This is a genomic window from Rhodococcus sp. NPDC058521 (assembly GCF_042719695.1).
GTDB lineage: Bacteria > Actinomycetota > Actinomycetes > Mycobacteriales > Mycobacteriaceae > Rhodococcus_F.
The window spans coordinates 257,926-373,268 of sequence record NZ_JBHXNL010000001.1; the positions used below are offsets into that span (position 1 = coordinate 257,926).

Annotated in this window: 91 protein-coding genes and 1 pseudogene (2 of these 92 only partly in view); 74 read left to right on the forward strand and 18 right to left on the reverse strand. The window is 65.0% G+C overall.

Features of this window, described 5'->3' with window-relative positions; translation table 11 throughout:
- Window positions 1–19 carry the 3' end of a GlsB/YeaQ/YmgE family stress response membrane protein gene (locus ACFWO3_RS01265; protein ID WP_378572887.1) on the forward strand. The gene continues 248 nt to the left of window position 1, outside the view, so only the last 19 of its 267 coding nucleotides appear in the window; the start codon falls outside the window, past its left edge; the stop codon is at window positions 17–19.
- 99 nt (window positions 20–118) lie between these two features.
- Here ACFWO3_RS01265 and ACFWO3_RS01270 read toward each other — a convergent pair whose 3' ends face one another.
- Window positions 119–745 carry a TetR/AcrR family transcriptional regulator gene (locus ACFWO3_RS01270; RefSeq protein ID WP_378572889.1) on the reverse strand — a complete coding sequence of 209 codons (627 nt, stop codon included), beginning with the start codon at window positions 743–745 and terminating at the stop codon, window positions 119–121.
- 115 nt (window positions 746–860) lie between these two features.
- Here ACFWO3_RS01270 and ACFWO3_RS01275 point away from each other — a divergent pair, with 115 nt between their 5' ends.
- From ACFWO3_RS01275 to ACFWO3_RS01305, 7 genes are all read left to right on the forward strand, one after another.
- Window positions 861–2,441 (forward strand): carboxyl transferase domain-containing protein, encoded by a 1,581-nt coding sequence (locus tag ACFWO3_RS01275; RefSeq protein ID WP_378572891.1) that lies wholly within the window; start codon window positions 861–863, stop codon window positions 2,439–2,441.
- Between the two features lie 5 nt (window positions 2,442–2,446).
- The gene (locus tag ACFWO3_RS01280; protein ID WP_378572893.1) at window positions 2,447–4,465 is read left to right on the forward strand and encodes an acetyl/propionyl/methylcrotonyl-CoA carboxylase subunit alpha; all 2,019 of its coding nucleotides are present in this window, start codon (window positions 2,447–2,449) and stop codon (window positions 4,463–4,465) included.
- Complete coding sequence (locus ACFWO3_RS01285; protein WP_378572895.1) at window positions 4,462–5,625, forward strand: acyl-CoA dehydrogenase family protein; 1,164 nt, start codon at window positions 4,462–4,464, stop codon at window positions 5,623–5,625. Before ACFWO3_RS01280 ends, ACFWO3_RS01285 begins: the two co-directional genes overlap by 4 nt.
- Window positions 5,622–6,098 (forward strand): MaoC family dehydratase, encoded by a 477-nt coding sequence (locus ACFWO3_RS01290; protein WP_378572897.1) that lies wholly within the window; start codon window positions 5,622–5,624, stop codon window positions 6,096–6,098. The genes ACFWO3_RS01285 and ACFWO3_RS01290 overlap by 4 nt, the downstream gene beginning before the upstream one ends.
- Window positions 6,095–6,919, forward strand: a complete 825-nt coding sequence (locus tag ACFWO3_RS01295; protein WP_378572899.1) for an HpcH/HpaI aldolase/citrate lyase family protein — start codon at window positions 6,095–6,097, stop codon at window positions 6,917–6,919. Before ACFWO3_RS01290 ends, ACFWO3_RS01295 begins: the two co-directional genes overlap by 4 nt.
- Window positions 6,916–8,883, forward strand: coding sequence for an acetoacetate--CoA ligase (locus tag ACFWO3_RS01300; RefSeq protein ID WP_378572901.1), 1,968 nt, complete (start codon window positions 6,916–6,918; stop codon window positions 8,881–8,883). The genes ACFWO3_RS01295 and ACFWO3_RS01300 overlap by 4 nt, the downstream gene beginning before the upstream one ends.
- Before the next feature lie 1,072 nt (window positions 8,884–9,955).
- Window positions 9,956–43,765: a non-ribosomal peptide synthase/polyketide synthase gene (locus ACFWO3_RS01305; protein ID WP_378572903.1), complete on the forward strand. Its 33,810-nt coding sequence runs from the start codon at window positions 9,956–9,958 to the stop codon at window positions 43,763–43,765.
- Between the two features lie 26 nt (window positions 43,766–43,791).
- Here ACFWO3_RS01305 and ACFWO3_RS01310 read toward each other — a convergent pair whose 3' ends face one another.
- From ACFWO3_RS01310 to ACFWO3_RS01325, 4 genes are read right to left on the reverse strand one after another with little or no spacing between them, the layout of a single operon-like run.
- Window positions 43,792–44,727, reverse strand: a complete 936-nt coding sequence (locus tag ACFWO3_RS01310; RefSeq protein ID WP_378572905.1) for a diiron oxygenase — start codon at window positions 44,725–44,727, stop codon at window positions 43,792–43,794.
- On the reverse strand, window positions 44,724–45,629 hold the full coding sequence (locus tag ACFWO3_RS01315) for a prephenate dehydrogenase/arogenate dehydrogenase family protein (RefSeq protein WP_378572907.1): 906 nt from the start codon (window positions 45,627–45,629) through the stop codon (window positions 44,724–44,726). Before ACFWO3_RS01315 ends, ACFWO3_RS01310 begins: the two co-directional genes overlap by 4 nt.
- Entirely contained in the window at window positions 45,626–47,698 is a 2,073-nt protein-coding gene (gene pabB, locus ACFWO3_RS01320; protein WP_378572909.1) for an aminodeoxychorismate synthase component I, read from the reverse strand. Before pabB ends, ACFWO3_RS01315 begins: the two co-directional genes overlap by 4 nt.
- An 8-nt stretch (window positions 47,699–47,706) precedes the next feature.
- Entirely contained in the window at window positions 47,707–48,054 is a 348-nt protein-coding gene (locus tag ACFWO3_RS01325) for a chorismate mutase (RefSeq protein WP_378572911.1), read from the reverse strand.
- A gap of 161 nt (window positions 48,055–48,215) precedes the next feature.
- Between ACFWO3_RS01325 and ACFWO3_RS01330 the strand changes: the two genes are divergently transcribed.
- A complete protein-coding gene (locus ACFWO3_RS01330; RefSeq protein WP_378572913.1) occupies window positions 48,216–49,187 on the forward strand; it encodes an esterase/lipase family protein in 972 nt (323 codons plus the stop codon).
- Between the two features lie 10 nt (window positions 49,188–49,197).
- On the opposite strand, the gene ACFWO3_RS01335 is transcribed toward ACFWO3_RS01330, so the two are convergent.
- Genes ACFWO3_RS01335 through ACFWO3_RS01345 form a run of 3 tightly spaced genes read right to left on the reverse strand, consistent with a single transcriptional unit; the run spans window position 49,198 to window position 51,871 of the window.
- Window positions 49,198–50,043, reverse strand: coding sequence for an ABC transporter permease (locus tag ACFWO3_RS01335; RefSeq protein WP_378572915.1), 846 nt, complete (start codon window positions 50,041–50,043; stop codon window positions 49,198–49,200).
- On the reverse strand, window positions 50,040–50,891 hold the full coding sequence (locus tag ACFWO3_RS01340; protein ID WP_378572918.1) for an ABC transporter permease: 852 nt from the start codon (window positions 50,889–50,891) through the stop codon (window positions 50,040–50,042). The genes ACFWO3_RS01335 and ACFWO3_RS01340 overlap by 4 nt, the downstream gene beginning before the upstream one ends.
- A complete protein-coding gene (locus tag ACFWO3_RS01345) occupies window positions 50,888–51,871 on the reverse strand; it encodes an ATP-binding cassette domain-containing protein (RefSeq protein WP_378572920.1) in 984 nt (327 codons plus the stop codon). The genes ACFWO3_RS01340 and ACFWO3_RS01345 overlap by 4 nt, the downstream gene beginning before the upstream one ends.
- 581 nt (window positions 51,872–52,452) lie before the next feature.
- On the opposite strand from ACFWO3_RS01345, the gene rpsJ reads away from it, so the two are divergent.
- The 25 genes from rpsJ to map all read left to right on the forward strand — a co-directional run bounded on the left by rpsJ (window position 52,453) and on the right by map (window position 66,843).
- Complete coding sequence (rpsJ, locus tag ACFWO3_RS01350) at window positions 52,453–52,758, forward strand: 30S ribosomal protein S10 (protein ID WP_003938093.1); 306 nt, start codon at window positions 52,453–52,455, stop codon at window positions 52,756–52,758.
- A 20-nt stretch (window positions 52,759–52,778) separates the two neighbouring features.
- Window positions 52,779–53,435 (forward strand): 50S ribosomal protein L3, encoded by a 657-nt coding sequence (rplC, locus tag ACFWO3_RS01355; protein ID WP_378572922.1) that lies wholly within the window; start codon window positions 52,779–52,781, stop codon window positions 53,433–53,435.
- Entirely contained in the window at window positions 53,432–54,118 is a 687-nt protein-coding gene (rplD, locus tag ACFWO3_RS01360) for a 50S ribosomal protein L4 (RefSeq protein ID WP_378572924.1), read from the forward strand. Before rplC ends, rplD begins: the two co-directional genes overlap by 4 nt.
- Window positions 54,115–54,420 carry a 50S ribosomal protein L23 gene (rplW, locus tag ACFWO3_RS01365; protein ID WP_005239632.1) on the forward strand — a complete coding sequence of 102 codons (306 nt, stop codon included), beginning with the start codon at window positions 54,115–54,117 and terminating at the stop codon, window positions 54,418–54,420. The genes rplD and rplW overlap by 4 nt, the downstream gene beginning before the upstream one ends.
- Window positions 54,421–54,459: 39 nt before the next feature.
- On the forward strand, window positions 54,460–55,293 hold the full coding sequence (gene rplB / locus ACFWO3_RS01370; RefSeq protein ID WP_378572926.1) for a 50S ribosomal protein L2: 834 nt from the start codon (window positions 54,460–54,462) through the stop codon (window positions 55,291–55,293).
- 13 nt (window positions 55,294–55,306) lie between these two features.
- Window positions 55,307–55,588, forward strand: coding sequence for a 30S ribosomal protein S19 (rpsS, locus tag ACFWO3_RS01375; RefSeq protein WP_378572928.1), 282 nt, complete (start codon window positions 55,307–55,309; stop codon window positions 55,586–55,588).
- Window positions 55,585–55,986 carry a 50S ribosomal protein L22 gene (rplV, locus tag ACFWO3_RS01380; protein WP_378572930.1) on the forward strand — a complete coding sequence of 134 codons (402 nt, stop codon included), beginning with the start codon at window positions 55,585–55,587 and terminating at the stop codon, window positions 55,984–55,986. Before rpsS ends, rplV begins: the two co-directional genes overlap by 4 nt.
- A complete protein-coding gene (gene rpsC / locus ACFWO3_RS01385) occupies window positions 55,986–56,792 on the forward strand; it encodes a 30S ribosomal protein S3 (protein WP_378572933.1) in 807 nt (268 codons plus the stop codon). The genes rplV and rpsC overlap by 1 nt, the downstream gene beginning before the upstream one ends.
- A 3-nt stretch (window positions 56,793–56,795) precedes the next feature.
- Window positions 56,796–57,212: a 50S ribosomal protein L16 gene (rplP, locus tag ACFWO3_RS01390; protein WP_378572935.1), complete on the forward strand. Its 417-nt coding sequence runs from the start codon at window positions 56,796–56,798 to the stop codon at window positions 57,210–57,212.
- Window positions 57,212–57,448 carry a 50S ribosomal protein L29 gene (gene rpmC / locus ACFWO3_RS01395; RefSeq protein ID WP_005239637.1) on the forward strand — a complete coding sequence of 79 codons (237 nt, stop codon included), beginning with the start codon at window positions 57,212–57,214 and terminating at the stop codon, window positions 57,446–57,448. The genes rplP and rpmC overlap by 1 nt, the downstream gene beginning before the upstream one ends.
- Window positions 57,445–57,726 (forward strand): 30S ribosomal protein S17, encoded by a 282-nt coding sequence (rpsQ, locus tag ACFWO3_RS01400; RefSeq protein ID WP_378572937.1) that lies wholly within the window; start codon window positions 57,445–57,447, stop codon window positions 57,724–57,726. Before rpmC ends, rpsQ begins: the two co-directional genes overlap by 4 nt.
- 276 nt (window positions 57,727–58,002) lie before the next feature.
- Window positions 58,003–58,371, forward strand: a complete 369-nt coding sequence (gene rplN / locus ACFWO3_RS01405; protein WP_378572939.1) for a 50S ribosomal protein L14 — start codon at window positions 58,003–58,005, stop codon at window positions 58,369–58,371.
- Window positions 58,371–58,688: a 50S ribosomal protein L24 gene (gene rplX / locus ACFWO3_RS01410; protein WP_378572941.1), complete on the forward strand. Its 318-nt coding sequence runs from the start codon at window positions 58,371–58,373 to the stop codon at window positions 58,686–58,688. Before rplN ends, rplX begins: the two co-directional genes overlap by 1 nt.
- A gap of 2 nt (window positions 58,689–58,690) precedes the next feature.
- Window positions 58,691–59,257: a 50S ribosomal protein L5 gene (rplE, locus tag ACFWO3_RS01415; RefSeq protein WP_378572943.1), complete on the forward strand. Its 567-nt coding sequence runs from the start codon at window positions 58,691–58,693 to the stop codon at window positions 59,255–59,257.
- Between the two features lie 4 nt (window positions 59,258–59,261).
- Entirely contained in the window at window positions 59,262–59,447 is a 186-nt protein-coding gene (locus tag ACFWO3_RS01420) for a type Z 30S ribosomal protein S14 (protein ID WP_378572945.1), read from the forward strand.
- Window positions 59,448–59,610: 163 nt separating this feature from the next.
- Window positions 59,611–61,110, forward strand: coding sequence for an APC family permease (locus ACFWO3_RS01425; RefSeq protein WP_378572947.1), 1,500 nt, complete (start codon window positions 59,611–59,613; stop codon window positions 61,108–61,110).
- A 205-nt stretch (window positions 61,111–61,315) separates the two neighbouring features.
- The gene (gene rpsH, locus ACFWO3_RS01430) at window positions 61,316–61,714 is read left to right on the forward strand and encodes a 30S ribosomal protein S8 (RefSeq protein WP_378572949.1); all 399 of its coding nucleotides are present in this window, start codon (window positions 61,316–61,318) and stop codon (window positions 61,712–61,714) included.
- 14 nt (window positions 61,715–61,728) lie between these two features.
- A complete protein-coding gene (gene rplF, locus ACFWO3_RS01435) occupies window positions 61,729–62,268 on the forward strand; it encodes a 50S ribosomal protein L6 (RefSeq protein ID WP_378572951.1) in 540 nt (179 codons plus the stop codon).
- Between the two features lies 1 nt (window position 62,269).
- Window positions 62,270–62,677, forward strand: coding sequence for a 50S ribosomal protein L18 (gene rplR / locus ACFWO3_RS01440; RefSeq protein ID WP_378572953.1), 408 nt, complete (start codon window positions 62,270–62,272; stop codon window positions 62,675–62,677).
- 31 nt (window positions 62,678–62,708) lie between these two features.
- Entirely contained in the window at window positions 62,709–63,365 is a 657-nt protein-coding gene (gene rpsE, locus ACFWO3_RS01445; RefSeq protein ID WP_378572955.1) for a 30S ribosomal protein S5, read from the forward strand.
- Window positions 63,365–63,544 (forward strand): 50S ribosomal protein L30, encoded by a 180-nt coding sequence (gene rpmD, locus ACFWO3_RS01450; RefSeq protein ID WP_378572957.1) that lies wholly within the window; start codon window positions 63,365–63,367, stop codon window positions 63,542–63,544. The genes rpsE and rpmD overlap by 1 nt, the downstream gene beginning before the upstream one ends.
- Window positions 63,545–63,546: 2 nt before the next feature.
- A complete protein-coding gene (rplO, locus tag ACFWO3_RS01455; RefSeq protein ID WP_378572959.1) occupies window positions 63,547–63,987 on the forward strand; it encodes a 50S ribosomal protein L15 in 441 nt (146 codons plus the stop codon).
- Window positions 63,988–64,190: 203 nt separating this feature from the next.
- On the forward strand, window positions 64,191–65,504 hold the full coding sequence (gene secY, locus ACFWO3_RS01460) for a preprotein translocase subunit SecY (protein WP_378572961.1): 1,314 nt from the start codon (window positions 64,191–64,193) through the stop codon (window positions 65,502–65,504).
- Window positions 65,501–66,046, forward strand: a complete 546-nt coding sequence (locus tag ACFWO3_RS01465; RefSeq protein ID WP_378572963.1) for an adenylate kinase — start codon at window positions 65,501–65,503, stop codon at window positions 66,044–66,046. Before secY ends, ACFWO3_RS01465 begins: the two co-directional genes overlap by 4 nt.
- A complete protein-coding gene (gene map, locus ACFWO3_RS01470; protein ID WP_378572965.1) occupies window positions 66,046–66,843 on the forward strand; it encodes a type I methionyl aminopeptidase in 798 nt (265 codons plus the stop codon). The genes ACFWO3_RS01465 and map overlap by 1 nt, the downstream gene beginning before the upstream one ends.
- A gap of 5 nt (window positions 66,844–66,848) precedes the next feature.
- On the opposite strand, the gene dtd is transcribed toward map, so the two are convergent.
- On the reverse strand, window positions 66,849–67,286 hold the full coding sequence (gene dtd, locus ACFWO3_RS01475) for a D-aminoacyl-tRNA deacylase (RefSeq protein ID WP_378572967.1): 438 nt from the start codon (window positions 67,284–67,286) through the stop codon (window positions 66,849–66,851).
- 179 nt (window positions 67,287–67,465) lie between these two features.
- On the opposite strand from dtd, the gene infA reads away from it, so the two are divergent.
- The 10 genes from infA to ACFWO3_RS01525 all read left to right on the forward strand — a co-directional run bounded on the left by infA (window position 67,466) and on the right by ACFWO3_RS01525 (window position 73,668).
- On the forward strand, window positions 67,466–67,687 hold the full coding sequence (gene infA / locus ACFWO3_RS01480) for a translation initiation factor IF-1 (RefSeq protein ID WP_005140011.1): 222 nt from the start codon (window positions 67,466–67,468) through the stop codon (window positions 67,685–67,687).
- Window positions 67,688–67,775: 88 nt separating this feature from the next.
- Window positions 67,776–67,889 (forward strand): 50S ribosomal protein L36, encoded by a 114-nt coding sequence (gene rpmJ, locus ACFWO3_RS01485; RefSeq protein ID WP_025347279.1) that lies wholly within the window; start codon window positions 67,776–67,778, stop codon window positions 67,887–67,889.
- 234 nt (window positions 67,890–68,123) lie between these two features.
- Window positions 68,124–68,498: a 30S ribosomal protein S13 gene (rpsM, locus tag ACFWO3_RS01490; protein ID WP_378572970.1), complete on the forward strand. Its 375-nt coding sequence runs from the start codon at window positions 68,124–68,126 to the stop codon at window positions 68,496–68,498.
- Window positions 68,498–68,911, forward strand: a complete 414-nt coding sequence (rpsK, locus tag ACFWO3_RS01495; RefSeq protein WP_169647060.1) for a 30S ribosomal protein S11 — start codon at window positions 68,498–68,500, stop codon at window positions 68,909–68,911. Before rpsM ends, rpsK begins: the two co-directional genes overlap by 1 nt.
- Before the next feature lie 22 nt (window positions 68,912–68,933).
- A complete protein-coding gene (gene rpsD / locus ACFWO3_RS01500; RefSeq protein WP_378572973.1) occupies window positions 68,934–69,539 on the forward strand; it encodes a 30S ribosomal protein S4 in 606 nt (201 codons plus the stop codon).
- Window positions 69,540–69,655: 116 nt separating this feature from the next.
- On the forward strand, window positions 69,656–70,717 hold the full coding sequence (locus tag ACFWO3_RS01505) for a DNA-directed RNA polymerase subunit alpha (RefSeq protein ID WP_005239684.1): 1,062 nt from the start codon (window positions 69,656–69,658) through the stop codon (window positions 70,715–70,717).
- 32 nt (window positions 70,718–70,749) lie between these two features.
- Window positions 70,750–71,319 carry a 50S ribosomal protein L17 gene (gene rplQ, locus ACFWO3_RS01510; RefSeq protein ID WP_378572975.1) on the forward strand — a complete coding sequence of 190 codons (570 nt, stop codon included), beginning with the start codon at window positions 70,750–70,752 and terminating at the stop codon, window positions 71,317–71,319.
- A gap of 87 nt (window positions 71,320–71,406) precedes the next feature.
- The gene (truA, locus tag ACFWO3_RS01515) at window positions 71,407–72,213 is read left to right on the forward strand and encodes a tRNA pseudouridine(38-40) synthase TruA (protein ID WP_378573949.1); all 807 of its coding nucleotides are present in this window, start codon (window positions 71,407–71,409) and stop codon (window positions 72,211–72,213) included.
- 13 nt (window positions 72,214–72,226) lie between these two features.
- Window positions 72,227–72,757: an NADPH-dependent FMN reductase gene (locus ACFWO3_RS01520; RefSeq protein WP_378573951.1), complete on the forward strand. Its 531-nt coding sequence runs from the start codon at window positions 72,227–72,229 to the stop codon at window positions 72,755–72,757.
- Between the two features lie 62 nt (window positions 72,758–72,819).
- Complete coding sequence (locus tag ACFWO3_RS01525) at window positions 72,820–73,668, forward strand: TIGR03620 family F420-dependent LLM class oxidoreductase (RefSeq protein WP_378572977.1); 849 nt, start codon at window positions 72,820–72,822, stop codon at window positions 73,666–73,668.
- On the opposite strand, the gene ACFWO3_RS01530 is transcribed toward ACFWO3_RS01525, so the two are convergent.
- Complete coding sequence (locus ACFWO3_RS01530; protein ID WP_378572980.1) at window positions 73,665–74,804, reverse strand: acyl-CoA dehydrogenase family protein; 1,140 nt, start codon at window positions 74,802–74,804, stop codon at window positions 73,665–73,667. The two genes, ACFWO3_RS01525 and ACFWO3_RS01530, sit on opposite strands and share 4 nt — an antisense overlap.
- Before the next feature lie 59 nt (window positions 74,805–74,863).
- On the opposite strand from ACFWO3_RS01530, the gene ACFWO3_RS01535 reads away from it, so the two are divergent.
- Together ACFWO3_RS01535 and ACFWO3_RS01540 are read left to right on the forward strand one after the other, a co-directional pair.
- Window positions 74,864–75,448 (forward strand): TetR/AcrR family transcriptional regulator, encoded by a 585-nt coding sequence (locus ACFWO3_RS01535; protein ID WP_378572982.1) that lies wholly within the window; start codon window positions 74,864–74,866, stop codon window positions 75,446–75,448.
- Between the two features lie 25 nt (window positions 75,449–75,473).
- The gene (locus ACFWO3_RS01540) at window positions 75,474–76,046 is read left to right on the forward strand and encodes an NADPH-dependent FMN reductase (RefSeq protein WP_378572984.1); all 573 of its coding nucleotides are present in this window, start codon (window positions 75,474–75,476) and stop codon (window positions 76,044–76,046) included.
- Between the two features lie 18 nt (window positions 76,047–76,064).
- Here ACFWO3_RS01540 and eccE read toward each other — a convergent pair whose 3' ends face one another.
- On the reverse strand, window positions 76,065–77,705 hold the full coding sequence (gene eccE, locus ACFWO3_RS01545; protein ID WP_378572986.1) for a type VII secretion protein EccE: 1,641 nt from the start codon (window positions 77,703–77,705) through the stop codon (window positions 76,065–76,067).
- 114 nt (window positions 77,706–77,819) lie between these two features.
- On the opposite strand from eccE, the gene eccB reads away from it, so the two are divergent.
- On the forward strand, window positions 77,820–79,286 hold the full coding sequence (gene eccB / locus ACFWO3_RS01550; protein WP_378572988.1) for a type VII secretion protein EccB: 1,467 nt from the start codon (window positions 77,820–77,822) through the stop codon (window positions 79,284–79,286).
- 100 nt (window positions 79,287–79,386) lie between these two features.
- On the opposite strand, the gene mycP is transcribed toward eccB, so the two are convergent.
- Window positions 79,387–80,799 (reverse strand): type VII secretion-associated serine protease mycosin, encoded by a 1,413-nt coding sequence (gene mycP, locus ACFWO3_RS01555; protein ID WP_378572990.1) that lies wholly within the window; start codon window positions 80,797–80,799, stop codon window positions 79,387–79,389.
- Window positions 80,796–82,265, reverse strand: a complete 1,470-nt coding sequence (gene eccD / locus ACFWO3_RS01560) for a type VII secretion integral membrane protein EccD (RefSeq protein ID WP_378572992.1) — start codon at window positions 82,263–82,265, stop codon at window positions 80,796–80,798. Before eccD ends, mycP begins: the two co-directional genes overlap by 4 nt.
- A gap of 268 nt (window positions 82,266–82,533) precedes the next feature.
- On the opposite strand from eccD, the gene eccCa reads away from it, so the two are divergent.
- The 10 genes from eccCa to ACFWO3_RS01610 all read left to right on the forward strand — a co-directional run bounded on the left by eccCa (window position 82,534) and on the right by ACFWO3_RS01610 (window position 94,054).
- On the forward strand, window positions 82,534–86,523 hold the full coding sequence (gene eccCa, locus ACFWO3_RS01565; RefSeq protein WP_378572994.1) for a type VII secretion protein EccCa: 3,990 nt from the start codon (window positions 82,534–82,536) through the stop codon (window positions 86,521–86,523).
- Window positions 86,524–86,526: 3 nt separating this feature from the next.
- A complete protein-coding gene (locus tag ACFWO3_RS01570) occupies window positions 86,527–87,951 on the forward strand; it encodes a type VII secretion-associated protein (RefSeq protein ID WP_378572996.1) in 1,425 nt (474 codons plus the stop codon).
- A 119-nt stretch (window positions 87,952–88,070) separates the two neighbouring features.
- Window positions 88,071–88,394, forward strand: a complete 324-nt coding sequence (locus ACFWO3_RS01575) for a WXG100 family type VII secretion target (RefSeq protein ID WP_378572998.1) — start codon at window positions 88,071–88,073, stop codon at window positions 88,392–88,394.
- 46 nt (window positions 88,395–88,440) lie between these two features.
- Window positions 88,441–88,746 carry a WXG100 family type VII secretion target gene (locus ACFWO3_RS01580; protein ID WP_378573000.1) on the forward strand — a complete coding sequence of 102 codons (306 nt, stop codon included), beginning with the start codon at window positions 88,441–88,443 and terminating at the stop codon, window positions 88,744–88,746.
- 255 nt (window positions 88,747–89,001) lie between these two features.
- Window positions 89,002–89,445: a 50S ribosomal protein L13 gene (rplM, locus tag ACFWO3_RS01585; protein WP_378573002.1), complete on the forward strand. Its 444-nt coding sequence runs from the start codon at window positions 89,002–89,004 to the stop codon at window positions 89,443–89,445.
- Entirely contained in the window at window positions 89,442–89,978 is a 537-nt protein-coding gene (gene rpsI, locus ACFWO3_RS01590) for a 30S ribosomal protein S9 (protein ID WP_378573004.1), read from the forward strand. Before rplM ends, rpsI begins: the two co-directional genes overlap by 4 nt.
- 135 nt (window positions 89,979–90,113) lie before the next feature.
- The gene (glmM, locus tag ACFWO3_RS01595; protein WP_378573006.1) at window positions 90,114–91,448 is read left to right on the forward strand and encodes a phosphoglucosamine mutase; all 1,335 of its coding nucleotides are present in this window, start codon (window positions 90,114–90,116) and stop codon (window positions 91,446–91,448) included.
- 107 nt (window positions 91,449–91,555) lie between these two features.
- Entirely contained in the window at window positions 91,556–91,852 is a 297-nt protein-coding gene (locus ACFWO3_RS01600) for a hypothetical protein (RefSeq protein ID WP_378573008.1), read from the forward strand.
- Window positions 91,849–93,816 carry a hypothetical protein gene (locus ACFWO3_RS01605; RefSeq protein WP_378573010.1) on the forward strand — a complete coding sequence of 656 codons (1,968 nt, stop codon included), beginning with the start codon at window positions 91,849–91,851 and terminating at the stop codon, window positions 93,814–93,816. The genes ACFWO3_RS01600 and ACFWO3_RS01605 overlap by 4 nt, the downstream gene beginning before the upstream one ends.
- 28 nt (window positions 93,817–93,844) lie before the next feature.
- Complete coding sequence (locus tag ACFWO3_RS01610; protein ID WP_378573012.1) at window positions 93,845–94,054, forward strand: hypothetical protein; 210 nt, start codon at window positions 93,845–93,847, stop codon at window positions 94,052–94,054.
- 4 nt (window positions 94,055–94,058) lie between these two features.
- Here the strand turns inward: ACFWO3_RS01610 and ACFWO3_RS01615 are convergent, their stop codons facing one another.
- Window positions 94,059–94,904, reverse strand: a complete 846-nt coding sequence (locus ACFWO3_RS01615) for a dienelactone hydrolase family protein (protein ID WP_378573014.1) — start codon at window positions 94,902–94,904, stop codon at window positions 94,059–94,061.
- Between the two features lie 122 nt (window positions 94,905–95,026).
- Between ACFWO3_RS01615 and glmS the strand changes: the two genes are divergently transcribed.
- Window positions 95,027–96,889, forward strand: a complete 1,863-nt coding sequence (gene glmS / locus ACFWO3_RS01620) for a glutamine--fructose-6-phosphate transaminase (isomerizing) (protein WP_378573016.1) — start codon at window positions 95,027–95,029, stop codon at window positions 96,887–96,889.
- 12 nt (window positions 96,890–96,901) lie between these two features.
- On the opposite strand, the gene ACFWO3_RS01625 is transcribed toward glmS, so the two are convergent.
- Complete coding sequence (locus ACFWO3_RS01625) at window positions 96,902–97,297, reverse strand: cupredoxin domain-containing protein (protein WP_378573018.1); 396 nt, start codon at window positions 97,295–97,297, stop codon at window positions 96,902–96,904.
- Window positions 97,298–97,357: 60 nt separating this feature from the next.
- Here ACFWO3_RS01625 and ACFWO3_RS01630 point away from each other — a divergent pair, with 60 nt between their 5' ends.
- Genes ACFWO3_RS01630 through tsaD form a run of 7 tightly spaced genes read left to right on the forward strand, consistent with a single transcriptional unit; the run spans window position 97,358 to window position 103,790 of the window.
- Window positions 97,358–98,851, forward strand: a complete 1,494-nt coding sequence (locus ACFWO3_RS01630) for an NAD(P)H-hydrate dehydratase (protein ID WP_378573953.1) — start codon at window positions 97,358–97,360, stop codon at window positions 98,849–98,851.
- A complete protein-coding gene (gene alr, locus ACFWO3_RS01635; protein WP_378573020.1) occupies window positions 98,848–100,044 on the forward strand; it encodes an alanine racemase in 1,197 nt (398 codons plus the stop codon). Before ACFWO3_RS01630 ends, alr begins: the two co-directional genes overlap by 4 nt.
- Window positions 100,041–101,114, forward strand: coding sequence for an alpha/beta fold hydrolase (locus ACFWO3_RS01640; protein ID WP_378573022.1), 1,074 nt, complete (start codon window positions 100,041–100,043; stop codon window positions 101,112–101,114). Before alr ends, ACFWO3_RS01640 begins: the two co-directional genes overlap by 4 nt.
- Window positions 101,104–101,592 carry a tRNA (adenosine(37)-N6)-threonylcarbamoyltransferase complex ATPase subunit type 1 TsaE gene (gene tsaE / locus ACFWO3_RS01645; protein WP_378573025.1) on the forward strand — a complete coding sequence of 163 codons (489 nt, stop codon included), beginning with the start codon at window positions 101,104–101,106 and terminating at the stop codon, window positions 101,590–101,592. The genes ACFWO3_RS01640 and tsaE overlap by 11 nt, the downstream gene beginning before the upstream one ends.
- 49 nt (window positions 101,593–101,641) lie before the next feature.
- Entirely contained in the window at window positions 101,642–102,286 is a 645-nt protein-coding gene (tsaB, locus tag ACFWO3_RS01650) for a tRNA (adenosine(37)-N6)-threonylcarbamoyltransferase complex dimerization subunit type 1 TsaB (RefSeq protein ID WP_378573027.1), read from the forward strand.
- Window positions 102,283–102,759 carry a ribosomal protein S18-alanine N-acetyltransferase gene (gene rimI, locus ACFWO3_RS01655; protein WP_378573030.1) on the forward strand — a complete coding sequence of 159 codons (477 nt, stop codon included), beginning with the start codon at window positions 102,283–102,285 and terminating at the stop codon, window positions 102,757–102,759. Before tsaB ends, rimI begins: the two co-directional genes overlap by 4 nt.
- Entirely contained in the window at window positions 102,756–103,790 is a 1,035-nt protein-coding gene (tsaD, locus tag ACFWO3_RS01660) for a tRNA (adenosine(37)-N6)-threonylcarbamoyltransferase complex transferase subunit TsaD (protein ID WP_378573032.1), read from the forward strand. Before rimI ends, tsaD begins: the two co-directional genes overlap by 4 nt.
- A gap of 10 nt (window positions 103,791–103,800) precedes the next feature.
- Here the strand turns inward: tsaD and ACFWO3_RS01665 are convergent, their stop codons facing one another.
- Window positions 103,801–105,351, reverse strand: coding sequence for an Hsp70 family protein (locus ACFWO3_RS01665; protein WP_378573034.1), 1,551 nt, complete (start codon window positions 105,349–105,351; stop codon window positions 103,801–103,803).
- A gap of 571 nt (window positions 105,352–105,922) precedes the next feature.
- On the opposite strand from ACFWO3_RS01665, the gene groES reads away from it, so the two are divergent.
- Window positions 105,923–106,222 (forward strand): co-chaperone GroES, encoded by a 300-nt coding sequence (groES, locus tag ACFWO3_RS01670; protein ID WP_003940763.1) that lies wholly within the window; start codon window positions 105,923–105,925, stop codon window positions 106,220–106,222.
- Between the two features lie 110 nt (window positions 106,223–106,332).
- Window positions 106,333–107,943 carry a chaperonin GroEL gene (gene groL, locus ACFWO3_RS01675; protein WP_378573036.1) on the forward strand — a complete coding sequence of 537 codons (1,611 nt, stop codon included), beginning with the start codon at window positions 106,333–106,335 and terminating at the stop codon, window positions 107,941–107,943.
- A 69-nt stretch (window positions 107,944–108,012) separates the two neighbouring features.
- Here the strand turns inward: groL and ACFWO3_RS01680 are convergent, their stop codons facing one another.
- Window positions 108,013–108,306, reverse strand: a complete 294-nt coding sequence (locus ACFWO3_RS01680) for a WhiB family transcriptional regulator (RefSeq protein WP_378573038.1) — start codon at window positions 108,304–108,306, stop codon at window positions 108,013–108,015.
- A 297-nt stretch (window positions 108,307–108,603) separates the two neighbouring features.
- Here ACFWO3_RS01680 and ACFWO3_RS01685 point away from each other — a divergent pair.
- The 5 genes and pseudogenes from ACFWO3_RS01685 to ACFWO3_RS01705 all read left to right on the forward strand — a co-directional run.
- Window positions 108,604–108,819: pseudogene (locus ACFWO3_RS01685) on the forward strand (MerR family transcriptional regulator); the annotation flags it as partial.
- Between the two features lie 90 nt (window positions 108,820–108,909).
- Complete coding sequence (locus ACFWO3_RS01690) at window positions 108,910–109,485, forward strand: transcriptional regulator (RefSeq protein ID WP_378574065.1); 576 nt, start codon at window positions 108,910–108,912, stop codon at window positions 109,483–109,485.
- 29 nt (window positions 109,486–109,514) lie between these two features.
- Entirely contained in the window at window positions 109,515–110,339 is an 825-nt protein-coding gene (locus ACFWO3_RS01695) for a hypothetical protein (RefSeq protein ID WP_378573040.1), read from the forward strand.
- Between the two features lie 146 nt (window positions 110,340–110,485).
- Window positions 110,486–111,064: a sigma-70 family RNA polymerase sigma factor gene (locus ACFWO3_RS01700; protein WP_378573042.1), complete on the forward strand. Its 579-nt coding sequence runs from the start codon at window positions 110,486–110,488 to the stop codon at window positions 111,062–111,064.
- Entirely contained in the window at window positions 111,057–112,070 is a 1,014-nt protein-coding gene (locus tag ACFWO3_RS01705; RefSeq protein WP_378573044.1) for an anti-sigma-D factor RsdA, read from the forward strand. The genes ACFWO3_RS01700 and ACFWO3_RS01705 overlap by 8 nt, the downstream gene beginning before the upstream one ends.
- Before the next feature lie 94 nt (window positions 112,071–112,164).
- Here ACFWO3_RS01705 and ACFWO3_RS01710 read toward each other — a convergent pair whose 3' ends face one another.
- Window positions 112,165–112,569, reverse strand: coding sequence for a DUF5319 domain-containing protein (locus ACFWO3_RS01710; RefSeq protein WP_378573046.1), 405 nt, complete (start codon window positions 112,567–112,569; stop codon window positions 112,165–112,167).
- A 241-nt stretch (window positions 112,570–112,810) separates the two neighbouring features.
- On the opposite strand from ACFWO3_RS01710, the gene guaB reads away from it, so the two are divergent.
- Both guaB and ACFWO3_RS01720 read left to right on the forward strand, forming a co-directional pair.
- Window positions 112,811–114,334, forward strand: coding sequence for an IMP dehydrogenase (guaB, locus tag ACFWO3_RS01715; RefSeq protein ID WP_378573049.1), 1,524 nt, complete (start codon window positions 112,811–112,813; stop codon window positions 114,332–114,334).
- 28 nt (window positions 114,335–114,362) lie between these two features.
- On the forward strand, window positions 114,363–115,343 hold the 5' portion of the coding sequence (locus ACFWO3_RS01720; RefSeq protein WP_378573051.1) for a GuaB3 family IMP dehydrogenase-related protein. 162 nt of this gene lie beyond the right edge of the window; only the first 981 of its 1,143 coding nucleotides appear in the window; it begins with the start codon at window positions 114,363–114,365; the stop codon falls past the right edge of the window.

Consider the following 115,343-nt stretch of genomic DNA (forward strand, 5'->3'; position numbering starts at 1 on the left):
CACCAGTAAGAAGGCTTGACCGGCGAGATGTGATTCTCGATCCACCATGGCAGAAGCCCCGCCCGATTCGGGCGGGGCTTCTGCTGTGTCTCGGCCGGTTCGGGTCGTCGGGGCCGGTTCAGGCGTTCGGGGGCGCAAGTGCGGCAAGGCACATGGCGCGCAGGATGCGTCGAGTGTTCGCGGGCGTCGACGGGTTCGCGCTGTGCGGCGTGGAGTTCATGAGTCCGAATATCGCGTGCGCTTTGGTGCGTGCGTCCGTTTCTTCGAGGTCGCGGTCGAGGTCGACGAGAACTCGCACCCACGTTTCGACATATTGTCTCTGCATGAGGCGCACTCGACGTTTCGCGTCTTCCGGGAGCGATTGCAGATCGCGATCCTGAATTCGAATGAGGTCCGGTTCGGTGAGCGTGAAGTCGAGATGAAAGTCGACGAGCCGTTCCAGCGCCGATCGTGAGGTGGTCGCGTCCGATACGACCGAGGTTCCGCCGTCGAGGAGTCTGCGGCTGATGCCGACGAGGAGTTCGACGAGTACGGCGTCCTTGTTGGGGAAGTGGCGGTAGACGGCGGGACCGCTGATGCCCACGGCCGATCCGAGATCTTCGAGACGGACGCCGGCGAAGCCCCGTTCGGCGATGAGCCGTGCTGCCGCCTGCAGCAGTTGTTTGCGCCGGTCGGCCTTGAGTTGGGTGCGCCGCGTCGGTGCGCCGACCGGGCTGTCGGGGCCGGTCGTGGATGCGTCTGTCATACCCGCCACTTCCCGTACGTCGTGTGATCTGGACAACTCAGTTAATCACGGTTATCTTGATTTCAGTTATTCGATATTAACCAATGACGAGGGTGGCGGCATGAAAGGCGGCGGTATGACTGTCCGTGAGGCGAATCGGGCCGAACACACGCGACTGGTGACAGAACTGCGCGACAAGCTTGCCGAGGCCGCGCTCGGTGGCAGCAAGAAGTCTCGCGAACGCCACGTGAGCCGTGGAAAGCTCCTGCCTCGCGATCGAGTAGATACGTTGCTCGATCCCGGCAGCCCATTCCTCGAGATTGCACCCCTGGCCGCCAACGGCATGTACGACGGCGAGTGCCCCGGAGCCGGCGTCATCGCGGGCATCGGCCGGGTGTCCGGGCGTGAATGCGTCATCGTCGCCAACGACGCAACGGTCAAGGGCGGCACCTACTACCCGATGACCGTGAAGAAGCACCTCCGTGCCCAGGAGATCGCGCTGCAGAATCGGCTTCCATGCCTGTACCTGGTCGATTCGGGTGGGGCGTTCCTGCCACGTCAGGACGAAGTCTTCCCCGACCGCGACCATTTCGGCCGGATCTTCTACAACCAGGCCACCATGAGTGCCAAGGGGATCCCGCAGATCGCGGCCGTGCTCGGATCGTGCACCGCCGGTGGCGCCTACGTCCCGGCGATGAGTGACGAAGCCGTGATCGTGCGAAACCAGGGCACAATCTTTCTCGGGGGCCCGCCGCTCGTGAAGGCTGCGACGGGCGAAGTCGTGACCGCCGAGGAACTGGGTGGTGGTGACCTGCACTCGAAGATCTCCGGGGTGACCGATCATCTCGCCGAGGACGACCAGGATGCCCTGCGCACGGTGCGCAACATCGTCGCCACGTTCGGGCCGCGCTCCGAGAGTCCGTGGACGACCTCGGCGAGCGCGGATGCCGGTGCACCCCAAGAAGAGTTGTACGACGTGGTGCCGACAGATCCCCGCACCCCGTACGACGTGCACGAGGTGATCGACCGTGTGATCGACGAGGGCAGCGGTGGCAACCCCGGTTTCCAGGAGTTCAAGGCCGAGTACGGCAAGACTCTCGTCACCGGTTTCGCTCGTATTCAGGGCCATCCGGTCGGCATCGTCGCCAACAACGGCGTGCTGTTCGCAGAATCCGCCATGAAGGGTGCGCATTTCATCGAACTGTGTGACAAGCGCAGCATTCCGCTCGTGTTCTTGCAGAACATTGCAGGCTTCATGGTCGGTCGCGACTACGAGGCAGGCGGCATTGCCAAGCACGGCGCCAAGATGGTCACCGCCGTCGCCTGCGCGCGGGTCCCCAAACTCACTGTCGTGATCGGCGGCTCGTACGGTGCCGGCAACTATTCGATGTGCGGCCGAGCGTATTCACCCCGGTTCCTGTGGATGTGGCCGAACGCGCGCATTTCGGTGATGGGCGGTGAGCAGGCCGCGTCGGTGCTCGCGACGGTCCGTGGGGACCAGGTCGGTGACGAATGGTCTGCCGAGGACGAGGAGGCATTCAAGGCGCCGATTCGGCAGCAGTACGAGGACCAGGGCAATCCGTATTACTCGACGGCACGACTTTGGGACGACGGAATCATCGACCCGGCCGACACCAGAACTGTTCTCGGACTGGCTCTCTCGGCGTGTGCGAACGCGCCGATCGAGCCGGTCTCCTACGGCGTATTCCGGATGTGAGAGACATGAGAGAAATCGATACCGTCCTGGTCTCGAACCGTGGTGAGATCGCGGTTCGCGTGATCCGCACCCTGCGCGAAATGGGGGTCCGCTCCGTCGCGGTGTTCAGTGAAGCCGACCGCGATGCGCGCCACGTTCTCGAGGCCGACACCGCGGTGCTGCTCGGACCTGCGCCAGCGCGGGAAAGCTACCTGGCCATCGACAAAGTGATCGCAGCAGCTGAGTCGACCGGGGCGAAGGGCATTCACCCCGGATACGGGTTCCTCTCGGAGAACGCGAAGTTCGCCGCAGCCTGTGCCGACGCCGGCATCGCGTTCCTCGGCCCGTCGGCACACGCCATCGAGGTGATGGGCGACAAGATCACCGCCAAGAACGCGGTGGAGAAGTTCGACGTGCCGGTCGTGCCCGGCATCGCCCGTCCCGGGCTGTCCGATGCCGACCTGATCGCAGCAGCCGAAGACATCGGGTACCCCGTCCTGGTCAAGCCTTCGGCCGGTGGTGGCGGTAAGGGCATGCGTCTCGTCGAGGACCCCGCAGGACTGCCGGAAGCGCTACGGAGCGCGCGGCGGGAGGCGGCGTCGGCGTTCGGGGACGACACCCTGTTTCTGGAACGGTTCGTGCTCCGGCCGAGACATATCGAGGTGCAGATTCTGGCCGACGAACACGGCAACGTCGTCCACCTCGGCGAGCGTGAGTGCAGTCTGCAGCGTCGACACCAGAAGGTGATCGAGGAAGCTCCGTCGCCACTGCTCGACGAGGCAACCCGCGCTCGGATCGGTGAAGCGGCCTGCAACACGGCCCGCAGCGTCGACTACTCGGGCGCCGGCACGGTCGAGTTCATCGTCTCGGCCGACAAGCCGGAAGAGTTCTTCTTCATGGAGATGAACACCAGGCTGCAGGTGGAACATCCGGTGACGGAACTGGTTACCGGCCTGGACCTCGTCGAGTGGCAGGTTCGGATCGCCACCGGCGAACCGCTCGGGTTCGCCCAGTCGGACATCTCACTGACGGGACACGCCATCGAGGCCCGGGTGTACGCAGAGGACCCGACCCGGGGATTCCTGCCCACGGGTGGCACGGTCGTCGATGTCATCGAGCCGAGTGGGCCGGGCGTCCGTGTCGATTCGGGCCTGCGGGCCGGGACCGTGGTCGGCAGCGATTACGACCCGATGCTCGCAAAGGTCGTCGCACATGCGCCGAACCGTACGGGCGCTCTGCGCACACTCGACCGTGCCCTTGCCGGCACCGGTGTTCTCGGTGTCGTCACCAACATCGACTTCGCACGGTTTCTTCTCGCCGATCCGGACGTCGTGGCCGGGCGTCTCGACACCGGTCTTCTCGATCGGCGCGTGGACGACTTCGACCCCGCCGACACCCCGGACGACGTGTTGATCGCGGCTGCCGCGTACATGTGGGTCTCGCGCTGGCCGAACAGGAGTGGCTCGGGGGTCGTCGATCCCTGGGATGTTCCCAACGGGTGGCGGATGGGTGCCCCTGCACGGACCAGTATTCGACTGGCATCCCCCACGTCCACCGCACACGTACACATCACGGGCACTCCGGCATCCGGCCAGGCCCTGATCGAGGACGGTGAGCCGCACGAACTCGTCGCGTCCCGCAGTGGCGCGGACCTGTCGGTCGTGATCGACGGACGGCGCCGGACGTACCGCGTGGCGGATTCGGACGGTCACCTGTGGTTGTCGAACTCCGTGGGTACCTGGATGCTTCGCGAACTTCGTGAGGTCGGCGTCCGGGCCGGCGACGCACACGCTGGAGACGCCGAGATCACCAGCCCCATGCCGGGTTCCGTCATCGCGGTGGGCGTCGAGGACGGACAGACGGTCCAGGCCGGTCAGGTCGTGGCGGTCGTCGAGGCGATGAAGATGGAGCACTCGCTCACGGCCCCGATCGACGGATTTGCCGAGGTTCTGGTCTCGGCCGGAGACCAGGTCGTCGTCGATCAACTGCTCGCACGAATCACACCCGAAACCCCGAATGCCGAGACGAAAGAAGACGCGTCATGACCGACTACCTCGCAACCGGACAACTTCCCGACGAGTACCAGCAGCTGGCGAAGACCGTCGCCGACTTCGCCGCGAACGTCGTCGCACCCGTGTCGGCGGAGCACGATGCCAACCACACGTTCCCGTACGAGGTCGTGAGCGGGATGGCCGAGATGGGCCTGTTCGGCTTGCCGTTCCCCGAGGAGTACGGCGGTATGGGCGGCGACTACTTCGCGCTGTGCCTGGCTCTCGAAGAACTGGGCAAGGTGGACCAGTCGGTGGCCATCACCCTGGAGGCGGGTGTTTCTCTCGGTGCCATGCCCATCTACCGGTTCGGCAACGAGGACCAGAAGCAGGAATGGTTGCCGAAACTGGCCTCGGGAAAGGCACTCGGCGCCTTCGGTCTTACCGAGCCCGGCGCGGGCAGTGATGCGGGCGGAACCAAGACGACCGCGAAGTTGTCGGACGGTGAGTGGGTGATCAACGGCAACAAGCAGTTCATCACCAATTCCGGTACCGACATCACCGCACTCGTGACCGCAACGGCCGTCACGGGTACCACGGCGGGTGGAAAGAAGGAGATCTCCACGATCATCGTTCCCACCGATACTCCTGGCTTCACGGCGGAACCCGCATACGACAAGGTCGGCTGGAATGCGTCCGACACCCATCCGCTGAGCTTCGTCGATGCCCGGGTGCCCGAAGAGAATCTGCTCGGTGAACGCGGCCGCGGATATGCGAACTTCCTGCGCATCCTCGACGAGGGGCGTATCGCCATCGCAGCTCTGAGTGTCGGTGCGGCGCAAGGGTGCGTCGACGAGTCGGTCAAGTATGCGAAGGAACGTGAGGCGTTCGGTCATCCGATCGGCCACAATCAGGCCGTGGCATTCAAGATCGCACGGATGGAAGCACGCGCGCACACTGCTCGTGCGGCGTATTACGACGCGTCAGCGGCGATGCTCGCAGGCAAGCCGTTCAAGAAGCAGGCAGCGGTCGCCAAACTCATCGCCTCCGAGGCAGCTATGGACAATGCCCGTGACGCGACACAGATCCACGGTGGTTACGGCTTCATGAACGAGTACGTCGTGGCCCGTCATTACCGGGACAGCAAGATCCTCGAGATCGGCGAGGGCACCACGGAGGTGCAGCTGATGCTGGTGGCGCGGGAGCTCGGGCTGTGACCGAATCGAAACGCATCACCCAACGTGGCCTGTGGTTCGAGGAGTACGAGCTGGGCGCCGTGTACGAGCATCGGCCGGGACGCACGCTGACCGAGGCGGACAACGTCCTGTTCACCACCCAGACGATGAACACCCAGGCGCTGCATCTCGATGCGGCCTACGGTGCGAACACCGAATTCGGTGAGCGCCTGATCAACTCGATGCTCACGTTGTCCACGCTGGTCGGACTGTCTGTCGCACAGCTCACACAGGGCACCATCGTCGCGAACCTCGGTTTCTCGGAGATCTCCTTCCCGAAGCCGATGCGGCACGGTGACACCCTGTACGCGGAAACCGCGATCGAGGACAAGCGCGAGTCGCGGTCGCGACCGGGGCAGGGAATCGTCACGCTCGAACACACCGGACGAAACCAGCACGGTGAGGTGGTTGCCGTGGCCGTACGCAAGACCCTGGTACTGAAGAGGCCCTCATGACGTGGAGTGCTCCCGGGCCGGTGTGGTTGTTCTGCCCGGCAGACCGACCCGAGCGGTATGCGAAGGCAGTTGCTGCGGCGGACGTGGTCGTTCTCGACCTCGAGGACGGAGTCGCAGCTGCCGACAAGGAAGCGGCGCGGACCGCCCTCATCGACACACCGATCGACCCCGAGCGCACGGTCGTCCGGATCAACCCGGTCGGGACGGAGGACCACGAACGTGATCTGCTCGCGCTCGACGGGACTCACTACACCCGACTGATGCTGCCCAAATGCGAATCTGCCGAGCAGGTGTTGTCACTGGCGCCGCACGAGATCGTGGCATTGATCGAATCGCCGTTGGGCGCGCTCGCGGCGGGCGAGATCGCGTTGGCGGCGAGCACGGTCGGTGTGATGTGGGGTGCCGAGGACTTGGTGGCCGGACTCGGTGGCAATTCGAGCCGGCACTCCGACGGGACCTACCGGGACGTGGCACGCCACGTTCGTTCGCAGACTCTGCTCGCAGCGAAGGGGTACAACCGGCTCGCGTTGGACTCCGTGTACCTCGATATCGCGGACCTCGACGGGTTGCGAACCGAGGCACTCGACGGCGCCGCTGTCGGATTCGACGTCAAGGTCGCCATTCACCCCAGCCAGGTGCCGGTGATTCGCGAGGCGTTCATGCCGACCGACGAGGAGATCGACTGGGCGCGAAGAGTGCTTGCAGCTGTCGACAAGGAGCGCGGAGTGTTCGCGTTCGAAGGGAAGATGGTGGACGCCCCCGTACTGCGTCACGCCGAACGCGTGCTGCAGCGCGCAGCCGAGAAGGAATCACGTAAATGAACCGTTCCCACAGCCCCGAACCTCAGTGGACGCCGTCGGATTTCGCGGTCGCCCGCGCCGCGATCACCGATTTCTCGAACTTCGTCACTCGGCGAACCGGTAACGAGTTCGGTGGGTACCGGGAGCTGTGGGAATGGTCCACCGCAAAGACCGGCGAGTTCTGGCAATCCGTGTGGGACTACTTCGCCGTGCAATCGGACACCGATCCGGGCCCCGCTCTCGCCGAGTCGAAGATGCCCGGCGCGCAGTGGTTTCCCGGCGCATCGGTCAATTACGTGAACCAGGTGTTGCGCGGCGAACGTGACGACAGACCGGCAATAGTCGCGCTCGGCGAAGACCGTGACGATCGCGAGATCGGCTGGAGTGAACTGCGCGATCGTGTCGCGGTGCTGGCGCGAACGTTGCGGGAGAACGGCGTCGGGATGGGGGACCGGGTCGTCGGATACCTGCCCAACATCCCGGAGGCGGTCGTGAGCTTCCTCGCGACGGTCAGCCTCGGAGCCGTGTGGTCCGCGTGCGGCCAGGACTACTCGGCACCTGCGGCGTTGGATCGGCTCGGCCAACTCGAACCGAAGGTTCTCGTGGCCGCGAGCGGGTACCGTTTCGGAGGTAAGTATCACGACCGATCCTCGGAGATCGCCGCACTGCGCGAAGGGCTGCCGAGTGTGGCTCTCACCGTGCTCGTGCCCACCGATGGAGAAGCGCCGGAAGGTGATTCCGGCACCGTCACCTGGGAAGCGGCGACCTCGGGAACGGCGCCGCTCGATCCCGTCCCGGTGCCCTTCGATCATCCGTTGTGGGTGGTGTTCTCCTCCGGCACCACCGGTCTGCCCAAAGGCATCGTGCACGGCCACGGCGGCGTCCTGCTCGAACACCTGAAAGCACTGTCCCTGCAAACCGACATCGGGCGCGACGACACCCTGTTCTGGTACACCAGCCCGAGTTGGATGATGTGGAACTACCAGGTAGCAGGTCTGCTCGTCGGCGCCACCATCGTGTGTTACGACGGAAGCCCGTCCTACCCCCGGCGTGATTCGCTGTGGGAGTTGGCTTCCCGCACGCGGTCGACGCTGTTGGGAACGAGCCCCGGATACGTCCTCGTATGCGAGAAGGCCGGCTCGGCGCCCTCGCGCGAACACGACCTGACTGCGCTACGGGCCGTGGGCATCACCGGGTCCACGCTGCCGGCTGCATCGTCGTTGTGGTTGCGGGACAACGTCGGGCAGGACGTACAGGTCACGTCCATCAGCGGCGGCACTGACGTGGTCTCCGCGTTCGTCGGCGGTGTTCGTACGGTTCCTGTGTGGCCGGGGGAGTTGTCCGCGCCGTACCTCGGAGTGGCACTCGATGCATACGACGAGTCCGGTGCGTCCGTGCTCGGCGAGGTCGGGGAGTTGGTCGTCACCGCGCCGATGCCGTCGATGCCTACGCGGTTCTGGAACGACCCGGAAGGGGAGTGGTACCGGGCGGCGTACTTCGACACCTACCCGGGTGTGTGGCGGCACGGTGACTGGATCACGATCACCGAGCGGGGCTCGGTGATGATGCACGGGCGGTCCGATTCCACGCTCAACCGCAACGGCATCCGAATGGGTAGCGCCGACATCTATCAGGTCGTGGAGAAGCTCCCCGAAATTGCCGAGGCGTTGGTCCTGGGAGTCGACCGCGCGGACGGCGGCTATTGGATGCCGCTGTTCGTCGTATTGACCGACGAGGCCGAGCTCGACGAGGAGTTGCGGAGACGGATCCGCGACGCGATTCGCGAGCAGGCTTCACCGCGGCATGTTCCCGACGACATCCTGGTTGCGCCCGGGATTCCGCACACACGAACGGGCAAGAAGCTCGAGGTGCCGTTGAAGCGGATTCTGCAAGGAGCGGACCCGGTGCGTGCCGTGGATCCGAGCGCTGTGGACTTCCCGGAGTTGATCGACTGGTACGCCGCCCGGCTTCCGGAGGACAACTGACACGGATCGAGGCAGGCCGGGGGTGGGATGGTGTGATGAATATCCCGTTCGGTCGGTTTGGATGCCCCGGTCGTCGTGCACTCACCCCACGCGGCCGACAAGGCCTCGCTTCCGGATGGTGAGATCGGCGGGATAGCTGAGTGGGTGCTGCGCACCTCCTGAGGACGCGGGATCCGAGTGCGGGCCTGTTCAGCTGGCGATTGGCGCAGCGCGGTTCGACAGCCCACAATTCTGGACGCGCGTCCAGGCTCGCGCCCGACTGATGTTCGGTTCAACTTTCGCATGTGATGGGGGCCGTCTTGTGGCACAGTCGTGCTCGAATTTCTCCGTTTGAGGCGCCATGGGGGGCTTTGGTAGACAGTACGAATACTCGGAGGATCCGGTATTGCTTGCGATCGACACTCGAGGGGCTGAGGGGTTGCGGATGTCGTGTTTGCCGGAAATCTGCCGTTCCGTAAGGAAATTCGACAGCTCATTCGGCACCGGCGTGTCGACGACCTGCGCGTCGTCCGATTCTCGGGTTCTGAATCTGCGAGGATCGGTGCCGTGTTCGCTCGAGGCGAAACGGGCCGCCACGGGTAACGCATACGGTCGGGTGTTCGATACAAAAGTGGTACTCGCGAGTAAGGATTCACGTCCTTGCTGGTCGGGACGTAGTAGGCGACGAACTCGGAACAGGGAGGTCCAAAGTAATGAACACCAATGTGCTTCGGGCCACCGTCGCGGTCATAGAATCGGCCAGTGATCCCGCACTGCCGGGGTCGCCGTGTGGTTCGGCCGGAAATTCGACCCGCGCGGACGAACACCGATTGGATGGGCGCTTGTTGCATCGATGAGAGAACGGAGCCACGTATGAACCCCACGATGAGCTTGCATTCGGGGGAGCGAGAGCCTGACGGCATCGCGACGTGTGGCACACCTCGTCGACCGGCGCGAACACACGGTGCATCCAGAGACCATGCCGAAACCACAGATTGCTCCCGCGTATGACGCCTTCCGTCGACGACAGACCATGCCCACAGGCCAGCAGACGGTGACGCGGTTGTCCGCGCGTTCGAGAATGGAGTAACCCTTGGGGTCGGGACTTGTAGCAGATAACGCGGGGGCTCCGGATGGAGCCTTCCCCTTGTCGGCTGCACAGCGCGGCATCTGGTTCGCGCAGCACGGGATGGGTGACGTCCCGCTGTCGATCGCTCAGTACATCGAACTGCGCGGCGACATCGACCTCGATGTTCTCACCGAGGCGAGCAAACGCACCGGACGCGAATTCGGTTCCGGATTTCTGCGGCTCGTCGAGGTCGACGGAGTTCCGTACCAGTATGTGGACAAGGCGCTCGACGATGCGATCACGTACGTCGACTTCCGTGAGGACTCCGACCCCGCCGAGTCCGCGCAGGAGTGGATGCGCAGTACGTACAGTGCGCCCGTCGACCTGATCGAAGATCGGCTGGTCGTCGTCTACCTTGTGCACCTCGGCCCGGACCACTACTACTGGTTCTGCCGCATTCATCACATCGCGATCGACGGATTCGGCGCGATGGCACTGGTGGCACGAACCGCCGAGATCTATTCGGCGTTGATCGAGGGCGAGGAGCCGCCGGCAGGCAGGGCCGAAGATCTCGTGAAGATCGTCGAGGACGAGCAGCGGTATCGGTCTTCCGAGCGATTCGTCAAGGACCGCGAATACTGGGCCGAACGTACGGCTCACCTGCCGGATGCGCCGAGCCTTGCCGGGCGTGCGGCACGTGTGGGCTCGTTCGCGAGGGTTTCGTCCAGGGCGCTTCCGGAGGCCACCTCGGATCTGCTGGACTCTGCCGTCGCCGCACGGAACTCGAGCTCGGCACCCGTCACCGTTGCGGCGTTCGCTGCTTATCTGTCGCGGATGACCGATACCACCGACGTGGTGCTCAGTCTTCCGGTGTCCGCGCGTACGACCGCTGCACTGCGGCGCTCCGGCGGCATGGTGTCCAACATCGTTCCGCTTCGACTGCACATCACGCCGGAGATGACGGTGTCCGATCTGGTCACCAGCGCCCAGATGGAGCTCACGGGTGCACTGCGGCGTCAGCGGTACAGGCACGAGGACATCCGGCGCGACGCAGGTGCCGGGCAGGGACAGCGTGGACTGTTCGGACCGTCGGTGAACATCATGATGTTCCACAACGAGATCAAGCTCGGATCCGTGGTGGGACATCAGAACGTTCTCACCACCGGGCCCGTGGAGGATCTTTCTCTCAACATCTATCAGGGTGTCGCCGGTAGCAAGATCCACATCGACTTCGAGGCCAACCCGAACCTCTACACGACAGACGAACTCGATCGGCACCATCATCGGTTCTTCGAGTTCTTCTCCCGGTTCCTGTCGGCAGGAGACGACACCCCGGTCGCAGCTCTCGCCGGAATGAGCGAGGAGGAACACGAGCAGGTCGTACACGGCTTCAACGGTGCGGCCGTGGATGTTGCGGACACCTCGGTGGGCTTCGCCGAGGCGACCGTACTCGACGCGTTCGATGCGCAGGTCGCACGGACCCCAGCAGCAACGGCGCTCGTGTTCGAAGGTGAGCGGCTCGACTATGCGGCCTTCGACCGCCGGGTCAATTCGCTTGCCCGCACACTCATCGGAATGGGTGTCGGGCCCGAGGTGAAGGTCGGACTGTCGATCCGGCGGTCCATCGACCTGCTGGTCGCGATGTACGCGACCCTCAAGGCCGGCGGCGCATACGTCCCGCTCGATCCGGACCACCCTGCTTCGCGCACCGAGTACGTACTCGCGAGCGCTGCGCCGCTGTGCGTTCTCACGGTCGGCCGTGACGGATCGACCTTCCCCGAGGGCGTCCGGGTGATCGACCTCGAGATGCTCCCCGCAGGGGCCGACGACAGCCCGATACGTGCCGGCGAGCGCCACGCGCCGTTGCATGCCGACAATCCGGCATACGTCATTTACACCTCTGGATCCACCGGCCGACCGAAGGGTGTTGCGGTCAGTCACGCCGCAGTGCTCAACCAGGTGGCGTGGGTCGCGGATACCTACGGGCTCGACACGAACGACGTGGTGCTGCAGAAGACTCCCGTCACGTTCGACGTATCGGTGTGGGAACTGTTCTCCGCGTTGGCGTCCGGATCCACCCTGGTGATCGCGTCCCCGGACGGTCACCGCGATCCGGATTACCTCGCGAAGACCATTCAGGACGAAGGGATCACGGCGACGTCGTTCGTCCCTTCGATGTTGAGCGTGTTCGTCGCGCACGCGAACCGCGATCAACTCGCCGGTCTTCGTGTCGTCCTCGTTGCAGGCGAAGCGTTTCCCGCTGCTCTCGCCGCGTCGTTCCGGGCAGTGTGCGACGCCGGCCTGCACAACCTCTACGGGCCGACCGAGTTCACGGTGCATGCGACCGCGGGTGAAGTGGAAGCCGGCAGTGAGGCAGTGCCCTCCATCGGCAGGCCGGTCTGGAACACTCAGGCGTACGTGCTGGACGGCCACCTTCAACCCTCACCGATCGGTGCTGCGGGTGAGCTCTATCTGTCCGGAGCCCAGACCGCACGAGGGTACGAAGGCCGCACCGATCTGACTGCGGAACGATTCGTCGCAAACCCGTTCGCCGAGGACGGTTCCCGTCTGTACCGCACCGGTGACCTCGTGAAGTGGCGGTTCGACGGCAACATCGAATACATCGGCCGCACCGACTTCCAGGTGAAGGTTCGCGGTCTGCGTATCGAACTCGGTGAGATCGAGGCTGCGTTGGTGGCCGACGCCGCCGTCTACCAGTCGGTTGCAGTGGTGCACGACAGCCCGCTGGGGCAACGACTCGTCGCCTATGTCGTTCCCGAGGCAGGAAACGACGTCGACGTGTCCGTGCTCTCGGAGTCCGTCGGCCGCGCAGTTCCCGAATACATGGTGCCGGACGCGATCATGGTCATCGACGAGATGCCCGTCGGCGCCAGTGGCAAGCTGGACCGAAAGGCCTTGCCGGAACCGGTGTTCGCCGGCAACGACGACGAGTTCATCGCACCTCGGACCGTGATGGAAGAGACCATCGCAACCCTGTTCTGTGAGGTTCTCGGGATCGAACGCGTCAGCGTCGGGTCTTCGTTCTTCGCGCTCGGTGGTGACAGCATCGTCTCGATCCAGTTGGTCTCGCGGGCGAAGGAAGCGGGTGTCCTGTTCAGTGCCCGCGAGGTCTTCGAACGCAAGACTGTCGCTTCGCTGGCCGAGGTCGCCGTGTTCAGCGCGGATGCCGCACCCGCTCACGTCCTCGAGGAACTGCCGGGGGCAGGAATCGGAACGATGCCCCTGACGCCGGTCGCGCACTGGATGACGGAACAGGGCGACGACTTCCACCGCTTCTCCCAGTCCGTGCTGCTGGCTCTCCCCGACGGAGTGGATCGTGAGGGCCTGCTCCGAACCCTCGCCGCGGTCATCGACCGCCACGACGCGCTCCGGCTCTCGCTCACCCGTGACTCCGACGGCGAGTGGGTGCTCGAAACGGCCGCCGCCGGTTCCGCCGACATCGCCGACCTTCTCGAGCACGTGGAGATCGAAGGCGGCGCTGCGTCGGACGAGTTCGAGCGAGAGCTTTCGTCCGCGTACGAGCGGACCGTCGACCGACTGAATCCCGCAGCGGGGGAGGTCGTTCGATTCGTCTGGTTCACCGGCGCCGATGGGGAAGACCCGTTCGCGCGACTGCTCGTCGTCATCCATCACCTCGCGGTGGACGGTGTCTCGTGGCGCATCCTGGTTCCCGATTTCGGTGCCGCGTGGATGCAGGTCGCCGCCGGCCGCAACCCGGCCCTCGCCCAGAGTGGAACGTCGCTGCGCCGCTGGGCGCACGGACTGCTCGACGACGCGAACCACGATGCGCGCAAGGGTGAACTCGACTTCTGGCGGGACACTCTGACCGGGGCGGACCCCGTGATCGGTGACCGCGCACTCGACGAGCGTGACGTCGTCGGAGCCAATTCGCGGGCCGAGGTCGAGTTGTCCGCCGAGGTCACCGAAAAGCTCCTCACCGTCGTGCCCGCCGCGTTCCACGGCGGTGTGAGCGACGGTCTTCTGGCCGCCCTGGCACTGGCCGTCGCGCAGTGGCGTGCGACGGCCGGAACCGTGCACGACTCTGCTCTCGTTCACCTCGAGGGACACGGTCGTGAGGAGTCGGTGCTTCCCGGCGCGGACCTCGCTCGTACGGTCGGCTGGTTCACGAGCATGTACCCGGTCCGCCTGTTCACCGACGGGGTCGATCTGCGCGATGCGCTGGCCGGCGGCACTGCGGCCGGCCAGGTGGTCAAGTCGGTCAAGGAACAACTCGCCGCGATACCCAATCGCGGTATCGGATTCGGCCTGTTGCGCTACCTGAACCGCGAGACCGCAGAAGTTCTCGAGGGCCTGCCCACTCCGCAGATCAGCTTCAACTACCTCGGACGTGTCTCCACCGGGGACATCCCCGAGGCGTTGCGTGACGTCGCCTGGCTGCCCGACACCGACGCGATGGAGCTGACCGGTACTCGAAACGATTCGATGCCGATGCGGTTCGCGCTCGACATCAACGCGATGGTCGGTGACGTCCACGGCGAGCAGCGGCTCACCGCGACCGTCGACTATCCGGCGGGCGCTCTGGGGCGCACCGACGTCGAATCCTTCGTCGCGCTGTGGACCCGCGCGCTCGAAGGAATCGCCGAGTATGCGGCCAAGCCCGGTGCCGGTGGGCGAACTCCGTCCGATTTCGATCTCGTCTCGGTGGATCAGAACCAGATCGACGAACTCGAAGTGACGTACCCGGGGCTCGTCGACGCGTATTCGCTCGCGCCCCTTCAGTTCGGTTTGCTGTTCCACGCGTCGCTCGCGGGCGCCGAGACCGACGTGTACACGACTCAGCTTGTGATGGACCTCGGCGGCGTCATCGACGCGGACCGATTGCGCAGTGCTGCAGAAGGACTCGTCGCGCGGCACCCCAACCTGCGCACGGCGTTCCTGCTCGACGAAGCCGCCGCAGGCGTGCAGATCGTCGTGGACGATGTGTCGGTTCCGTGGCAGGACGCGGACCTGCGCAGCTTGTCCGCAGCCGAAAGGGATGCGGAGCTCGACCGGCTGGTCGAGAAGAACCGCACCGATCGGTTCGACATGACTGCGCCGCCGTTGGTCCGATTCCTGTTGGTCCGCTTGGACGAGGACCGGTACCGGCTTGCGATCACGAACCACCACATCCTGCTGGACGGATGGTCGCTTCCCATTCTCATCCAGGACCTGCTGACCCTGTATGCGGCAGGCGGAGATGCGCGGGCGCTGCCGCAACCGCGCCCGTACCGCAGCTACCTGGAATGGCTCTCGGAATTCGACGTGCAGAGCTCCGTCGACGCCTGGGCGCAGGCCATGGACGGTGTGGAGGGCCCGACTCTCCTGTCGGACGGCGTCGAGACTAAGGCGGCCCGCGAGCACGCGGTGGACGACGAGTCCGGCGACCTCACCGTCGACCTCTCCGACGAGTTGCTCGACGCGATGACCGAGCGGTCACGCGAGCTGGGCGTCACGCTCAACACGATCGTGCAGGCTGCGTGGGGCATCGTTCTCGGGCGACTCACGGGCCGCGACGACGTCGTGTTCGGCACAACGGTCTCCGGTCGCCCGCCGCAGGTTCCCGGTATCGAAGCGATGTTGGGTCTGTTCATCAACACGCTGCCGGTCCGAGTTCGTTTCGATGCAACCGTCACCGTCGCGGAGCTGCTCGAGCGGATCCAGGGTGAACAGACCGGGCTTCTCGATCACCACTACGTCGGCCTGACCGACATCCAGCAGGCGATCGGGCAGGGCACGCTGTTCGACACCCTCATGGTCTACGAGTCCTACCCGCTCGATCGTGAGGCGCTCACGAAGGGTGGCGACATCGAGGGCCTTCGTGTCCTCGACGTCACGTCGAACGACGCGACTCACTATCCGCTCGCGATCGTCGCCATGACCGATCCGCGCCTCCATCTCACCGCCAAGTTCCGCAAGGACATGTTCACCGCCGACGAGGTCGAGCGAGTCATGGCCCGAGTGGTGCGGGTACTCGGCGCGATGGTGGCCGAACCGGCCGCCGCCGTGGGCTCCATCGACATCCTCGAGTCGCAGGAGCGAGCCGCACTCACCTCCGTCGTCGGTGTCGAAGACGCCGAGACCCTGCTGCTGCACGAATTGTTCGCGAAGTCCGTTGCTGTCGACCCCGAACTGGTGGCGATCGTTGCGGACGGCACGCAGCTCACCTACCGCGAACTCGACGAGCGGTCCAACCAGCTCGCCCGAGTCCTGATCGACCGCGGTGTCGGCCCCGAAGTGTCGGTGGCGCTGGGCATCACGCGTTCGCTGCAGTCCGTGATCGCGATCTGGGCGGTCGCGAAGACCGGCGGCGCATTCGTTCCCGTCGACCCGCGTTACCCGTCGGACCGCATCACTCACATGGTCGAGGACTCGCAGGCACTGTTGGGCCTGACCGTCCGCGGTCTCGAGGACGAGCTTCCGGGCAGCGTCGAATGGTTCGCCGTCGACAGCGAAGCGGGCATTGCAGAAGTCGAGTCACGATCGGCGGCTCCGATCGAGGCAGCAGACCGCATCGCCGAGCCCACCGTCGACAACACGGCATACGTCATCTATACCTCGGGCACGACCGGTCTCCCCAAGGGTGTGGTGGTGACCCACTCCGGTCTTGCGAACTTTGCTGCGGAACAGCGCACCCATTACGACGTGGCTCCTGCGTCTCGCGCACTGCACTTCGCTTCGCCGAGCTTCGACGCCTCGATCCTCGAACTGCTTCTCGCGTTCGGTTGCGGCGCAACGATGGTCGTCGCTCCGGCTGATCTGTACGGCGGCGACGAACTGAAGGAATTCCTTCGGGACGAGCGGGTCACCCACGCTTTCGTCACCCCGGCTGCATTGGCCTCCGTCGATCCCGCAGGCCTGGACGACCTCGCAGTGGTCGTTGTCGGTGGCGAGGCGTGCCCGCCAGAACTGGTCGAGCGCTGGGCTCCGGGCCGGCGTATGTTCAACGGCTACGGCCCCACCGAGGCCACGATCATGAGCAATGTCAGCAACCCGATGATTCCGGGTGCTCGCATCGAGATCGGCGGCCCGGTTCGCGGCGTCACCGTCTACGTTCTCGACGACATGCTCCGACCTGTTCCGGAAGGTGTGTCCGGTGAGCTGTACATCGCAGGACCGGGTCTGGCCCGCGGATACCACGCGCGTCTGGCCCTGACGTCCGAGCGCTTCGTCGCAGACCCCTTCGGCGGCAACGGGTCTCGGATGTACCGCACGGGTGACGTCGTGCGGTTCGTCGACGATTCGCACCACCGGTCCGGTTACGGCGTCGAATACGTGGGACGCAGCGACTTCCAGGTGAAGGTGCGCGGCTTCCGCATCGAGCTCGGGGAGATCGACGCAGCCCTGGTTCGGCATCCGAACGTGGAATTCGCGGTCACCGTCGGTGCGAAGATGCCATCCGGAGCGACCGCTCTGGTCTCCTACGTGCTGCCCGGATCGGCCGCTGCCTTCGACGACTCGGACGTCAGCCGTTTCCTCGGCGAGAGCCTGCCTTCGCACATGATCCCGAGCGCGATCCTCGCCCTCGACGAGATTCCGCTGACCACTGCCGGCAAGCTCGATCGCAAGTCGCTGCCCGAACCCGATTTCGGTTCGATGCAGGGTGAGGTCGTCGGGCCTCGCACGGCCGAGGAAGAACTGGTGGCGGCAGCGTTCGCCGAGGTGCTCGGGTTGAGTTCGGTGAGCGTCACGGAGTCGTTCTTCGAACTCGGTGGCGATTCACTTCTCGCAACGAAGGTGGTGGCACGCCTCAACGCGACGGGTGGAATGCGGCTCGGTGTGCGCGAACTCTTCGAGGCGCCCACCACGGAGGGCCTGGCCCTCGAAGTCGCCGCACGTGCGGGCTCCGGTTCGGATCGGCCGGCACTCGTGGCCGGGCCGCGCCCGGATCGGGTGCCGTTGTCGATGGCGCAGCAGAGCATGTGGCTGATGAACCGGTTCGACACCTCGTCGTCGGCCTACAACATTCCGCTCGCAGTGCGTCTGTCCGGCTCGTTGGACATCGAGGCGATGTCCGCCGCCGTGGTGGACGTCCTCGAGCGCCACGAATCGCTGCGTACGGTCTTCCCGGACTCCGAGGACGGGCCATACCAGGACGTGCTCGCAGCCGACGCCATCAGCTTCGACCTCACGCCGGTGCGGGTTGCCGAGAGCGAACTGCAGTCTCGCCTCGTCGAATTCGCCACCGAGGGATTCGACGTCACGGCGGCCCCGCCGCTGCGCGTGCGACTCTTCGCAACCTCGGACACCGAGTACCTTCTCGTCCTGGTCGTGCACCACATCATCGCGGACGGCGCTTCGATGGGGCCGCTGGCACGCGACGTCATGGTGGCGTACAGCGCGCGCACCGCCGGTGCACCGCCCGCGTGGTCGCCGTTGCCCGTCCAGTACCCCGACTTCGCGCTCTGGCAGCGTGAGGTGCTGGGTGATCCTACCGAGAGCGAATCGGTTGCCGCACAGCAGATCGCGCACTGGGCGGACACGCTGGCCGGTGCCCCGGAGATCATCGGCCTCCCGCTCGATCACGTTCGGCCCGCGCGGCAGTCGATGATCGGTGACTCGATCGATTTCGAGATCTCCGCAGAACTGCGCCGAGGGCTCGAGTCGATCGGCAAAACCGCGGGTGCATCGCTGTTCATGGTGACCCATGCGGCGTTGACCACCTTGCTGTCCCGGATCGCGAGCACCGACGACGTCACCATCGGTACGCCGCTTGCGTCTCGTAGCGATCGGGCTCTCGACGATCTGGTGGGCATGTTCGTCAACACGCTGGTGTTGCGAACCTCGGTCGCGGCCGGCGATTCGTTCGAACAACTTCTCGCCCGCGTGCGGGAAGGCGACCTCGCGGCCTTCGGTAACGCCGACGTTCCGTTCGAGAAGATCGTCGAAGCTCTTCGTATTCGGCGTTCGTCCGCGCACTCGCCGTTGTTCCAGGTCATGCTGTCGTTCCAGAACAACCCCATCGGTGCGCTCGAACTGCCGGGCCTGACCGTGCGGGTGATCGAGGACATGGCACAGGGCGCCAAGTACGACCTGACGCTGACGATCACCGAGAAGAACGACGAGAACGGTGCGCCCGCAGGACTCGGTGCCCGATTCACCTTTGCCACCGATCTTTTCGAACGCGCCACGGTCGAAAGGATCTCGGAGCGATTCGTACGCATTCTCGACTCCGTCGTGAACGAGCCTTCCGTCGCTGTCGGCGACATCGACATTCTCACCGAGCACGAGAGAGCCAAGTTGAGCGAAGCAAGGCCTGCCCGAACGATGACCGTGCGCGAGCTCCCGCAGCTTCTCGCCGCAGCCGTCGACGTCGCACCCGATGCGGTGGCCGTTGCGCACGACGGCATGCAGGTGACCTACCGCGAGTTCGACGAGCGGCTCCGCATGATGTCGGGACCGCTCGCCGAGCGCGGTATGGCGCCCGACGCAATTGTTTCCGTGGTGTTGTCCGGCCTGGTGCCCACCATCATGATGGCCCCGCCGTCGGCGGACGGAAAGGACGGTTTCGGAGCGATCCTCGACAAGGTGATCGCCGGCGCCCACGCTCTCGTGGGTGACATCGAGATCGCGGCTCCCGAGCCGGCGCCCGTCGCCGTGGCCGAGCAGGGCCCAGGTGCCTCGGGATGGCCACTCGAATTCTTCATGGTGCTGTGGCAGCGGTCGGTGGAGGCGAACCCCGAAGCTCCGGTCGTCGTCGCCGGTGGCGTCACCACGAGCCGAGGTGAGCTGAACCGTCGCGCCAACCAGCTCGCCCGTGAACTCGCGATGCGGGGAGTCGGGCCCGACGATGTCGTCGCACTTCTGGTGCCGCGCTCGGTCGAGTGGGTCGTGGGCATGATCGCAGCCTGGAAGCTCGGCGCCGCATACTCGCCGTTCGATCAGGAGTGGGGACTCGATCGGATCGTCGGTCTCGTCGAGGACAGCGGCACCAAGGCCGTCGTGGCGACGAGCGGGTGGGCCGGGTTGGCCGAAGCGCCCTTCGGTAACGAGGTTCTCGACGGAGTCGTGGTCATCGACGATGCGACCACGATTCGTCGCCTCGAGGAGCACGACGGAGCGAATCCCGACCACGATCCTTGGCAGGATCCGCAGGCCGGCTCGCGGCTCGCTTACGTGATCTCGACTTCCGGTTCCACCGGGCGGCCCAAGCCGACCATGGTTCCGATGATCGGTGTGTCCAACACGTACCAGTGGTATCGCCGCGAACTCGATTTCGCCGAGGGCACAGGCGTTCTCGTCGCGAACTCGCCGCTGTTCGACCAGACACAGAAGAACATCTGGTTGTGTGTCGCCTACGGCGGAGTCATGCACCTCGCGGAGCCCGGCTTCGACCCGCTGCCGATCCTTCGTCAAATCGGCGCGGGCGGAATCCAGATCGCGAACATGGCTCCCAGCGCTTTCGAGGTGCTGAGCGAACTCGACGCGGACCGAGTACTCACCGCCCTCGACATCGTCGTCGTCGGCGGCGAGCAGCTCCGGCCGGCCGCGTGCTCCGCACTCGTCGGAACAGGTACACGCCTGATCAACACGTATGGTCCGACGGAAGCGTCGGCGACCGACTCGTCCTACGAACTGGACCTGTCCACCGCGGACGCCGAGGAGTGGCCGGTACCCTTCGGGGCCGCGTTCGAGGGCGTCGAGTTCCATGTTCTCGACGGTCGCCTGCGGCCGGTCCCGCCGGGGGTGACCGGCGAGCTGTACATCGGTGGTCAGGTTCTCGCCCGTGGCTACGGCGGCATGTTCGGGATCACGGCATCGCGCTTCGTGGCAAGTCCGTTCGGCCCGGCCGGTGCACGGATCTACCGCACCGGTGACCTGGTGCGTGAGCGCGCCGGCGGCAAGCTCGTCTTCGTGGGTCGCAGCGACTTCCAGGTCAAGATCCGTGGTTTGCGCATCGAGCTCGGCGAAATCGAGGCGGCACTGACCTCACACGAGGACATTCTGCAATCGGTCGTCGTCGTTCACGAGAGTGAGCAGGGACCGAGGCTCGTGGGGTACGTGACCGCTGCCGCCGGCTCGGAGATCGACGCTCCGGCCACGCTCGCCGGTCTGCACGACGTGCTGCCCGAGTACATGGTGCCGGACACGTTGATGGTGCTGAGCGCGATGCCGCTCAACGCGAACCTGAAGATCGACCGAAAGGCGCTGCCGGAGCCGGTGTTCGCCACGAGCACCGTCGAATTCGTCTCACCGCGAACTCCCCTGGAGGAGGTCGTCGCCGGAATATTCGGTGACGTCATTGCAGCCGATCGGGTGAGTGTGAACGAATCGTTCTTCGATCTGGGTGGTAACTCTTTGAGCGCCACCCGAGTAGCGGCGCGGGTGACGTCCGCGACCGGTACGGAGGTCGGAATCCGAGATCTGTTCGAGGCACCGACAGTTGCCGAACTGTCTGCGGTCGTGGAGGCGCGTTCGCACGAAGGTGCGCCTCGCCCGGCTCTCGTCGCCGGCGAACGCCCGGATGTGCTGCCCCTGTCGTTGGCTCAGCAGCGGATGTGGTTCCTCAACAGGTTCGACCCGAGTTCGCCCGCCTACAACGTCCCACTGACCGTGCGCTTGCGCGGTGACCTGAACGTCGACGCACTGGCCGGGGCGCTGTCGGACGTGGTTGCCCGGCACGAGGTCTTGCGCACCGTGTTCCCCGATTCCGACAGTGGGGCGCATCAGGTCATCCTGCCCGCCTCACAGGCGCAGCTGACCCTGGAGCCGGTCGAGGTCGCCGAGTCGGACCTGAAGTCGAAGATGTTCGAGTTCGGCGCCACCGGATTCGACGTCACGCAGACCATGCCGATCCGGGCCCGGCTGTTCCGTGTCGACGAGCGTGACCACGTTCTCGTGCTGGTCGTCCACCACATCGCTTCGGACGGCGCTTCCACGCTCCCGATGGCTCGCGACGTGATGCTGGCCTACGCCGCACGCCAGGACCGGACGGAGCCGGCCTGGCCTGCTCTGCCCCTCCAGTACGCGGACTACGCCCTGTGGCAGCGGCAGGCCCTCGGGTCGGAGGACGATCCCGAGTCGCTCGGTGCCCGCCAGATCGACTTCTGGTCCACGACACTCGCAGGGCTGCCGGACGTCTTGGAACTGCCGACCGACCGTCCGCGTCCGACCGTCCGCACGATGGCCGGAGGCTTCGTCGACTTCTCGGTGGACGCCGAATTGCATCGCCGGATCGGCGAGGTGGCGCGTGCCCACAACGTGTCGACGTTCATGGTTTTGCACGGCGCCCTCGCGGTTCTGCTCGCACGACTGAGTGCGACAACCGACATAGCGATCGGAACGGCGGTTGCAGGCCGCGGGGACGAAGCCCTCGAAAACCTCGTCGGCATGTTCGTCAACACGCTCGTTCTCCGTACCCAGGTGGAGCCGGCGACGACCTTCTCGAGTCTTCTCGAACAGGTCCGTTCGCAGGATCTCGCGGCGTTCAGCAACCAGGACGTACCGTTCGAACAGCTCGTCGATGCACTGCAGCCCACGCGGTCCACGTCCTACTCGCCGCTGGTGCAGGTCGTTCTCACCCACCAGGTCAATGGGATTCCGGCCCTCGAGTTCGCTGGATTGGAGGCCACGCCCGGCGCGGTCGACGTCGAGTTCAGCAAGTTCGATCTCACCGTCGATCTTCGTGAGTTGTGGTCCGAGGACGGTGCTCCCACCGGTATCACGGGTGTGCTCGGCTACGCGGCCGAGATCTTCGACGCCGACACGGTGCGCGGCTTCGCGGACCGTTACCTGCGCATCCTCGAAGGCATCGCCGCCGACACGGACGTCGCCGTCGGAGACATCCCGATTCTCGATGCGCAGGAGACTGCCGAGCTCACCCCGGTGCGTGGCATCGAGGGTGTGTCGCCGGCGACTCTGCCGGAGATCCTGGCCGCTGCGGTGGCTGCGAACCCGGACGGGATCGCGATCGTCGACGGCGACGACACGATCACCTACCGCGAGCTGGACGAGCGTTCCAACCGGATCGCACGTCTGCTTCTGAGTCGTGGTGTCGACGCCGAGACTTTCGTGGCACTCGGCATCACCCGTTCGATCTCGTCGATTCTCGGCATCTGGGCGGTCGCCAAGAGCGGCGGAGCCTACGTCCCGATCGACCCGCAGTATCCGCCCGAGCGCATCGAGCACATGGTGACCGACTCCGGTGTCGCACTGGGCCTCTCGGTCGCCGCCGAGATGGACCGGCTGCCGGGTGACGTCGAATGGCTCGTTCTCGACAGCGAAGAGTTCCAGGCGTCGTGTGCCGGGTACTCCGCCTCTGCGATCACGCCGGACGAACTCCGACGCCCGGTGGTACCGGCAAACAGCGCATACGTGATCTACACGTCGGGAACAACAGGTAAGCCGAAGGGGGTCGTCGTCACCCACCGCGGACTTGCGAACTTCGCCGCGGAGCAGCGTGCTCGATACGGCGTGACCACCCAATCCCGCACGCTTCACTTCGCGTCACCCAGCTTCGACGCTTCCGTCCTCGAACTGCTTCTCGCGTTCGGTGCGGGCGCGACGATGGTGATCGCACCCACGGACGTGTACGGCGGACCGGAGTTCGCGAAGTTCCTGCGGGAGAAGCGCGTCACGCACGGCTTCGTCACCCCCTCTGCGCTGGCTTCCGTGGACCCGACGGGCCTCGACGACTTCCAGTACGTCATCGCGGGTGGCGAGGCGGTTCCCGCAGAACTCGCAGTGCGTTGGGCGCCGAACCGCAAGCTGTTCAACGGCTACGGTCCCACCGAGACCACGATCATGACCAACATCAGCGATCCGATGGCGGCTGACGGCCCCGTCACGATCGGCGGACCGATCCGCGGCACGAGCGCGCTCGTGCTCGACGACCGTCTGCGACCTGTCCCGGTCGGAATCGCAGGTGACCTCTACCTTTCGGGCCTCGGTGTGGCACGCGGATACCACCGCCGCACCCCGCTGACGGCAGAACGTTTCGTCGCCAACCCACACGGCGATCTCGGTGAGCGTATGTACCGCACCGGCGACGTCGTCCGGTGGCGCAAGGACGAAAACGGCGGGCTGACCGTCGAGTACGTCGGCCGTTCCGACCAGCAGGTCAAGGTCCGTGGTTTCCGTATCGAGCTCGGCGAGATCGACGCCGTCCTCGCCAGGCACCCGGACGTGGACTTCGCCACGACCTCGGTCGTGGACGGGCCGTCGGGTGACAGTGTCCTCGTTTCCCACGTCCTGCCCGTGAACGGCAGTGCCGTCGACGTCGACGGTCTGCTCGATCACGTGGGGGAGTTCGTCCCCAATTACATGGTTCCGGCGACGATCGTTCCGCTCGAGTCGATTCCGCTCACACCGGTCGGCAAGTTGGATCGCCGCGCTCTGCCGAAGCCCGAGTTCGTTTCGGAGACACGGGAGTTCAGGGCTGCCGGTACGGTCACCGAGCAGCAGGTGGCCGAGGTGTTCGCCGACGTGCTCGGAGTCGAGCGAGTCGGTCTGGATGATTCCTTCTTCACTCTCGGCGGCAATTCGCTCGCCGCAACCAGGGTGATGGCTCGGATCAACGCGGCGTTGGGTGTCGACGCTTCTGTGCGCGAGATCTTCGAAGCTCCCACCGTGGGGCAACTCGCTCGGCGCGTCGATGCTCTCGGCGTCGGCGGTGCGCGACCTTCCGTGACCGCTGGTGTCCGTCCGGAGCGTCTTCCGCTGTCCCTTGCGCAGCAACGCATGTGGTACGTCAACCGGTTCGACCCCGCGTCGGCGGAATACAACATTCCGCTGGCGCTGCGGCTCACCGGGCGACTCGACGAGGCCGCTCTTCGCGCCGCCGTCGCGGACGTGGTGGCACGACACGAATCGCTGCGCACCGTGTACCCGGACTCGGTGGACGGCCCTTACCAGGTGGTACTCGCCCCGTCGGATGTCGAGGGAAGCCTCGACACCGTTCGCGTGAGTGACGATCAGGATCTGCGCGAGCGCATCGTCGTATTGGCGTCGGAGGGCTTCGACGTCACCGCCGACGTTCCGATCCGTGCCGCCTTGTTCGAGTTGGGCGAGCAGGACCACGTGCTCGTTGTCGTGGTGCATCACATCTCGGCGGACGGTTCGTCGATGGCGCCGCTCGCACGTGATCTGTTCGGCGCCTACAGTGCCCGCGTCGATGGCCGCGAGCCCGGTTTCGCTCCCCTCGAGGTCCAGTACCCCGATTTCGCATTGTGGCAGCGCAAGGTCCTCGGTTCGGAGGACGACTCGAGTTCGTTGGCTTCGAGGCAGCTCGCCTACTGGACCGAGAAGTTGGGCGATGCACCAGAGGTGCTGGATCTGCCCACCGACCGTTCACGACCGACGGTGCGCAGTGCGCGCGGCGGACTGGTCGAGTTCGAGATCCGCCCGGACGTGCACGCTGCCCTGAACGACATGGCTCAGGAGCATCGAGCGTCGCTGTTCATGGTCGTGCACACGGCACTCGCTGTGCTTCTCGGACGACTGAGCAACACCGCCGACATCTGCGTCAGCACGCCGGTGGCCGGTCGCGGCGATCGCGCGCTCGACGACCTGGTCGGCATGTTCGTCAATACCCTCGTACTCCGTACCGACGTCCAACCGAATGCACGCTTCGGTGAGCTCGTCGATCAGGCTCGTGAGGTGGATCTGACGGCCTTCGGCCACGCAGACGTGCCGTTCGAGCAGGTCGTGGAGTTGCTGCGACCCAAGCGCACAGCGGCATACGCACCACTTGCACAGGTGATGCTGAGCTTCCAGAACCTCGAGCGGCCCAAGCTCGAGCTCGACGGTCTCGAGATCGAGGTTCTCGACAGTGGTCTGACGACGAGCAAGACCGATCTCGGTGTCGCCATCGAGGAGCAGACGGGGGCGAGTGCCGACGCGAACGGGATGAGCGGCTACTTCTCGTATGCCACCGACCTTTTCGACGAGGCCACCGTGCAGGGCTTCGCGGAGCGGTTCGTTCGGGTCCTGGAAGCGGTGACCGCAGACGGTGACGTCGTCGTCGGTGACATCGACATCCTCACGGACGCGGAGAGGTCTTCACTCGCCGCGCCTGCGCAGGACTCGGCATCGAGCCTGATGTCTCAGGAAATCTCCGAGGAACTGGCGGCAACGAAGTCTCTCCCCGAACTGCTCGACGGTGCCGCCACCATCAACCCCGATGGTGTCGCGGTGTCGCACAACGGCATCGAGGTCACCTACCTGCAGCTCAGGGACAAGTCCGTCGAACTCGCCCGCACCCTGGGCAGTGTCGGCGTCGGGCCCGAGGCCGCGGTGACGGTTGCCCTGTCCACGCTGCTGCCGGGGCTGCTGGACGGAGCCTCCGGTGAAGGGTTCGCAGATTCCTTCGCGGGCATGCTCGCCGGAGTCATTGCCGACGCGACAGCAGCCGGCGCAGCGGCAGACACCGATTCCGGTGGAACCCTCGTCGACATGTTCGACGCCCAGGCAGCGCGCGCCCCGCACGCGGTGGCCGTCACTGCGGCCGACGGGACCCTGACCTACGGCGAACTCGACGCACGCGCCAACAAGTTGGCTCGGCTTCTGATCTCTCGTGGCGCACGCCCCGACTCTCTCGTGGCGGTAGCACTCGATCGGACCACCGACCTCGTCGTCGCACTTCTCGCGACCGTGAAGTCGGGTGCCGGATATCTTCCGGTCGACGTGACCTACCCGGCCGATCGCCTCGAGTTCATGCTCTCGGACGCGAAGCCCGTTGCCGTGCTGTCGTCTCTCGCGCATGCCGGCGACGTGCCGGATGCCGGTGTGCCCGTGGTGATGCTGGACGCGCAGGACACGGTCTCCGATCTCGAGGGACGTGACTCGGGGCCGATCACGGCGGACGAACGTCCGTCGCGGCTCTCGGCGCAGAATCTGGCCTACGTCATCTACACCTCCGGTTCCACAGGACGCCCCAAGGGCGTGATGGTTCCGCACTCGACCGTCGTCCAGTTGTTCGACAGGACCCACCCCGAGTTCGGTTTCGACGAAACGGACGTGTGGACGTTGTTCCACTCATACGCTTTCGACTTCTCGGTGTGGGAGCTGTGGGGCGCCCTCGTGTACGGCGGCAGGCTGGTGGTCGTCGACTACCTCACCTCGCGTTCACCCGACGAGTTCCGGGCCCTGCTCGCCCGCGAACAGGTGACGGTGCTGAACCAGACGCCGTCGGCGTTCTATCAGCTGTCGGCAGCCGACCGGGCTCAGGACCAAACCGACGATCTCGCACTGCGTTTCATCGTCTTCGGTGGTGAAGCCCTCGACCTCGCGCAGCTGTCGAAGTGGTACGAGCGGCATTCGGATCAGTCGCCGCGGCTCGTGAACATGTACGGCATCACCGAGACCACCGTGCACGTCACCCACATCGCGCTCGACCGCGAATTCGCGGAATCGGCTGCCGCTTCGGTGGTCGGCGTCGCGATCGACGGTCTACGAGTGCACGTCCTCGACTCCCGCCTGCGTCCGGTGCCCACCGGCGTCCAGGGTGAGCTCTACGTATCGGGTGGCCAGCTGACGCGTGGGTACCACGATCGTCCCGATCTGACAGCCGGAAGATTCGTCGCGGATCCGTTCGGTGCGCCCGGGGATCGCCTATATCGATCTGGTGACATCGCGCGTTGGAATTCTGCAGGGCAGCTGGACTACCTGGGACGCAGCGACTCGCAGGTTCAGCTCCGCGGGTTCCGAATCGAGATGGGAGAGATCGAGTCCGCGCTGCTGCGTGCCCCCGGCGTCGCCGCATCCGTGTGCCTCGTTCACGTCGACCACGACGCGGGCGACAAGCTCGTCGGCTACGTGGTCCCGGAAGCAGGGGCCCACCTGGTGCCTGCCGACATCAAGGACTTCGTCGGCGGATTCCTGACCAGCTACATGGTTCCCGACGTCGTCATGGTGCTCGGTGCGATGCCCATGACCGCGAACGGAAAGCTCGATCGCAAGGCCCTTCCGGCGCCGGTGATCGATGTCGCGCACGCAGAATTCGTCGCTCCCCGCACATCGACCGAAGAGGCCGTTGCGGGAGTGTTCGCGGATGTTCTCGGTGCCGCACAGGTCGGCGCACTCGATTCGTTCTTCGACCTCGGTGGCAACTCGATCAGCGCCACCCGACTGACGGCCCGGCTGCGTGCGGCCACGGGTGTGAACCTCTCGGTCAGGGAGTGCTTCGAGCGACCGACGGTTGCGGAACTCGCGGAACTTCTCGACCAGAATTCCGACGCGGGCGAAGCACGTCCGGAGTTGGTGGCCGGTCCTCGGCCCGATCGCATTCCGCTGTCGCTCGCTCAGCAACGAATGTGGTTCATCAACCAGTTCGACACCACATCGCCCGCGTACAACCTGCCATTGGCGGTGCGGCTGAAGGGGTCCGTCGATCTCCCGGCGCTCGGCCTGGCCTGGGCCGACGTGGTGGAGCGCCACGAGTCCCTGCGAACCGTGTTCCCCGTCGCAGGCGACGATGCCCACCAGGTGGTGCTGCCGTCCGCCGACGTGGTGTCCGGTCTCACGCCGATCGCCGTGGACGGTGAGGCGGATCTTCGCGATCGTCTGGCGGAGTTCGCGACCGGAGGTTTCGACGTCACCCGAACCGTCCCGATTCGGGTCGGATGCTTCGAGTTGGGCACCGACGAATACGTGCTGATGATGGTGGTGCACCACATCTCCGCGGACGGCGCCTCGCTGGCACCGTTGTTCACGGACTTCATGACGGCTTACGCGGCTCGTGCTGCGGGCGATGAACCCGGTTGGGAGCCGCTGCCGATCCAGTACGCGGACTACTCGCTATGGCAGCGCAAGGCCCTCGGTGACGAGTCCGACTCGACGTCGCTCGTCGCACGACAGTTGGATTACTGGGCGAAAGCCCTCGATGGCGTGCCCGAACTTCTCGAACTGCCCACGGACCGGCCGCGGCCGCCCGTGCAGTCGTTGCGCGGTGCTTCGACCAGTTTCACGATCGATCCGCAGACACATCGAGCACTCCTCGACATCGCCCGAGACACGCATTCGACATTGTTCATGGTCGTCCATGCAGCTCTCGCGGTACTGCTCGAGCGTCTGTCCTCGCAGTCGGACATCGCGATCGGCACGCCGGTCGCGGGACGCGGTGAGGAGGAGCTCGACCGTCTCGTCGGCATGTTCGTCAACACCCTTGTGCTCCGCGCTTCGGTGAACCCGGACGACACGTTCACCGATCTGCTCGCTCAGGTTCGGAAGACCGACCTGGATGCGTTCAGCCACAGTGATGTTCCGTTCGAGCGGTTGGTCGAGGTCTTGGACGTCCCGCGTTCCACGGCGCACCAACCGCTGTTCCAGGTGGCGTTGTCGTTCGACAACAACGAGGACGTCGAGATGGCGTTCCCGGGCCTGGAGATCTCGGCGATGGAGGCGCCACTGGGCGTGGCGAAGTTCGATCTCCAGCTCAGCCTCGGAGAGCGGTTCGAGGATGCGGAGCCTGCCGGGATCGCAGCCCAGTTCGACTACTCCACGGACATCTTCGAGGAGAAGTCGGTACGTACGTTCGCCGACCGTTTCTCGCGAATCCTGACGGCCTTGGCTGCGGACAGCGACCTCGTTCTGGGTGACATCGAGATTCTCGATGCGGGGGAGAAGGCAGCTCTCGCGCCGGTCCGTGGCCGTAGCTCGGTCGACCCGCAGACGTTGCCGGACCTGTTGCGGTCGGGCGTCGACATCGAGCCGAATGCGACCGCGCTCTCGTTCGAGGGACGTGAGCTCAGCTACCGGGAACTCGACGAGCAGTCGAATCGGTTGGCACGAACTCTGATCGATCACGGTGTCGGGCCCGAGAACTATGTCGCACTGGCAATCACGCGGTCCATCGAATCCATCGTCGGTATCTGGGGCATAGCGAAGTCCGGTGCCGCATACATGCCGATCGACCCGAAGCTTCCGGTCGAACGCGTCACCGAGATGCTCGAGGACTCGGGCACCGTCATGGGCCTCACGGTTCGGGCCGTCCACTCGAAGCTGCCGACCACGGTTCCGTGGCTGGTGCTCGGAACCGACGAGGTCGAATCGGAGGTCGCGCAACAGCCTTCCGGCCCGGTCACCGACCTCGACCGGGTTGCGACGCTGTCGGTGGATCATCCCGCCTACCTCATCTACACCTCCGGATCGACGGGCAAGCCCAAGGGTGTCGTCGTCACCCATCGCGGCCTCGCGAACCTGACGGGTGAGGTGCGCGAGCAGTACGTGGTGACGGCGCAGTCGCGCTTCCTGCACGTCGCCTCGCCCAGCTTCGACACCTCCGTCGGTGAGCTGCTCGCCGCATTCAGTGCCGGTGCCACACTTGTCATTTCACCCGCCGATGTGTTCGGCGGCGACGAACTGGCCGACCTCATCCGCCGTGAACAGGTCGACAACGTCGTCATGACGCCCACCGCACTGATGACGGTCGATCCGGAGGGACTCGACTCGGTCAAGTCCGTCGTCGTCGGTGGTGACACCTGCAAGCCAGAACTGGTTGCGAAGTGGGCGCCCGGGCGAGAGATGCGTAACGCCTACGGTCCCACCGAGACCACCGTGATCGTGACGATCACCGACCCGCTAGTCGTCGGTGAGCGCATCACCATCGGTTCGCCGCTTCGTGGCGTCGAATCGCTGGTTCTCGATTCGCGGCTGCGCCCTGTCCCGGTGGGAGTGCCGGGTGAACTCTACATATGTGGACCGTCCGTCACCCGCGGCTACCACAACCGCCCGTCGGTGACGTCGGAGCGGTTCGTCGCCAACCCCTACGGCGAGGCGGGCGCTCGCATGTACCGGACCGGTGACGTGGTGCGGTGGACCGCGGACCATCAGGTCGAGTACGTGGGTCGCTCCGATTTTCAGGTGAAGGTCCGCGGATTCCGCGTCGAACTCGGCGAGATCGATGCGGCTCTGACCGCGCAGCCCGAGGTCGAGTTCGCGGTGACGGTCGGGCATCCCGACCCGGCAGGACAGACCGCGCTCGTCGCCTACGTCGTGCCGACCACAGGCTCTTCGGTCGATGCCGAGGCGCTCCAGACCGTGGTTGCGGAATCACTGCCGCCGTACATGGTGCCCTCAGTCATCGTGGCATTGGACGAGATCCCGCTGACCGCGATCGGCAAGCTCGACCGCAAGCGACTGCCCGAACCCGAGTTCGTCACGGCGAGCACGGAGTTCCGTGCACCGTCGACGCCGACGGAGAAGATGATCGCCGACATCTACGCCGAGGTGCTCGGCACCGATTCGGTGAGTGTGGACGACAGCTTCTTCGACCTCGGCGGCAACTCGCTCAGCGCGACGCGAGTGGTCTCTCGCATCGGCCAGGCAGTCGGCACGCGCGTCGGTGTGCGCGAGCTGTTCGAGGCGCCGTCCGTCGCGGCGCTGGCGCGTCGCGTCGCCGAGATGACCGGCGCAGACAACACCCGTCCTGTGCTGAAGGCGGGTCCGCGACCCGATCGGATCCCGCTCTCCTTGGCACAGTCTCGAATGTGGTTCATCAACCGCTTCGATCCCGACTCCGCGGCATACAACATTCCGATGGCCGTGCGGCTCACCGGCCGATTGGACTCGCAGGCACTGCAGGCCGCGGTGTTCGACGTGGTCGAGCGGCACGAGACCCTGCGCACGGTGTACCCGGATTCCGCGGAAGGCGCCCATCAGGTCGTCCTTCCGATGGAAGGGCTACCGCTCGACGTCTCGCCCGTATGCGTGAGCGAGGACGAGTTGCGAGAGCGACTCGTCGCCATGGCCACCACCGGATTCGACGTCACCGCAGTCGTCCCACCGGTGCGCATCGGACTGTTCGAGCTCGGCGCCGACGACTTCGTGCTCGCCCTGGTCATCCACCACGTATCGACCGACGGTGAATCTCTCGCGCCGTTCGTTCGTGACGTGATGACGGCCTACCTGGCACGAGTCGCCGGAAATGCGCCCGAGTTCGAACCACTGGCCGTGCAGTACGCCGACTACGCAATTTGGCAGCGCGAGCTGCTCGGTAGTGAGGACGATCCGGACAGCCTGCTCACCCAGCAGGTGAACTTCTGGCGCGAGACTCTCGCCGGCGCACCGGATCTGCTCGAACTGCCGTTGGATCACCCGCGTCCGCCGCAGCAGACGCTGCGCGGATCACGGGTCGAGTTCACCGTCGGTTCCGAACTGCATCAGCAGCTCGCGGCCATCGCCAGGGCACACAACGCCAGCGTGTTCATGGTCGTGCATGCAGCCTTCTCCGTGCTCCTCAGTCGTCTGTCCGGGTCCGAGGACATCGCGGTCGGCACACCCATCGCGGGACGTGGCGAGCGCGAGTTGGACGGCGTCGTCGGCATGTTCGTGAACACGCTCGCTCTGCGGGTTCAGGTGGACGGCGGATTGGCGTTCGCAGAGATTCTCGATCGGGCCCGCGAAAGCGATCTGGCCGCCTTCTCGCACGCGGACGTGCCGTTCGAGCGGCTGGTCGAGGTGCTGAACCCCGTGCGCTCGATGGCCCACCACCCGATCTTCCAAGTGGGCTACTCGTTCCAGAACACGACGAAGGCAACTCTCGAGCTGCCGGATCTGACCGTGGCACCGCTCGAGGTCGGCAACGACGCCGCTCAGTTCGATCTGCACCTGATTCTCAGCGACAGTGCCGAAGACCAGGACATGACCGGTGTGTTCACGTTCGCCACCGATCTGTTCGAACAGAAGACCGTGCAGCGGTTCGCGGATGCGTTCGTGCGCGTGCTCGGAGCTGCGGTGGCGGCACCGAATGCTCCGGTCGGTGATCTTCCGTTGCTGGACGCCGAAGACCACGCCCTCGTCGTCGATCGTTGGAACGCGACCGAACACGACCTGCCGGAAGCGACGCTGCCGGACCTGTTCGACGCCGCCGTCGCGGCTGCGCCGGAAGCACCGGCCATCGTTTTCGAAGGCCAGCGCCTGACCTACCGCGAGTTCGACACGCGGGTCAACCGTCTCGCCCGCTACCTGGTCTCGATACAGGTGGGCCCGGAGACGATCGTCGGTCTCGCGCTTCACCGTTCGGTGGATCTCCTCGTCGCGATGTATGCGGTCGCAAAGACCGGTGGCGCGTACCTGCCGATCGATCCGGATCATCCGGCCGAGCGCACCGCATACGTTCTCGAGAGTGCGCAGCCGGTGTGCGTGCTCGCCACCTCGCAGGTCGCTTCGGCCCTGCCGGGCGGCGCGCAGACGGTCACCCTGGACGAACTCGATCTCACCGGGTTCGACGATGCGCCGATGACCGCAGGGGAGCGAATTTCTCCGCTGCGCCCGGACAACACCGCCTACGTCATCTACACGTCGGGTTCGACCGGACGCCCCAAGGGCGTAGCGGTTCCGCACGCCGCGATCACCAACCAGCTCCGCTGGAAGCAGGGCCAGTACCCTCTCGCCGGGGACGACGCGGTGCTCCTCAAGACCCCCGCGACGTTCGACCTTTCGGTCTGGGAGTTCTGGTGGGCTCTCACCGCAGGCGCACGACTCGTCGTCGCCACGCCCGACGGTCACAAGGATCCGGCGTATCTGGCGAACCTGATCGAGAACGAGTCGGTGACGACTCTGCACTTCGTGCCGTCGCTGCTGTCGGCGTTCCTGTCGGTTGCGCAGCCGCAGCAGATCGAGTCGGTCAGGCGGGTTCTGTGCATCGGTGAGGCACTGCCCGCCGACGTCGTCAACCGGTTCCGCGCGGTCAGCGGCGCCGAAATTCACAACCTGTACGGACCCACCGAGGCTGCCGTCAGCGTCACGTACTACGAGTGCGGCGACGAGATCGCCGGTTCGGTCGCCATCGGCCGGCCCGAATGGAACACCCGCACCTACGTTCTCGACACCAGGCTGCACCCGGTTCCCGTAGGAGTTACAGGTGAGCTGTATCTCGCGGGTGACCAGTTGGCACGGGGATACTTCGGCCGGTTCGACCTCTCCGCCGAGCGATTCGTCGCAGACCCCTTCGGTAGTGGCGATCGCATGTACCGCACCGGTGACCTCGTTCGGTGGAATCGCGACGGCGACCTCGACTACATGGGTCGCAGCGACTTCCAGGTCAAGGTTCGTGGATTCCGCATCGAGCTCGGTGAGGTCGAACGCGCCCTCGTCGCGCATCCGTCCGTTGCACAGGCAGTTGCGGTCGTTCACAGCGACCGGCACACCGGCGACCAGCTCGTCGCCTACCTGGTCGCGGAGTCGGATTCGACGCTGGACCTGCGCGACGTCGCGTCGTTCGCAGGCAAGTCGGTCCCCGGTTACATGGTGCCCGCCGCACTGATCCCGCTCGACGAACTGCCGCTCAACATCAACGGCAAGATCGACCGCAAGGCGTTGCCGGAACCCGAGTTCGGCACGACGGGAGAGCATTACAAGGCGCCGCGCACGCCGGTGGAGGAGATCGTCGCATCGATCTTCGAGGACGTGCTCGGTCGTGAGCGGATCAGCGTCGACGACAGCTTCTTCGACCTGGGTGGCAACTCGCTGATCGCCACCCGTGTCGTCGCTAGGGTGAACTCTGCCCTCGACGCGACGATCGGTGTCCGTGAACTCTTCGAGGCACCGACTGTCGCCGCGCTCGCGACCCGGGCCGAGCAGTCGTCGTCCGAGTCGGTTACGCGTCCGCCGCTGGTTGCTCAGCGACGGCCCGCGCGAATCCCGCTCTCGCCGGCGCAGTCTCGCATGTGGTTCATCAACCAGTTCGACAAGGCCTCGGCCGCGTACAACATTCCGCTCGCCATCAGGTTGAGTGGCGACCTGGACGTCGATGCTCTGCGCGGTGCGCTCAGCGACGTCGTCGAACGTCACGAGACTCTGCGCACGACGTATCCGGACAACGGGTCCGGCCCGGAACAGGTCGTCGTGTCCCGTGTGGACGCGCCGATCGAGCTGCTCACCGAGAACGTCGCGGACGAGCAGGAGATGCAGGCCAGGGTTGTCGAGCTCGTCACGCGCGGGTTCGACGTCGCCGCCGAGATTCCGGTGCGTGCAGGACTGCTGCGGTTGTCCGATTCGGAACATGTGCTGGTCATCGTGATCCACCACATTTCCGGCGACGGTGCGTCGACCGCCCCGCTCGCGCGTGACGTCGTCGTCGCCTACAGCGCGCACGTGGCGGGAACCGAACCAGGTTGGGCTCCGCTCGAGGTCCAGTACGCCGACTTCTCGCTGTGGCAGCACGAACTGCTGGGTGACGAGAAGGATCCGGAGTCGCTGTCGGCGAAGCAGATCGGATACTGGCAGAAGACTCTCGCCGGTCTGCCCGACGTGTTGCCGTTGCCGACCGATCGCCCGCGTCCGCAGTCGCAGTCGCTGCGCGGCGCCAACTTCGAGTTCGAGATCGATGCGGACCTCAGAACGCACCTCACCGACCTCGCTCGCGAGAACAACGCCTCGTTGTTCATGGTGGCGCATGCGGCACTCGCCGTACTGCTCGCGCGTCTGAGCGCAACCGACGACATCGCGATCGGCACCGCCATCGAAGGCCGTGGCGAGTCCGCGCTCGACGACATCGTCGGCATGTTCGTCAACACGCTCGTCCTGCGTACCCAGGTCGACCCGGACGTTCGTTTCGCCGATCTGCTCGCATCCGTGCGCCACGACGACCTCGGAGCGTTCACGCACAAGGACGTCCCGTTCGAGCGTCTCGTCGAGATCCTGCAGCCGGAGCGATCTACGGCGTTCACCCCGTTGTTCCAGGTGGCGTTGGCGTTCCAGAACGTCGAGCAGGCGCACCTCGAACTTCCGGGCCTGACGATCCAGGGACTCGACGGTGGCGTGAGTTCGTCCAAGTTCGATCTCCAGCTCACGCTCGCCGATCAGAGCGACCCCGACCGGGGTGAGCACATGCGAGGCGTGTTCACCTACGCGACGGATCTGTTCGACGAGGAAACGATCGCCGGATTCGCCGATCGCTTCCGGTGGATCCTGCGTGCCGTCACAGCCGATGCGTCCGTGGCCGTCGCCGACATCGACATCCTCTCCGCCGACGAGCGTCGCGTGCTGACACCGGTGCTCGGTGCCGAGACCGCGACCCCTGCCACGCTGGTTCAGATTCTCGAATCGGCAGCCGCGCAGGACCCCTCGGCGACGGCAATCGTGTGTGGCGACGAGATCGTCACCTACGGCGAGCTCGACGAGCGGTCGAACCGGTTGGCACGCGTGCTGATCGATCGTGGCGTGGGTTCGGACGACTTCGTCGCGTTGGCACTGACACGATCCGTCGAGTCGGTGCTGTCGATCTGGGCCGTTGCCAGGACCGGTGCCGCGTTCGTGCCCGTCGACCCGAGCTACCCGTACGAACGAATCCTGCACATGGTGACGGATTCGGCTGTGGCACTGGGCCTCGTCACCATGCCCCATGTGGCGGACCTCCCGGACACGGTGAACTGGCTGGTTCTCGACGATCCGGAGTTCGCCGACGTGTGCGCCAAGGCTTCCGGCGACGCCATCACCGAAGACGAGCGGCTACGTCCGATCCGGCTCACCGATGCGGCGTACGTCATCTACACATCCGGCTCGACCGGTATGCCCAAGGGCGTCGTGGTGACACACGCCGGTCTTTCGAACGTGACCACCGAGCAGCGTGAGCGGCTCGGCGTCACCCCGCAGTCCCGGGTTCTGCATTTCGCGTCGCCGAGCTTCGACGCCTCGGTGTTCGAACTGCTCTTCGCCGTGGCAGCCGGTTCGACGATGGTGATCGCGTCCGGATTGGTCTACGGCGGTGAAGAACTGGCGCGCCTGCTACGGGAACAGCAGGTCACTCACGCCTTCATCACCCCGGCGGCCCTCACCACCGTCGACCCGGCCGGACTCGAGAACATCGAGGTCCTGTCGGTCGCCGGCGAGGCCTGCCCACCCGAACTCATGGCGCGTTGGGCGCCCGGACGGCGGATGTACAACCTGTACGGACCGTCGGAGGCAACGATCTGGAGCACCTCCAGCACACCGATGCAGGCCGGAAAGCCGGTCACCATCGGCGGTCCCACGAGAGGCGTGGACGTCGTCGTTCTCGACTCGAGGTTGGCGCCGGTGCCGGTGGGTGTGCCGGGTGAGCTGTACGTGTCCGGGCCCAGCGTTGCACGCGGCTACCACAACAGGTTCGGGCTGACGGCCGAGCGATTCGTCGCCAACCCGTTCGGCGGACCGGGGGAGCGGCTGTACCGCACAGGTGACGTGGTCCGGTGGGTGACCGACGGAGACGAACTCGTTCTCGACTACGTCGGCCGTAGCGACTTCCAGGTCAAGGTCCGCGGGTTCCGTATCGAACTCGGGGAGATCGACGCGGAACTCGGTCGGCATCCTTCGGTCGACTTCGCGGTCACCATGGGCCATCACCGCGAGAAGACCGGGCAGACCGTCCTCGTCTCGTACGTTCTGCCGGCGGCCGGTGAGACGATCGACGTCGCACAGTTGTCGTCCTTCGTGGCCGAGACACTGCCCGGATACATGGTGCCGTCCTCGATCATGCCGATCACCGAGGTTCCGATGACGCCGGCGGGCAAGCTCGACCGCAAGGCGCTGCCCGAGCCGCAGTTCGTGTCGATGTCCTCGGATTTCCGGGCTCCGTCCGGTCCGATGGAGGATGCCATCGCCTCGGTGTTCGCCGAGGTTCTCGGTGTCGATCGGGTGAGTGTCGACGACTCCTTCTTCGAACTCGGTGGCGACAGCATCGTGTCGATCCAGCTGACCACGCGGGCCAAGGCGGCCGGTGTGTTGTTCGCTGCGCGCGACGTGTTCGAACGCAAGACGGTGGCTGCGCTCGCCGAAGTCGCTGTGTGGACGTCGGATTCGGAAGCCGTCACCCTCGAAGAGCTGCCGGGCGGCGGTGTGGGTCCGGTCCCGTTGACCCCGATCGCACACTGGTTGCTCGACACGGCGGGTAGTTTCGACCGGTTCTCGCAGGCGGTGCTTCTCACGTTGCCGGTGGAGGTTACCCGCGAGGACGTGGTCACCACCGTGGACGCGGTGCTCGCACAACACGATGTGCTGCGTTCGCGGCTGACCGGTTCGGGTAAGGACCGGGTGTTCGAAACGCTGCCCGTCGAAGAAGCCTTCGGTGCGGAGGATCTTCTCGAACGCATCGAGATCACCGATCTCCCAGGAACGCCCGAGTTCGCCGAACTCGGACGCGAAGCCATGAACCGCGCCGCCGACCGTCTCGATCCGGCGACCGGACGCATGATGCAGTTCGTCTGGTTCGATCCCGCTTCGCCGACGGACGGCACGGGCGGTCGACTGCTCGTGCTCGCTCATCACCTCGTCGTGGACGGTGTCTCCTGGCGAATCCTGGTGCCCGACTTCGTCACCGCAGGTTCACAGGTGGCGAACGGTGAGGTGCCCCAGCTCCAGGCGACCGGTTCGTCGATGCGGGCATGGGCGAACGGCCTCGTCGAAGAAGCGCGATCGGAGCATCGGGTTGCCGAACTCGAATTCTGGCAACGGGCTCTCGCGGGAGACGATCTCCTCCTCGGCTCGCGGGCGCTCGACCCGAAGCGGGACGTCGTGTCGACCACTTCGCGCACGAGCATCACGTTCTCGACCGAACTGACCGACGCACTTCTGACGCAGGTGCCGGAGGTCGTGCAGGGCGGGGTCAACGACGGACTGTTGACGGCGCTCGCTCTCGCAGTGTCGTGGTGGCGTGCAGGACGTGGCATCGCGGACAGCTCGGTCCTGATCAACCTCGAAGGCCACGGCCGTGAGGAAGAGACGGTTCCGGGTGCGGATCTCGCGCGCACGGTCGGCTGGTTCACCACGCTGTTCCCCGTCCGGCTCGATGTCGGACGGGCAGACCTCGACGACGCCTTCCGCGCCGGTCCCGGTGCCGGTATCGCACTGAAGGCCGTCAAGGAACAGTTGCTGGCGATCCCGGACCACGGCATCGGATACGGACTGCTCCGCTACCTCAACGAGGAGACCGGGCCGGTTCTCGGCAAGCTTCCGACCCCACAGATCGGCTTCAACTACCTCGGTAAGGCCGGGGCGGTCGAGGTGCCGGAAGAACTGCGTGCTCTCGGCTGGATGCCGGATTCCGACAGCGGTGAGTTCGGCGGCGCGATGGACGACGACATGGTGGCCCCGGCAGTCCTGAGCATCAACGCGGTGACCTCGGATACGGCCTCCGGACCGGAGCTGTCCGCGAGCTTCGCGTTCGCCACCGACATCCTCGGTGCGGACGAGGTGAACGAGCTGGTTCGGTTGTGGCACACCGCCGCAGCTGCTCTGGCTGAGTACGCCACCACTCCGGGCAGCGGTGGTCTCACCCCGTCGGACGTCCCACTCGTCTCGATCGGACAGTGCGAGCTCGAGGCCCTCGAGGGTCGCTACCAGGGTGTGAGCGACGTGTGGCCGCTCGCACCGCTGCAGTCCGGCATGTACTTCCACTCGGTGCTCGCAGCGGAATCGGTCGACGTCTACACCGCTCAGGTCGTGCTGGAGCTGGCGGGCACGGTGGACGCCCAACGGCTCCGAGCCGCTGCGAACGGGTTGGTTGCAAGACACTCCAACCTGCGGACCGCGTTCGTACAGAACGAAGCGGGTGCGCCCATCCAGGTCGTGCTCGACGACGTCGACGTGCCGTGGCAGGAGGTCGATCTGCGGTCGCTGACCGACGCCGAGCGAGAGGACGAGATTCGCCGGCTTCTCGCCGAGCACCGCACGGCTCGTTTCGACATGGCCGAGCCGCCGCTCATGCGGTTCCTCCTGGCGAGGGTTGGTACGGACGAGTACCGCTTCTCGATCAGCAACCACCACATCCTTCTCGACGGCTGGTCGATGCCACTGCTGATGAAGGACCTGTTGGTCCTGTACGCGACACACGGCGACGCCACCCACCTGCCTCGGGTACGCGGATACCGTGACTTCCTGAGCTGGCTTGCAGACCGGGATGCTCCGGTGTCCAGAAACGCCTGGGCACAGGCACTCTCGGGTCTGGGGTCGCCGACCGTCGTTGCCCCCGCGCCTGCCCCGAGCAGTACGGACCGTCCCAAGCCGATCAAGTACTCGGTACAGGTGGGGCAAACGGTCAGTGAGGAACTGGCCCGCGTTGCCCGCGATCGCGGCGTCACGATGAACACCATCGTGCAGGGTGCCTGGGGCCTACTCCTGTCCCGGATGACGGGCTCCGACGACGTCGTGTTCGGCGCCACGGTGTCGGGTCGTCCACCGGAGGTCACCGGCATCGAGTCGATGATCGGTCTGTTCATCAACACGCTTCCGATCCGGGTCCGGATCGATCCGAACGAGTCGATGGTCGGTCTGCTCGAGCGGCTGCAGGCCGAGCAGTCCGCACTGCTCGACCACCACCACGTCGGGCTTCCGGAGATCCAGCAGATCGCCGGAATCGGCGGGTTGTTCGACACCTTGACGATCTTCGAGTCGTACCCGATCGACCGCGCCGGACTCACCGAGAGCAGTGACATCGACGGACTGCGAGTGTCCGGCGTGTCGATCGCCGACGAGTCGCACTACCCGTTGACGCTGCTGGCGCAGTCGGATTCGGAAGTGTCGTTGGTGCTCGAATACCTCCCGGACGTGTTCGATCGTCAGACGATCGAACGGATCGGAGCGCGGCTCGAGAAGGTCCTGAACACCATCGCGGAGGGCAGTTCGACCCTCGTCGGTCACCTGGATCTTCTGACCGCAGCCGAACGCGGCCTGGTCGTCGACGAATGGAACGACACTCATCACGACGTGCCGGGGAAGACGGTCCCGGACCTGTTCTACGCGCAGGTCGCGCGCACCCCGACGGCCACAGCCGTGGTCGCGGACGGTGTGGAGTTGACGTACGCAGAGTTCGCGGACCGGGTGAACCGACTGGCTCGACACCTGATTTCGATCGGGGTCGGCCCCGACATGGTGGTGGGCGTTGCGATGCCCCGTTCGGTCGAAATGGTGGTCGCTCTGTACGCGATTCTCGAGGCCGGCGGCGCCTACGTGCCCATCGATCCGGAGCACCCACGCGAACGCATCGAGTACGTGGTGGCCAGTGCGAAGCCGGCGTGCATCATGACCGCGGACGAGGAGTTCTCGGTGGGGGACACCCCGGTGCTGCGCCTGGGCGACTTCCGAGCGAAATCGTTCGCAGGCGCGCCTCTGCAGCCGGACGAGCGACTGAGCGAGCTGAGCACGGACAACCTCGCCTACACGCTCTACACGTCCGGATCGACCGGGCGCCCCAAGGGTGTGCAGATCACGCACCGTGCACTGGTCAACCAGCTGGCCTGGCTGCGCGAAGAGTACGAGATCGGTGCGCAGGACGTGCTTCTGCAGAAGACACCGTTCACATTCGACGCCTCGGTGTGGGAACTGTTCCTGCCCTTGACCGTCGGTGCGAGGCTCGTGGTGGCAGGCCCGGACGGTCACCGCGACCCCGGACACATGGCGGAACTCGTTTCCGCCCGGTCGGTCACGATCATCCAGTTCGTTCCGACTGTTCTCGACATGTTCCTCGATGTCGCGGATCCGCAGCGGTGTGGATCGTTGCGCTACGTGTTCGCCGGTGGTGAGGCACTACCGCAAGTGACTGCAGGACGGGTCGAGAAGCTCGGCGGTGCCAAGCTGGTCAACCTGTACGGCCCCACGGAGTCGACGATCAACTCGACCGCGTACACCGTGGACTCCGGTGAAGCACACACCATTGCGCCGATCGGTTCACCGGCGTGGAACACCCGCGCGTTCGTTCTCGACGGACGCCTGAACCCGGCACCGGTCGGCGTTCCGGGCGAGCTGTACCTGGCAGGCACGCAGTTGGCACGTGGCTACGTCGGTGGCCCCGGGGCGAGTGCGGATCGGTTCGTGGCCAACCCGTTCGCCGCAGACGGGTCACGTATGTACCGCACCGGCGACCTCGTGTTCTGGAACGAGAACGGTGCACTCGAGTTCGTGGGCCGTACGGACTTCCAGGTGAAGATCCGAGGCCTGCGTATCGAACTCGGTGAGATCGAGTCGGCGCTGGCGCGGCACGAGGACGTGTCGAAGGCCGCCGTGATCGTGCACGAGAGCGAGGTCGGTTCGCGATTGGCCGCCTACGTGGTGCCGCAGCCGGGTGCATCTACGGACGTGACCGAGCTCGGCGAGTTCGCTGCAAAGTCGTTGCCCGAGTACATGGTTCCGGATGCGATCGTCGTGCTGAGTTCCCTCCCCACGGGGACCAGCGGCAAACTCGATCGGCGGGCACTTCCGGTTCCCGAGTTCGCGGCGACCACCGAGTTCCGGGAACCGCGCACGGCAACGGAAACCACCCTTGCGGCGCTGTTCGCAGATCTCCTCGGACGCGATCGTGTCGGCATCGACGACTCGTTCTTCGAATTGGGTGGCGACAGCATCGTGTCCATCCAGCTCGTGGCTCGGGCGCGAGCCGAGGGAATCCACTTCACTGCGCGGGACGTGTTCGAGCGCCGCACGGTTGCTCAGCTGGCCGCAACGGTGGAATCGGGTGACGTCGCGACCCTCGAGGAGTACTCGGACGGCGGAGTCGGAATCGTTCCGCTCACCCCGATCGCTGCGAAGATGGTGGAGCGCGGCGGTGACTACAACCGCTTCGTGATGCCGATGACCCTGGTGTTGCCCGAAGGTATCGATCGCACGCAGATCGTGGAGACGATAACCGCGGTGGTCGACACTCACGACGTGTTCCGCTCGACGCTGATGGACACGGACCGGGGCCTGCAACTCGAGATCGCGCCGGCCGGATCGGCGTCCGTGGATCGTTGGATTCACCATGCGCAGTTCGATCCAGCGGCCGAGTCGGGGCCGGAATCGCTCGCCGAGGTGATCAAGGTCGAGTTCGGGAAGGCTCTCGAGACTCTCGATCCCCGTGCCGGTGACATGCTGCGGTTCGTCTGGCTCGACCCGGCTGACCCGTCGGTACGCGGACGACTCGTCGTGGTCCCGCATCACCTCGTGGTCGACTCCGTGTCCTGGCGAACGTTGGTACCGGATTTCGCGATCGCCGGTGCACAGGTCGCCGAAGGGTCGGCGCCTTCGCTGCAGCCCATCGGTACATCGCTTCGGCGGTGGACGGACGGATTGATCGAGGCGGCTCAGCTCCCCGAACGGGTTGCCGAGCTGGATCTGTGGCGCGGCATTCTCGACGAGCCGGACCCGTTGCTCGGTTCGCGTCCGCTCGATCTCGACGTCGACGTGTTCCACACGCTCACACGCACCCGGGTGGACGTGCCCGTGCAGGTCACCGAGGCTCTTCTCGGTGATGTGCCGAGGGCACTGGGTGGCGACATCGGTGACGTGCTCGGCGCAGCGCTGGCCATGGCGGTCACGGAGTGGCGTCGAGCCCGCGGAGTCGATCACGCGGCCACGCTGGTGACCCTGGAAGGCCACGGTCGTGAGGAGTCCGTCGTACCCGGTTCGGACCTTTCGCGCACGGTTGGTTGGTTCACGACGATGTACCCGGCGCGGCTCGATCTGACCGGTATCGACGTGTCGGACGCGCTGATGGGTGGTACGTCCGCGGTCGATGCGGTACATGCCGTCCGCGATCAGTTGTCCGCGATTCCGGACAAGGGCATCGGTTACGGCATGCTGCGGTACCTCAACGAGGACACCGCACCTGCCATGCGGGAGTGGGCCGAGCCGCAGATCGTCTTCAACTACATAGGCCGGGTCAGTGCCGAGGAGATTCCCGAAGGCCTCCGCGAGCTGGGGTGGATACCTGTCCTCGACTCACCGGAACTCGGTGGTGCGGACAAGAGTGCCCTCCCGGCTCAGGCCGTGCTCGACATCCAGTCGGTCGTCGCGGATACCGCGGAAGGCAGGCAGTTGTCGGCCTTCATGGGCTTCCCGTCGTCGATCCTGGCGAAGAGTGACGTCGACGAGTTCGCGGCATTGTGGATCACGGCGCTGACGGCACTCGTGGCGACCGGCGAAGACCTCTAGGGAGGCTCGACCAAGCGGTCGGGGGTTCAGGACCAGTCGAATTCGATCAGGTCGTGAACCCCCAACTGCGTGCACAGTCTTTCGATTCCGCTGAAGTCCTGGACCAGCCGCCGGCGGTCGCTCGCATGCGAGACGTCGTCGATCAATGCCCGACCGCGCGGGACCCCTTCGAGATTGACGATGGCACGCCACACCGTGAAGTCGTTGCTGCTGAACGTGTTCATCGCTTCGGCCAGACCGTTCAGATAGTGGCGTTGCTCCGAGGCGTTCAAGGAGTCGTACACGATCTCGGCTATGTCGTCGGTGATCGCGGCATGAGCACGCTCGTCCCTGTTGTGGACGCGCACGGTGGCCCGGTTGACGGGCTGCACCTCCGGGTCGTCCGAGATGAGATCCAGGTATGCACTGATCGAGATCTCGGCCACCGTCGTGTAGGCGAAAGTGGAGAGTGCCCGCAGTCTCGGGTCGACCTCGGCAAGCGTCGTGCGGCGCTGTGTACGCACCGTGTGCACCTCGGGCAGCGCATTGTTCGGCATCGCCCATCCCCGTCTGCGTCGCATCACGGCGCTGGCGTTGAGATGCATCAGGGTGTGGTACTGCTCGTCGACCATCGCCTGGTGAACCGCAACCGACACGGAGTCGCCGATTCCGGAGTCGAGACCGTCGTGTGCGATCAGATCGAACCCGGGATTGACCACATACTCCTCGATGTCCATCACGTTCTTGTTGAAGGCAATCCACGCCCACGACCGGAGTCGATCCTTGAGGTGCTCGTCCAACTCGACGAACCCGTCGTGGTCGGCGAAGGGGAGAAGGGCGTCGGGGTAGTCGGTCTTGTCGAGATCGAAGAGTGCGTCCAAGTCGGGTTCGGCCTTCTTCACCGCAGCGCGACGGCTCCACGATCGTGCGAGTCCCCGGACCACGGCGGTTTCCGCCGCGTTGCCCTGTTCGGCGACGATCATGTCTCGTCCTTTCTCCGCAGATCGGCGAACAACTGCCCGCACAGGTCCCGGAATGCATCCGCGTGCGCACCCAACGCCGACGATGCCCTCGTCATCAGCGCCGCGAACGTCTCCTCGTCACCTCCCTCGACGGTGTCGTCGAGGAGTGCCAACGCATCCGCGAGTCGGCGCCGTGCGTCCGGTGCTGCGGGATTACCCGCTTGCACGTCCCAGTACACCTCGGGAGTTCCGCCGGTCACCCGGGCGAGCAGTGCAAGCGACGTCAGATGTGGAGGCGTGCCCAGAGCGGCCAGTTCGGATCCGTTCGCACCGGCATCGGCGAGGGCGAGACCGAACGCAAGGATCGACGCATGGGTGAGGGCCTGCGTGAGGGCCGTGAGTTCGTCGTGCTCACCCGCAGCCAGCGGAGTGACCACGGCGCCAGTGGACTCGAGGGTCCTCACGGTGGCGTCCACACCCGGTCCAGGGCGATAAGTCACCGCCGCGATGGGCCGACCTTTCGGGTCCAGCGACGGAGCGAACATCGGGTTGACACCGAGTGCGGCGCACGAGAGTTCGGATGCGCCGACCGCATCGGCGAACCGAGACTTCACCGACAGGGTGTCGACCAGAACGGCATCGGCATCGAGCAGATCGGCAATCCGCGGCAGGGCGGCGACCGCGACCGTCTCCGGCACCGCGAGGAGGACGGTGGCAGCCGAGCGAAGAAGTTCCCGCAGGGCGGGTCCGGGCGCGGTGATGTCACCGTGAACGTATCGCCCGACCGTTTCGGGGTCTGTTCGATCGACCACGACGACGTTCGCCCCGGTACAACGGTACAGGTCCGCCAGCATGGTCCCCACCGCACCGGCACCACCGACGACGACCGTCGGCTTTCGCTCGGCAACGGGGGCCACCGTCACGCCCCGAATTCGCCTGGGCGTTCCGCTGACACCGAGACCGCTCGGAGCATGGTTGCGGCCTTCACCATCGCTTCGTCGAACTCTTCCTCGGGATCGGACAGTGCCGTGATGGCGCCGCCGATTCCGAACGTCACCTCGGTGTCGGTCGCGACGATCGTCCGAATGACGATCGACAGATCGGCCGTCCCGGTGAGCGAGAAGTATCCGATCGTCCCCGAATACACACCACGCGGGCCCTCTTCGAGCCGGTCGATGATCTCCATCGTCCGAACCTTGGGTGCACCGGTCATCGAACCCCCGGGAAACGCCGAGCGCACGCAATCGACCGCCGACGAATCGGGGCTGAGCGTGCCACGCACGGTCGAGACCAGTTGGTGCACGGCCGCATACGTTTCGACGTCGAACAGTGAAGGAACGTGCACCGAGCCCGGCACGCACACGTGCGCGAGGTCGTTGCGGGTGAGATCGACGATCATCAGGTTCTCGGCGCGGTCCTTCTCGCTGTCGAGAAGATCCTGACGAAGTGCAGCGTCCTCGGCGGGTGTCGCGCCGCGCGGTCTGGTGCCCTTGATCGGCTTCGATTCGACGATGCGGTCGGCGCCGATCCGAAGGAACCGTTCGGGAGAGGCACTCAACACTGACAGTCCGGAGAAATCGAGGAAAGCGCTGTACGGGGTGGGGCTGATCGTGCGCAGGTGTTCGAACGTGGGCAGCGGGTCGATCGCTCTCCCGACTCGCGCCATGTTGGTCAGGCACACTTCGTACGATTCACCCGCTCGGATCTCGGCGAGCGACTGCCCGATCCGATCCAGGTATGCATCGTGGTCGTGGCGCAGTTCGAGTTCCGCGTATTCGACGTTCCGGATGACCGGGGCATTCTCGGGGCCCGGATCCGGCTCGGCGAGCAGGCGCAACGAGTGCTCCGTCTCGGACAGCCAGCGCTGCATTTCCGGGTCGTCGGCGTAGTCGCTCAGACACAGGGCATACGAGCAGTCGGTGGTGTGGTCGATGACGACGGCCCGGTCCGCGAACACGAACGCCGCATCCGGGGTGCTCGCGGAGTGCGTTCGACGCCCACCCGTGTGGGCCTTCAATTCGTAACCGAGGAAGCCGACGTACCCCAATCCGAACGGCAGGCCAGGCATTCCCGGCACCGCGCGGGCCTGTAGCTGTCGTTCGAGGTAGTCGAAAATCGACGTGTGGACCTGCTCGACCGGTAGCCCTTCACGGGTGATCTGCACGGTCGCTTCGTCCACGTCGTACGTGATGTACTCGGCTCGTGGGCCCCCGGAATTTCCCATGATGCTGAATCGCGATTCCGGATCGGACGCCGACGTGCCGTCCAGCCAGAAGGCATTGGGGCCGCTCGCGAACAGGCGCTCGAACGCCGCGCTCGGATCCACCTCGTGATCGACCCGAACCCGCGAGACCACATACGGCGGATGCCTGAGCGGAATCCGGATCGTGGACCGCGGCGATGCGCCGCCGCGAGCCGTGGGAGTCAGATCCCGGAAATTGGCGAGCAACTCCCTCCCGTACGCGGTGCTGATCGATTCCGGATGGAACTGCACACCCCACAGTGGCCGTGTTCGGTGCCGAACCCCCATGAGCAGTCCGTCGGTGGTCCAGGCGGTGGCTTCGAGTTCGTCCGGCAGTTTGTCCGCGATGAGGGAGTGATATCGCACGGCAGGGAACGGGGACGGAACGCCGGCGAACACGTCCGAACCGTCGTGCTCGACCATCGCCACTCGGCCGTGCATCGGCGCGGGTGCGAGTCCCACCTCGGCACCGAACGTCTCACATACTCCTTGGTGGCCGAGGCACACCCCCAGCACCGGAAGCGCGGAGTCGGTGATGGCCCGGCGGCTTATCCCGAAATCACGTACGCGATCGGGGCGCCCGGGCCCCGGGGAGATGACGATGTTGTCGTACCGGTCCCAATCGATCGACTCCCACGAAACGTCGTTGTGCACGACGGTAGGCGGCTCTCCGTTCACCTCGGCCAACAACGTGAACAGGTTGTAGGTGAAGGAGTCGTAATTGTCGATCAGCAGGGTCCTGGTGTTCATACGGCTACTCACTGCGGCTCGTTCGGAGAGTCGATGATCTGTTCCTCCAAGCGGCATGTTTCGGCGATCAGGATGTCGTACAGGGCGTCGAAGAATTCCGGTGAGAGATCGTTACGAAGGGCGAAGTCTCGCGCACGTTCGTGCACCTGCTCCATGCGCTTCGGCTGAACCACCGCGATGTCGGCCACGCTCTTGAGATGCCCGATCCGGGAACAGAGGTCGAGACGTTCTCGGACCGCGTCGAGCAGGCGCGAGTCGACCGCATCGAGTTCCGATCGAAGTCGCTCGAGTTCTCGTCTCGCCGCGTCGCGCGTCCCTGCGCGGTTGCTGTTCGGCTCTTCTACGGAGATGTACATTATCGCCCCACTGTTCGACGTCGGCCGAGCGATGCTCGGAAGTGCCCTGGTCTCCACCACCCTGTAGTCTCAATGTCAGGTTTAGACTTTTCTTCTCACCCGGGTCCGATGAAGTATTCTTCTCATCGGCCCTCTGGGTCCAGAATACGAGGGAGTTGGGTATGTCGTTGGGCAGAAGAGGCGTCGTTCTTTCGCTGGGCGCGCTCGTGTCACTACTGCTTGCCGCGCCGGTGTCGGCGCAACCGGCACCCGGAGTTCCCTCCGGATCGAGTGATCCCGCCGCGCCCGTGGAGCAGGCCCCGCCGTCGGATCGTCCGCTCGAAGGCGCCAACGACTGGTCGTGCAAGCCGTCGCCGGAGCATCCTCGGCCTGTGGTGCTCGTCCACGGAACGTGGGTCGGAATGACCGAGACCTGGGACGAGCTGGCACCCGAGCTGGCCGCAGAGGGCTACTGCGTGTTCGCCCTCGAGTACGGGCGCCCCGCGAACCCGAACGACGGAAATGCTCTCGGATTGCTCGGTGGTGCAGACATCGCCGAATCCGCACATCAGCTCGCGGGCTTCGTCGACCAGGTGCGGGAAGCAACCGGGTCGCCGCAGGTCGACATCGTCGGCCATTCGCTCGGCGGGACGCTCTCCCGTCAGTACCTGCGGTTCGAGGGCGGCGCCGACCTGCTCGACCCGACGAAGAACAAGGTCCACCGGTTGATCACGCTCGGTGCCACCAATCACGGAACGAGCTTCGGTGACGTACAGGCCCTCGGCGGACTGGCGCAGGCGTTGGGCGTGCCGGTCACGCCGCTCTTCGGAATGACGGTGGGGCCCTCGTACGTGCAGCAGATGGCGGGGTCGCCGTTCCTGCACGTGCTCAACGCCGGAGGCGATACCGATCCGGGCGTCGCCTACACAGTCGTGGCGAGCCGAAACGACACCGTCTCCACGCCGCCGGAGAACACGTTCCTGACTGCCGGCCCCGGCGCCATGGTCGACAACCTGTGGATTCAGGACGGCTGCGACTCGAACACCACGACCCACGACCAACTCACGACCGACCCCCGGGCGAAGCACATCGTGCAGACCGCGCTCGATCCCACCTACGGGGAGCGTGTCCCCGCGCCGTGCCCCGCGGGCTGAGGCCGAAAGATCAGGGGGGAGTGCCGGCAGCGCGCCGGTACCCCCGGATCGCGGGATAGACGAAGATGAGTAGTGCCCCTCCGCACCAGATCAACGTCTTCATCAGCGGTTCGTAGACCGGCCCGCCCATCGACAGGCCGCGCATCGCTTCGATGACACAGGACATGGGCTGGTTCTCGACGATCGGCTGAAGCCACGTCGGGTAAGCCTGCGTCGGGACGAATCCCGAATTGAAGAACATCATCAGGGTGCACAGCAGCGAGAGCAGTTCCACGAGGGGCGCCTTCGCGGCATTGACGGCGAGCGCCGTCACCAACGTGGCGAACGACATGCCGAACAGCAACGGCAGTAACAGCAACCCGAGACCGGCGAGGATTCCCTGCTCGAAGCGGAATCCGAGAGCGAAGCCCACCGCCACGATCAGCACGGTTGTCAGGAAGATGCGCACGCCCTCGGCGAGCAGTCGGCTGATCATTCCCGACGCCCGGTGAACGGGCAGGACCCAGAATCGGCTCAGTAGACCGTCAGCCCATTCCCTTTTCAGCGACAGTCCGCTGGCGATCGAGCCGAACATTGCGCCGACGAGAGTGATCATCGGGACCTGCCCGTAGATCGCCTTGATGTTGGTGCCCTCGGTGATGGTGACACCGAGAACCACCCAGAACATCACCAGCATCAGCGCGGGATAGATGACCGCCTGCAGCATCGTGTACGGATCCCGCGTCCAGCGGAGCAGCAGACGCCCGGTCTGCAGCAGGCTGTGCGACACCAGCGCACCGAACGACTTCTCCGAGCGCGATTCGGTGGCGGGCGGGAAGGTGAGTGCCACGTTCGGCACCTGCTGTTCGATGGTCATCCACGCCTCACATTCGCCCAGATGGACAGTGGGATGAACACGAGAGCGAGTCCGCCGCACCACAGAAACGAGGGCATGAGTTCGGTCATCGTGATCGTTCCGTCGGTCATGCCACGCAGGGAGGTGGCGAACTGCGAAATGGGTTGGTTGCGCACGAAACCTTGCGCCCACTCGGGGAAATTCGACACCGGAACGAATCCGGACGAGAACATCCCGAGAATCAGCTGCGGAATGGTGAGCGCCTGGCTCGTCACGGTGGGGCTCTTCGTGAGCGTGCCGAGTGCGTCGGCTCCGGCGGTGAGCGTGAATCCGATCAGCATCGCCATCGCACAGAAGGCGATCGTGAGGCCGACGCCCGCCTGGAACCGGAATCCGATCACGTGGCCGTATCCGATGGCACACGCGAGCGAGAGTGCGGAGTGGGTGAAGCAGGCGGTCATCCGCGACGCGAGTGGTACCGCTGCGGCAATCGGCATCGTTTGGAACCGTGCGTTCATCCCGTTCGACGCCTCGGTGGCGGCGCGGTGGGCAGCGGAGACCGCCGTGAACGCCATCGCCTGCAGGACGATGATCGGCATGACGAACTGCGCGTAGTCGATGCCTGCGGTGAGTCGCATGACCAGCTTGAGGGGCAGGTAGAAGCCGATGGTGAAGATGAGTGGCGCGAGAACCGCGATGAAGAACTGGCCGTAGACCCACATGGTGTGCAGGTTCCTGCCCGAAAGTGCCAGCCACTGTCCGAAGACGGTCGGGCGGGGCCGCGAGTGTCGGCCGCGGTAGTTCGCCGCGCGACGCGAACCTTCCGCGGAGGCCGCGCGGGCGCCGGACGACTTCGTCACCGAGGTCACAGTGGCAGTTCCTCTCGTCGCTGCGCCTCGGCTTCACCGGGATGGCCGGTGATGGAGAGGAACACATCGTCGAGAGACGGACGCCGCAGTGCGATGTCGGCGAGCTCGATCTGCGCGATGTCGAGCCTTCGGAGTGCTTCGGCCAGAGTCTGAGCGCCGTCGTCCGCCGGGATGGAGAGTCGATCGGCCCCGGCCTCGGTGACCTTGTCTGCAGAAGTGAGCGACGAGAGGATCTCGCGGACCTTGGGGATGTCCTCGAGCCGAGCCGGCACCACCTCGCAATAGTTGCCGCCGGTGCGTGCCTTCAATTGATCCGCGGTGCCCTCCGCGATGACGGTGCCCTTGTCGATCACGACGATGTTGTCGCTCAGCAGATCGGCCTCTTCGAGGTACTGGGTGGTGAGCAGGATCGTGATGCCCTGCTTCTTGAGCGTCGATACCAGCGACCACACACCCTGGCGACTACGCGGGTCGAGGCCGGTCGTCGGTTCGTCCAGAAAGACGACTTCGGGGCGGGTGACGAGGCCACACGCGATATCCACACGTCGGCGCATGCCGCCCGAGTACTCGATGACCTTCCGGCCGCCGGCCTCCACGAGATCGAACTCTTCGAGAAGTTCCTCGGCGCGAGCCTTCGCGTCCTTCTTCTTCAATCCCATCAACCGGCCGAAGAGCACCAGATTCTCGCGCCCGGACAGGGATTCGTCCAGCGCGGCGTACTGGCCGGTCATCATGATCGCACGGCGGACGCCGGCCGCATCGGACGTGACGTCGTGTCCGGCGACCGAAGCGCGACCCTTGTCCGGGCGCAGAAGAGTGGACAGCACGTTGACCGTGGTGGTCTTACCGGCACCATTGGGCCCGAGGATGCCGAGCACCGTGCCCTTGGGGACTTCGAAACTGACGCCCCGTAGGGCTCTCACCTCGCCGAAGGACTTCTCGATTCCCTCGACGAGAACGGCAGGTTGGGGCGCAGTCATGTTCCCGAGTATGTCACGATCACGCCGACACGAAAGCCGAGCTACCCACCGGTAGACCCAACGATTCGGTATCTGTAACGGGACACTGGACTGCGGCGATAACCACGGGACGAGTCCGTGGTTTCGCAACCACGAGGTCAGTGATGTGGCTCATGTCCCGTCCCCGCGGGCACGGTTTGAAGTATCTGCCCACGTACGGCATACTGGTCGGGTTGCCTTGCACGGGACGTGATGATTTGCGGCCCGAACCCGGCAAGGCGAAGTGCGTCGTAACCAGGTATCCACCTGGTCGCGGCCATGCAAGACGGAAGCAGTACCTACCGAGTGCCCGCACAGGGCGCCACCGGTACGCGTTCACCGCCGATGCGACAGAAATGTCTGCGGGCGGAGAATGAGCGAGTGGGCGACACGCCCGACCGCGTGTACCGGAGAACCATGACAGATGAACAGCGGCAGCGGATCGGGTGAGTCCCGATCGCCCAGGCGTTCTGACGGTTGCGGTCGGCAAGGACTGTGCAGACGAGATGGTTCGGCCCGACTCGGGTCGAACTGTGAAACGCGGCAAGAAAAGGACACCAAGCGTGGCGGGACAAAAGATCCGCATCAGGCTCAAGGCCTACGACCATGAGGCGATCGATGCGTCAGCACGCAAGATCGTCGAGACGGTGACCCGTACCGGGGCCCGTGTCGTCGGACCCGTGCCGTTGCCGACCGAAAAGAACGTGTACTGCGTCATCCGCTCGCCGCACAAGTACAAGGACTCGCGCGAGCACTTCGAGATGCGTACTCACAAGCGGCTTATCGACATCCTCGACCCGACGCCCAAGACGGTTGACGCTCTCATGCGCATCGACCTTCCGGCCAGCGTCGACGTCAACATTCAGTGAGCGCGGCGGAGACAAAAACAATGACTGATATCAAGATCAAGGGAATCCTGGGCACCAAGCTCGGCATGACCCAGGTCTTCGACGAGAACAACCGGGTCGTTCCGGTCACCGTCGTCAAGGCCGGTCCGAATGTCGTGACCCAGATCCGTACCGAAGAGCGTGACGGCTACAGCGCCGTGCAGCTTGCGTTCGGCGCCGTCGACCCGCGCAAGGTGAACAAGCCGGTTTCCGGGCAGTTCGCCAAGGCCGGCGTCACCCCGCGTCGCCACGTCGTCGAGATCCGCGTTGCGGACGCCGCCGAGTACGAGGTCGGCCAGGAGCTCACCGCCGAGCTGTTCGAGGACGGCGCATACGTCGACGTCACCGGCACCAGCAAGGGCAAGGGCTTCGCCGGAACCATGAAGCGCCACGGCTTCAAGGGGCAGGGCGCATCGCACGGCACCCAGGCTGTTCACCGCCGCCCGGGTTCCATCGGTGGCTGCGCCACACCGGGCCGCGTGTTCAAGGGAATGCGCATGTCCGGACGCATGGGTAGCGACCGCATCACGACGCAGAACCTCTCGGTCCACAAGGTGGATTCCGAGAACGGCCTGCTGCTGATCAAGGGCGCGATCCCCGGCCGCAAGGGCGGCGTCGTGATCGTCAAGAGCGCAGTGAAGGGTGGTGCGCACGCATGACCAGCACCGAGACATCGACCAAGTTGACGCTGGACGTCAAGGCAGCCGGTGGCAAGACCAACGGCACCGTCGATCTCCCCGCCGAGATCTTCGACGCGCCCGCCAACATCGCGTTGCTGCACCAGGTCGTCGTTGCGCAGCTCGCTGCCGCACGCCAGGGCACGCACGCCACCAAGACCCGCGGCGACGTTCGCGGTGGTGGCAAGAAGCCGTACCGCCAGAAGGGCACCGGCCGTGCTCGTCAGGGCTCGACCCGTGCACCGCAGTTCGCCGGTGGTGGCACCGTCCACGGCCCGCAGCCGCGTGACTACAGCCAGCGCACCCCCAAGAAGATGAAGGCCGCCGCCCTGCGCGGAGCCCTCTCCGACCGGGCTCGCAACGAGCGCATCCACGTGATCACCGAACTGGTTGCCGGACAGACTCCGTCCACGAAGTCGGCCCGCAGCTTCCTCGGTGAGCTCTCGAGCCGCAAGAAGCTCCTGCTCGTCGTCGGCCGCGAGGACATCGCAGCATGGAAGAGCGTGCAGAACCTGGACGGCGTGCACCCGATCGCACCCGACCAGCTCAACACCTACGACGTGCTGGGAAGCGATGACGTCGTCTTCAGCGTCGAGGCGTTGAACACGTTCATCCACGGGCCTGCCGAGACCGCCCAGGCACAGGAAAAGGAGGAGGGTAAGTGAGTACCATCGCCGACCCCCGCGACATTCTGCTGGCCCCGGTCATCTCCGAGAAGTCCTACGGACTGATCGAGGAAGGCACCTACACCTTCCTGGTGCACCCGGACTCGAACAAGACGCAGATCAAGATTGCCGTCGAGAAGATCTTCGGCGTCACCGTGACCAGCGTCAACACCGCCAACCGTCAGGGCAAGCGCAAGCGGACCCGTTTCGGTTACGGCAAGCGCAAGGACACCAAGCGCGCGCTCGTGACCCTCTCGGCCGACAGCAAGCCCATCGAGATCTTCGGAGGACCGGTCGCCTAGGCGCCCGGGACTCGAGAGATATAGAGGACGAGAAGACTCATGGCAATCCGTAAGTACAAGCCGACTACCCCGGGCCGTCGTGGCTCGAGCGTCTCGGACTTCGCCGAAATCACTCGGTCGACCCCCGAGAAGTCGCTGATTCGCCCGTTGCACGGACGCGGTGGACGCAATGCGCACGGTCGTATCACCACTCGCCACAAGGGTGGTGGACACAAGCGTGCCTACCGACTGATCGATTTCCGTCGCAACGACAAGGACGGCGTGCCGGCCAAGGTCGCTCACATCGAGTACGACCCCAACCGCACCGCCCGCATCGCGCTGCTGCACTACGCAGACGGCGAGAAGCGCTACATCATCGCCCCCCGTGGTCTGACCCAGGGTGCGCCGATCGAGTCCGGCGTCGGAGCCGACATCAAGCCCGGCAACAACCTGCCGCTTCGCAACATCCCGACCGGTACCACGATCCACGCTGTGGAGCTGCGTCCCGGTGGTGGAGCGAAGATGGCTCGTTCCGCCGGCTCCAGCATTCAGCTGCTCGGTAAGGAAGGCACCTACGCCACGCTGCGTATGCCTTCCGGCGAGATCCGTCGCGTCGACGTGCGCTGCCGCGCAACCGTCGGCGAGGTCGGCAACGCCGAGCAGTCGAACATCAACTGGGGCAAGGCCGGCCGCATGCGCTGGAAGGGCAAGCGCCCGACCGTGCGTGGTGTCGTGATGAACCCGGTCGACCACCCGCACGGTGGCGGCGAGGGCAAGACCTCAGGTGGTCGCCACCCGGTCAGCCCCTGGGGTACCCCGGAAGGCCGTACCCGCAAGAACAAGCCCAGCGACAAGCTGATCGTCCGCCGCCGGCGTACCGGCAAGAAGCGCTAGGAGGGAGTTGTAAATGCCACGCAGCCTCAAGAAAGGCCCGTTCGTAGACGACCACCTCCTTGCGAAGGTGGACGTTCAGAACGACAAGGGCACCAAGCAGGTCATCAAGACTTGGTCGCGCCGTTCGACGATCCTTCCGGATTTCATCGGACACACGTTTGCGGTCCATGACGGCCGTAAGCACGTCCCGGTGTTCATCTCGGATTCGATGGTCGGGCACAAGCTCGGCGAATTCGCACCGACCCGCACGTTCAAGGGTCACATCAAGGACGACCGGAAGAGCAAGCGTCGATGAGCACTGAAACGAAGAACCCGACAGCAAAGGCTGTTGCGCGCCACGTGCGTGTGACGCCGATGAAGGCACGTCGTGTCGTGGACCTCGTTCGTGGGCGCTCGGTCGAAGACGCCCTGAACATCCTGAAGTTCGCGCCGCAGGCCGCGAGCGAACCGGTCGCCAAGGTGATCGCGTCCGCAGCAGCCAACGCCGAGAACAACCTCGACCTGGACCCGAGCACGCTCGTCGTCGCGACGGCGTTCGTGGACGAGGGTGCCACCATGAAGCGGTTCCAGCCGCGTGCACAGGGACGTGCGTTCCGGATCCGCAAGCGGTCGAGCCACATCACAGTGATCGTGGAGAGCCTGCCGAAGGCCGGAACTTCGACCCGTAATCGCCGGAAGGGAAGTGCTCAGTAGTGGGCCAGAAAATCAACCCGCACGGCTTCCGACTCGGCATCACCACCGACTGGAAGTCCCGCTGGTACGCAGACAAGCAGTACTCGGAGTACGTCAAGGAAGACGTCGCGATCCGTAAGCTCCTCGCCACCGGCATGGAGCGCGCGGGCATCGCGAAGGTCGAGATCGAGCGCACCCGTGACCGTGTTCGTGTGGACATCCACACCGCACGCCCGGGCATCGTCATCGGTCGCCGTGGCGCCGAGGCAGACCGTATTCGTTCGGAGCTCGAGAAGCTGACCGGCAAGCAGGTTCAGCTGAACATCCTCGAGGTCAAGAACTCCGAGGCCGAGGCTCAGCTCGTCGCACAGGGTGTGGCCGAGCAGCTGTCGAACCGTGTTGCGTTCCGTCGAGCCATGCGCAAGGCCATCCAGTCGGCCATGCGTCAGCCGAACGTGAAGGGAATCCGCGTTCAGTGCTCCGGTCGTCTCGGCGGCGCCGAGATGTCCCGGTCGGAGTTCTACCGCGAAGGCCGTGTGCCGCTGCACACGCTTCGCGCGGACATCGACTACGGCCTGTACGAGGCCAAGACCACCTTCGGCCGCATCGGCGTCAAGGTGTGGATCTACAAGGGCGACATCGTGGGTGGCAAGCGTGAGCTCGCCGCCAACGTGGCCGCACCGGCAGGGGATCGCCCCCGCCGCGAGCGTCCGAGCCGCCCCCGTCGCAGCGGTGCCACCGGCACCACCGCGACGAGCACCGAGGCCGGCCGCGCAGCGACCGCCACCGCCGATGCACCCGCCACGACGCAGCAGAAGGAGGGCTGACGCATGTTGATCCCGAAGCGGGTCAAGCACCGCAAGCAGCACCATCCGAGCCGTTCGGGTGCCGCCAAGGGTGGAACCCAGGTCACGTTCGGTGAGTGGGGCATTCAGGCTCTCGAGCCCGCCTACATCACCAACCGGCAGATCGAGTCTGCTCGTATCGCCATGACTCGACACATCAAGCGTGGCGGCAAGATCTGGATCAACATCTTCCCGGATCGCCCGCTCACCAAGAAGCCTGCCGAGACTCGCATGGGTTCCGGTAAGGGTTCGCCCGAGTGGTGGGTCGCGAACGTCAAGCCCGGTCGCGTGATGTTCGAGATGACCTACCCCAACGAGGAGATTGCTCGTGAGGCTCTGCGCCGCGCGATGCACAAGCTCCCGTGCAAGTGCCGGATCGTGACTAGGGAGGAGCAGTTCTGATGGCTACTGGAACCCCAGCCGCAGAGCTCCGCGAGCTCACCGAAGAAGAGCTGGTCACCCGGCTTCGTGAGTCGAAGGAAGAGCTGTTCAACCTTCGTTTCCAGATGGCTACCGGCCAGATGGACAACAACCGCCGACTTCGGACCGTTCGTCACGAGATCGCGCGCATCTACACCGTCCTGCGCGAGCGTGAGCTCGGGCTGGCCGTCGGGCCGGACGCAGGTGACGCGGCATGAGTGAGGAAAAAGCATTGAGCACGCAAGAGCGCAACAGCCGGAAGGTCCGGACGGGATACGTAGTCTCCGACAAGATGGAGAAGACGATCGTGGTCGAGCTCGAGGACAGGGTCAAGCACCCCCTCTACGGCAAGATCATCCGCCGCACCAGCAAGGTCAAGGCGCACGACGAGAACAGTGTCGCCGGTGTCGGTGACCGCGTTCAGCTGATGGAGACCCGTCCGCTGTCCGCCACCAAGCACTGGCGTCTGGTCGAGGTCCTCGAGAAGGCCAAGTAAGACGGCCGAGCAGGACCCGAGCGTCAACGCACGACACGATGCGGCCCGTTCCCTTCCTGGGAGCGGGCCGCATCTGTGTGTACGGGCAGATTTGTAGTTGACCTGCATTTTCGCCTACACTGGTGCGGTTGCTTGTGGGTATGTCCCACAGTTCGGCCGCGAACCCACTGTGATTTCGAGAGTTTTCGCAGGCAGGCGCGTGCCCGAGCAGTGACACGACCATGCTCGTCGGGTCGGTATCCGGCGTGCACCTATTTCCAGGTCAAGGAGAAGTAAGTGATTCAGCAGGAGTCGCGACTGCGCGTCGCCGACAACACGGGTGCCAAGGAGATTCTCTGCATCCGCGTTCTCGGTGGTTCGTCTCGTCGCTACGCCGGGGTGGGCGACACCATCGTCGCCACCGTCAAGGACGCCATCCCGGGCGGCAACATCAAGAAGGGCGAGGTCGTCAAGGCCGTCATCGTCCGCACCGTCAAGGAGCGTCGTCGTCCCGACGGCTCGTACATCAAGTTCGACGAGAACGCTGCCGTTCTCATCAAGCCGGACAACGACCCCCGCGGTACGCGTATCTTCGGCCCCGTCGGCCGTGAACTGCGCGACAAGAAGTTCATGCGGATCGTCTCGCTCGCCCCGGAGGTGCTGTGATGAAGGTGCACAAGGGTGACACGGTGCTGGTCATCGCCGGCAAGGACAAGGGTGCCAAGGGCAAGGTCATTCAGGCCTACCCCGCAACCGAGAAGATCCTCGTCGAAGGCGTGAACCGCATCAAGAAGCACACCGCGCTTTCCGCGAACGAGCGTGGCGCCTCCTCCGGCGGCATCGTGACGCAGGAAGCCCCGATCCACGTATCCAACGTCGCGGTCGTCGACTCGGACGGCAACCCCACTCGCGTGGGTTACCGGACCGACGAAGAGTCCGGCAAGCGCGTTCGGATTTCCCGGAAGAACGGGAAGGACCTCTGAACATGACTTCCACCGAGAACAAGACCCAGCCGCGTCTGAAGACCCGCTACCGTGCGGAGATCAAGGATGCGCTGAACAGCGAATTCGACTACGCCAACGTGATGCAGATCCCCGGCGTCGTCAAGGTTGTCGTCAACATGGGTGTCGGCGACGCCGCTCGTGACGCCAAGCTCATCAACGGCGCTGTCAACGATCTCGCTCTGATCACCGGTCAGAAGCCCGAGATTCGTAAGGCACGCAAGTCCATCGCGCAGTTCAAGCTTCGCGAAGGCATGCCGATCGGTGCGCGCGTCACGCTGCGCGGCGACCGCATGTGGGAGTTTCTGGACCGCCTGGTGTCCGTGGCGCTGCCCCGCATCCGCGACTTCCGTGGCCTCTCCGGCACGCAGTTCGACGGCAACGGAAACTACACGTTCGGCCTCAACGAGCAGTCGATGTTCCACGAGATCGACGTGGACAAGATCGACCGCCCGCGCGGTATGGACATCACCGTGGTGACCACGGCGACCAACAACGAAGAAGGCCGTGCACTGCTCAAGCACCTCGGCTTCCCGTTCAAGGAGAACTGAGCTCATGGCTAAGAAGGCATTGGTCAACAAGGCCAACAAGAAGCCGAAGTTCGCGGTTCGCGCCTACACCCGCTGCCAGCGGTGCGGTCGCCCGCACTCGGTGTACCGCAAGTTCGGCCTGTGCCGTATCTGCGTTCGCGAAATGGCACACGCGGGCGAGCTGCCCGGCGTGCACAAGAGTTCCTGGTAACAGCACTCTCGTAGAACGGGTGGTTGTCGGACGACGCTTTCGGGCGGTCGTCCGACAACCACCCGTTCTTTTGTGTGTGTGAGGGCCGAATTCTCGAGATTCGGCTGCACCGACCGGTTTCGAGGGTCACGCTTGGGCAGGGACCAACGTGAGGGGCTGTGCGATGACGGCGTCGGAATCGGATGTGCAGACCGATGAGCCTGCCGAACTGAAGAGGGTTCTCGGTCCGGGGCTGCTGCTGCTCTTCATCGTCGGCGACATTCTGGGGGCCGGCGTATACGCGGTGACCGGAGACATGATCCAGCACGTCGGTGGAATCGCCTGGGTGCCGTTCGTGGTGGCGTTCGTCGTGGCGACGCTCACCGCCTTCTCCTATCTGGAATTGGTCACCAAGTACCCGCAGGCTGCGGGCGCGGCGCTGTACACCCACAAGGCATTCGGTCTGCACTTCGTGACGTTCCTGGTTGCCTTCGCGGTGATCTGCTCGGGTATCACCAGCGCATCGACGTCGTCGAACGTGGTGGCCGGCAACCTTCTGGTGGGCCTGCACGAAACGTTCGGCACCGAGGACGGACTCGGCTGGTTCGACATCGACGACGGCGGAATGGCGCAACTCTGGATCGCCCTCGGTTTCATGGTGTTGCTGGCGTTGATCAACCTCAGAGGCGTCGGCGAATCCGTGAAGTTCAACGTCGTGCTCACCCTGATCGAGATGGCTGCGCTGGCGATCGTCATCGTGATCGGATTCATCGCCGCGGGAACGGGTGCGGGGGAGGGGGACATCGCCAACCTGGTGATGTTCGAGGATGCGAACGACAAGGGCTGGTTCCTGGCGGTCACGGTGGCCACGGCCGTCGCCTTCTTCGCGATGGTCGGCTTCGAGGACTCGGTGAACATGGTCGAGGAGACGAAGAATCCCGCGAAGATCTTTCCCAGGATGATGCTCACGGGACTGGGCCTGGCGTGTTTGACGTACGTGCTCGTCATCGTCGCGGTCATCGCGGTCCTGCCGTTGGACTACGACTCCGGTAGCGAGGGCATTCTGCTGCACGTGGTGAGGATCGGTGCACCGTCCATCCCGATCGACGAGATCTTCCCGTACATGACGGTGTTCGCCGTGGCCAACACCGCGCTCATCAACATGCTCATGGCCAGCCGGTTGGTGTACGGGTTGGCGCGTCAGCGAATCCTGCCGACCGGTCTCGGCGCAGTGCTTCCGGGGCGCCGATCGCCGTGGACGGCGATCGTGTTCTCCACCGCGTTGGCGTTGATCCTGATCGTCGTGGTGAACCGCATGTCGGGCAACAATGTGGTCGGGGCACTGTCCGGGACCACGGCACTGTTGCTGCTGTGCGTGTTTGCGGTCGTGAACGTCGCGTGCCTGGTCCTCAAGCGACGGCCGGACAAGACCTTCTTCCGAGCGCCGGTGTGGGTGCCGGTCGTCGGCGCCGTGATGTGCCTGTTCCTGGTCGGACCGTGGGCTCGAACGGACGAGCAGATGATCCAGTACAAGATCGCTCTCGCCATGCTCGGGGTCGGCCTCGTGCTGTGGGTCATCACGTATTTCCTCAACAAGGCCGTCGGAGCGCGCTCGCGATTCACCGACATCGACCACCTCGCAGAAGGCGAGGAGCCGAATCCGTCGCATCGGTACGACCCATGAGGAAAGCAATTTGGCTCTAGCAGGGACTTTGTCTACACTGGAGCAGTTGCCTGGCACAGGTGTGCCCGCAGGTGACGAACTCATCCCGGTCGACAACGGTCGTCCGGGCCAGCCGAATTGCTGAAGGCCCACCATCGGCGGGCTCCTTCGGGAGCCTGCTCGTGCTGTATGGGAACCGCAGCGAGAAAGGTGTCGAGGTCTAACCATGACCATGACCGACCCCATCGCAGACTTCTTGACCCGTCTGCGCAACGCCAACACGGCGTACCACGACGAGGTGAAGCTGCCGCACTCGAAGATCAAGGCGAACATCGCCGAGATCCTCAAGCGCGAGGGCTACATCTCCGATTACCGCACCGAGGACGCCGAGGTGGGCAAGACCCTCGTCGTCGACCTCAAGTACGGCCCGAGCCGTGAGCGCAGCCTCGCCGGCGTGCGCCGTGTCTCGAAGCCCGGTCTGCGTGTGTACGCGAAGTCCACCAACCTGCCCAAGGTTCTGGGCGGCCTCGGCGTGGCGATCATCTCCACGTCCACCGGCCTGCTCACCGATCGCCAGGCGGCCAATCAAGGAGTGGGCGGGGAAGTCCTCGCCTACGTCTGGTAAGGGAGGCCACCAAAATGTCGCGTATTGGAAAGCACCCCATCACGGTTCCGGCCGGTGTCGATGTGAACATCGACGGCCAGAGCGTCGACGTCAAGGGACCCAAGGGCACCCTCGGACTGACGATCTCGGATCCCATCACCATCTCGAAGGCCGAGGACGGCACTCTCGTCGTCGCTCGCCCCGACGAGGAGCGTCGCAGCCGTTCACTCCACGGCCTGTCGCGCACGCTGGTGCAGAACCTCATCATCGGTGTCACCGAGGGTTACACCACCAAGATGGAGATCCACGGCGTCGGTTACCGCGTCGCGCTCAAGGGCACGAACCTCGAGTTCTCGCTCGGGTTCAGCCACCCGGTCGTGATCGAGGCCCCCGAGGGAATCACCTTCGCAGTCGAGACCCCCACGAAGTTCTCGATCGCGGGCATCGACAAGCAGAAGGTCGGACAGATCGCTGCGAACATCCGTCGACTCCGTCGTCCCGACCCGTACAAGGGCAAGGGCGTGCGGTACGAGGGTGAGCAGATCCGCCGCAAGGTCGGAAAGACGGGTAAGTGATATGAGCCAGACTGCAAACCAGAAAGCCAAGCGCATTCCGCTGGGCAAGGACGCATCCACCAAGCGTCGCCTGTCGAAGACGCGTCGTCACTTCCGTCTTCGCAAGAAGATCTCCGGCACGCCCCAGCGTCCCCGCTTGGTCGTCAACCGGTCGTCGCGCCACATCCACGTTCAGCTCGTGGACGATCTCGCAGGCCACACGCTGGCAGCGGCATCGACCACCGAAGCCGACCTGCGTGGCGGCGAAGGCGACAAGAAGGCCTCGAGCGCAAAGGTCGGTCAGCTGATCGCCGAGCGTGCGAAGGCAGCCGGAATCGAAGCCGTGGTGTTCGACCACGGTGGGCACGGCTACCACGGCCGTATCGCCGCTCTTGCGGACGCAGCTCGCGAAGGCGGGTTGAAGTTCTGATGACCAACATTGCAAACGGAAGGACAGCCTGATGCCGGGACGTCAAAGGCGTGACGGCGGCAGCGGACCCGCCGGACAGAATGGACCCAACAGCGGTGACAACCGTGGGGACAACCGCGGAGGCCGTGACCGCCGCGACAACAATCGGGGCGGCAACGCAGCCGAGAAGTCGAACCACATCGAGCGCGTCGTCACCATCAACCGTGTGTCGAAGGTCGTCAAGGGTGGTCGTCGCTTCAGCTTCACCGCTCTGGTGATCGTGGGCGACGGCAACGGACTCGTCGGCGTCGGTTACGGAAAGGCCAAGGAAGTTCCCGCGGCCATCCAGAAGGGCGTCGAGGAAGCACGGAAGAACTTCTTCCGCGTTCCGATGATCGCCACGACCATCACGCACCCTGTCCAGGGTGAGGCCGCAGCCGGCGTCGTCATGCTGCGTCCGGCCAGCCCCGGTACCGGTGTCATCGCCGGTGGCGCGGTGCGTGCTGTGCTGGAATGTGCAGGCATCCACGACATTCTGTCGAAGTCGCTCGGTAGCGACAACGCCATCAATGTTGTGCATGCGACCGTCGCTGCTCTCAAGGGTCTGCAGCGTCCCGAGGAAGTTGCCGCACGTCGTGGCCTCTCCGTCGAGGAAGTTGCCCCGGCCGGCATGCTGCGTGCGCGCGCACAGGCAGGGAGCGTGAAGTAATGGCTGATCTCAAGGTCACCCAGATCAAGAGCACCATCGGTACCAAGCAGAACCAGCGGAACTCCCTGCGTACCCTCGGCTTGAAGGGCATCCGTCAGACGGTTGTCCGCGAGGACAACGCGCAGAACCGCGGTCTGATCAACGTGGTGCGCCACCTCGTCACAGTTGAGGAGGTCTAACCATGACCATCAAACTGCATCACCTGCGCCCGGCGCCGGGATCCAAGACCGAAAAGACTCGCGTCGGTCGTGGTGAAGGCTCCAAGGGTAAGACCGCGGGCCGCGGTACCAAGGGCACCAAGGCACGTAAGAACGTGCCCGCCGCCTTCGAGGGTGGACAGATGCCGCTTCACATGCGTCTGCCCAAGCTCAAGGGATTCAACAACCACTTCCGCACCGAGTACCAGGTCGTCAATGTCGGTGACATCGCCCGTCTGTTCCCCGAGGGTGGACAGGTCACGGTCGAGGACCTCGTTGCCAAGGGTGCCGTCCGCAAGAACCAGCTCGTGAAGGTTCTGGGCGACGGCGATCTGAACGTTGCAGTTCAGGTCACGGTGAACAAGTTCACCGGCTCCGCCAAGGAGAAGATCGCCGCTGCCGGTGGTACCGCCACCGAGCTGTGAGCAATCACGCTTGATCGGCAATGGCCGCAGCGCAGCGTCGACGCTGTGCTGCGGCCATTCGTCGCTCTGCCGGGTGGAGGACTGAGAGGTCTCCCATCCGGGTTGTTCAATTGTCACTGTTAGAGTTCTAGAGTTCGCTCGTTGTCGGATCGTGCTCGATTCGACACTTCCCTGCCAGACTTCATCGCCAGCCAGGAGGATCTTTGCTTTCCGCCTTCGTCTCGGCCCTCAGGACCCCGGACCTGAGGCGGAAGATCCTCATCGCCCTCGGCCTCGTGGCGTTGTATCGCATCGGTGCTGTCGTGCCGTCTCCGGGCGTCGACTACGCGAACGTGCGCGGGTGTATCGATCAGCTTTCCGGAAGCGACTCCGCCGGCATCTACTCGCTCATTAACCTGTTCTCGGGTGGTGCACTGCTCCAGCTGTCGGTGTTCGCGATCGGCATCATGCCGTACATCACCGCGAGCATCATCGTGCAGCTGCTCACCGTCGTCATTCCCAAGTTCGAGGAATTGCGCAAGGAAGGCCAGTCGGGCCAGGCGAAGATGACGCAGTACACGCGTTATCTCGCTGTCGCCCTCGCCGTTCTGCAGGCCACGGGCATCGTGGCGCTCGCCGCTCGCGGCCAGCTTCTGCAGGGATGTGAGCAGGAGATCCTCGCCGACAAGAGCGTGTTCGGTCTCGTCATCATCGTGCTGGTGATGACCGCCGGCGCGGCCCTCGTCATGTGGTTCGGTGAGCTCATCACCGAGCGCGGTGTCGGCAACGGCATGTCGCTGCTGATCTTCGCCGGTATCGCTTCGCGACTGCCGTCCGAAGGCAAGTCGATCCTCGACAGCCGCGGTGGCCTGACCTTCACCCTCGTGTGCGCTGCGGCGCTCGTGATCATCGCCGGCGTCGTCTTCGTCGAGCAGGGCCAGCGCCGAATTCCCGTCCAGTACGCCAAGCGCATGGTGGGCCGGAAGATGTACGGCGGTTCGTCGACTTACCTGCCGCTGAAGGTCAACCAGGCCGGCATCATCCCGGTCATCTTCGCCTCCTCGCTGCTGTATCTGCCGAACCTGATCGCTCAGCTCACCGGTGCAACATCCGCCGCCGAGCCGAGTTGGTGGCAGCGAATCATCAACGAGTACCTGGTGAATCCGAACAACCCGGTCTACATAGCGATCTACTTCTCGCTGATCGTGTTCTTCGTGTTCTTCTACGTCGCGATCACGTTCAACCCGGAAGAGCGCGCCGACGAGATGAAGAAGTTCGGTGGCTTCATCCCGGGTATCCGTCCGGGTCGGCCCACCGCCGAATACCTCAGCTATGTCCTCAACCGCATCACCGTGCCCGGCTCGATCTACCTGGGCCTGATTGCAGTTGTGCCTCACTTCTTCCTGTCGGGAAGTCAAACAACCAGCAGCATCTTCGGCGGTGCGGCAGTGCTGATTCTCGTCAGCGTTGCCCTCGACACGGTCAAGCAGATCGAGAGCCAGTTGATGCAGCGCAACTACGAAGGGTTCCTCAAGTGAGACTTGTTCTGCTTGGTCCTCCCGGTGCCGGTAAGGGCACTCAGGCGGCGATCCTGTCCGAGAAGCTCGGTGTCCCGCACATCTCGACGGGTGACCTCTTCCGCGCCAACATCGGGCAGAAGACCGCCCTGGGAATCGAAGCCAAGTCCTACATCGACGCCGGCAATCTCGTCCCGAGCGAGATCACCAACAACATGGTGAAGGCACGCGTCGCGGAACCCGATGCCAAGAACGGTTTCCTACTCGACGGATTTCCGCGAACGGTCGATCAGGCGCGTGCGCTCGAAACGATCCTCGCTGATCTGAACACCAAGCTGGACGCAGTGCTGTCGTTCGTGGTCGACGAGGACGTCGTCGTCGAGCGCATGCTGGCCCGCGGACGTGAGGACGACAAGGAAGACGTCATCCGGAACCGCCTTCAGGTGTACCGCGACGAAACCGCGCCGCTGTTGGATCACTACAAGGATTCACTCGTCTCCGTCGATGCGATCGGCGAGGTCGACGAGGTCAACGCGCGGGCGTTGGCTGCACTGGGCAAGTAATGGCATTCGGCCGTAAACGCAAGGTCGTGCCGTTCCGGACGGCCGGGGAGCTCGATGCGATGGCTGCCGCCGGCGCCATCGTCGGAGCCGCCCTTGTCGCCGTGCGGCAGGCGGCGAAGCCGGGCGTGAGCACGCTCGAACTAGACGAGGTCGCCGAGTCGACCATTCGAGACGCCGGTGCGGTGCCGTCGTTCAAGGGCTACCACGGTTTCGCGGGCTCGATCTGTTCGTCCGTCAACGATCGCGTGGTGCACGGGATCCCGTCGGTCGACGACGTCCTTGCCGACGGGGATCTCATCTCCATCGACTGCGGGGCCGTTCTCGACGGTTGGCACGGCGACTCGGCGTGGACCTTTGGCGTCGGCGACCTGATCGACGCAGATCGTCAGCTCAGTGAGGCCACGAAGTCGTCCATGGAGGCCGGCATCGCCGCGATGCTGCCCGGGAACAGACTCACCGATGTGTCACACGCGATCGAGTTGGGCACCAGGGCGGCGGAGAAGGCACACGGCCGCACGTACGGGATCGTCGACGGCTACGGCGGACACGGCATCGGGCGTGAGATGCACATGGAACCGTTTCTCGCCAACGAGGGGGCGCCCGGAAAGGGCCCCGAGTTGGTGGTCGGTTCGGTCCTGGCGATCGAGCCGATGCTCACCCTCGGCACCGAGGACACCCTGGTCCTCGAAGACGACTGGACCGTTGTCACCACCGACGGCACCCGTGCCGCGCACTGGGAGCACACCGTTGCCGTCACCGAGAACGGCCCGCGGATTCTGACCCAGCGCCCCGAGTAGGCAATTCACACTTCGACGAGCAGCGAGATCGGTCCGTCGTTCACGGACTCGACGTGCATGTGCTCACCGAATCGTCCGGTCTCGACGGTGGCGCCGAGATCCAGGAGCGCAGCGGCTACCGATTCGACGAGTGGCTCGGCGACCGGTCGGGGCGCGGCTTGCGTCCACGAGGGGCGACGGCCCTTCACCGTATCGCCGTACAGCGTGAACTGGCTGATCAACAGAATCGGTGCGCCCAGGTCCGCGGCTGATTTTTCGTCCTCGAGGATTCGCATGTGCCAGATCTTGCGTGCGAGAAGTGTCGCCTTCTCGTCGTCGTCCGAGTGAGTGACGCCCACCAGAACGAGTAACCCGTGCGAGCCTGTCGGGGGATGGATTCGTCCGACTACGCCGTCGCCGACGCGAACCGACGCGGACGTTACTCGCTGGACGAGTGCGCGCACTCACACTCCTTCGAAGCGCATTTGGCCTGGTAGTGAAATTCCCGTAACATGGACCAGCGGTGCGCTCTGCGTGCCGGTTTTTCGTGTGCTCAGGCAGGCGAGGCCGGTGACGAAACCAGTGTGCGTCACGGTAACCACCGATGCAATAAGCACGTCAAACCACATGGAACGCGGAGGATATGGCTAAGAAAGACGGGGCCATCGAGGTCGAGGGACGAGTCGTCGAGCCGCTGCCCAATGCAATGTTCCGCATTGAGCTGGAGAACGGCCACAAGGTTCTCGCCCACATCAGCGGAAAGATGCGTCAGCACTACATTCGCATCCTCCCGGAAGACCGTGTCGTCGTAGAGCTGTCGCCCTACGACTTGACGCGTGGACGCATCGTTTACCGGTACAAGTAGGGACTTCCCGGATCTGACCAGTTTCGGGAGAACGAGGTCCGTCGCGGAAGATGGCGATGGGCAGCCACAAAACAGGAGATCAGAAGACGTGAAGGTTCAGCCGAGCGTCAAGAAGATCTGCGAGAAGTGCAAAGTGATCCGCCGTAACGGGCGAGTCATGGTGATCTGCGACAACCTGCGCCACAAGCAGCGTCAGGGCTGACCACAGCTTTTCGAAGATCTGCTTGGCAACAAGCAAAGAAGACCTTCCAGCACCAGCCAGCACTCACGGCCGCCGGATTTCACCATCCACAGGCAGGTACTGGTCTACCCCCGGCACGGAGGCCGGGGCCCCACTGAGTTAGTCGATGTGTCGCGGGTCGAAAGACCGGCGGTGCTTGAAGAGGCACAGGGGACGGACTGGGAGCAGACCTCCGCACACCGATAGGAATGCCACATGGCACGTCTCGCAGGTGTCGATCTTCCTCGCGAAAAGCGCATGGAGATCGCACTGACATACATCTACGGCGTCGGCCGTACCCGCTCCAAGGAGATCCTGGACGCCACCGGCGTTTCGGCCGACCTGCGGAGCAAGGACCTCACCGACGAGGACCTCTCGAAGCTCCGTGAGTACATCGAGGAGTCCCTCAAGGTCGAGGGTGACCTCCGTCGCGAGGTCCAGGCGGACATCCGGCGCAAGATCGAGATCGGCTGCTACCAGGGCCTGCGCCACCGTCGTGGTCTGCCCGTGCGTGGTCAGCGCACCAAGACCAACGCCCGCACCCGTAAGGGTCCCAAGCGCACCATTGCCGGCAAGAAGAAGGCGAAGTAATGCCCCCCAAGTCACGTAGCACCGGTCCGAAGAAGACCCAGAAGGCGCGTCGCAGGGACAAGAAGAACGTCCCCCACGGCGCCGCACACATCAAGAGCACGTTCAACAACACGATCGTGTCGATCACCGATCCCACGGGAAACGTCATCTCCTGGGCGTCCTCGGGACACGTCGGATTCAAGGGTTCGCGCAAGTCGACCCCGTTCGCCGCTCAGCTCGCCGCTGAGAACGCTGCCCGTAAGGCGCAGGAGCACGGCGTGAAGAAGGTCGACGTATTCGTCAAGGGTCCCGGCTCCGGCCGTGAGACTGCGATCCGCTCGCTTCAGGCTGCTGGCCTCGAGGTCGGCACCATCTCTGACGTCACTCCACAGCCGCACAACGGCTGCCGCCCGCCCAAGCGGCGTCGGGTCTAGCGGGAAGGATAGGTAGAAGAAAATGGCACGTTATACCGGACCCATCACCCGCAAGTCGCGTCGTCTGCGCGTCGACCTCGTTGGAGGCGACCAGGCGTTCGAGCGTCGTCCCTACCCGCCGGGCCAGCACGGCCGCGCGCGGATCAAGGAGAGCGAGTACCTGCTCCAGCTGCAGGAGAAGCAGAAGGCTCGCTTCACCTACGGCGTCATGGAGAAGCAGTTCCGCCTGTACTACAAAGAGGCGAACAACCGCCCCGGCAAGACCGGCGAGAACCTGCTGCGCATCCTCGAGTCGCGTCTGGACAACGTCGTGTACCGCGCCGGACTGGCACGTACCCGTCGCCAGGCCCGTCAGCTCGTCACCCACGGGCACCTTCTCGTGAACAACAAGAAGGTCGACATCCCGAGCTACCGCGTCTCCCAGTACGACATCATCGATGTCAAGGAGAAGTCGCTGAGCACGCTGCCTTTCCAGGTGGCGCGTGAGACCCAGGGCGATCGCCCGATCCCGGGTTGGCTGCAGGTCGTCGGTGGACGTCTCCGTGTGCTGGTTCACCAGCTGCCCGAGCGTGCGCAGATCGACATTCCTCTGCAGGAACAGCTCATCGTCGAGTACTACTCGAAGTAAGGCGCTCCGCGCCTGTGAGTGGTTGACGAGTCTCTGTACTCGTCAACCACTCACAGGCCGAAGGCCTTTCCCATCGTGGGCGTCAAATAGCGGACGCCCGTACAGGAGGAAATCGAATGCTCATTTCTCAGCGACCCACGCTGACCGAAGAGGTCATCGCTGACAACCGCTCGAAGTTCGTCATCGAGCCCCTCGAGCCAGGCTTCGGGTACACCCTCGGCAACTCGCTTCGGCGCACGCTGCTCTCGTCGATCCCCGGCGCTGCTGTCACCAGCATCCGTATCGACGGCGTTCTGCACGAGTTCACGACCGTTCCCGGTGTGAAGGAAGACGTCACCGACATCATCCTGAACCTCAAGGGACTCGTCGTGAGCTCCGAAGAGGACGAGCCGGTCACCATGTACGTCCGCAAGCAGGGCCCCGGCGCTGTGACCGCAGGCGACATCGTGCCCCCGGCCGGCGTCACGGTGAACAACCCGGATCTGCACATCGCCACCCTGAACGACAAGGGAAAGCTGGAGATCGAGCTCGTCGTCGAGCGCGGTCGCGGCTACGTTCCTGCCGTCCAGAACAAGGCGTCCGGCGCCGAGATCGGCCGTATCCCGGTCGACTCGATCTACTCGCCGGTGCTCAAGGTCACCTACAAGGTGGAGGCCACCCGTGTCGAGCAGCGCACCGACTTCGATCGGCTCGTGCTCGACGTGGAGACCAAGAACTCCATCACCGCTCGGGACGCGCTCGCTTCTGCGGGCAAGACCCTGGTTGAGCTCTTCGGCCTGGCCCGTGAGCTGAACGTCGAAGCAGAAGGAATCGAGATCGGACCCTCGCCCGCCGAGGCCGACCACATCGCTTCCTTCGGACTCCCCATCGAGGATCTGGACCTCACGGTTCGTTCCTACAACTGCCTCAAGCGCGAGGGTGTTCACACCGTCGGTGAGCTTGTCGGCCGTACCGAGTCCGATCTGCTCGACATCCGCAACTTCGGACAGAAGTCCATCGACGAGGTGAAGGTCAAGCTGCACTCGCTGGGCCTCGCTCTCAAGGACAGCCCCGCGTCCTTCGATCCCACCACCGTTGCCGGCTACGACGCCGCCACCGGCACGTGGAGTGACACGGACGCCGGTTCTTTCGGCGACGCCGAGGGCACCGAGGACTACGCCGAGACCGAACAGCTGTAGCAGCTCACAGTCCTTACTAGGAGATACTGATCATGCCCAAGCCCAAGAAGGGTGCCCGCTTCGGCGGGTCGGCTTCGCACCAGAAGGCGATCTTCGCCAACCTGGCCACCGCGCTCTTCGAGCACGGCCGCATCACCACCACGGAGGCCAAGGCGAAGGCGCTGCGCCCCTACGCCGAGAAGCTCGTCACGCACGCGAAGGCCGGCACGCTGGCCAACCGTCGTGAGGTGCTGAAGGTCATCCGCAACAAGGATGTCGTGCACACCCTGTTCGCGGAGATCGGACCGTTCTACGCGGATCGCGACGGCGGTTACACCCGCATCGTCAAGACCGTGCCCCGCAAGGGTGACAACGCTCCGATGGCCATCATCGAGCTCGTCAAGGAGAAGACCGTCACCTCCGAGGCCGATCGCGCTCGTCGCGTGAAGGCTTCGAAGGATGCACCGGCTGCTCCCGCTGCCGACGAGAACGTCGTGGAAGCCGTCGAGGCCGACGCGACGGAGGCCGAGGTCGAGAACGCAGACGCGGTCGTCGAGGGAATCGAAGACGAGAACGCTTCTGCCGCAGACGCGACCGAGGCCGACGAGGCCAAGAAGGACTAAGTCCACTTGGTTTCGGCACACGCTGAATCGAACGGGCCCGTCGTCCCCGCTGGGGACGGCGGGCCCGTTTCGTATGAGACCCGTCGTCTGAGGCTGGACATCGCGTACGACGGCACCGACTTCAAGGGGTGGGCGCGTCAGAACGATCTCCGCACCGTGTGTGGGGAGATCGAGGACAAGTTGGGCGCGGTTCTGCGAACTCCTCTGCAACTCACCGTTGCCGGACGTACCGACGCAGGCGTTCATGCCGACGGTCAGGTTGCGCACGTCGATGTACCCGAAGACCTGGTTCCCGAGGATCCGTCGTTCCTCGTCCGTCGGCTGGCTCGGTTCCTGCCCAAGGATGTTCGGGTCAAGCAGGTGTCGTTCGCCCCCGAGCATTTCGACGCCCGGTTCTCTGCTCTGCGTCGTCATTACGAGTATCGGCTGACCACGGCGCGGTACGGGGCCGATCCGTTGCGGGCTCGTGATGTCGTGTCGTTCCCGAAGACGTTGGATCTCGGTGCGATGCAGGAGGCCTCGTCGCGCTTGGTCGGTCTGCACGACTTCGCCGCGTTCTGCAAGAGGCGAGAAGGTGCAACCACGGTGCGCGACCTACAGCGCTTCGACTGGGAGCGTGACGGGCACCTTCACACCGCATTCGTCTCTGCGGATGCCTTCTGCTGGTCGATGGTCCGCAGTCTCGTCGGGGCCGTCCTTGCAGTGGGGGAGGGTAGAAGGGAAGTGAGTTGGATCGAGCAGTTGCTTCGCGAATCTTCCCGGTCCAGTTCGATTCTGGTCGCGCCTGCGCATGGACTCTCTCTCGTACAGGTGGACTACCCCTCCGATGACGAACTCGCTGCGCGTAACGTGACGACCCGTGACGTGCGAACGCTCGGAAACGGCTGCTGTTGACGGGACCGGTTCGGTGCGGTTGCTCCTGATCTCGGGGAGCACCAGGTCCGGGTCCACGAATACTGCGGTCCTCAGGTCGGTGCAGCAATGTGGGGCCGTGGAATCCGAGCTGTACACCGAGTTGGCAGCACTGCCGGCCTTCGACCCGGACGAGGACCGTGATCCGCTTCCCGAGGCGGTGGATCGCCTGCGTAGGGCTGTCGCTGCTGCGGATGCAATCCTCTTCTGCACGCCTGAGTACGCTGGTGCACTGCCCGGTAGCTTCAAGAATCTGCTGGACTGGCTGGTCGGTGACGTGGTGCTCACCGACAAACCGGTCGCCTGGATCAACGTGTCCTCGGTGGCTGCTCCGACAGGGGGCGCCGGTGCGCACAGTGAGCTACGCACCGTCCTCGGGTACGTACAGGCCAGAGTGGTCGAGTCTGCGTGCCTCCGGGTTCCGTTGGCGCGTACGGATGTCGTCGATGGAGAAGTCGAATCGGAAGCTCTGCGCGCCGAGTTCGTCGCTGCTGTCCGCGAACTGACGTCGGCCCTGGAGTCTTGACCTCAACAAAGGTCGAGGTCGTAGCGTCCCTTCCACGGTAGAAACCTATGGAGGGAAACGCGATGACCACCACTTTCGACCTGGGTCCCATCGGGGTCGCACTTCCGCTCACGCCCGATGGCTCGCACCTTTCCGACGCCAAGGACCTCGAGCGAATGGGCTACGGCACGATCTGGTTGGCGGGCGGGCAGTTGCAGAGTCTGGACCCGGTTGTGGATCTCGTGGGCGTCACGACGGCCGCGAGAATCGGTACCGGGATCATCTCGCTGGACGTGCACGACGACGAGAGAGTCCGGCGCCTGTACGGCGACCTCGAGCGAACTGCCCCTGGCAGGTTCATCGTCGGCCTGGGTGCGCCACAGAGCGCCCCGAGTCCGCTGCGTGCGATGAACGACTTCCTCGATCGAGTCGACGCCTCGGCGAACCCGATCTCTCGGCAGCGCAGGATTCTCGCGGCGCTCGGCCCGAAGAAACTCGAGCTTGCCCGTGAGCGATTCGGAGGTGCGATCACGTTGCTGGTCACGCCCGACCACACCGCTCGTGCCCGCGAGATTCTGGGGCCCGATCGCGCACTGATCGTCGACCAGATGATGGTGCTCGACGACGACCCGGTGCGGGCTCGCGCTGCCGCGCGAGAGCCCCTTCGCTTCCTGCTGGGCAACGTCCAGGGATATCGACTGAACGCTCGACGAATGGGATTCAGCGACAACGAGATCGCCGATCTGGACGACAGGCTCGTGGACGAACTCGTCGTGTGGGGCGACGCCGACACACTCGCGGCACGGGTGCTCGCGCAGCAGCGTGCCGGCGCCGATCAGGTGTCGTTGCGCTTCCTGAGGATCGAGGACGGCCGAAACCTCGTGGACAGCGCCCGCGTGCTGGCCGAGCGGTTGATCGAGGTGCAGAACTAGCCGGCCAGCGAGCGGGCGATCACAAGGCGCTGAATCTGGTTGGTGCCCTCGAAGATCTGCGTGATCTTGGCTTCCCGCATGTACCGCTCGACGGGGAAGTCGCGCGTGTAACCGTAGCCGCCGAAGACCTGCACGGCGTCGGTGGTCACTTTCATTGCGGCATCTGTTGCGATCAGTTTCGCGACACTGGCCTCACGCGAGTAGGGGAGGTTCGCGTCCCGTCGACGTGCCGCGTCGAGATATGTCGCGCGAGCGGAGCCGACGGCGGCGGCCATGTCGGCCAGGACGAAACCGAGCCCTTGATGGTCGATGATTCGTTTGCCGAAGGCGGAGCGTTCCTTCGCGTAGGCGACCGCGTCGTCCAGTGCGCGCTGTGCCAAACCGACTGCGACGGCGGCGATACCGAGGCGGCCGGAGTCCAACGCACTGAACGCGATCGCCAGGCCGTCGCCTTCGTTGCCGATGAGACGGTCCGCCGAGACGAGCGCGTCGTCGTAGAAAGCCGACGCGGTGGGTACTGCGTGCAACCCCATCTTCTCCTCGGGCTTACCGAAGGTCAGGCCGTCCGTGTCCTTGTCCACGAGAAAGCACGAGACACCTTTCGAGCCTTCGCCCGTTCGCGCGAAGAGCGTGTAGAAGTCGGCGTTGCCGCCGTTGGTGATCCAAGCCTTGGTGCCGTTGATACGGAAACCCTCTGGAGTACGGGTTGCTCGGCAGGTGAGTGCGGCGGCATCGGAGCCGGCTTGGGGTTCGGAGAGGCTGTAGGCGCCGATCGTGTCGCCGCCCAGCATGTCGGGCAACCACCGCTGCTTCTGGTCGTCGGTGCCGCGAGTGGTGAGTGGGAAACACGACAGGCTGTGGACGCTCACGGCAACCGCGGCCGCGGCCCATCGCGACGCGAGTTCTTCGATGACCTGGAGGTACACCTCGTAGGGCTGGCCACCGCCGCCGAACTCCTCCGGGTACGGAAGGCTGAGGAGGCCGGCTGCGCCGAGTTTCGCGAACAGTCCTTCCGGCAGTGTTTCGGTGCGCTCGGATTCGACGACCGCTGGTTCGAGCACTTTGTCCGCGACGTCGCGTGTCAGCTCGATGAGTGCGTGGGCTTCGGGGGTGGGGAGGAGGCGGTCGACGGCCATTGTTGCTCCGATGTCATAGCGGACAGTACTGGGGGCGATACTGCAGTATCATTCTTGGTGTGGCAAGAACGGACCGGCGAGATGGCCTCAGCGGGCGACAGACGGCACTGCTCGACAACCTGGTGGAGTTGTTTCTCACCGAGGGGTTCGCGCACCTGACCCTCGACGACATGGCGAGTGCGGTCCGTTGCTCCAAGACCACCCTCTATGCGTTGGCCGAGGGCAAGGACGAACTGGTGCGGGTCGTGGCGATCACGTTCTTCCGGCGTGCTGCCGAGGCTGTAGAGGAATCCCAGGCGGGCATCGCCGATCCCGCGGAGAAGATCACCGGCTACCTGTCGGCGGTCGGTGACCGCTTGGGTTCCGCGTCGGCCCAGTTCATGAACGATCTGGCCACGACTCCGGCCGGTCGCGACGTCTACGCACAGAACACGCGAATCGCCGCCGAACGTGTGCGGGAACTGATCGACGATGGGGTTGGCAGCGGTAAGTTCCGTTCGGTCCATGCCGACTTCGTTGCGGACGTCACGGCGAGCACGATGACCAGAATTCAGCAACGCGACGTGGCAAGGTCGACCGGGCTGGACGATGCGCAGGCCTATCGTGAATTGGCTGCACTCATCACTGCAGGGTTGAAATGCTGACCTTCGACAGGGGAGGAATCGAACCATGACCGACCGGCAGTTGCGCATCGAAGTTGTCATCGGGTCGGTACGGGAAGGACGGATCGGTCCACGCGTGGCCGAATGGGTCGTCGACAGGATCGAGAGGTACTCGGCGGCGGAACGCGACGGATTCGATCACGGACTCATCGATCTAGCCGAGATGCGCCTACCTGCCGATCTCGCACCCTCGACAGAGACCGAGGCGTTTCGTAGCCGTGTCGCTTCCGCCGACGCGTTCGTGGTCGTCACCCCCGAGTACAACCACGGATATCCGGCCGCTCTGAAGACGGCATTCGATTCCCTGAAGTACGAATGGCGCGGAAAGCCGATCGGATTCGTCTCCTACGGTGGGCCGGCAGGGGGAGTGCGCGCGGTCGAGCAGTTACGCCAGGTGGTGGCAGAACTGCACATGGTGTCGGTACGGCAATCCGTCGGATTCCAACGCGCCCGGCGGCAACTCGATGCCGCAACGATCGACGAGATGGTCGAGGACTCGATGCAGCGAATGCTGGGCCAGTTGGCCTGGTGGGCGCGAGCGACGCGCACACACGGAGCGACAACCGCCTACCCGGGCTGACCCGAGCGAGAGCCCGGCTCAGTACGCAGGCTGGTAATGCTCCAACGTCCGTGGCCGACCGATGTACGCCGATTCGGACGAGATGGTGACGAGCATGAGTTCGATGCTCGTACCGGCCGTGGACAACGTGATCCGGTCACCGATCGCGTTCGGCTGGTAGAGCGAGAGGTCAGGTTCGGCGGCCGGCCACTGGCTCGGATCGCCGAACAGGTAGACCGCCGTGACTCCCGCGCGGGACGGCAGTGCGTTGACACCGTCGAACACCACTGTGTTGAAACGGTTCTCGGTCTGTGGGTGCTGCCCGGCCAGGCGCAGACGATCGTGGGTGGCGATCGAATTGATGAACGGTGCCCACGCGTCGGGACGATCCGTGTGGATGAGGACGCGCGCGCCCGTGGCAATGGCTCGGAACAGTAGCTGTTGTGCCAGGTAGAGCTCACCTGCGACGTACACGGTCGAGATCCCCAGACCGGCGATGCGTGCCGTGATGCCGTGGCCTTCGTCGTCCGAGCCCACGAGCTGGCCGCAGCCGGACGGTGGAAGCGTCAGCGAGTCCAGCGTGTCCAGTGACATGTCGCGGAACAGCGAGCGGTCGTCTGCACCGTTCACCGCGATCGGGAGATGGGCGAGAAGTCCGTCGCGGTGGCGACCGGTCATCGACACCAGCCCCGGAATGTTGAGCGAATCGATGGGAGTGCGAGTGGTGATACGAAAGCCTGCTCCCACTTGGACGTGGTCCGCAATCGAACCGGGACGCAGTCGAACGGTCACCGTGGTCCCGAGGCTCGACGGAACCCACAACTTGGCGAGCAGCTCACGGCTCAGGACCTTCGGATCGATCTCGTAGCCGGTGTTGGACACACCGGGAAGCGTGACCTCGTGCCAGGTCTCCTCGAAGGCGGTGGGCACCACTCCGCGGCTGACCTGAAGTGCCGCCGAGTCGACCTCCGGTGCGGTCAGGATTCTTGCGCTGCAGTTGTTGTCGGCCAGGGTGCGGACGATGCGGTTCGCGGCCATCGTGATGGAGCGGGCCGCACCTTCACGACCGCCGCCACGGCGGTCGACGGCGTCCTTGGCAGCGAGTGCGTCGAAGCGCAGCACCAGCCACACGGTGCGTGTCGCGGTGGCCGGAAGCGGGCCCACGAGGCGGTCGTACACGTCCGTCGCCGGACTGCCCGAGGCTGCGCGGTAGCCGTGGCTGACGATGTCGATGCCGCTCAGCGAAATATCGTGCTGGGTGAGACACGAGGCGATGGCAGCGGTCGGAAGCAGGTGCGTCGACTTGAAGCTGCCTCGTGAGATCTGAGTCAGATTGCCGTGCGGCGGAAGTACCTCGACGAGCGCGACCACGTCGGTGCCGTCCCATCGAAGCCCGATGGACTGATCGGTCGGCGCTTCGTAGTCCACCGCCCGGGTGATCTGATACTCGCGCTTGGTGGAGTAGCGCCATGCCGTGCGGATCCAGTCGACGGTGGACCAACCGCCCACCCGGATCAACGCGACAGCCATGAGAACGAGACCGATCGGCAGACAGATCCAGAAGGACAATCCGCACAGACCCGCGACGAGCGCGAAGAACAACCCGAAGACCTGAGCGATCACCAAATCCGTGATGGTGAACCACACTGACGACGCACGTTTTCTACGAGACCGGTCCACGGTTCCCCTCCCCGACTACCCGAACCCAGCAGACCGGCACCCCGTCCACTGCAATGACGTTTGAGGGAACTGTACTGTGTCACGTCGAGAGCCGTGCAGTACGGGGGAGGAACTATGGCTGTAACACCCACAACCAAGTGGCAGGTCAACGGATATCGCTTCTTGGTTCGGCGTATGGAGCACGCGCTCGTTCGTCGTGATGTACGGATGCTTCACGACCCCATGCGATCGCAGTCACGCGCTCTCGTGGTCGGAGTCGTGGTGGCGTCGCTGGGTCTCGGTGCGTGCGGAGCACTCGCCCTCTTCCGTCCTCAGGACAAGCTCGGCGACTCGTCGATAGTCGTCGGCAAGGATTCGGGCGCCATGTTCGTGGCCTACGACGACACACTGCGTCCCGTGCTGAACCTGGCGTCCGCGCGGTTGATCGCAGACAGCGCGGACAAGCCGGCCGTGGTGAAGGAGTCCGAGCTGGACACCCAGCCCCGTGGCGCGCTCGTCGGCATCCCCGGCGCACCTTCCGACCTGTCCCAAGGCTCGCAGTCGCCGTGGAGCGTGTGCGACACCATTGCGAGCGGAAACGGCTCGGTGACGACGTCCGTCCTGGTCGGTGACACCGAGATGCACGACGGTGTCGGACAACTCGGCGAGTCCGACGCGCTGCTCGTGTCGAACTCCGACAAGACCTACCTGGTGTACGACGGGAAGCGCGCCCGGATCGACCTGTCGAAGCCCTCGATCACCCGCGCGTTGGGAATCGACGATGCGAAGCCGCGGCCGGTGAGCAAATCGCTCGTCAATTCGATCCCCGAGGTCACGCGAATCGAAGCGCCCGCGATACCGAGTTCCGGTGGACGGCCCAACTTCTCGTTGGACGGCAAGAAGATCGGATCGGTGTTCCAGGTGCACATCGGTGGTGACACCGAGCATTACGTGGTCCTGAAGGACGGTATTCAGAAGATCAGCAAGGCCGTCGCCAGCCTGATCTTCTACGACAACGCGCAGGGCGACACCGAGATGGCGAGCGTGAGCGCAGACGCCATGGGTGACATTCCCACGACCACGCGGGGTCTGCCCGTCGACGACTTCCCGAGCGACGTCGCGGAGGTGAAAGGCCAGGGCGAAAACCCGGTGAGCTGCATGACGTGGCGGCCCCTCGGTGATCCGTCCGAGTCCTCGGACGGGGTTCCCGGTGCGACACTCGAACTCGTTGCCGGGCGCAATCTTCCCATCGCGTCCGATGCGCGCCCGGTCCGACTCGCTCAGGCCGATGGCGGCGGCGACAACGCCGACGAGGTTCTCGTGGCCTCCTGTACCGGAGGCTTCGTTCAGGCGACGGGTCTCGAACCGGGCAGCACTCGACGTGACGGCATCTTCTACATCGCCGACACCGGTGTGCGGTTCGGAGTGAAGGATGCGGATACGGCAAAGAAGCTGGGACTCGAGGACGAGCCCTCCCGCGCGCCGTGGCCGATGATGGAACTCCTCGCTCCGGGTCCCGCATTGAGCCGTGATGCGGCGCTCGTCGCCCACGACGGGGTAACCCCCGACTCCGAGGGCGCGAGGCCCGACTCGGGGAGCTGAGTAGACGATAACGTCTCGCAGGGGACGTCTTTCATAGGACAGCAGTGAGGGCGGGCACCAGATCGGTGCCCGCCCTCACTGCTGTCGTGGTGGTTTCGGCTCAGTCCTTGCGGTCCTTGCGGCTGTCCGCAATCACCTGGAGCCTTCTGCGCAGCGGGAACGAACCGAGGACGCCGAGCACCAGCAGGGCGGCCAGGGTACCGACCGATGCCAGGGCCACCTTGCGCGGCCGGGGATCGATTTCTTCGGGAGGCGTGGGTGCGGCGATGTTCACCGACTGCGGAGCGTCGTCCGGCACACCGCCCGGCGGAACGTCCGCCGTGACGGCCGCCAGGGGATCGACCACACCGTGGCCGACAACGGGATTCCAGCCCTCTGCGGGTGCGTGTGCGGTGGCCTCGATGCGCGCAATCACCTGCGGTGCGGTGAGTTCGGGGAAGCGGGCACGGACCAAAGCCGCCGTCGCGGCGACGAACGGTGCCGAGAAGCTCGTGCCGCTGACGGGATTCGTGTTGCCGTTCTGCCCGTAGGTCCCGTTGGTGAGTCCGTCGGATCCGGGCATGAGAGAGACCAGATCGGTTCCGGGAGCGGCGACGTCGACCCACGGGCCGGCGAGACTCTCCTCGCTGGGCGTGCCGTCGGCATTGACGCGACCGACCGTCAGGACGTGTTCGTCGTGCCATGCGGGGCTGGCCAGCGTCAACACCCTGTTCGAAGTGTCGTCGGCCGGGTCGAGCGGGTCGAGGGCGGGATTCTGGTTGTCGCAGCCTCCGCCGCCGACGTTTCCAGCGGCGGCGACGACAACGGCGTCGTGGACGGTGGCTGCATAGTTCACGGCAGCGCCGAGGTACCTGTCGTCACTACCCATGCCCATTGCGGCGCTGCGGCAGGCGACTTCGGAGATGTTGATGACGTCGGCGCCCTTCTCGGCGGCCCGGCGAATCGCGGCCGCAAGGGTGAGGACGTTTCCGGCCCCTTCCGAGTTCGCGGCCTTCTCCGGATCTTCCTCCGTTCGACCGGCTGGGCCGTACATCGCACTCGATTGGCGGATGCTCATGATGTGCGCGCCGGGTGCGCCACCGGCGAAACCGGAGCCCTCCTTCGGCTGAGCTGCGATGAGCCCGGCCACGAGGGTTCCGTGCATGTCGCAGTCCTCGGTCCCGTCGGTGCTCCCGACGAGATCGGCCTCACCGGTGAGATTGGGCAGGCGGGGATGGTGGGCGACCCCGGTGTCGATCACCGCAACGGTCTGACCTTCACCGCGCGTGAATTTCCACGCGGACTGGAAGTCCAGGGCGCGTTGGGAAGTCGGAACCTCCGGGCCGTCCGATGCTGCCACCGCACCGTTGCACGGCACGTTGTTCTTGCGCTCGACCTTCGTAGGGTCGGGTGGCGGCACCATAGACGGGTCGTTGGGAAGCGGTTCCGCGGCCATGGCTCCCGGCTGGCCGAGCGCAGAACTCAGCGCGACGACGACAGAGACGATGGCAACGCGGGCGGCGGCGCCCCTCACAGTCCGCGCATCATCGTGTACAGGTTGGTGACCCAGCACACCAACGGCACGATCGACGCGATGAACGCAAGGTCGATCAGTTCGGCGATTCGGCGCATCACAGGGGAGAACGTCTGCTTCGGCGCGAGAATGCCGAGGGTCAGCGCGGCGACGACGAAGACCATCGCGATGGCGAAGACGGCGATGGACCAGCCCGACACGGTAACGGCCGCTGCGGTCGTCAACAGCACCAGAATTGCGGAACCGCCTGCGATGAGCGGTGCCGCCTGATGAATGCTGCTGTAGGTACGCCCGCGGAACATGAGGACCGCGGCTGCGGAGATCGCGAGCGCGGTTCCGGGCCAGTACGTTCCGCCGGACGCTGTCGACTGTGCACCGACGAGGGCGCAGCACACGGTCGTCAGAGTCATCGCGACGACGAGGCCGGTCAGATACTGGCGTGCGCGAGTGGACCTCGTCAGGAGCTCGTCGTACGACAGCCGTGCGACCTGATCGTCCGGGTCGTCCTCGGACGGGTCGACAGACGTGCCAGGTGCGGGCACGGGTGGCAGCGGCAGTTTGGCCATCAGCATCGAGAGGCGTGCGGAGAAGGCAAGGCCGATGAGACCGACCGCCAAGGTTCCGGCCGCGATCTCGTGAGCGTTCGCGTCGGTCAGCGTGCCGACGAGAGCGGACGGCGTCGCGACGACCGCGACCGATGCGGCGGCAGTGAACATCGACAGTCCGACGCCACTGACACGAAGTCCCAGGATTGCGGTCGCACCGGTGAGAGCAGACCCGAGAAGTAGGTGGGGAGCTCCGAAATCACCGGGCACGATCAGGGCGCCTCCGGTGAATGCCAGTGGAAGCGAGGCGCCTCCGAGGACGATTGCGCTTCGGACGTCTCCGTAGATGCGGCTCGTCAACGCTCCAGCGACGAGGAACAGCAGCGCCATGAGCAGCGCGAAAGCCGCGCCGACCAGATTCTCGCCGTCTCGTGCCGACCACAGTAGGGCGAAGGATCCGACGAGAGTGGCCAGCAGACCGACGGCCGAACCCATCACGCGCGCCGATTCCGGCGTCCACTCGCTGTCCTGTTCGGACCCTGCGGTGGCGACGTTGTACATGATGTCGTCGAACAGGGGAGCGGGTGCGCTGGCGCGTGCGCTCTCGAGCACCAGGAGGTCCCCGTCGCGGATGCCGTGCTCGTTCAGAGTCAGCGTGGAGGACAGAGGCGCCTGACCGATCTTGGCCAGCACCCATTCACTCGGCTCGTACTCTTCGACGACGTCGTCGAAGTCGTTGCTCCCGCGGTGGCTACGGATCGTGTCGACGATGCCGGGAACCAGCAGTGCGAGCGGAATGGTGGCGGGTACCGCCATGTCCACCTGGGAGTGTGTCGACAGGACCGTCAGCCTGCACAGATCGGTCGCCGCGCTGGTCCCGGAAGTGCGGGTGTGGCGCGAGTCGCCGCTGGTGATGGTCAATGCATTTCCCCCAACTCTGCGACGCACAGCCCCACCTGCGCCGATACGTTACTGATGAACATCCGTCGGATACTCCGTGATTCGGACCAGGGGCACTCTACGACACGGGGGTCTCGCGGTGCACGCGCGGTGCGAATCGGACGCGTGAAACCCTCGCTGTACCGAACCACCCGTCATGGGCTAGCCTTTGTTGCTGCGAGACCCGCCCTGGGGGGTTGCCGGGAATTCCGGATACGGGTCGTGAACGTCTCGAGGGGGTCGATTACACGTGAGCACCAGTCGGTTCGTGCGTAAAGCACGGCGTGAGGTTCCACGGATCCCCGGCGGTGAAGTGAGCCTGCAGGCCCCGCCCGAGATCCCGCGGATGGTGCCGGGCAACCTCATCACCAAGCTTCTTCCCCTCGTGATGGTCGTCGCGATGGTCGGAATGATGGCGTTGATGTTCACCTCGGGCATGGCCCGCAGTCCGATGTCGATGCTGTTCCCGCTGATGATGATGGTCTCCATGCTCGGCATGCTGGCGGGTGGCGGCAAGGGCGGTCCCAAGGCGTCCGAGGCGAACGAGGATCGCAAGGACTACCTGCGCTACCTCGATCAACTTCGCAAGGACGTCAACGAGACCGGTGACCAGCAGCGCAAGTCGCTCGAGTGGAGTCACCCCGAACCGCGACTGCTGTGGACCCTGGCGGGAACGTCGCGCATGTGGGAAAGGCGCACCAACGACCCCGACTACTGCCACGTCCGGGTCGGACGCGGCAGTCAGCGCCTCGCGACGAGGCTGATCGCACCCGAGACCGGCCCGGTGGACGATCTCGAGCCGGTTGCTGCTGTGTCGCTGCGCCGCTTCGTGCGCGCACATTCCGTGGTGCAGGACCTGCCCACCGCGGTATCGCTTCGCGGATTCGCGTCCATCGCGATCGAGGGCGAGCGCACCATGGCGCGCTCGCTGGTCCAGTCGATGCTCATGCAGCTGTGCACCTTCCACGGTCCCGACAATCTGCTCGTCGCCGTGGTGTGCGGTCCTGACACCGAGAACGAATGGGAATGGGCGAAGTGGCTTCCCCATGCCCAACATCCCGAGGTCGCGGACGGCGTCGGAACTTCTCGCATGGTGTTCGGCTCGATCCTCGAGCTCGAAACCGCGCTGGGCCCGATGCTGACGATGCGAAACCGCTTCTCGCGCAATGCGCCCTCGACGCCGGGGGTCCCGCAAATGGTGATCGTCGTCGACGGCGGTGTCCTCGACGGTGAATCGGGAATGATCACCGACGGCGGAATCGAATCCGTGACCGTTCTGGACATCAGTGGATACTGCCCCCGGTTGACGGCCACTCGTGGGCTTCAGTTGGTCGCGGACAACGGATCGCTCGGCGCCCGAAGCGGCAGCGGAGTCGAAATGTTCGCAACGGCCGACCTGATGAGCGCGGCCGACGCACAAACTCTCGCACGACGGCTCGCCCCGTTCCGGACGCCGAGTCAGACGGCAGTCGATGCCGCGGACGACGACGATCAGCCGATTCAGTCGTGGGGTCAGATGATCGGCGTCGGGTCGGTCGGGCGGCTCAACCCGGAACACGCTTGGCTACCGAGAACAGCGCGTGAGCGCCTTCGTGTCCCGATCGGCGTGGGTGTCGACGGCAGTGTCGTGGAGATCGACCTCAAGGAGTCCGCCGAGAACGGTATGGGCCCGCACGGGCTCTGCATCGGTGCGACCGGTTCCGGTAAGTCCGAGTTCCTCCGAACACTGGTTCTCGGTCTCGTCGCAACCCATTCACCGGACGCACTGAACCTGATTCTCGTCGACTTCAAGGGTGGTGCAACGTTCCTCGGACTCGAGGGCGCACCGCACGTGGCAGCGGTCATCACCAACCTCGCCGAGGAACTCGACATGGTCGACCGCATGAAGGATGCGTTGGCCGGCGAAATGAACCGCCGTCAGGAGCTACTCCGCTCGGCCGGAAACTTCGCCAACGTCACCGAGTACGAGAAGGCTCGACAGGCCGGAGCGGCACTCGATCCGTTGCCTGCGCTGTTCATCGTGGTCGACGAGTTCTCCGAGTTGCTGAGCCAGCACCCTGATTTCGCCGACCTGTTCGTTGCGATCGGGCGTCTGGGACGCTCGCTGCACATCCACCTGCTTCTCGCCAGTCAGCGCCTCGAAGAGGGCAAGCTGCGTGGTCTGGACAGTCACCTGTCCTACCGCATCGGCCTGAAGACGTTCTCGGCGAACGAGTCTCGAAGCGTCCTCGGCGTGCCCGATGCGTATCACCTTCCGCCCAGCCCCGGTGCCGGATACCTCAAGTGCGACTCCTCGGAGATCGTCCGCTTCCAGGCGTCCTACGTCTCGGGCATCTACGAAGGCGATCGCGCCGACCGAATCCAGGAACGTGGCGCCGCAACCGTCGAGCTTCGCCCGAAGATATTCACCGCTTCGCCCGTGGCCGTCGACGTCGTCGAGGAGCCCGAATACCCGGCACTGGCCGAGATCAACTCGGGACCTCCCGAAACGCGAACGACAATCGACGTCGTCGTCGAACGCATCGAGAACCACGGCAATCCCGCACACGAAGTGTGGCTGCCGCCGTTGGATACGCCGTCCACGCTGGACGAGTTGCTCCCGAGGTCGATCCTCACGGAGCCGGTTGCGCCGCTCAGTTCGCTACGGGCGCCGATCGGCATCATCGACCGTCCGTACGACCAGAGGCGCGACCCGCTCGTCGTCGATCTTTCCGGCTCCACAGGAAACATGGCCATCGTCGGTGGTCCACAGTCCGGCAAGTCGACAGCCCTTCGTACGTTGATCATGTCGATGTCGATGACACATACCGCAGAGCAGGCGCAGTTCTACTGCCTGGACTTCGGTGGTGGCACCTTGGCGGGCCTCAACGGTCTGCCACACGTCGGTTCGGTTGCCAACCGCCTCGACGTCGACCGCGTGCGACGGACCATCGCCGAGATGACCACGATCGTGCGCCAGCGAGAGTTGATGTTCCGTGAACTGGGCGTCGAATCCATGGTCGAGTTCCGGCGCAGGCAGGCCGACCAGGCCTACGAGGGACTACCTCGCGACGACGGCTTCGGTGACGTGTTCCTCGTGATCGACGGCTACGCCAGCATCCGGCAGGACTTCGAGAATCTCGACCAGTCGATCAACAACCTTGCTGCACAGGGGTTGTCGTACGGCGTACACGTGGTCATTTCCGCCGCGCGGTGGGGTGAGATCCGCCCGGCGCTCAAGGACCAGCTCGGTACACGAATCGAACTTCGTCTCGGTGATCCTTCGGACTCCGACCTCGGCCGCAAGGTCGCCGCGCTCGTTCCCGTGGGCCGTCCCGGTCGCGGTATGACTCGTGACAGCCTGCACCTTCTGATCGGATTGCCACGTGTCGACGGCAGCCCGAACCTCGAAGATCTGTCCTCCGGGGTCGGACATGCCGTCGCCGAGATCGCAGCAGCCACGCCAGGTCTTGCCGCTCCGCCCGTTCGCATGCTGCCGACCGATCTGTCGTACGACGATTTGTTGTCTGTCGTTGGCGAATGGCCCGCACCGAGCAACGAGAGCCGGAAGTGTCTCGAGGTTCCGATCGGTTTGGACGAAGCCGAACTTGCGCCGGTGTTCCTCAATTTCGCCGAGCACCCGCATTTCATCGTGTTCGGTGATAGCGAGTGTGGCAAGACTTCTTTGCTGAAGAATATCTGCAAAGGCATCGCGGACTCGAATGCCGGGGCGCAGGCGAAGTTCATCATCGGCGATTACAGGCGAACAATGCTTGGTGTTATCGGCTCCGAGCATTTGGCATCCTACGCCCCTTCGTCAGACCTGTTCACCGCCAATATGTCCGACCTGGCTTCGATCTTGAAGAACCGGATGCCGAAGGCAGACGTGACTCAAGAGCAGCTACGAACGAGATCGTGGTGGTATGGGCCCGAGATCTACGTAGTCGTTGACGACTATGACCTGGTAGCTACATCGAGCGGTAATCCGCTGAGTCCGATCCACGAGTACCTGCCACACGCCAGGGATATTGGATTTCACCTCATCATTGCTCGGCGTTCGGGTGGCGCAGCCAGAGCGCTCTACGAACCGATCGTTGCTCGCCTCCGCGATCTGGTTTCGCCAGGTTTGGTGATGAGTGGTAGTAGGGACGAAGGCAATCTATTGGGTACTGTGCGCCCGAGTGCCATGCCGCCGGGGCGTGGAATGCTGGTTTCACGCAAGGGTGCCGGTCTGATTCAGCTTGCGACGACGCGAGATTGACAGATGACTGCCCTGCATCTTGCGGAGAACGGCGTTTGGTGCTCGCACCAAAGTAAGACTTGGAAAGCGTCGTCGGCTGTGCTCGGCGGCCTCGACGGGTCGATGCGGGTGGTTTCTTCTGGCGAAGCGTCCGTAGCGCCATTGCAGTACATGGATGACGACCATGTACTTGTCGGCGACCGCCCGGTCAGCTTGCACTCGTTGCTGCTGCTGGTGATCGGGAAGGCTCTCGAATCGGCATCCGACAATCAACCCGCAGATCTGGTGAAGTTTACGTATCCGTCGGAGTGGGGTGCGGCCAGGGTTGGTCGTGTGTCAGCAGCGCTCAGAGAGATGGGAATTGCGCCTGAGGGTGTGGCGACCTCGATAGAAGTTGTAGCCCATCGCCGTGGAATCGAGAGTGTCCCGGATCGATCGCCACGTGTGGTGATCGAGCCTGGTGCGGACTCGGTGACTGTAACTCGGGTGGAACCGTCCTCGCTCACCAGTGGACCGAAGATGCTCGCGCTCAGCGCGTGCGAATTTGTCTCTCCTGGCGAGGTAGCAGACGCGGTTGAATCTGTGGTCGGCGATGGGAGTATTCGTGAAGTAGTCGTCACCGCGGGTATGGATGAAAGCCGCTTTTCGCTCTTCCGGGACGCCATCGTGGAACGTCTCGGTCCGGTCGATGTCGTGCTGGTGCACGAATCGGATATCGTGAGTGCTCTTGACACGGATGATTCTGTGCCGCAAGACTGTTCGCGCCAAGCGGGGACAGTCCTCGAAATGAGGTCTCGTAAGGCTGATTGGCTTGGCGACGCGGCTCGGTCGGAACGACTTAGTGGGCGGTCGTGGGTCCCAGTTGCGGCCGGATCAGCTGTGGCAGCTGTATTGGTGGTGGCTGTTGGATTCTGGACATGGAACGGACTCAGTCGCAGTAACGGAGTGGACACCGCAGCGTTAAATCCTCCGGTCTCCGCGACGGCGGACCCGACGCCGTCAGTGACGGTATCGCCTAATCCGCACAGCGTGGGCGGCCTTCAGTTCGACTTGCCGGCAGGCTGGGTCGAACGGGAGCCCAGTCGAGTTGATTCAGGTGAGAACACCCGGTTGGAACTCGTGCCCATTGAACATCTTCCGCTGCGGATAGTTGTCGTAGAGAATCGCTTACGTCACGGGACAGGCTTCGACGAGGTGGCGCAGGTCCTCGCGCAGAAGGCGGCTGCGAAACCCAAGTCTTTCGTCGATTTCGACCCCTCGTCAGAGTTCGCGGGAAGGTCTGGAGCGTCTTATAGTGAACTCCCTGACGGCGGTTCGGAAGTGCGTTGGTTCGTAGTTGTCGACGCCGGCATTCAGATTAGTGTTGGATGTCAGGCGGCGCCGGACGATCGTGACGATCTGCACGAAGCATGTCAGAGTGTTGTGCGATCTGTCGGTGCTCGGACATGACGGAGAAAAAAGACTTCCACAGGAGTGGAACCGATTGGCCGATACGTGCGTCCAATCGTGTGTAAGGGGTAGTGGACCAAGGTGGTCTTCAGTGCCCGGATCGGAAATAGGAGGGGAATATGTCAGGCGGAAGTACCAATGTCGATACCGCGGCGGTGGCCCAGGCTTCAAGCAACGTCCGTCAGGGAGCCGAGGACATGCAGGCCACGGTCAAGATGGTCGATGGTCGAGTCCAGGACATCAAGACGGCGTGGGGCGGCCGTGCCAGCGGGAGCTTCCAAACGCTGATGGATGAGTACCGGTTGAAGTCTCAGAAGCTCCACGCTGCGCTGGACGAGATTTCGTCCTCACTTGATACTTCTGGGAAGACGTTTGATGACTCTGAGGACACCGTGGCAGCTTCTGTCAGCGAAGTAACCAGCTCCTTGGGTGATCTGCGCTGAGGCTTTCGCTGTATCCGACATCTGCATCGACGAGTAAGGACTTCACATGACTGACCCCGGCCAGATCAAGTATGAATTCGGGCAAATCCTCGCTATGGCTGACGCCCTCAAGGGCGACGCCGGAACCTTGGACAATTCACACGAAACATTGCAAGGGCATATCAACACACTCATGAACACGTGGGACCCGGAGAGTGACTCGGCGCAGGCGTTCCAGGGCGTTCAAAACCGTTGGAATCAGTCCAACAGGGAAATGATCGAGCTCCTGGGGCGGATCAGCCAGACAGTCCGGGAGGGCGCGGAGAGGATGAACGAGACGGAGCGCATGAACGCGGCGAGGTTCGCGGGCTGACGTCTTCTGTGCAGAGGGGCCTCGTAACCGTTTGGTTCGAGGCCCTTTTCTGTGTGCTGCGACGCAAATGGGGAAGGGCTGCATCCTGGTTTTGACCGCACCGTCGCCCGGCCGGTATCGTTTCTCGGTGGCGTGCCGTACGCCGCTGCATTCACGTGTCGCAGTGGCAGGCGGTTCTCGGGTCTCAACTGGCCGCCGAGAATCGCTCGAACGATACGCAAGGCCAGCAGCGATTGAACAAGACGAGGAAGTTCTGTGTCTACGTACACCCCGAAGGCCGGAGATGTGACCCGCACGTGGCACGTCATCGACGCCACTGACGTGGTGCTCGGCCGCCTTGCCGTCCAGGCAGCAAACCTGCTTCGCGGCAAGCACAAGCCCACCTTTGCCCCCCACGTTGACGGCGGCGACTTCGTCGTCATCATCAACGCAGAGAAGGTCGCCATCAGCGGTAACAAGCGCGATGGCAAGTTCCTTTACCACCACTCCGGACACCCGGGTGGCCTCAAGTCCCGCTCGGTCGGCGAGGTTCTCGAGAAGAACCCCGATCGTCTCGTGGAGAAGGCCATCGTCGGCATGCTCCCCAAGAACAAGCTGGGACGCGCCATCAGCAGCAAGCTGAAGGTGTACGCAGGACCGAACCACCCCCACGCCGCGCAGTCGCCGGTGCCATTCGAGATCAAGCAGGTGGCCCAGTGACGGCGCCGGAGGAGCAGAACGTGTCCAACCCCGAAGAGATCACCGAAGCCGTCGAGGTTGCGTCGGACGAGTACGTGTCCGTCGAGGAGCCCGGCGTCGTCGAGGACATCGAGGCTGCCGCTGCTACGCAGGCCCCGATCGTCATCGATCGCCCCATCCAGGCCGTCGGTCGCCGTAAGGAAGCCATCGTTCGCGTTCGGCTCGTCCCCGGCTCCGGCGAGTTCAAGCTGAACGGCCGCACCCTCGAGGACTACTTCCCGAACAAGGTGCACCAGCAGCTCATCAAGGCACCCCTGGTGACCGTCGAGCGCGACGCCGCATTCGACATCACCGCCCTCCTGACCGGTGGCGGACCCTCCGGCCAGGCCGGCGCACTGCGTCTCGCGATCGCTCGCGCACTCATCGAGGTCACCCCGGACGACCGTCCCGCTCTCAAGCGTGCCGGCTTCCTGACCCGTGACGCCCGCGCCGTCGAGCGCAAGAAGTACGGCCTCAAGAAGGCCCGCAAGGCATCGCAGTACTCCAAGCGCTGATGTGCCGCCGAGGTCACCTCGCGAAGAGGTAGATCTCGGCACCTGTTCTCCTCGAGGGCAGGCGTCCAGAGTTACCGGACGCCTGCCCTCGAGGCATATGTGTGGTGTTCGAACGAAGTGTGAAGGATTTGGTTGATGGGTCGGATGTTCGGGACGGACGGCGTTCGCGGATTGGCGAACGCGGATCTGACGGCAGAACTGGCGTTGAAGGTGGCCGCAGCGGCTGCGTCCGTCCTGACTGTTCCGGGAAGCACCCGGCCCACGGCGGTGGTCGGACGGGACCCACGTGCCAGTGGTGAGATGCTCGAGGCCGCGGTTGTTGCCGGTCTCACCTCTTCCGGAGTCGATGTCCTGAACGTCGGCGTGCTCCCAACCCCCGCGGTTGCCTACCTGACCGCGAACCTGGATGCGGCGCTCGGAGTGATGATCTCCGCGTCCCACAACCCCATGCCGGACAACGGCATCAAGATCTTCGCGGCAGGCGGCCACAAGCTCGACGACCGGGCCGAAGACCGTATCGAGGCCGCAATCGCCTCGGGTGAGCGTCCACTGTCCCCGACAGGCGCCGGGATCGGCCGGGTACGGACCGTCGCGGATGCAGGCGAGCGCTACCTCGCGCATCTCGCTAGTGCGTCCACTCGCTCTGCCGAAGGGCTCACCGTCGTGGTCGACTGCGCACACGGTGCAGCATCGGCCATAGCTCCCGCCGCGTACGAGGCGGCAGGTGCGCGCGTCATCGCGATCAACGCGGAGCCCGACGGACTGAACATCAACGACAACTGTGGCTCGACGCATCTCGAGATGCTTCAGAAAGCAGTCATCGACAACAGCGCCGACCTGGGCTTCGGACACGACGGCGATGCCGACCGCTGCCTCGCAATCGACGCGACCGGGTCCGTCGTCGACGGTGACGCGATCATGGCGGTACTCGCCGTGGGCATGCGCGACGCAGGTGAACTGACCGACAACACCCTCGTCACGACGGTGATGAGCAACCTCGGTTTGCACATCGCCATGAAGGAAGCCGGGATCACGCTGGCCACGACCGCGGTGGGCGACCGGTACGTCCTCGAGGCGCTGCGCGACGGGGGTTTCGCGCTGGGCGGCGAACAATCCGGACACATCGTGCTGCCCGCCTTCGGTACGACCGGCGACGGTGTGCTGACCGGCCTTCGACTCATGGACCGAATGGCGGAGACGGGTACGGCGATCGCCGACCTCGCCGCCGTGATGACGACGCTGCCCCAGGTCCTCGTCAACGTGCGCGTCGCCGACAAGGCTGCAGTCGCCTCGGATGTCTCCGTGCGGACAGCGGTCGAGGACGCCGAGCGGCGACTCGGCGACTCCGGCCGCGTCCTGCTGCGCCCCTCCGGGACCGAGCAGTTGGTCCGAGTGATGGTGGAGGCCACCGATCTGGACGTCGCTCGCGGCATCGCGGAAGAGTTGGCCGCCGCTGTGTCGGCTGTGTGAACTACCGTATGAGCTGATCGATGGCCGGGGTGGAACCGAATCGGATGCCGGTGCGTCCAACCCGGTAATCGGATCGGTGAGTCGGATTTGAAGGGTGGGGGATTCGAATGGAACTCGATGTCGAAGCGGTCAACGGGGTGGGGGCGGGTTTCGTCGACGTAGCGGAGGCACTGTACGACGCCGCCGCGAAGACGAGAACGCTGGAATTCACGGGTGCGCGCGCAGGCCGCGAGTATGCGAGCGAAGGCACCGCCCTCCACGAGGGCATGCTGCGAATCGCATCGGTGCTGGATACGTGGTCCGCGAGTTCGGGTGCATTCGGTGAGTCGGTGCTCAGTGCAACGGCACGAGTGGTCGACACGGACCGGGCGCACGCCGACGACGTGAATCGAGTCGATCGGTGACCGATCGGGACATCGCAGATCTCGAACCAGCCGCGGGGTTCCTCCTCGATCCGGAACAGGCACTCGATCGGGGTGCCGTCGGGCTGGAATACTTCGAACAGTTCCTCCCCGCCGCACGGCGAATCGGTGTCGAGCACCGGGAGTACCCCGACTACTGCGCGAAGTACGACGTGGAGCGGGGTCTGGACCTGAGCACACTCGAAGGTGACGCTGACATCGTCGAAGCTGCCGCAGGGGCCGCCCGGTCGGCAGCCGACGAACACGGCGTCGCCGTGTATGCGCTGTCTTCGGCGTGGTGGGACGGTGCCGGCGCCGAGGCATCCGCCTTCGCCGCGCGGATTCGTGACAGAGCTACCGCTTCTGCCGAACAGCTCACCTCCACGGCCGAAGCGTTCGCCGAATTGCCGAACACGCTTGCCCAGGCAGTGCAGACGAAGGCATTCGAGGTGGCGTCCCTGCACGAATCGACCGTGGCCGGTTACACGGCACCCCAGGTCGACGTGCTCGTCGAGATAGCGGAGCTGGCCGAGGGCAGTCCGTCGTACCGCGTCGAGAGCCTGGTCGCCGACGCCGCGCGGTGGTGCCCGGCAATTGCCACAGCCGCGGCCAAGGCCAACTCCGATGGCGGCGACCTGTCCGTTGCTGTTGCCGAAGCTGCACGGGGATGGCTCCGAGATTCGTTCGCGCCCTGCTACATCCGCGTGCGGGACCTGTTCGACGATGCGTGCACACGGTGCACCGAAGCCGTTCGATCCGCGTATCGAGCCGTGTCCGACGAAGCGCAGAAGATCGCACTCGAGGAGTTCCCGGTGCCGGGGAGCTTCGTACAGCAGCCGTCGGCTCCCCCCACAGTTTCGGCACCCGAGCCGTCTCCTACGGTGCCTTCGTACCGCGAGATGCCGACGAGCCCCGAGAGCGCGGGCGCGCCCACCACACAGCCCACCCCACCCGGTCCAGCTGGACCGGGTTTCTCACACAACGCCGAATCCACCGCACCCGCTGCGCACGACGCTCAGCCGCCCACACCGCCGTCGAGTCCCGGCACGACGCCGGGAAGCGTTCAGCCCGGCGGTGGATACAACAACCTCGATGGGATCGGTCCTCTGCCTGGCAACGCGGGACTGTCGGGGTTGTTGGAAAACGGCCTGCTGAACGGTGGGTTTCCCAACGTAGGATCCTTCGGGACCAGCGGACTCGGCGATCTCGGTTCCGTCGGGAGCGGCCTGAGCAGCCTCATCGGTGACGTCCGATCGCTTGTCGAGCCGGTTATCGGCGACGTGGTCTCGGCAATCACCACACACGGTGAGGACGAGTCGGAGAACGATGTCGATGCGGACGACGACTCCGCGGCAGATGAAGGGGACGCGCCCGAGGATGCCGCTGGGCACCGGTCCGAGGACGTGAAGAGCCTCGAGCTGAAGTCGGACGGAAAGACGTGGACTCTGGCCCTCGAAGATGGCGGGATTTCGCTGAAGATCGACGACGTCGACGGTGAATCGACGGAGTACGGCATCGAACTCGGTCCGGACGGTGTACCGCGAATCGTCGTATCGAACGAGTCGGACTGCGCGGCTGACGAATCCGGCGACGCCGAGGTAGCGAATGCCGACGGAGGACACACGGGTGTCGGGGAAGGGAAGGTCGTCGAGGAATCGATCGGCGCGCCCGCTCCGGTCGACGAGCCCGAGGTCGCCCACGACGCCGGTGTTGCCGAACCGCCCATGCCCGCTCAGCAGACTTCCGAACCTCCGCTGCCCGAGACGCCCATGCCCGAGACACGCGTGCCGGATGCGCCCGTCGATGATGCCGCCGAACCCGAGCTGGCGACGGTGTCGCCCGAACCAGGCGCTGCGGCGGAATCGCCCAGTCAGGTGGCCGGAAACTCGGAGACCGCGGGACTCGAATCGACTCCGGACGATGACGGCGATTCAGGTGCGGAGTTGGCCGAGGCAGGGCCCCTGTGAGTTGTGAACCGAGCGCACTGAGCGTGCTGTGACGTCCGGTGCGGAGAGGTTGCGTGAGCTCAGGGCGCTCATGGATGCGGACCTCGAACGATTCCGCGAACGGCTGGCCGAGGCCCGGCAACTCTCCGAGGACCTCGCCGGTGCGAATCCGGCCGTCGACCAGGCACTCACTCGCTCGTCGTATCCACCCGACCAGGACGAGGCACCGGACTACCGGCCGGCCACCTGGCTGGTCTGACGGATCAGTCCTGGGGAAGCGGGGTGGTGAGTTCCGAACCCGGCTCGGTGTCGTGATCGAACGGGTCCACCACCGTGCTGCGCGGGATGTCCGAATCTGCCTCCGCGAACGCACTGTACGTCTTGTCCTCGGTGAGCACGTTCAGGAGGAAGCCCGTGAGAAGTGCACGCGTGGTGGTTTGCGTCTTGTGTTCCGCACTTGCCACACCGACGGCGCCGAGCAGGCGGCGTCCCTCGATGAGTCCGGAGGACGATGCGCCGTCCACGGTGCGAAGGATCGCGTCGCCACCCCATTCGGTTGCGAGGGCCGTGGCATTGCAGCTCATCGAGTCGATGTCCTGTTCACCGGCAAGGATGAGCGACGGTGCGGAGACGTTGGGGGCGTACTTTTCCGCCTTGGGGGCGGTGGGAGCCGGGAACAGCGCGGCAACGGCTCTGACGTCACGCTGCGCGGCGGCGAGCACCGCGGCTCCCGCGCCCATGCCGTGGCCGACGAACGCCACACGATCGGCCTGCACACTCAGCTGCCCCGGGCCGAGGCGCACGCCGAGGCAGATGTCGAGAGCGGACTGCAGATCGGTTGCGAGACCGAGGTGGGAAGGTACGGGGCCCCGTTCACTGTCGGGTGCGGCAACGATGATGCCCCAGGACGCGAGGTGCTCGAGCGTCTTGGCGTAGTGACCGGCGCCGTTCATCCACCCGTGCGCAAAGGCCACCGCGGGCAGATTGAAGCCCGATTCGGGGGTGTACACCACGCCGGGCTGTCCGGCGATGGCCAGGTTTCCGCGCAACACACGGTGCGGGCCGCGCTTCGAGAGAGCGCGGGCGAGGGACTTCAGTTTCGGAGCCACGTCCAAGACGTTAACCGATTTGCCGTAGAGCGTGAGGAAGGGCACGCACGAAGCTGGTCGGGATGCGCGCTGTGCACCGTCGGAGTTCGCATGGCAGGCCGATCCAAGTAACCTGTTGAACCATGTGCGGAATCGTGGGATACGTCGGTCACCGGCAGGCATTGCCCGTGGTGGTCGAAGCGCTCAGAAGGATGGAATACCGCGGCTACGATTCCGCCGGAGTCGCAGTCCTCGACGGCAAAGGGAGCATGGCCGTCGAGCGTAAGGCCGGGCGCCTGTCCAATCTGGAAGCCGAACTCGCGGAGGTGGGCACGGACAAGTTCGTGGGTACCACGGGGATCGGTCACACCCGTTGGGCGACTCACGGTCGTCCCACCGACCGCAACGCGCACCCGCATCGCGATTCCGCGGGATCGGTGGCGGTCGTCCACAACGGCATCATCGAGAACTTCGCGCCGCTGCGCGCCGAACTCGAGAACGACGGTGTCGATCTGCACAGTGACACCGACACCGAGGTCGCCGTGCACCTCGTCTCCCGTGCGTACGCGTCCGGGCCGACGGCCGGTGACTTCGTGGAGAGTGCACTGAGCGTGCTGCGGCGCCTCGAGGGCGCATTCACCCTGGTCTTCACCCATGCCGATCATCCGGACACCATCGTGGCGGCTCGTCGTTCGACTCCACTGGTGGTCGGTGTCGGTGAGGACGAAACCTTCCTCGGATCCGATGTCGCCGCGTTCATCGAGCACACCCGCGATGCCGTGGAGCTCGGTCAGGACCAGGTCGTGATCATCACGGCCGGCGGATACCAGATCCTCGACTTCGATGGTTCCGAGGCGCAGGGGCGTCCTTTCCGTATCGACTGGGACCTCGCGGCCGCCGAGAAGGGCGGACACGATTACTTCATGCTCAAGGAGATCGAGGAGCAGCCGGTCGCGGTCGCCGACACCCTCCTCGGGCACTTCGCCGACGGCAAGATCGTCCTGGACGAGCAGCGTCTGTCGGATCAGGAGCTACGCGACGTCGACAAGGTGTTCGTCATCGCGTGCGGTAGCGCCTACCACTCGGGCCTGCTCGCGAAGTACGCCATCGAGCACTGGACGCGACTGCCCGTCGAGGTTGAACTGGCCAGCGAGTTCCGCTACCGCGACCCGGTTCTCGATCGCTCGACGCTGGTCGTCGCCATCTCCCAGTCGGGGGAGACCGCAGACACGCTCGAGGCCGTCCGTCACGCGAAGGACCAGAAGGCGCGTGTCCTGGCCGTGTGCAATACCAACGGCGCGCAGATCCCGCGTGAGGCCGACGCGGTCCTCTACACGCGGGCCGGTCCGGAGATCGGTGTCGCCTCGACCAAGGCGTTTCTCGCGCAGGTCACGGCGAACTACCTGGTCGGCCTTGCCTTGGCGCAGGCTCGTGGCACCAAGTACCCGGACGAGGTAGCTCGCGAGTACGCGGATCTCGAGGCCATGCCGGAGCTGGTGAGGCGGGTGCTCGAGACCGTGGAGCCGGTGCGCGAATTGGCTCGCGAACTGTCCTCGTCGAGCACGGTGCTGTTCCTCGGCAGGCACGTGGGTTACCCCGTGTCACTCGAGGGTGCGCTCAAGCTCAAGGAACTCGCGTACATGCATGCCGAGGGCTTCGCCGCGGGTGAGCTCAAGCACGGACCGATCGCCCTCATCGAGGACGGTTTGCCAGTGATCGTCGTGATGCCGTCGCCGAAGGGTCGTGCGGTCCTACACTCGAAGCTGCTCAGCAACATTCGAGAGATTCAGGCTCGTGGAGCGCGCACGGTCGTCATCGCGGAAGAGGGCGACGAGGCCGTGCGGCCGTTCGCCGATCACCTCATCGAGATTCCGGCCGCGCCGACGTTGCTTCAGCCGTTGCTGTCGACGGTTCCGTTGCAGGTGTTCGCGGCGGAGGTTGCGCAGTCTCGGGGTTACGACGTCGACAAGCCGCGCAATCTGGCGAAGTCGGTCACGGTCGAGTAGAGCGGCACGGCGTCATCGGACGACGATGGTGCCGTGCATGTCCGGGTGCAGCGAGCACGTGTAGTCGTACGTGCCGGGGTCGGTGAACGTGTGCGTGAACGTTCCCGTGCTCATGAGCGTGCTCCGCAACTCGGTCGCGGCATTGCCGGTGCCCACCACGTCGTGTGCGATTCCTCGGTCGTCGAACTCCCAGGTCACGGTCTCGCCTGCGTCGATGGTGAGGGTGGCGGGGGAGTAGGCCATGCCGGAGACCTCCACGACCGGTCCGGTCGGTGCGGCCGCGGACGGGTCTTCGTCCGATGAGCACCCGGCGAGGGCGGCGAACGTGAGAGCCACGGCCCCGGCGCTCGCCTGGATCCGCGTTCTTCTCGGGTGGGTGTGGATCGTGCTGGTGCGCCCGTTGTGCATGGTTGCGAGCGTAGTCTGACGGCGATGTCCGCCCGAGCGTCGACGGGGGAAGGGAGCGAGATGCGCTGCTATTACACGTCGGACGAGGTGCGTGCTGCCGAGGCGCCGCTGATGGCGGCTCTGCCGGATGGAACGCTGATGCGACGTGCCGCGTACGGGCTCGCCCAAGTGGTTGCCGGCGAACTGAAGAGCCTGACCGGTGGTGTGGTCGGACGCTCGGTCACCGTGGTGGCCGGTTCGGGTGACAACGGTGGCGACGCCCTGTGGGCCGGTGCCCTGCTCCGGCGTCGCGGTGTGGCGGTTCGGGCGGTTCTGCTGGCCCCCGACCGGGCGCATTCGGAGGGCCTCGCCGCGCTTCGCAGCGCCGGTGGCCGAGTGGTGTCCGAGGTGGGAAACCCGGACCTTGTGATCGACGGCATCGTCGGCATCTCGGGGCACGGAGCCCTGCGTCCGGACGCCGCCGAACTGGTAGGGACCGTGCGTGCACCGATCGTCGCGGCGGATCTCCCCAGTGGGGTGGACCCGAACACGGGCGCAGTCGTCGGTCCCGCGGTCACCGCAACCGTGACGGTCGCCTTCGGGGCGCTGAAGCCGGTTCACGTCCTCGCGCCGGCGAATTGTGGCCGAGTGAAACTGATCGACATCGGCTTGCTGCCGGGCGAGTCCGAACTCGCGGCGCTCGATGCGGCGGACGTCGGTGCTGCCTGGCCGACACCGGGCACGGCGGACGACAAGTATTCACAAGGGGTCGTCGGCGTCGTTGCGGGAAGTGCCGGTTATCCCGGGGCGGGAGTCCTGTGTACCGGAGCCGCAGTTGCTGCCACCTCGGGAATGGTGCGCTACGCCGGTCCCTGTGGGCCCGAGGTACTGGCGAAATATCCCGAGGTGATTGCCACCGACGACCACGACAAGGCCGGCCGAGTGCAGGCATGGGTCGTGGGGCCGGGGATCGGCACCGATCCGGATGCGGACAGCATCGTTCAGTCGTTGCTGGCGGCACCCGTTCCGGTGTTGCTCGACGCCGACGCGCTGACACTGGTTGCCGGGTCACCCGAGATCGTTCGTCGTCGAACCGCACCGACCGTGCTGACACCGCACGCCGGCGAGTTCGCGAGATTGACGGGAACGGATCCGGCCGCAGATCGGGTCGCCGCCGTTCGGGAACTGGCGGGGTCCTGGGGCGTCACCGTATTGCTGAAGGGGCATTCGACGGTGATCGCGGACCCGTACGGTCGAACCCTGGCCAACGACGCGGGCGGGTCGTGGGCATCGACGGCCGGAGCGGGCGACGTACTTTCCGGCATCATCGGCGCATTGATGTCGGCCGGAGTCGACCCGCTGAAGGCGGCGGGGATGGGCGCGAGGGCCCACGCGTTGGCTGCGAACGTGGCAGCGCATGGCGGGGGTCTCGACCTGACTGCAGGTCGAGGGACGGCTCCCGTGTCGGCAGGTGTCCTGTTGTCGCAGGTCAGGGAGTCGATTCGAATTCTTCGTGCGGCACCGGGACCCGAACAGGGGGTTCTCGGTCTCGCAGTGGCAGGATCGGAACAATGATGCTTGCTCGACCCGTCCCGTCGGGACACCTGCCTCGGCCGCACGCCGAAACTCGGACGTCGCCGCAGGCGGAAGCCGTGGTCGACCTTGCCGCGATCGAGCACAACGTGCGGGTTCTTCGAGAGCACGCGGGCGATGCCGCCGTGATGGCGGTGGTCAAGGCGGACGGCTACAACCACGGCGCGGTTCGCGTGGCGAAGACGGCCCTGAACGCGGGAGCCCGCGAATTGGGCGTCACGACCCTGGCCGAAGCATTGGAGTTGCGGGCCGCCGACATCGAGGCGCCCGTGCTGGCCTGGTTGCACATGGTGGACGCCGATTTCGGTCCTGCGATCGAGGCCGGCGTGGAACTGGGAATCTGCTCGCCGCGGCACTTGGAAGCCGTCGTTGCGGCAGCTCGTGAAGTCGGGACCACAGCAACGATCACCGTGAAGGTCGACACCGGCCTCAACCGAAACGGGGTGTCGCCCACGGAATGGGCCGACGTCGTCGCCGGAATCGGGAGGGCACAGGCGGAAGGGGCCGTGCGTCTGCGCGGGGTGTTCTCGCATCTGGCGCACGCTGACGAACCACACCACGCGGTGATCGATTCTCAATCCGAGCGCCTTGCCGGTGCGGTCGCAGATGTGAAGCGGGCCGGAATGGCGCCCGAGGTGGTTCACCTGTCGAACTCGGCGGCCACGTTGACCCGCCCGGATTTGCGCTTCGACATGGTCCGCCCCGGGATCGCCGTATACGGGTTGTCGCCCGTCCCCGAGCAGGGCGAGTTCGGATTGCGTCCGGCGATGACTCTGCGAACCAGAGTGGCACTCGTGAAGAAGGTCGCTGCGGGTGAAGGTGTCTCGTACGGGCACCAGTGGATCGCCCCGCGGGACACGACGGTCGCATTGTTGCCGTTCGGGTACGCCGACGGGCTGCCGCGGATCTTGAGTGGACGCTTCGAGGTTCAGCTCGGCGACGACAGGCGCCCGGGCGTGGGGCGGGTGTGCATGGATCAGGTCGTGGTGGACCTCGGGCCCGACGGCGGCGGCGTTCGGGAAGGTGACACGGCAGTGTTCTTCGGCAACGGCGATCTGGGGGAGCCGCATGCCCAGGAATGGGCGGACAAGCTCGAGACCATTCACTACGAGGTGGTCACGGGTGTGCGGGGTCGAACGGTGCGCACTTACGTCGACGCGAAGCAGGAGACGTGAGCCTCTCGGCTCGCCGTGTACTGATCGGCGGCGCGGCCAGCGCGGCGGCACTCGGAGCCGTGACCGGCACGACCGTGTGGCGGAGCGCGACCAGGTCTCGTGGCGACCGGAGGCGGCGCAATGCCCGGAGCGAGGACTTCACGGCGATGTACCGGGACCGACGCAGCGTGGTCCGGTCGGACGACGGAACACCGCTCGTGGTCCGAGAGGTCGGCCCCGACGACGCTCCCGTGACGGCAGTCTTCGTCCACGGCTTTTGCCTGGAGTCGCGGTCGTGGCACTTTCAACGCCGCGATCTGGAGGAGCGTTGGGGCTCGGACGTCCGGATGGTGTTCTACGACCAGCGCGGACACGGCGCGTCGGGAATGCCGGAGAAGTCGTCGTGCACCATCGGACAGTTGGGCGAGGATCTGGCCGCCGTCGTCCGGGCGAAGGCCGTGACGGGTCCGCTCGTGCTCGTCGGGCATTCGATGGGTGGCATGTCGATCCTCGCGTTCGCCCGTCGGTACCCGATCATCGTGTCGACGCGGGTCGCCGGTGTCGGGCTGGTGTCGACGACCGCCGCGGGTCTTGCCGAGAGCGGTGTGGCCCGGAACCTGCAGAACCCGGTGGTCGACGCTTTTCGATTCGCCGTACGAACGTCTCCCGAGCTCATTCAGTCGATGCGCGCAATGGTGCGCGCACTGATCAAACCGGTGCTTCGGGCCGCGTCGTTCGGCACCGATGTGAGTCCCGCTGTGTACCGCTTCTCGGCGTCGATGCTGGACGCGACGTCGGTGGTGACGGTGGTGAACTTTCTGCGGACGCTGGAACTGCACGACGAGTCGACGGCATTGCCGGTGCTGGCGCACACGCCGGCGGTGGTGATCTGCGGAGACGACGACATGGTCATTCCGTTCGGGAGCTCACGTGAACTGGCGGAGGGTCTGCCCGGATCGGAACTCGTGCGGGTACCGGGTGCCGGTCACCTCGTGCAGTTGGAGTTCCCGGACGTCGTCACCGACGCGGTGGATCGGCTGATGCGTCGTGTGCGGCCGACGAACGAGGAAGGAAGACGCGATGTCGGTTGACCCGACGACATTTCCGCCCACCGGAGAAGTCGTCCTCGGCACCGTCGAGGACACCGAGGCGTTCGGCCGTAGGCTCGCGGGCTCGCTGTCGGCGGGCGATCTCGTGGTTCTCGCGGGCCCGCTCGGGGCAGGTAAGACGGCGCTGAGCCGCGGTATCGGGGCGGGCCTCGGTGTGACGGGTCGGGTGACGTCGCCGACCTTCGTCATCGCCAGGACACATCAGCCCGGTAGCCGACCGGACGGGGGACCGGCAGTCGGAATGGTGCACGTGGACGCGTACCGGCTGGGTGGCAGTGGTCCGCACGCACTGGACGAACTGGATGCGCTCGATCTCGACACGGATCTGGCGTCGGCGGTGGTCGTCGTGGAGTGGGGTGAGGGGCTCGTCGAGCAGTTGGCCGATCGGCACCTGCGTATCTCGCTGCAACGCCAACCGGACTCCGATGTGCGTAGTGCCCGGTGGGAGTGGGTTTCGTGAAGGGGTCCGGGCGTAGAGCGCTACCTCGACGGCGGTAGTCTCGGATACCGTGCTTGTTCTCGCTATCGACACTTCCACACCCGCCGTCACCGCCGGTGTGGTCGACGTGTCGCCCGATTCCGTGCGAGCCCTTGCGACACGTGTCACCGTCGATGCCCGGGCGCACGCGGAGGTGCTCACCCCTCGGATCATGGACTGCCTCGGCGATATCGACGCCGCACCGGTGGATCTCGACGCAGTGGTCGTGGGTGTCGGCCCCGGTCCGTTCACCGGTTTGCGGGTGGGCATGGCCACCGCGGCGGCTTTCGCGGATGCCCTCGGACTTCCGGTGCACGGTGTGTGCAGCCTCGATGCCATCGCCGGGCAGGTCGGCGGCGACCGGGATCTTCTGGTCGTGACCGATGCGCGTCGCCGTGAGGTGTACTGGGCTCGCTATTCCCGGGGTGCGCGGGTGGAAGGGCCAGGTGTGGTCAAGCCGACCGATCTCGAATCGGCGCCGTCGGAGTTCATCGCCGGCTCGGCATCGCACGTGGACTTCTTCGATCTGTCGGTCGAGCCCGTGGAAACACCGTCTCCGGAAGGCCTGGCCACGGTGGCCCGCGCGGCATTGCTGGCCGGCGCCGAGCCGGAGCCGCTCGTGCCGCTGTATCTACGCCGACCGGACGCCGTCGCGCTCGCGGATCGGAAGAAATGACCTTTCGGATGGTTCCGATGACACCGGCCGATGCCGACCGGTGTGCCGAACTCGAGAGCATTCTGTTCGCTGGTGACGGACCGTGGAGCGCCGAGGCGTTCCGTGGCGAAATAGCAGCACCGCACATCAGGTACCTCGTCGCACGAGACGAGAACGATCGTGTGGTGGCCTACGGTGGGATCGCGTTGCTGGGTAACGACTCTCACCCGGAGACGGAGATCCACACGATCGGGGCGGACCCGGCGATCCACCGTCGGGGCGTCGGAGGAGCATTGTTGGGTGAGCTTCTCGGCATCGCGGATGCGCGAGGCGGCCCGGTCTTTCTCGAGGTACGGACGGACAACACCGCTGCCATCGCCCTGTATCACCGCGAAGGGTTCGAGATCGTGGGAACCAGAAAGCAGTACTACCAACCCAGTGGTGCGGATGCATTCACGATGCGACGCCCGGGGACGCAGGAGGACCGATCGTGATCGTCATGGGTATCGAGAGTTCTTGCGACGAGACGGGGGTCGGTGTCGTCCGCTGGAACGACGACGGCACGTGCACTCTCCTCGCCGACGAGGTCGCATCGAGCGTCGACCAGCACGCGCGATACGGCGGTGTGGTCCCCGAGGTCGCTTCCCGCGCGCATCTGGAAGCGATCGTGCCCACCATGCGTCGCGCCCTCGCCGCGGCCGGCATCGAGAAGCCGGACGCACTCGCCGTGACCATCGGGCCGGGGCTCGCCGGCGCACTGTTGGTCGGAGTGGCGGCGGCCAAAGCGTATGCGGCGGCATGGAACGTGCCGTTCTACGCCGTCAACCACCTCGGTGGCCATGTTGCGGTGGACACGCTCGAACACGGTCCGATGCCGCCGTGCGTGGCACTCCTGGTGTCGGGCGGGCACACCCATCTGCTGCACGTCGAAGATCTCGCGAAACCGATCGTGGAACTCGGCACCACCGTCGACGATGCGGCCGGTGAAGCCTTCGACAAGGTCGCTCGACTGCTCGGTCTCGGGTTCCCCGGCGGACCGGCACTCGACGCGGCAGCGCAGGAGGGGGACGCCACGGCGATCACCTTCCCACGAGGCATGACGGGGCCACGCGACTCACGCCACGACTTCTCGTTCTCCGGTCTGAAGACCGCGGTGGCGCGCCACGTCGAGTCGGCCGAGCGCAATGGTGAAACCGTGTCGATTCCCGACGTAGCCGCCGCATTCCAGGAGTCGGTCGCCGATGTGCTCACGATGAAGGCCGTGCGTGCAGCATCCGACGTCGGTGTCGACACGCTCGTGCTCGGCGGCGGTGCGACGGCGAACTCCCGAATCAGGGCACTCGCAGAGGAGCGATGCGCGAAGGCAGGGTTGACGCTTCGGGTTCCCAAGCCTCGTCTGTGCACCGACAACGGTGTGATGATCGCAGCCCTCGGTGCCCACCTCATCGCGGGTGGCGCCGAGCCGTCGCCGTTGACTGCGGGCAGTGATCCCGGGTTGTCCGTCGCTGTCAGCCAGGTCGGCTGAGTTCTGCCGACTATCCGGCGGGCGGCGGCAGTGTCGTCGTCGTGACGCCGGTGCTCTGCTCGCTCTCGGCAGGCTGGTCCTGACCGGACGACGGGGGAACCTGACCAGGTGCGAATCCTTCCGGATCGTTCTGCGGGTTCGGTGCCGGTGCACCGTTGGGCGTCGTGTTGTTCTGCGCCGGCGGCTGCGGCCAGAACGTGGGGATGTCCGGCCATTCGATATGGGGCCACGACGGCTGCGTCGGGTCGGGGCCCGGCGTGCTCGGGTTCTGCGACGACGGTGGCGTAGTCCCGGGTGTCGTCGTCGTGGTCGTGGGTGCGTCCGTCGTGGTGGTCGGCTCTTCGGTTGTCGTGAAGTCCTGGGTCGTCGGCACGGGCTCCGCCGCTTGCGACCGACTGGGATTCGGGATGATCGTCGTCGTCACGATCACGTTCGATTCTCCGCGAGCCGGGACCGGGTCGTGTGACGGAATGTCGGTTGCTCGACTGGTTTCCGGGTTCGCATCGGTCGTCGTGCGAACGACGTCGGTGCTGGCAGGGGAGACGTCCGGATCCGCAGAGGGTGCCAACTCGCGCACGCCGTAGCCCAGCACCAATCCGCCCACGACGAGCGCACCGAGTAGTGCACCGGTGACCTTCGTCGTGGAAGTGCGGCCCGCTGCTTCTCCCGCGCCGACCACCGGATACGCGGCGGCAGCAGCGGTTGTGGCGAGCAGGGCCGCACCGGTCGCGGTGGCGGTGTCCGGTTCGGACAGTGTGACCACGCGGGTGTCGAAAGCATCCTGCATGGCGGCGGCCACAGCAGGAATGCACGCGCCACCGCCGATCAGTGCGATCGCCTGGGGGTGACGTGGCGAATCGATGGCCGTGGTGCGCACGAAATCGGCGAGATCGCGCAGAACCGGCGAGATGATGTTCGCGAACTCGTCGAAGGTGATTTCCACCGGTCCGACGTTCGCGTGATCGATGTCGACCACCGACGTCGAGTCGACCGACAGTTGCTCCTTGATCCCGCGGCAGCGGGCGCGAAGGCTGCGTTCGTCGATGTGTCGCCGGGTCGACGGCAGCAATGCAGCGGAGACGTGTTCGTACACCAGGTCGTCGACCGCGTTGCCGTTCACGGCCTTGCTTCGCTTCGAATGGATCATGGTGCCGTCGACCTGGTCGACGACGGACACGGTGGTTCCGGATGCTCCGATGTCGACGATCGCGACCGTGGTGTATTGAGCGATCTCACCCGTGTGCCGCAGGTATGCCAGGGTCGCATCGGCCTCGGGGACCATGTGGACCTTGTTGGGTCCACGCGTGAGAGCGCTGGCGATTGCCGCACGCTGCTCTTCGGTGCGGTAGGCCACGGCCAGGGCATCGGGCGTGGTGGGGTTGGTGGGTACCTGCGTGGTCATCAACGCGATCGACGACCGCACGAGGTCGCCTGTGTCGGTGTTCGCCTGGTCGGCCGACAGGTAGCGGTACTCGACTTCCTGGGCCCCGTTGCTGTGGCGAGTGAGGAGCGCTGAGCCGACGCCGGCCGAACCTGCCGCCATCCCGAGGGAAATCTTCATCGCTCACCTCCTCACTTCTGTGTGCACTTACCGGTCGTGCGCATTCGTCGCAGCGATACGTGTCCCGTAAATCGGGTGCTGTTACCTGAACGTTACAGAATCTTGTGCCATTTCGCGCCTCCATTACCTTATGAATCCGCCATATTTGTGCTTCGCGTGCAGCGTTACCTGCATGGTTACCGGATAGAATCGAATTTCGGCACGCCGGTCGAGAGAGCGGAATTAGGTCTCGAGTCGTAGTTTGCCCTCGGGGTCGTCTCGAAGATTCGATTCGAATTGGCATGCGTGTGACGTAGAGCGGCAATTCGATCGAACGAGGTTCGAATCACTTGTCGACATTCAATGTGATCCACGACTCTCATTTGTTCATGGCATCGCATGCGGGCGGCTCCCGGTTGTGGTTGACCCCGCCGACCTTGAGCGTTGGCACTCTCACGTATAGAGTGCCAAGTGGCGCCGCTCGAGCTCCGGCACCCGCGACGGCGGAGCTGTGTGGGGTGCCGTATACCGAACACTCAAACAGCAGTCCGAGAACGACTCGGACCGAACACCCCAAAGTGGAGGGCTCATCGTGGCGAGCGTCAACATCAAGCCGCTCGAGGACAAGATCCTCGTCCAGGCCAACGAGGCTGAGACGACGACGGCTTCCGGCCTGGTCATCCCCGACACGGCCAAGGAGAAGCCCCAGGAGGGCACCGTCGTCGCAGTCGGCGAAGGCCGCGTCAACGAGCAGGGCAACCGCATCCCGGTCGACGTCAAGGAGGGTGACACCGTCATCTACTCCAAGTACGGCGGAACCGAGATCAAGTACGCCGGCCAGGAATACCTGATCCTGTCGGCACGTGACGTGCTGGCTGTCGTCTCCAAGTAAGCCATACGTGATCCGCCCCGGTGTCCCGCACAGGATTCCGGGGCGGAGTGCGTTCACGCGCGTAAGCCCGAGATCGTGCTTACCGATCCTGCAGGAGAAGACGGAAACACATGTCGAAGCAAATTGAGTTCAACGAGACCGCACGCCGTGCACTCGAACGTGGAGTCGACCAGCTTGCCGACGCCGTCAAGGTGACGTTGGGGCCGCGTGGTCGACACGTGGTCCTGTCCAAGGCATTCGGTGGACCGACGGTCACCAACGACGGTGTGAGCATCGCACGCGAGATCGAGGTCGAGGATCCGTTCGAGAACCTCGGTGCTCAGCTCGTGAAGAGCGTTGCCACCAAGACGAACGACGTTGCCGGCGACGGCACGACCACCGCAACTGTGCTGGCGCAGGCCCTCGTGCGTGGTGGACTGAAGAACATCGCGGCCGGAGCCAACCCCATCGCACTCGGTGAGGGCATCGCAGCGGCATCGGAGAAGGTCGTCGAGGCGCTCCTCGCCGCAGCCACTCCGGTCGAGGGCAAGAAATCGATCTCCCAGGTCGCGACCGTGTCCTCGCGTGACGAGGAAGTCGGCGAGATGGTGGGCGAGGCCCTGACCAAGGTCGGGACCGACGGTGTCGTGACGGTGGAGGAATCTTCCACCCTTGCCACCGAGTTGGTCATCACAGAGGGAGTCCAGTTCGACAAGGGCTTCCTCTCGCCCTACTTCGTGACCGATATCGACGCACAGAAGGCCGTGTACGAAGACGTACACATCCTCCTGTTCCGCGAGAAGATCACGTCGCTGCCCGACTTTCTGCCGCTGCTCGAGAAGGTTGCGGAATCCGGAAAGCCGCTCCTCGTCATCGCCGAGGACGTCGAAGGTGAAGTTCTGTCGACCCTGGTCGTGAACTCCATCCGCAAGACGATCAAGGCCGTTGCGGTCAAGGCGCCGTTCTTCGGTGACCGCCGCAAGGCATTCCTCGACGACCTCGCGGTCGTCACGGGCGGCACGGTCATCACCTCGGATGCCGGTCTGACGCTGAAGGATGCAGGTCTGGATCTGCTCGGAAGCGCACGTCGGGTCGTCGTCAGCAAGGACGAGACGACCATCGTCGACGGTGCGGGCACCGACGCCGACATCGAGGTGCGTGTCGGCCAGTTGCGTCGTGAGATCGAGAACACCGACTCCGACTGGGATCGTGAGAAGCTCGAGGAGCGTCTCGCGAAGCTCGCCGGCGGTGTCGCAGTCATTCGCGTGGGTGCTGCCACCGAGACGGACCTCAAGGAACGCAAGTTCCGTGTCGAGGACGCCGTCAACGCGGCGAAGGCTGCGGTTGCCGAGGGCATCGTGCCCGGCGGCGGTTCGGCTCTCGTTCAGGCGAGCACCGAGCTGGCCGACGGACTCGGCCTCACCGGCGATGCTGCTACCGGTGTCGCCGTCGTCCGTGAAGCGCTCAAGGCTCCGCTGCACTGGATCGCCAGCAACGCGGGACTCGACGGTTCGGTCGTGACCAGCAAGGTCGCCGAGCTGCCCAAGGGGCACGGATTCAACGCCGCGACCCTCGAATACGGCGATCTGCTCGCCGACGGCGTCGTCGACCCGGTCAAGGTCACGCACTCCGCCGTGGTGAATGCCGCCTCGGTGGCGCGCATGGTTCTCACCACAGAGAGCGCGGTCGTCGAGAAGCCGGAAGAAGACGAAGAAAAGACGGGTCACGGCCACAGCCACTGACTCGCTCCTTGTTCACGAAGAACCCCCGCACGACCGAAGTCGTGCGGGGGTTCTTCGTGATAGCGGGGATCAGCTGGCGATACGACCACGCCGCACGCGGGCATGCGATTCGCGTTCGGTTTCGGACATGCCACCCCAGATTCCGTACGGTTCCGAGACCGCGAGGGCGTGGCTGCGGCATTGCGCGAGGACGGGGCACCGGCGGCACATTTCTTTCGCGCGAGTCTCACGCTGGGCTCGGGCGCGGCCACGTTCGCCGTCCGGATGGAAGAACATCGACGAGTCGACTCCGCGGCACAGGCCGTGCATCTGCCAATCCCAGATATCGGCATTGGGTCCGGGCAGGGTGTTGGGTGCAGGCATGTCGACTCCTTTGCTGCACGCTCGCCTCGGGCCGGCGAGCGGCGGACCGTGAGCGTGTTTCTACCGAGGGATGGTTCCCGGTTCGATACGTGAATCGTTCACCGGCTTCACCGTATGTTGCGCCCGGAAATCGCGTCAACAGTTGTTCAGTGTGGTGATCTCCATATCCTGAAAGACGAAAATTAACCGCGAAAATATTTACTTTTCTGCGGTTTCGTGATTGCTGTTCGCGTTGAAGAAGTGCGGTGTCTGGGTCACCATGATGCGGTGACCCAGTGGCCCGAGGTGCCTAGTTCCGTGCCTGGTGCTTCGTCGTCGCCCGGTCCCACGCTGTCGGTATCTGCGCTGGCCAGAAGGCTCGGAGTGGCGCCGTCCACGCTGCGCACCTGGGATCGTAGGTACGGGATGGGGCCGTCCGTTCACAACCGCGGAAGTCATCGGAGATACACCCCGCGTGACGTGATTCGGCTCGAATGCATGCAGCGCGCATTGGCGGCGGGCGCGAATCACGCAGAGGCTGCGAAGCATGCGATTAACACGATCGCCACACATTCGTCAGAGGGTGGACACAAAAGTGCCGAGTGTACGTTCGAAGACATTTCGGTGAACTCCATCCAAATAGCGTCGTTGTCGATTCGCCCGTTGTTCGCGAAAGCCGTTGCGGAGGGCGGCGTGGTCGGTATGTGGACGACGGTGGGCGGGCCCGCGACGGCGGGCGCGTATGGAGAAGGAATGAAGAAGGCCTTCTCGGAACATGCCACGGGAATGCTGTCGACACTTCTCGTCGACGCGCCGGTCGGTGCAGGGCTTCGCGCGGTGGTGGTCGCCGTGCCGGGACCGGGCCCGTGCGGAATCGAGTGCCGAGCACTTGCCGCTGCGCTCGCTACCGAGGGCGTGAACACCCGCCTGGTCACCGCACTCGACCGACGAGCCCGGACGGCTGTGATCGCGGCGGAACTGCCGGATGTGGTGGTGTTGTGGATCGAGGACGCGAATGCCGATCCGATGGCGGTGATCGGTGCGCTGAAGCGACGCGTTCGAGGGCTGACGTTCGTGGTGGGTGGGTCGAGCTCCGTGCCGGAATCGCTGCCCGGTTCGGTGCACGCGTGCGGGACGCTGCCGGAAGCTGTCGCGACGGTGGTCGCGTTGGCCCGCAGGTCCGGCAGGCGGCCGCGCTGACCGTTACGGTCCGGTGCGAAGATCTCGGAGTGTCGCGTACTCCATCACTCGGTCCAGAGGCCGTCGCCTTCGGTGACAGCCCGGAGGTCTTTCCCGTGCCCGCTTCCGTATATCCCCGAGATCGGTGGTTGTGCGCGGTGGCGTTGGGAGGCCAGGGACGGTACGCGGCCGCGAACGCGATGTTGGCCGACCTTCTTCGTGAGCAGAGGACAGGACCCGTCGCCTCGCAGGCCTGGAGTACTCGCGCATCCCTGCTTCGTCAGACCGGCTGGCATCGGTCGGCCTCGGGGCTGGACGGCCGCGCGTTGGCTCTGTTGTCTCCGGTGCACGTGAACGATCCGGTCGCCGTGGCGTCGGCGCGCTGCGACGCGACCACCGGTCTTGCGGCAGATGCGCTCGGCTGCGGACGTCTCGCGCTCGGGTGGCGGTTGCTGGACCGGACTGGGCACGATCTGTCGATCTACGACGACGGGGTGGGTGCGGACGTGCTGTGGCGCGCCCACGTTCGGCTGAACTGGGTTGCCGCCGAGCTGTCACTTGCCGGAGGGGACTTCGAGGCGGCCGTCCGCCACGCCCGGGCCGCATCGTCGATTGCGGACCGTTCCGATTCGATCCGGCACCGGGTGAAGTCGGACCTGCTCCGTGCAGCCGCTGCCACCGGACAGCCCAATTCGGCGGAAGCGGTGCGGATTGCCCACGATGTGCTGTTGCGGTCCGATATGCACGGACTCGTGCCGTTGAAGTGGGCGGCAAGCATGCTGCTGTGTGGTGTGACGTCCGACTCTTCATTCGAGTTGGAACGGGATGCCTGCAAGTTGCTGATCGAGCAACGCGGCGGACGATTCAACGCCTGAAACACCTGGTTACGTGTTCAATTCAGGAATCGTGGGCGATGCGGACGCGGACCGGACCACTCGGACCGTTATTCTGAACAGGTTCCGCTGAGTGCGGGAGCACACCCATGGGGGGTGCCACTGTAACGCCAGGATATTCACTGACGATGACTAACACGAGCGAGGAGTTGGACTCCGCTGTCGCTGCGGCAACGCAGGGCGATCGGGCCGCTTTAGCTCGGGTCCTGGAAAATATTCGACCTCTGGTTGTGCGTTACTGCAGAGCCAGAGTCGGTGCTGCGGAGAGAGGTCAACTCTCGGCAGACGACGTGGCGCAGGAGGTGTGCCTAGCTGTGATGACTGCCCTTCCGCGTTACCAGGACCAGGGTCGGCCCTTCATGGCTTTCGTCTACGGGATCGCCGCACACAAGGTTGCCGACGCACATCGAAACTCCGCACGTAACAAGTCGGAGCCGATGGCCGACGTACCTGATGTCATCGCCGCAGATGACGGACCAGAGCAGCGGGCGCTCGACTCGGAAGCAGGCCGACAGATGAACAGTCTGTTGGGCACGCTTCCGGAAAAGCACCGGGAGATTCTCATACTCCGGCTGGTGGTCGGAATGTCGGCGGAGGAGACAGCGGTCGCCGTCGGCAGTACCGCGGGCGCTGTACGCGTGGCTCAACACCGAGCCATCGCGAAACTCAAGAAAGAAGTCGCGAGAGCAGGTGAGAGATATGGCTAAGGGGAACAGGCGAGACGGCAATCCCCGTGCCGATCTCCCCGGAGACGACACCCCGGTTGATGTTGCTGCGGTTCGCCGTGACGATGCATTCATCGAGGCGCTCGCCGGTGACGGCCATGTTGCAACGGAGACCCCGGAGCAGTACGAGCTGGCGTTGCTGCTGGCCGACTGGCGTTCGGGCATCGTCTCGACCCCGATGCCGAAGGGTCCGCAACTGGACGAAGTCGTCGCTGCGATCGAAAAGTCGAACCGGACCGCGACCACGCGCAGCCGCATGCGGCTGCTCCGTCCCATCGCCGGGGCAGCGGCTGCCGTCGCCGTCGTGATGGGCGGTGCCACGATCTTCTCGTACAACGCACAGCCGGGTGACCCGCTGTGGAACGTCAAACAGGTGGTCTTCACCCAACAGGCCGACTCCACCGTGGCTCAGATCGAAACCACATCGCAGCTCGAGGAGGCCGAGAGGCTGATCTCGAGCGGTGACACGGATCAGGCTCGGGCGATGCTCGAGACAGCGTCGGCACGATCCGGTGATGTTCGTGACGCGGGAGCGCGCGGCGAGCTGGAGCAGTGGCACGCCAGGCTTGCTACCGAGCTGGAGAAGCTGCAGCCCGTCGTACCGGGTACGGCTGTGCCGCCGGCTCCGGGCACCACGAACCAACCGCCGCCGTCGTCGACGGATCCGACCGTTCCCGGGACGCAGGATCCGGGAACCGTGCCGCCCGGCACCATTCCGTCGCCGTGGCCAGATCTCATTCCGCCGGACCTGCAGATACCGCCGATTCTGCCGCCACCGCCGATTCAGCAGCAGGCGCCGGATCAGTCCACGACCACCGATCCGTCGACGGATCCCTCGACGACAGATCCGAGCACGGACCCGTCGACGAAGCCTGTCGACCCCACCGTGATGCTGCGGCCGGTTCCGGACGACACCACACCGCCGGAAACGAAGCGTTTGAACCCGCCGTCGACCACGACGGAGTCGCCTTCCACCCCTGGTGGCTGACGAAGGCGGGTACGAACCACAGAGTTGTGGCCCGACACCTTCGAGTGTCGGGCCACAACTTCGTTCGTGTCGGTGCGCTCTTCAGGCGCAGGGGTCAGGATTCGAATCCGTCACCGTGCAGGGCGTCGTTCATGGATGCATCTGCGTATCCGCGGCAGTAGTCCCAGGTCACGTAGGCTTCGGGAACCGGGTCGTAGGCCGGCTCGTGCGGGCGGACGGTGCCGTCGACGAGGAGCTGCAACAGGTTGGCTCGGAGCATGTCCCAGTCGTGGTAGTGGTCCTGCTGGCAGTCTTCGCAGCAGACGACGAGGCCACGAACACCTCGGTGGGCGAGCAGGGCTTCGTAGACGGCGAGGTCGGCCAGGTCTTCCTCCACAGCGAGTCGCTCATGGGGATCGAGTGGCTGGCCCGGTTCGATGGCGTCGAGGGCTGCGGACGGGTCGGCGGGGTCGCCGGCGAAGGGGTCCGGGGGCAGACCGGGAGGCAGTTGATCACGCACAGCACCACGGTACGCAGGTGGTGCCGGTCTGCGCCAGCTGTTCGACGTACGTGCAGCGTGGGTGGTGTGACGACTGCGTGACCGTGGCCGATACCATGGAACCCGGTGCCGGGAACATCTCGTCCCGCGCGAGCCTTGTTACACGAGTGGGCCGCGTATTCGGGGAACTAAGGTGAACCGAAAGAAACCGCCGCCACCGAACTCAGTTGCATTCACCTTTTATCTGGAGGGCCCGAACCGCATGACTAGCTCCACAGGGCAGGTACCCACCGGTGGTGACGACCCCAACAAGGTCGCCATGCTCGGTCTGACGTACGACGACGTCCTGCTCCTGCCGGCAGCATCGAACGTCATTCCAGGCCAGGTGGACACGTCGAGTCAATTGACTCGCGATATTCGGCTTCGTGTGCCGTTGGTCAGTTCGGCGATGGACACCGTCACCGAGTCGCGGATGGCCATCGCGATGGCGCGCGCCGGCGGCATGGGTGTGTTGCACCGCAACCTCTCCAGCGACGCTCAGGCCGCGCAGGTCGAGACCGTCAAGCGCTCCGAGGCCGGCATGGTCACCGATCCGGTCACCTGTGCGCCTTCGGACACGTTGGCCGAGGTCGATGCGAAGTGTGCGCGATTCCGCATCTCGGGCCTGCCCGTGACGGATCCGGCGGGCCAGCTGGTCGGCGTCATCACCAACCGCGACATGCGGTTCGAGGTGGACATGAACCGCCCCGTGTCCGAGGTCATGACGAAGTCGCCGCTGGTCACAGCTCAGGAGGGTGTGACGGCAGAGGTGGCGCTCGGACTTCTGCGTCGCCACAAGATCGAGAAACTGCCCATCGTCGACGGCCAGGGCAAGCTCACGGGTTTGATCACCGTCAAGGACTTCGTGAAGACAGAGCAGCACCCGGACGCCACCAAGGACCGCGACGGCCGACTTCTGGTGGGAGCCGCGGTCGGTGCCGGTGACGAAGCGTGGACGCGTGCGATGGCGCTGACCGACGCGGGCGTGGACGTCTTGGTCGTGGACAGTGCTCACGGACACTCTGCGGGTGTTCTCGAGATGATCGCGAAGCTCAAGGCCGAGGTCGACGAGCGCGTACAGATCATCGGTGGCAACGTCGCAACTCGTCAGGGTGCTGCCGCACTCATCGAGGCCGGCGTCGATGCCGTGAAGGTCGGTGTGGGCCCCGGATCGATCTGCACCACGCGCGTCGTGGCCGGTGTGGGCGCACCCCAGGTCACTGCGATTCTCGAGGCATCGGCCGCTGCCAAGCCGCACGGGATTCCCGTCATCGCCGACGGCGGGCTCCAGTTCTCCGGCGACATCGCCAAGGCGCTGGCCGCGGGTGCATCCACGGCCATGCTCGGCTCGCTGCTCGCAGGTACTGCCGAATCGCCCGGCGAACTCATTCTGTTGAACGGCAAGCAGTACAAAAGCTACCGCGGCATGGGATCGCTCGGTGCCATGCAGACTCGTGGTTCCGCGAAGTCCTACTCCAAGGATCGGTACTTCCAGGACGACGTGTTGTCCGAGGACAAGCTCGTGCCGGAGGGCATCGAAGGCCGGGTGTCGTACCGCGGACCGCTCGCCCAGGTCACTCATCAACTCACCGGCGGTCTGCGTGCCGCCATGGGGTACACCGGTGCCACCACCATCGAGGAACTGCAGGACGCACAGTTCGTGCAGATCACGGCGGCGGGCCTCAAGGAGAGTCACCCGCACGACATCACGATGACCGTCGAGGCTCCGAACTACACCGCCCGCTAGTCACACCTGTCACGAGAAAGGGGCGCGCGTGCGCGACCTCGTTGAGATCGGCATGGGCCGCACGGCCCGACGTACCTACGAGCTGGACGACGTGGACATCGTTCCTTCGAGGCGCACTCGCTCCTCGAAGGAAGTGTCCACCGCCTGGCAACTCGACGCCTACCGTTTCGACATCCCTGTCCTTGCACATCCGACGGATGCGCTGGTGTCGCCGGAGTTTGCGATCGAGCTCGGTCGCCGCGGTGGTCTCGGTGTCATCAACGGCGAAGGCTTGTGGGGACGTCACCCCGATGTGGAGGCCAAGCTCGCGCAGGTCGTCGAGCTAGCCGAGACCGACGCCGATTCGGATGCGCCGGTCAAGCTGCTTCAGGAACTCCATTCCGCGCCTCTGCAGCCCGGGCTGCTCGCGGCTGCCGTCACGCAGGTGCGTGATGCAGGCGTGACGACCGCAGTTCGGGTGAGCCCGCAGAACGCGCGTGCGCTCGCACCGGATCTGATCAAGGCGGGTATCGATCTGCTGGTGGTGCACGGCACTATCATCTCGGCCGAGCACGTGGCGCACGGCGACAGTGAACCGCTCAACCTCAAGACGTTCATCTCCGAACTCGACGTTCCGGTCGTGGCCGGGGGAGTGAGCGATCACCGCACGGCTCTGCATCTCATGCGGACCGGTGCGGCGGGCGTCATCGTCGGTTACGGATCGACCGCCGGTGCCACGACGACCGGTGAGGTTCTGGGGATCGGGGTTCCGATGGCGACGGCCATCGCGGATGCGGCAGCGGCTCGTCGTGACTACCTCGACGAGACGGGTGGCCGGTATGTCCACGTGATCGCCGACGGCGACATCGCATCTTCGGGTGACCTGGCGAAGGCCATCGCGTGCGGCGCAGACGCCGCGGTACTGGGTGCCCCTCTCTCGGTTGCTGCCGAAGCTCCGGGTGGCGGTTGGTACTGGCCCTCGGCCGTGGCGCATCCTTCGGTTCCGCGTGGTGCTCTGCTTCCGGTGTCG

Coding starts and splice junctions, on each gene's coding strand:
- ACFWO3_RS01270 (WP_378572889.1), bottom strand. CDS start 745: ATGACAGACGCATCCACGACCGGCCCCGACAGCCCGGTCGGCGCACCG.
- ACFWO3_RS01275 (WP_378572891.1), top strand. CDS start 861: ATGACTGTCCGTGAGGCGAATCGGGCCGAACACACGCGACTGGTGACA.
- ACFWO3_RS01280 (WP_378572893.1), top strand. CDS start 2,447: ATGAGAGAAATCGATACCGTCCTGGTCTCGAACCGTGGTGAGATCGCG.
- ACFWO3_RS01285 (WP_378572895.1), top strand. CDS start 4,462: ATGACCGACTACCTCGCAACCGGACAACTTCCCGACGAGTACCAGCAG.
- ACFWO3_RS01295 (WP_378572899.1), top strand. CDS start 6,095: ATGACGTGGAGTGCTCCCGGGCCGGTGTGGTTGTTCTGCCCGGCAGAC.
- ACFWO3_RS01300 (WP_378572901.1), top strand. CDS start 6,916: ATGAACCGTTCCCACAGCCCCGAACCTCAGTGGACGCCGTCGGATTTC.
- ACFWO3_RS01310 (WP_378572905.1), bottom strand. CDS start 44,727: ATGATCGTCGCCGAACAGGGCAACGCGGCGGAAACCGCCGTGGTCCGG.
- pabB (WP_378572909.1), bottom strand. CDS start 47,698: ATGAACACCAGGACCCTGCTGATCGACAATTACGACTCCTTCACCTAC.
- ACFWO3_RS01325 (WP_378572911.1), bottom strand. CDS start 48,054: ATGTACATCTCCGTAGAAGAGCCGAACAGCAACCGCGCAGGGACGCGC.
- ACFWO3_RS01330 (WP_378572913.1), top strand. CDS start 48,216: ATGTCGTTGGGCAGAAGAGGCGTCGTTCTTTCGCTGGGCGCGCTCGTG.
- ACFWO3_RS01335 (WP_378572915.1), bottom strand. CDS start 50,043: ATGACCATCGAACAGCAGGTGCCGAACGTGGCACTCACCTTCCCGCCC.
- ACFWO3_RS01345 (WP_378572920.1), bottom strand. CDS start 51,871: ATGACTGCGCCCCAACCTGCCGTTCTCGTCGAGGGAATCGAGAAGTCC.
- rplC (WP_378572922.1), top strand. CDS start 52,779: ATGACTGATATCAAGATCAAGGGAATCCTGGGCACCAAGCTCGGCATG.
- rplD (WP_378572924.1), top strand. CDS start 53,432: ATGACCAGCACCGAGACATCGACCAAGTTGACGCTGGACGTCAAGGCA.
- rplB (WP_378572926.1), top strand. CDS start 54,460: ATGGCAATCCGTAAGTACAAGCCGACTACCCCGGGCCGTCGTGGCTCG.
- rpsS (WP_378572928.1), top strand. CDS start 55,307: ATGCCACGCAGCCTCAAGAAAGGCCCGTTCGTAGACGACCACCTCCTT.
- rplV (WP_378572930.1), top strand. CDS start 55,585: ATGAGCACTGAAACGAAGAACCCGACAGCAAAGGCTGTTGCGCGCCAC.
- rplP (WP_378572935.1), top strand. CDS start 56,796: ATGTTGATCCCGAAGCGGGTCAAGCACCGCAAGCAGCACCATCCGAGC.
- rpmC (WP_005239637.1), top strand. CDS start 57,212: ATGGCTACTGGAACCCCAGCCGCAGAGCTCCGCGAGCTCACCGAAGAA.
- rpsQ (WP_378572937.1), top strand. CDS start 57,445: ATGAGTGAGGAAAAAGCATTGAGCACGCAAGAGCGCAACAGCCGGAAG.
- rplX (WP_378572941.1), top strand. CDS start 58,371: ATGAAGGTGCACAAGGGTGACACGGTGCTGGTCATCGCCGGCAAGGAC.
- rplE (WP_378572943.1), top strand. CDS start 58,691: ATGACTTCCACCGAGAACAAGACCCAGCCGCGTCTGAAGACCCGCTAC.
- ACFWO3_RS01420 (WP_378572945.1), top strand. CDS start 59,262: ATGGCTAAGAAGGCATTGGTCAACAAGGCCAACAAGAAGCCGAAGTTC.
- ACFWO3_RS01425 (WP_378572947.1), top strand. CDS start 59,611: ATGACGGCGTCGGAATCGGATGTGCAGACCGATGAGCCTGCCGAACTG.
- rpsH (WP_378572949.1), top strand. CDS start 61,316: ATGACCATGACCGACCCCATCGCAGACTTCTTGACCCGTCTGCGCAAC.
- rplF (WP_378572951.1), top strand. CDS start 61,729: ATGTCGCGTATTGGAAAGCACCCCATCACGGTTCCGGCCGGTGTCGAT.
- rplR (WP_378572953.1), top strand. CDS start 62,270: ATGAGCCAGACTGCAAACCAGAAAGCCAAGCGCATTCCGCTGGGCAAG.
- rpsE (WP_378572955.1), top strand. CDS start 62,709: ATGCCGGGACGTCAAAGGCGTGACGGCGGCAGCGGACCCGCCGGACAG.
- rpmD (WP_378572957.1), top strand. CDS start 63,365: ATGGCTGATCTCAAGGTCACCCAGATCAAGAGCACCATCGGTACCAAG.
- rplO (WP_378572959.1), top strand. CDS start 63,547: ATGACCATCAAACTGCATCACCTGCGCCCGGCGCCGGGATCCAAGACC.
- map (WP_378572965.1), top strand. CDS start 66,046: ATGGCATTCGGCCGTAAACGCAAGGTCGTGCCGTTCCGGACGGCCGGG.
- infA (WP_005140011.1), top strand. CDS start 67,466: ATGGCTAAGAAAGACGGGGCCATCGAGGTCGAGGGACGAGTCGTCGAG.
- rpsM (WP_378572970.1), top strand. CDS start 68,124: ATGGCACGTCTCGCAGGTGTCGATCTTCCTCGCGAAAAGCGCATGGAG.
- rpsK (WP_169647060.1), top strand. CDS start 68,498: ATGCCCCCCAAGTCACGTAGCACCGGTCCGAAGAAGACCCAGAAGGCG.
- rpsD (WP_378572973.1), top strand. CDS start 68,934: ATGGCACGTTATACCGGACCCATCACCCGCAAGTCGCGTCGTCTGCGC.
- ACFWO3_RS01505 (WP_005239684.1), top strand. CDS start 69,656: ATGCTCATTTCTCAGCGACCCACGCTGACCGAAGAGGTCATCGCTGAC.
- rplQ (WP_378572975.1), top strand. CDS start 70,750: ATGCCCAAGCCCAAGAAGGGTGCCCGCTTCGGCGGGTCGGCTTCGCAC.
- ACFWO3_RS01525 (WP_378572977.1), top strand. CDS start 72,820: ATGACCACCACTTTCGACCTGGGTCCCATCGGGGTCGCACTTCCGCTC.
- ACFWO3_RS01530 (WP_378572980.1), bottom strand. CDS start 74,804: ATGGCCGTCGACCGCCTCCTCCCCACCCCCGAAGCCCACGCACTCATC.
- ACFWO3_RS01540 (WP_378572984.1), top strand. CDS start 75,474: ATGACCGACCGGCAGTTGCGCATCGAAGTTGTCATCGGGTCGGTACGG.
- eccB (WP_378572988.1), top strand. CDS start 77,820: ATGGCTGTAACACCCACAACCAAGTGGCAGGTCAACGGATATCGCTTC.
- ACFWO3_RS01570 (WP_378572996.1), top strand. CDS start 86,527: ATGACTGCCCTGCATCTTGCGGAGAACGGCGTTTGGTGCTCGCACCAA.
- ACFWO3_RS01575 (WP_378572998.1), top strand. CDS start 88,071: ATGTCAGGCGGAAGTACCAATGTCGATACCGCGGCGGTGGCCCAGGCT.
- ACFWO3_RS01580 (WP_378573000.1), top strand. CDS start 88,441: ATGACTGACCCCGGCCAGATCAAGTATGAATTCGGGCAAATCCTCGCT.
- glmM (WP_378573006.1), top strand. CDS start 90,114: ATGGGTCGGATGTTCGGGACGGACGGCGTTCGCGGATTGGCGAACGCG.
- ACFWO3_RS01600 (WP_378573008.1), top strand. CDS start 91,556: ATGGAACTCGATGTCGAAGCGGTCAACGGGGTGGGGGCGGGTTTCGTC.
- glmS (WP_378573016.1), top strand. CDS start 95,027: ATGTGCGGAATCGTGGGATACGTCGGTCACCGGCAGGCATTGCCCGTG.
- ACFWO3_RS01625 (WP_378573018.1), bottom strand. CDS start 97,297: ATGCACAACGGGCGCACCAGCACGATCCACACCCACCCGAGAAGAACG.
- ACFWO3_RS01630 (WP_378573953.1), top strand. CDS start 97,358: ATGCGCTGCTATTACACGTCGGACGAGGTGCGTGCTGCCGAGGCGCCG.
- alr (WP_378573020.1), top strand. CDS start 98,848: ATGATGCTTGCTCGACCCGTCCCGTCGGGACACCTGCCTCGGCCGCAC.
- tsaE (WP_378573025.1), top strand. CDS start 101,104: ATGTCGGTTGACCCGACGACATTTCCGCCCACCGGAGAAGTCGTCCTC.
- rimI (WP_378573030.1), top strand. CDS start 102,283: ATGACCTTTCGGATGGTTCCGATGACACCGGCCGATGCCGACCGGTGT.
- ACFWO3_RS01665 (WP_378573034.1), bottom strand. CDS start 105,351: ATGAAGATTTCCCTCGGGATGGCGGCAGGTTCGGCCGGCGTCGGCTCA.
- groL (WP_378573036.1), top strand. CDS start 106,333: ATGTCGAAGCAAATTGAGTTCAACGAGACCGCACGCCGTGCACTCGAA.
- ACFWO3_RS01680 (WP_378573038.1), bottom strand. CDS start 108,306: ATGCCTGCACCCAACACCCTGCCCGGACCCAATGCCGATATCTGGGAT.
- ACFWO3_RS01700 (WP_378573042.1), top strand. CDS start 110,486: ATGACTAACACGAGCGAGGAGTTGGACTCCGCTGTCGCTGCGGCAACG.
- ACFWO3_RS01705 (WP_378573044.1), top strand. CDS start 111,057: ATGGCTAAGGGGAACAGGCGAGACGGCAATCCCCGTGCCGATCTCCCC.
- guaB (WP_378573049.1), top strand. CDS start 112,811: ATGACTAGCTCCACAGGGCAGGTACCCACCGGTGGTGACGACCCCAAC.